Annotated in this window: 79 protein-coding genes, 3 tRNA genes and 2 pseudogenes (1 of these 84 running past the window's edge); 27 read left to right on the top strand and 57 right to left on the bottom strand. The window is 54.8% G+C overall.

Annotation, left to right across the window (positions count from 1 at the left end; all coding sequences use genetic code 11):
* The 6 genes from ET33_RS06265 to ET33_RS06240 form a co-directional block, all read right to left on the bottom strand.
* A protein-coding gene (locus tag ET33_RS06265) for a putative Ig domain-containing protein (protein WP_036678026.1) crosses the window boundary here: on the bottom strand, positions 1–5,415 show its 5' portion. Its footprint begins 723 nt before the window's first position; the window shows 5,415 of its 6,138 coding nt (coding positions 1–5,415); the start codon lies at positions 5,413–5,415; its stop codon lies beyond the left edge, outside the window.
* Positions 5,416–5,488: 73 nt separating this feature from the next.
* The gene (locus ET33_RS06260) at positions 5,489–6,010 is read right to left on the bottom strand and encodes a phage tail protein (RefSeq protein ID WP_036678023.1); all 522 of its coding nucleotides are present in this window, start codon (positions 6,008–6,010) and stop codon (positions 5,489–5,491) included.
* Between the two features lie 17 nt (positions 6,011–6,027).
* Positions 6,028–6,525: a phage tail protein gene (locus ET33_RS06255; RefSeq protein WP_036678020.1), complete on the bottom strand. Its 498-nt coding sequence runs from the start codon at positions 6,523–6,525 to the stop codon at positions 6,028–6,030.
* 30 nt (positions 6,526–6,555) lie between these two features.
* Entirely contained in the window at positions 6,556–7,071 is a 516-nt protein-coding gene (locus ET33_RS06250) for a phage tail protein (RefSeq protein ID WP_036678017.1), read from the bottom strand.
* Between the two features lie 39 nt (positions 7,072–7,110).
* The gene (locus ET33_RS06245) at positions 7,111–7,443 is read right to left on the bottom strand and encodes a DUF6916 family protein (RefSeq protein ID WP_051775131.1); all 333 of its coding nucleotides are present in this window, start codon (positions 7,441–7,443) and stop codon (positions 7,111–7,113) included.
* Positions 7,424–7,969 (bottom strand): GNAT family N-acetyltransferase, encoded by a 546-nt coding sequence (locus ET33_RS06240; protein WP_081890218.1) that lies wholly within the window; start codon positions 7,967–7,969, stop codon positions 7,424–7,426. Before ET33_RS06240 ends, ET33_RS06245 begins: the two co-directional genes overlap by 20 nt.
* A gap of 120 nt (positions 7,970–8,089) precedes the next feature.
* Here ET33_RS06240 and ET33_RS06235 point away from each other — a divergent pair, with 120 nt between their 5' ends.
* Positions 8,090–9,754, top strand: a complete 1,665-nt coding sequence (locus ET33_RS06235; RefSeq protein ID WP_036678015.1) for a PhoX family protein — start codon at positions 8,090–8,092, stop codon at positions 9,752–9,754.
* A gap of 158 nt (positions 9,755–9,912) precedes the next feature.
* Positions 9,913–10,425: an SEC-C metal-binding domain-containing protein gene (locus tag ET33_RS39460; protein WP_036678012.1), complete on the top strand. Its 513-nt coding sequence runs from the start codon at positions 9,913–9,915 to the stop codon at positions 10,423–10,425.
* A 109-nt stretch (positions 10,426–10,534) separates the two neighbouring features.
* Here ET33_RS39460 and ET33_RS06225 read toward each other — a convergent pair whose 3' ends face one another.
* The 9 genes from ET33_RS06225 to ET33_RS06185 all read right to left on the bottom strand — a co-directional run bounded on the left by ET33_RS06225 (position 10,535) and on the right by ET33_RS06185 (position 17,772).
* Positions 10,535–11,329: a TatD family hydrolase gene (locus ET33_RS06225; RefSeq protein WP_036678008.1), complete on the bottom strand. Its 795-nt coding sequence runs from the start codon at positions 11,327–11,329 to the stop codon at positions 10,535–10,537.
* Positions 11,326–11,898, bottom strand: a complete 573-nt coding sequence (locus ET33_RS06220; RefSeq protein ID WP_036678005.1) for an RNA 2'-phosphotransferase — start codon at positions 11,896–11,898, stop codon at positions 11,326–11,328. Before ET33_RS06220 ends, ET33_RS06225 begins: the two co-directional genes overlap by 4 nt.
* 26 nt (positions 11,899–11,924) lie before the next feature.
* Positions 11,925–12,500: a ribonuclease H-like YkuK family protein gene (locus ET33_RS06215; RefSeq protein WP_036678002.1), complete on the bottom strand. Its 576-nt coding sequence runs from the start codon at positions 12,498–12,500 to the stop codon at positions 11,925–11,927.
* A gap of 49 nt (positions 12,501–12,549) precedes the next feature.
* Positions 12,550–12,623, bottom strand: a tRNA-Asp gene (locus ET33_RS06210).
* A gap of 9 nt (positions 12,624–12,632) precedes the next feature.
* A tRNA-Gln gene (locus tag ET33_RS06205) sits at positions 12,633–12,703 on the bottom strand.
* Between the two features lie 93 nt (positions 12,704–12,796).
* Positions 12,797–12,873 (bottom strand) — tRNA-Glu (locus tag ET33_RS06200).
* 727 nt (positions 12,874–13,600) lie between these two features.
* Positions 13,601–14,647, bottom strand: a complete 1,047-nt coding sequence (locus tag ET33_RS06195; RefSeq protein ID WP_036677998.1) for an NAD(P)/FAD-dependent oxidoreductase — start codon at positions 14,645–14,647, stop codon at positions 13,601–13,603.
* Positions 14,648–14,677: 30 nt separating this feature from the next.
* Entirely contained in the window at positions 14,678–16,738 is a 2,061-nt protein-coding gene (locus ET33_RS06190) for an iron ABC transporter permease (RefSeq protein WP_235206647.1), read from the bottom strand.
* Complete coding sequence (locus ET33_RS06185) at positions 16,735–17,772, bottom strand: ABC transporter substrate-binding protein (RefSeq protein WP_036677995.1); 1,038 nt, start codon at positions 17,770–17,772, stop codon at positions 16,735–16,737. Before ET33_RS06185 ends, ET33_RS06190 begins: the two co-directional genes overlap by 4 nt.
* Before the next feature lie 209 nt (positions 17,773–17,981).
* On the opposite strand from ET33_RS06185, the gene ET33_RS06180 reads away from it, so the two are divergent.
* A complete protein-coding gene (locus ET33_RS06180) occupies positions 17,982–18,641 on the top strand; it encodes a DNA-3-methyladenine glycosylase family protein (protein WP_036677993.1) in 660 nt (219 codons plus the stop codon).
* Between the two features lie 26 nt (positions 18,642–18,667).
* On the opposite strand, the gene ET33_RS06175 is transcribed toward ET33_RS06180, so the two are convergent.
* Both ET33_RS06175 and ET33_RS06170 read right to left on the bottom strand, forming a co-directional pair.
* Positions 18,668–19,366, bottom strand: a complete 699-nt coding sequence (locus tag ET33_RS06175) for a PIG-L deacetylase family protein (RefSeq protein WP_036677990.1) — start codon at positions 19,364–19,366, stop codon at positions 18,668–18,670.
* Positions 19,367–19,450: 84 nt separating this feature from the next.
* On the bottom strand, positions 19,451–20,494 hold the full coding sequence (locus ET33_RS06170; protein ID WP_036677988.1) for a LacI family DNA-binding transcriptional regulator: 1,044 nt from the start codon (positions 20,492–20,494) through the stop codon (positions 19,451–19,453).
* 264 nt (positions 20,495–20,758) lie between these two features.
* On the opposite strand from ET33_RS06170, the gene ET33_RS06165 reads away from it, so the two are divergent.
* Entirely contained in the window at positions 20,759–21,811 is a 1,053-nt protein-coding gene (locus ET33_RS06165) for a 2,3-butanediol dehydrogenase (RefSeq protein WP_036677987.1), read from the top strand.
* A 195-nt stretch (positions 21,812–22,006) separates the two neighbouring features.
* On the opposite strand, the gene ET33_RS06160 is transcribed toward ET33_RS06165, so the two are convergent.
* The gene (locus ET33_RS06160) at positions 22,007–23,317 is read right to left on the bottom strand and encodes a homocysteine synthase (RefSeq protein WP_036677986.1); all 1,311 of its coding nucleotides are present in this window, start codon (positions 23,315–23,317) and stop codon (positions 22,007–22,009) included.
* 393 nt (positions 23,318–23,710) lie between these two features.
* Here ET33_RS06160 and ET33_RS06155 point away from each other — a divergent pair, with 393 nt between their 5' ends.
* A complete protein-coding gene (locus tag ET33_RS06155; RefSeq protein ID WP_036677985.1) occupies positions 23,711–24,256 on the top strand; it encodes an OsmC family protein in 546 nt (181 codons plus the stop codon).
* Between the two features lie 92 nt (positions 24,257–24,348).
* On the opposite strand, the gene ET33_RS36255 is transcribed toward ET33_RS06155, so the two are convergent.
* From ET33_RS36255 to ET33_RS06095, 11 genes are all read right to left on the bottom strand, one after another.
* Entirely contained in the window at positions 24,349–27,060 is a 2,712-nt protein-coding gene (locus ET33_RS36255) for a thermonuclease family protein (protein WP_051775130.1), read from the bottom strand.
* 22 nt (positions 27,061–27,082) lie between these two features.
* Positions 27,083–31,843: an S-layer homology domain-containing protein gene (locus ET33_RS36250; RefSeq protein ID WP_051775129.1), complete on the bottom strand. Its 4,761-nt coding sequence runs from the start codon at positions 31,841–31,843 to the stop codon at positions 27,083–27,085.
* 515 nt (positions 31,844–32,358) lie between these two features.
* The gene (locus ET33_RS06135) at positions 32,359–33,678 is read right to left on the bottom strand and encodes a DUF5689 domain-containing protein (RefSeq protein WP_036677982.1); all 1,320 of its coding nucleotides are present in this window, start codon (positions 33,676–33,678) and stop codon (positions 32,359–32,361) included.
* A 473-nt stretch (positions 33,679–34,151) separates the two neighbouring features.
* Complete coding sequence (locus ET33_RS06130; protein ID WP_036677979.1) at positions 34,152–34,364, bottom strand: hypothetical protein; 213 nt, start codon at positions 34,362–34,364, stop codon at positions 34,152–34,154.
* A 304-nt stretch (positions 34,365–34,668) separates the two neighbouring features.
* Positions 34,669–41,772: a discoidin domain-containing protein gene (locus ET33_RS06125; protein ID WP_161783524.1), complete on the bottom strand. Its 7,104-nt coding sequence runs from the start codon at positions 41,770–41,772 to the stop codon at positions 34,669–34,671.
* Between the two features lie 169 nt (positions 41,773–41,941).
* On the bottom strand, positions 41,942–43,588 hold the full coding sequence (locus ET33_RS06120; protein ID WP_051775128.1) for an extracellular solute-binding protein: 1,647 nt from the start codon (positions 43,586–43,588) through the stop codon (positions 41,942–41,944).
* 99 nt (positions 43,589–43,687) lie between these two features.
* Positions 43,688–44,566: a carbohydrate ABC transporter permease gene (locus ET33_RS06115; protein ID WP_036677969.1), complete on the bottom strand. Its 879-nt coding sequence runs from the start codon at positions 44,564–44,566 to the stop codon at positions 43,688–43,690.
* A 19-nt stretch (positions 44,567–44,585) separates the two neighbouring features.
* The gene (locus ET33_RS06110; RefSeq protein ID WP_081890216.1) at positions 44,586–45,572 is read right to left on the bottom strand and encodes an ABC transporter permease; all 987 of its coding nucleotides are present in this window, start codon (positions 45,570–45,572) and stop codon (positions 44,586–44,588) included.
* Positions 45,569–47,245 carry an extracellular solute-binding protein gene (locus ET33_RS06105; RefSeq protein WP_036677966.1) on the bottom strand — a complete coding sequence of 559 codons (1,677 nt, stop codon included), beginning with the start codon at positions 47,243–47,245 and terminating at the stop codon, positions 45,569–45,571. The genes ET33_RS06110 and ET33_RS06105 overlap by 4 nt, the downstream gene beginning before the upstream one ends.
* A gap of 183 nt (positions 47,246–47,428) precedes the next feature.
* Positions 47,429–49,678 carry a helix-turn-helix domain-containing protein gene (locus ET33_RS06100; RefSeq protein WP_036677963.1) on the bottom strand — a complete coding sequence of 750 codons (2,250 nt, stop codon included), beginning with the start codon at positions 49,676–49,678 and terminating at the stop codon, positions 47,429–47,431.
* 224 nt (positions 49,679–49,902) lie between these two features.
* Positions 49,903–51,183, bottom strand: a complete 1,281-nt coding sequence (locus tag ET33_RS06095; protein WP_036677960.1) for an MFS transporter — start codon at positions 51,181–51,183, stop codon at positions 49,903–49,905.
* Positions 51,184–51,627: 444 nt separating this feature from the next.
* On the opposite strand from ET33_RS06095, the gene ET33_RS06090 reads away from it, so the two are divergent.
* The 9 genes from ET33_RS06090 to ET33_RS06050 all read left to right on the top strand — a co-directional run bounded on the left by ET33_RS06090 (position 51,628) and on the right by ET33_RS06050 (position 60,975).
* Entirely contained in the window at positions 51,628–52,215 is a 588-nt protein-coding gene (locus ET33_RS06090; protein ID WP_036677957.1) for a CD3073 family putative ECF transporter S component, read from the top strand.
* Positions 52,202–52,696 carry a CD3072 family TudS-related putative desulfidase gene (locus ET33_RS06085; protein ID WP_036677955.1) on the top strand — a complete coding sequence of 165 codons (495 nt, stop codon included), beginning with the start codon at positions 52,202–52,204 and terminating at the stop codon, positions 52,694–52,696. Before ET33_RS06090 ends, ET33_RS06085 begins: the two co-directional genes overlap by 14 nt.
* A gap of 9 nt (positions 52,697–52,705) precedes the next feature.
* Positions 52,706–53,530, top strand: coding sequence for an ATP-binding cassette domain-containing protein (locus tag ET33_RS06080; protein WP_036677952.1), 825 nt, complete (start codon positions 52,706–52,708; stop codon positions 53,528–53,530).
* The gene (locus tag ET33_RS06075) at positions 53,515–54,420 is read left to right on the top strand and encodes an ATP-binding cassette domain-containing protein (protein WP_036677948.1); all 906 of its coding nucleotides are present in this window, start codon (positions 53,515–53,517) and stop codon (positions 54,418–54,420) included. Before ET33_RS06080 ends, ET33_RS06075 begins: the two co-directional genes overlap by 16 nt.
* 14 nt (positions 54,421–54,434) lie before the next feature.
* Entirely contained in the window at positions 54,435–55,226 is a 792-nt protein-coding gene (locus ET33_RS06070; RefSeq protein ID WP_036677946.1) for an energy-coupling factor transporter transmembrane component T family protein, read from the top strand.
* 179 nt (positions 55,227–55,405) lie between these two features.
* Positions 55,406–55,993, top strand: coding sequence for a TetR/AcrR family transcriptional regulator (locus tag ET33_RS06065; protein WP_200879187.1), 588 nt, complete (start codon positions 55,406–55,408; stop codon positions 55,991–55,993).
* A 37-nt stretch (positions 55,994–56,030) separates the two neighbouring features.
* Positions 56,031–57,536, top strand: coding sequence for an extracellular solute-binding protein (locus tag ET33_RS06060; RefSeq protein ID WP_036677945.1), 1,506 nt, complete (start codon positions 56,031–56,033; stop codon positions 57,534–57,536).
* Positions 57,536–59,380, top strand: coding sequence for a sensor histidine kinase (locus tag ET33_RS06055; protein ID WP_036677935.1), 1,845 nt, complete (start codon positions 57,536–57,538; stop codon positions 59,378–59,380). Before ET33_RS06060 ends, ET33_RS06055 begins: the two co-directional genes overlap by 1 nt.
* On the top strand, positions 59,377–60,975 hold the full coding sequence (locus ET33_RS06050; protein WP_036677932.1) for a response regulator transcription factor: 1,599 nt from the start codon (positions 59,377–59,379) through the stop codon (positions 60,973–60,975). The genes ET33_RS06055 and ET33_RS06050 overlap by 4 nt, the downstream gene beginning before the upstream one ends.
* Positions 60,976–61,059: 84 nt before the next feature.
* On the opposite strand, the gene ET33_RS06045 is transcribed toward ET33_RS06050, so the two are convergent.
* Positions 61,060–62,112 (bottom strand): YrpD family protein, encoded by a 1,053-nt coding sequence (locus tag ET33_RS06045; RefSeq protein ID WP_036677931.1) that lies wholly within the window; start codon positions 62,110–62,112, stop codon positions 61,060–61,062.
* A gap of 274 nt (positions 62,113–62,386) precedes the next feature.
* Here ET33_RS06045 and ET33_RS06040 point away from each other — a divergent pair, with 274 nt between their 5' ends.
* From ET33_RS06040 to ET33_RS06030, 3 genes are read left to right on the top strand one after another with little or no spacing between them, the layout of a single operon-like run.
* On the top strand, positions 62,387–63,313 hold the full coding sequence (locus ET33_RS06040) for an ABC transporter permease (protein WP_036677928.1): 927 nt from the start codon (positions 62,387–62,389) through the stop codon (positions 63,311–63,313).
* A 22-nt stretch (positions 63,314–63,335) separates the two neighbouring features.
* Complete coding sequence (locus ET33_RS06035; RefSeq protein ID WP_036678413.1) at positions 63,336–64,253, top strand: carbohydrate ABC transporter permease; 918 nt, start codon at positions 63,336–63,338, stop codon at positions 64,251–64,253.
* 54 nt (positions 64,254–64,307) lie between these two features.
* Positions 64,308–65,792 (top strand): extracellular solute-binding protein, encoded by a 1,485-nt coding sequence (locus tag ET33_RS06030; protein WP_036677926.1) that lies wholly within the window; start codon positions 64,308–64,310, stop codon positions 65,790–65,792.
* A gap of 71 nt (positions 65,793–65,863) precedes the next feature.
* Here ET33_RS06030 and ET33_RS06025 read toward each other — a convergent pair whose 3' ends face one another.
* The 9 genes from ET33_RS06025 to ET33_RS05985 form a co-directional block, all read right to left on the bottom strand.
* A complete protein-coding gene (locus tag ET33_RS06025; protein ID WP_036677923.1) occupies positions 65,864–66,925 on the bottom strand; it encodes a Gfo/Idh/MocA family protein in 1,062 nt (353 codons plus the stop codon).
* A gap of 47 nt (positions 66,926–66,972) precedes the next feature.
* A complete protein-coding gene (locus ET33_RS06020; RefSeq protein WP_036677919.1) occupies positions 66,973–68,547 on the bottom strand; it encodes an FAD-dependent oxidoreductase in 1,575 nt (524 codons plus the stop codon).
* Positions 68,544–69,386: a sugar phosphate isomerase/epimerase family protein gene (locus ET33_RS06015; protein ID WP_036677917.1), complete on the bottom strand. Its 843-nt coding sequence runs from the start codon at positions 69,384–69,386 to the stop codon at positions 68,544–68,546. Before ET33_RS06015 ends, ET33_RS06020 begins: the two co-directional genes overlap by 4 nt.
* 183 nt (positions 69,387–69,569) lie before the next feature.
* Positions 69,570–70,433, bottom strand: a complete 864-nt coding sequence (locus tag ET33_RS06010) for a protein phosphatase 2C domain-containing protein (RefSeq protein ID WP_036677915.1) — start codon at positions 70,431–70,433, stop codon at positions 69,570–69,572.
* A gap of 41 nt (positions 70,434–70,474) precedes the next feature.
* Complete coding sequence (locus ET33_RS06005; protein ID WP_036677913.1) at positions 70,475–71,698, bottom strand: extracellular solute-binding protein; 1,224 nt, start codon at positions 71,696–71,698, stop codon at positions 70,475–70,477.
* A gap of 87 nt (positions 71,699–71,785) precedes the next feature.
* Complete coding sequence (locus ET33_RS06000; protein ID WP_081890215.1) at positions 71,786–73,480, bottom strand: ABC transporter permease; 1,695 nt, start codon at positions 73,478–73,480, stop codon at positions 71,786–71,788.
* Entirely contained in the window at positions 73,467–74,567 is a 1,101-nt protein-coding gene (locus ET33_RS05995; RefSeq protein WP_036677911.1) for an ABC transporter ATP-binding protein, read from the bottom strand. Before ET33_RS05995 ends, ET33_RS06000 begins: the two co-directional genes overlap by 14 nt.
* A gap of 84 nt (positions 74,568–74,651) precedes the next feature.
* Positions 74,652–75,710, bottom strand: a complete 1,059-nt coding sequence (locus ET33_RS05990) for an ABC transporter substrate-binding protein (protein ID WP_036677909.1) — start codon at positions 75,708–75,710, stop codon at positions 74,652–74,654.
* A gap of 535 nt (positions 75,711–76,245) precedes the next feature.
* Positions 76,246–77,415, bottom strand: coding sequence for an MFS transporter (locus ET33_RS05985; RefSeq protein WP_036677907.1), 1,170 nt, complete (start codon positions 77,413–77,415; stop codon positions 76,246–76,248).
* Between the two features lie 183 nt (positions 77,416–77,598).
* Between ET33_RS05985 and ET33_RS05980 the strand changes: the two genes are divergently transcribed.
* Positions 77,599–78,441 carry a LysR family transcriptional regulator gene (locus ET33_RS05980; protein WP_036677904.1) on the top strand — a complete coding sequence of 281 codons (843 nt, stop codon included), beginning with the start codon at positions 77,599–77,601 and terminating at the stop codon, positions 78,439–78,441.
* A 54-nt stretch (positions 78,442–78,495) separates the two neighbouring features.
* Here the strand turns inward: ET33_RS05980 and ET33_RS05975 are convergent, their stop codons facing one another.
* The 3 genes from ET33_RS05975 to ET33_RS05965 all read right to left on the bottom strand — a co-directional run bounded on the left by ET33_RS05975 (position 78,496) and on the right by ET33_RS05965 (position 82,460).
* Positions 78,496–80,085 carry a response regulator transcription factor gene (locus ET33_RS05975; protein WP_036677902.1) on the bottom strand — a complete coding sequence of 530 codons (1,590 nt, stop codon included), beginning with the start codon at positions 80,083–80,085 and terminating at the stop codon, positions 78,496–78,498.
* Positions 80,078–81,895 (bottom strand): cache domain-containing sensor histidine kinase, encoded by a 1,818-nt coding sequence (locus ET33_RS05970; RefSeq protein ID WP_036677900.1) that lies wholly within the window; start codon positions 81,893–81,895, stop codon positions 80,078–80,080. The genes ET33_RS05975 and ET33_RS05970 overlap by 8 nt, the downstream gene beginning before the upstream one ends.
* A gap of 187 nt (positions 81,896–82,082) precedes the next feature.
* Positions 82,083–82,460 (bottom strand): hypothetical protein, encoded by a 378-nt coding sequence (locus tag ET33_RS05965; RefSeq protein ID WP_144028789.1) that lies wholly within the window; start codon positions 82,458–82,460, stop codon positions 82,083–82,085.
* A 252-nt stretch (positions 82,461–82,712) separates the two neighbouring features.
* Between ET33_RS05965 and ET33_RS05960 the strand changes: the two genes are divergently transcribed.
* Positions 82,713–83,060, top strand: coding sequence for a helix-turn-helix domain-containing protein (locus tag ET33_RS05960; RefSeq protein ID WP_036677895.1), 348 nt, complete (start codon positions 82,713–82,715; stop codon positions 83,058–83,060).
* Between the two features lie 79 nt (positions 83,061–83,139).
* Here ET33_RS05960 and ET33_RS05955 read toward each other — a convergent pair whose 3' ends face one another.
* Genes ET33_RS05955 through ET33_RS05945 form a run of 3 tightly spaced genes read right to left on the bottom strand, consistent with a single transcriptional unit; the run spans position 83,140 to position 84,792 of the window.
* Entirely contained in the window at positions 83,140–83,853 is a 714-nt protein-coding gene (locus ET33_RS05955) for a DUF1963 domain-containing protein (RefSeq protein ID WP_036677893.1), read from the bottom strand.
* Between the two features lie 14 nt (positions 83,854–83,867).
* Positions 83,868–84,299 carry an immunity 22 family protein gene (locus tag ET33_RS05950; RefSeq protein WP_036677891.1) on the bottom strand — a complete coding sequence of 144 codons (432 nt, stop codon included), beginning with the start codon at positions 84,297–84,299 and terminating at the stop codon, positions 83,868–83,870.
* Between the two features lie 22 nt (positions 84,300–84,321).
* Positions 84,322–84,792: a MarR family winged helix-turn-helix transcriptional regulator gene (locus ET33_RS05945; RefSeq protein WP_036677889.1), complete on the bottom strand. Its 471-nt coding sequence runs from the start codon at positions 84,790–84,792 to the stop codon at positions 84,322–84,324.
* A 192-nt stretch (positions 84,793–84,984) separates the two neighbouring features.
* On the opposite strand from ET33_RS05945, the gene ET33_RS05940 reads away from it, so the two are divergent.
* From ET33_RS05940 to motB, 3 genes are all read left to right on the top strand, one after another.
* Positions 84,985–86,364, top strand: coding sequence for an MFS transporter (locus ET33_RS05940; RefSeq protein WP_036677887.1), 1,380 nt, complete (start codon positions 84,985–84,987; stop codon positions 86,362–86,364).
* A gap of 207 nt (positions 86,365–86,571) precedes the next feature.
* Entirely contained in the window at positions 86,572–87,363 is a 792-nt protein-coding gene (gene motA / locus ET33_RS05935) for a flagellar motor stator protein MotA (RefSeq protein ID WP_036677884.1), read from the top strand.
* Positions 87,356–88,189 carry a flagellar motor protein MotB gene (gene motB, locus ET33_RS05930; RefSeq protein ID WP_036677882.1) on the top strand — a complete coding sequence of 278 codons (834 nt, stop codon included), beginning with the start codon at positions 87,356–87,358 and terminating at the stop codon, positions 88,187–88,189. Before motA ends, motB begins: the two co-directional genes overlap by 8 nt.
* Positions 88,190–88,276: 87 nt before the next feature.
* Here motB and ET33_RS05925 read toward each other — a convergent pair whose 3' ends face one another.
* From ET33_RS05925 to ET33_RS05905, 3 genes are all read right to left on the bottom strand, one after another.
* Positions 88,277–95,290: an Ig-like domain-containing protein gene (locus ET33_RS05925; protein WP_081890214.1), complete on the bottom strand. Its 7,014-nt coding sequence runs from the start codon at positions 95,288–95,290 to the stop codon at positions 88,277–88,279.
* Between the two features lie 373 nt (positions 95,291–95,663).
* The gene (locus ET33_RS05920) at positions 95,664–96,668 is read right to left on the bottom strand and encodes a helix-turn-helix domain-containing protein (RefSeq protein WP_036677880.1); all 1,005 of its coding nucleotides are present in this window, start codon (positions 96,666–96,668) and stop codon (positions 95,664–95,666) included.
* 2,177 nt (positions 96,669–98,845) lie between these two features.
* A complete protein-coding gene (locus ET33_RS05905; protein ID WP_036677874.1) occupies positions 98,846–99,226 on the bottom strand; it encodes a hypothetical protein in 381 nt (126 codons plus the stop codon).
* Positions 99,227–99,641: 415 nt separating this feature from the next.
* Between ET33_RS05905 and ET33_RS39640 the strand changes: the two are divergent.
* The 3 genes and pseudogenes from ET33_RS39640 to ET33_RS05895 all read left to right on the top strand — a co-directional run.
* A pseudogene (locus ET33_RS39640) lies at positions 99,642–99,749 on the top strand (23S rRNA (pseudouridine(1915)-N(3))-methyltransferase RlmH); the annotation flags it as partial.
* A 278-nt stretch (positions 99,750–100,027) separates the two neighbouring features.
* Entirely contained in the window at positions 100,028–100,687 is a 660-nt protein-coding gene (locus ET33_RS05900) for a GIY-YIG nuclease family protein (protein WP_036677872.1), read from the top strand.
* Positions 100,688–100,692: 5 nt separating this feature from the next.
* Positions 100,693–101,388: a hypothetical protein gene (locus tag ET33_RS05895; protein ID WP_152570595.1), complete on the top strand. Its 696-nt coding sequence runs from the start codon at positions 100,693–100,695 to the stop codon at positions 101,386–101,388.
* 345 nt (positions 101,389–101,733) lie between these two features.
* On the opposite strand, the gene ET33_RS38340 is transcribed toward ET33_RS05895, so the two are convergent.
* Positions 101,734–101,922: a hypothetical protein gene (locus tag ET33_RS38340; RefSeq protein WP_152570594.1), complete on the bottom strand. Its 189-nt coding sequence runs from the start codon at positions 101,920–101,922 to the stop codon at positions 101,734–101,736.
* 363 nt (positions 101,923–102,285) lie between these two features.
* Between ET33_RS38340 and ET33_RS05890 the strand changes: the two genes are divergently transcribed.
* A complete protein-coding gene (locus tag ET33_RS05890; protein ID WP_235206646.1) occupies positions 102,286–102,894 on the top strand; it encodes an S-layer homology domain-containing protein in 609 nt (202 codons plus the stop codon).
* A gap of 93 nt (positions 102,895–102,987) precedes the next feature.
* On the opposite strand, the gene ET33_RS05885 is transcribed toward ET33_RS05890, so the two are convergent.
* The 8 genes and pseudogenes from ET33_RS05885 to ET33_RS05845 form a co-directional block, all read right to left on the bottom strand.
* Entirely contained in the window at positions 102,988–104,046 is a 1,059-nt protein-coding gene (locus ET33_RS05885; RefSeq protein ID WP_036677867.1) for an alpha/beta fold hydrolase, read from the bottom strand.
* 21 nt (positions 104,047–104,067) lie between these two features.
* On the bottom strand, positions 104,068–105,387 hold the full coding sequence (locus ET33_RS05880; protein WP_036677865.1) for an esterase/lipase family protein: 1,320 nt from the start codon (positions 105,385–105,387) through the stop codon (positions 104,068–104,070).
* Between the two features lie 153 nt (positions 105,388–105,540).
* Positions 105,541–106,281 carry a 3-oxoacyl-ACP reductase FabG gene (gene fabG / locus ET33_RS05875; protein WP_036677863.1) on the bottom strand — a complete coding sequence of 247 codons (741 nt, stop codon included), beginning with the start codon at positions 106,279–106,281 and terminating at the stop codon, positions 105,541–105,543.
* Positions 106,282–106,283: 2 nt separating this feature from the next.
* A complete protein-coding gene (gene phaZ / locus ET33_RS05870; protein WP_036677861.1) occupies positions 106,284–107,177 on the bottom strand; it encodes an intracellular short-chain-length polyhydroxyalkanoate depolymerase in 894 nt (297 codons plus the stop codon).
* Positions 107,164–108,198 carry a 3-oxoacyl-ACP synthase gene (locus ET33_RS05865; RefSeq protein ID WP_036677858.1) on the bottom strand — a complete coding sequence of 345 codons (1,035 nt, stop codon included), beginning with the start codon at positions 108,196–108,198 and terminating at the stop codon, positions 107,164–107,166. Before ET33_RS05865 ends, phaZ begins: the two co-directional genes overlap by 14 nt.
* Positions 108,198–111,410 carry a BTAD domain-containing putative transcriptional regulator gene (locus ET33_RS05860; protein ID WP_036678403.1) on the bottom strand — a complete coding sequence of 1,071 codons (3,213 nt, stop codon included), beginning with the start codon at positions 111,408–111,410 and terminating at the stop codon, positions 108,198–108,200. The genes ET33_RS05865 and ET33_RS05860 overlap by 1 nt, the downstream gene beginning before the upstream one ends.
* Positions 111,411–111,441: 31 nt before the next feature.
* A complete protein-coding gene (locus tag ET33_RS05855) occupies positions 111,442–112,947 on the bottom strand; it encodes a class I adenylate-forming enzyme family protein (protein ID WP_036677856.1) in 1,506 nt (501 codons plus the stop codon).
* 659 nt (positions 112,948–113,606) lie between these two features.
* Positions 113,607–114,250: pseudogene (locus ET33_RS05845) on the bottom strand (recombinase family protein); the annotation flags it as partial.
* A gap of 423 nt (positions 114,251–114,673) precedes the next feature.
* Here ET33_RS05845 and ET33_RS05840 point away from each other — a divergent pair.
* On the top strand, positions 114,674–115,343 hold a 670-nt coding region (locus tag ET33_RS05840), incomplete at its 3' end, for a LamG domain-containing protein (protein ID WP_036677851.1).

Raw genomic sequence — 115,343 nt, 5'->3', positions numbered from 1 at the left:
CGTGCGGACGATATAGCTGTTGAAGATGTTTTGCTTGATTTCGTTGCCCTTGCTGTCCGTGATGCGAACGTAGAAATCGGCCGGCGCCGCGAGCTCCTTGCCGCCCATGCGGCGGAGCGCCTCGCCGAGCTGCTCGCGCTCTTGAGCATCGGGCGTGCGGATTCCGACGTTAACGTGGAGATCGTCGGCCGGCAGTCCGAGCAGCTTCGCCAGCATCCGCGGGTCGATCTGTGCCAGCGGCAGCTCAATCAGCCCGCTGGCCGTCTGGAACAAAATCGACAGGTCCGGATTTTTCGCCAGCAGCTTCGCAATCGTAGCCGATGGAAGCTCCACGTAAGCAGAGGAAGCGGAAGCCGTGACCCGGACAAGACCGGTTCGGATGTCGTCCTCCGATACCTGGATTGTTTCTTTCGAGCCGTCGTGCGAGTGGACGTTTACCGCAATCCCTTCGGGATTCGGCGTCGGTGCCGGACCCCACGATCCCCCGGAAGACGATGAAGGCGAATCGCTGCCGCTATCGTTGCTCCAAGCGCTCACGCGGATAACCGCGGTCGCCGAACGTCCGACGTAAGTGGCGGTAACGACTGTCGTTCCCGGCTGCAGCGCGGTTACCACGCCTTCCTCGTTGATCCGGGCGATCCCCTCGGTTTGGAATACGTAGACAGCCCCACGGGCAATTGGCGCCGTGGTCTTATCCGAGAAATCCGCTATGAGTGCGGTCGGAACGGATTGGCCCGTTTTCAGCTCGTACGTATCCGGCGTAAATCGGATGCCGGTAAGGGTAAGGTCGAGGCCGACGATTATCGTCGCTTGAACCGTATCCTCGCCGTATGTTGCGCTCACCACGGTTGTTCCTGCTTTTTTGCCTGTGACGACGCCATGCAAGTCCACTCCCGCGATATCGGTGTCCTTGACGGAATAGATCATTCCGTTCGTCAGCACGATCCGTCCGCCGCCGTACGTTGCGCTAACAACCGTATTGACGGATTCTCCGACTTTCACGCTATAGGAAGGCCGGTCGAAGGCGAGGCCCGTTATACTTTTATTGACGAGGACGGACGTTTCGGCCGTGATGCCGCCATACGTGGCCGCCAGCACGGTGCTTCCGCTTTTTACTCCGGTGATTTGACCGGATGGGTTGACCACAGCCACAGACATATCCTTGATCGTATACACAACGCCTGTAGTTAATCTGATAACTCGGTTATCCGAGTAAGTTGCCTTCACAACGGTATCCCGGGTTTCGCCTGTCAAAACCGCATACTCCGATGCCTCAAAAGCGATTCCCAACAAAACCGGAGGATGGATTTTCAGTGTCAGAGCCTTGGATACGGCTATTCCGTTGCCGTCCTTCACTTGAATCGTCACCGTGTAGACACCGGATTCCTTCGGCGTTCCGTCTATCGTTCCCCTGGAAGCATCCAGTGTCAGGCCATCGGGCAGACGGCCGTCTTCGACGCTCCAGCGGTAGGTGCCGCTGCCGCCCGCCGCACTTAAGGTTCTGCCTGCGTAGGTCAAGCCTACAGTGCCCTCCGGCAGAGGTCCCGCCATGAAGATCAGCTCCGGATTCACTTGGATGCTAAGGTTTTTAACGACCGTGACTGCGTTGCTGTCCTTCACTTGAACCTGAAACTCATAATTCCCTGCCGCCGTCGGCTTCCCTTGAACGAGAGCTTTCTTCGGATCGAGCGGGTCAACGGCAAACGTCAGTCCCGCAGGCAGCATACCGCTGACTGACCACGTGTAGGTCTCGCTGCCGCCGGCTGCAGAAAACTCTTGGTTGGCGTAAGCCACACCCACCGTTCCGACAGGCAGCTCCGGCGTTTGGACCGTTAATGCCGCGTGGACCAGCAATGTGACAGCTTTTATCGCCTTCACGCCATTGCCATCCGCAACCTGAACCGTGAAGCTATACGTGCCGTCTGCCGCTGGCGTCCCGCTGAGCGCAGCCGTCACCGGATCGAACGTCATGCCTGCCGGAAGCGAGCCGCTTGCGACGGACCATGTGTACGTCCCGTTCCCGCCGCTTGCGCTGAGTATTTGCTGAGGATAGGCGATTCCCACGGTGCCTTCCGGCAGAGCAGGCGCTTGAATGACAAGCTGCGGATGAATCTGAAGCGCCATCCCTCTGGACGCCGTCATCGCGTTGCCGTCCGTCACCAGAACCGTGAAGGAGAACGCGCCTTCGCCGGTCGGCGTGCCGCTCAAGGTGCCGTCCGCCGCAAGCGTCAGCCCGCTTGGCAGCGTACCGGCAGAAGTGCTCCATGTGTAGACGCCGTTGCCGCCTTTGGCCACAAGCGAGGCCGTGTAGGCTGCTCCGACAGCCCCATGCGGCACGCCGGTTGTAGACACCTCCAGCATCGGGTTCACCTGAATCGTGAGCTCTTTCACCGCCGTTACGCCGTTGCCGTCCGTAATCTGTACGGTAAAGCTGTAGCCGTTCTCCGTCGTCGGCGTGCCGCTAAGCTTCGCCGTCGCGGGATCGAACGTTACACCCGCAGGCAGCGTACCGTCTGCGATAGCCCACACGTACGTCCCATCGCCGCCCGTTGCGGTCAATACTTGTGAATAGGCCATGCCAACCATCCCTTGCGGCAAGCTCGAAGTTGCGATTTGCGGCTTCGGATGGATCGCAGTCGCGTCGCTGGCCGAATTATTGCCCGTCTGGAGCTCGCCGCCGCCGGAAACGACCGCCGTGTTCGTGACGGTTGCAGGCGCATCTTGATCTACCGATACCGTTACGGTGATCGGAGGATAGGCGGCGCCCCCGGCCAGCGCATCAGATCGGGTGCAGCTTGACGTTCCGATATCGCAGGTCCAGCCGTTGCCGACAAGTCCCTTCAACATGAGCCCGGCAGGCACCGTGTCCGTCACGGTGACAGCAGAGCCGTCCGTTGCGCCTTGTCCGCTATTGGTCACGGTCAACGTATACAGGGCCGAGGCTTGCCCCTGCGTAAAGCTGCCCGTATGGGACTTGGCAAGTGTCAAATCGGCGACGGGAATGATCGTCGTCGGATCGCTAGCCGTATTATTGGCGTTATTGGCATCGCCGCCGCCTGAGACTGTGGCCGTATTCGTGATCTGCGCAGCCGCATTGGCCGCTACGTTCACCGTCATAGTGATCGGCGGATAGCTCCCCCCGGAAGCGAGCGCGTCCGATCTGCTGCAAGTGAGCGTTCCCAGATCACAAGTCCAGCCCGTGCCCGCGAATCCCGTAACGGTCATCCCCGCAGGCAGTGTGTCCGCCACCGTTACCGTACCGCTTGTCGTGCCCGTTCCGGCATTGCGGACGATGATCGTATACGCAGCCCCCGTTTGCCCTTGCTTGAAGTTCCCCGCATGGGATTTTTCAATCGTCAGATCGGGCAATTGAATGATGTTCGTCGGATCGCTAGCCGTGTTATTCGACGTATTTACATCTCCTCCGCCCGAAACTTCGGCGGTGTTCGTGACGCTTGCAGGCGCATTTGCCGCCACGGTTACCTTCAACGTAATGTCCGGGTAGCTCGCCCCTGTCGGGAGCGGGTCCGTTCGCGTGCAGGTGACCGTACCCAAGGTACAAGTCCATCCCGTTCCCACGAGCCCGGTAGCCGTCAATTCGGCAGGCAGCGTATCTTTTACCGTTATGGTACCGCTTGTAGCGCTACCTCCGAGGTTTTTGACCTTAATTGTATACGTAGCGCCGCTTTGCCCCTGCGTAAAGTCGCCGGTGTGCGTCTTGGCGATGGAAAGGTCCGGCGGGCCCGTAACCGTCATCTTGAACGAAGTGCTTAAACTGCGGGACATTCCCGAAACCGAGCTGTTGGCGGTCATCTGAATGTCGGCTGTACCGCCGGCCATCGGCGAAACGGTCAATGTGCGTGTGGCCCCGCTGCCTGTGATGACGACGTTTCCGTTCGGAACCACCGTTTGATCGGAGGAGGTGGCCGTCAGCCCGGAAAGCTTCGTTTCGTCCCACGGAAAGGTCACAGCATACGTGCCATTCGCACCGATTGCAGCATCCGGCAGTCCTTCATAAGCGCCGATATCGACGGCGACGTTCTTTTTCCGTGGAAAGCCCCGCTGGTCGAATGTCGTCGCCAAAGCATTGCTTCCCTTGCCGATCGCAGGACTGCTTCCCTTCAAAGCATTCGTTTCGCCCAAGCCGCCATTGGCGCCCAAAGGAAGCACACCCGGGTCGGCAACGTCCACCAGATTCCCGCTCCCTCCCGGGACAAGTCCGTTGCCACCTAGTCCGATCAGATTGTAGCTGCTTGTGGCGTCGATTCCCGCAACGACGTTTTGACCGGTCCGTACTTCAAGATCGCTGGCAGCGTTCCCTGCCTTGCTGTTCCCGGCGGCAAGCGTATTTTGCAGCTTCGGATTGCCATCCTGCACATACAGCCCGCCGCCCCCCTGATCGGCCTTATTGCTGAACAAAGTGACGTGCGTCAGCGTAATACTTCCTTTCGAAGCGACGTACAGGCCGCCTCCCTTCCCCTTGGCCGTATTGCCGCTGATCGTCGTATTCGTTATCGTGGCCGGTGAGCTGAGGTAAAGCCCGCCGCCGCCTGCCTGAGGATCGGCCATTCCGTTGGCTTGGTTGCGGGAGATCGTTGTCCCGTTGATCCGGATCTGCCCCCCTACCGAAGCGGGAAAAACAGTCATCCCACCCCCCAAACCGTTCGAAGCGATATTGCCATCGATAACGGAGCTTAATACGTCGATGTTCATATCGCCCTCAAAATGCACGCCGCCTCCCCGTTCCGCAGCGGTGTTTCCTTGAACGACCGTGTTTCGAAGAACGACCTTGCCTCCGGGCAGTCCGGCGATATTCATGCCGCCGCCCCAATGGCCGGGGGCCGATACAGAATTCCCGGTGACGACGCAGTTCTCGATCGTTACCGTGCCTTGGCTGCCTGTGTAACCAAGAATTCCTCCGCCTCCGTACAGGTCGCCGGCCCAAAGCTGTCCGCCGCTGACCGTCAGCGCCTTCAACGAGATGTTATAGCCGGTATCCGAATCCGGATTCAGATTGAATACCCGATTGGCTGCCCCCACCCTCGGTTTGATCACCGTGCCCGCTGGATTCCCGTTAGGGTCTCCTCCCGCTCCGGTGATCTCCACGTTGCTGCGAATTGCCAATTCTCCCAAATTCAACTCGTAAGTCCCGGCCGGAATTTGGATCGTATTCGATCCGCCCGAGCCGTTGCTTTGATTCACCGCCGCCCGCAGCGAGCATTGACGAGCTACCGAGCAGTTTCCCGGTGTATCGTTTGTCGTGTCCACGGTTATCGTAGCTGCGAAAGCGGAGGAGACCGCAAACAAGGACAAAAGCAACAATAAAACCGCCGCACCGCCGAAAACGGCAAGTGTTCGTACGAAGCTTGCGATTGGCCTTACTTGCGCATGATCAACCATGGCGCTCATTTTCATTCCTATATCCTTCCTTTGTCCCGGCCGATTCTCCCTTTTAAACGACCAATAGCGCGCTATTCATACCGGCGCATTAGCTTCTGGGAGGAAAAATACCAGTAATACAAATAATAAAATTAACGGCAAGATAGGGCTGCATATTGTTATGAGGCTGGGAGCCCCCTTCCGACTGGATCGCTTCCGGATTCATTGCCACGGAATTCGTCACGCTGCCGTAAGCGGCTCCTCCGACGCGCCCCGGAGTCTTTGCCCACATCATCCCTTCCACCGCAGTTCCGGAACCCGCAGCGGCGGAGTTTACCGGATGCGTGTGCACGGGAAGCTCCGCTGCCATTAGCGTTACCGTTTGGCTGCCGCCCGACTGTCCGATAACCCGCTTTGTTAAGCCCGGCCCTTCCCCCCAATGCATCGGAGCCGCTCCCTGTAAATTCGGCAGGGCAAACGTCGTTTTCCCGTCTCCTCCATACTTCGTGCCAAGGATCGTAAACAACACCGTATTTTGCGCAATCGGCATAAGTTGTCCGTTGCAGAAAGCCCAGCCTTTAGGAGCAAACTTGCCCGCAAACATCGTGATCTCCCCATAAAAACTATCCATGAGCCTGCTCCTTCCTCCTACTCCCTGCTTGGATAAATGCCTTGAATGGCAATGCAAAAATTCAAGACCGTATAGGGCTGCATGTTCGTATGACCTTGATTTTGTCCCACATTGACCACAGCACCCGCACTCAGCTGTTTGTCGGCTTGCGTATGGTAGGAGCTTACTGCCGTTTTGGCCCAGACGTTATTTACGGGGCTTTTGGACGAGGCTATGTCATTGCTCCCCCACGCCCGATGGAAATGCGCCGGCATTTCATTTAAGATCAGCGTATGCGCTTCCTCGCCCCCGGCTTGTCCTACGGTTATGCCGCTCCCCGGATGAATCGGCACCCGCCCGCGCAAATCCGGGAGCGCAAAGTTCGTTGTTCCGTTCCCGCCATAGATGTTGCCCAGAATGGAATACAAAGCCTGGTTCTGGTTAATCGGCATAATTTGTCCGTTGCATTGAGCCCATCCGCGCGGAGCAAAGCCAAAAGCAAATAATTTAATTTGTCCGAGATAAGGTTCCGGCACCCCGACTCCTCCTTCTGCAATCCGTCTAAATTAGTTTGGGTTAGGGTAAGTCCCATACAAGGAAATAATGAACGAAACGGTTGTGAAAGGCATCATATTGTCATGCGGCTGACCGCCTCCGGATTGCGCTAAGGCACCGGGGTTCATCGTTCCGCTCGACGTTCCGCCGCCAAACTGCGTTAGCGTAGAATTCGCCCAGTATCCGCCTTCCGGCGAATCCGTCGTTCCCTGCTGCGACTGAGCCATCGCCTTATGCGTATGCGCAGGCAGCTGGTTCTTGTTCAGCGTTACGGATTCGACGCCCTCCTTTTGTCCCAATACATAAGAACTATTCCCTGGCTGCTGTTCCATATGGATCGGCACCCGTCCCCTCAAGTCCGGCAAAGCAAAGGTCATCAGCCCGTCCCCGCCGTAGGTCGTGCCAATCAGGTTGAAGAGAGTATCATTCTCTGAAATGGACAACAGCTGACCGTCGCAAAACGCCCAGCCTATAGGCGCATACTCCCCGGCGAACATCCGGATTTCCCCCAGATACGACTCTGACATCAACAATCAACTCCTTTTTTCGATTCGGTATAGTGAACGCTATTGCGCCGTCACCGGGCGGCTAAATATAACTTCATACAGAAAACCTTCGGGATTTTTGCCTACGGGTACCATAAAAAGGTGGAGTTCGCCCAACTGTGGATGCTTGAACAGATAGATCTGCTGTGGGAGAAATGGTTCAGGGGGACCTGAGAATAATAAGGAGAACTGTTCATATTCCGGGGAGGACCCTGTGTCCTTAGCCTCGATCAAAATCAATTCGACTTCGCTTTCATCCAGCAGCACTTTAAAGCTGGTATGCAGCACACCATGAAAAGATGAAAAAGAATCCGCGCGCAAAATATCACCTACATTAGAATAAAGTATCGGCATACCAGATCATCTCGCAGTACAATTCGGTTTCTTGCTCTGTACGGAACCCGAGCCGTTCGTATAAACGCCGGGCCGGATTATGAACCTGCACGCTCAGACAAAGCGGCTTAGCGGCTTGCTGCGCTTCGTGCTGAAGCGTTTGCAGCAGCGATGTGCCGATCCCCTGCCGTTGATATGCAGGAAGCAGGGCCATATCGACCAGTACGATCCGGTCTTCCAGCCGGGCCGTCATCCTTCGGCCGACCCGTTCTTGCCCACGCCAAATAATCTCCCATGCGGCTTCCGGATATTGTGCGGCGTACGCCTTTTGCTGAAATCCATACTGCATCCGGAGAAACTGGTCGATCTGCCCGGGTCCCCAGCCCCATGCCCCGACTTCCCCGATCCGGGTGCTTGCGTACACTTCATAGAGAAAGGATTCATCCTCTGCTTGAGCGCGGGAAAACCGTAACACCGCCTGCACCTGCCTTCGGGCCAGATGGCCGACAAAAAAATTGTCCGCTGCGTCTGCCGCCGTATTCCGCAAACCAGCATTTTATGCTATCTTAAAGTTTAGGTATAAAATACTAGATTGTTCAATTAAATTATACATAGTTTTCTACCATTCGGCTACAATGAATTGATGCTCTAATAGAGGAGATTTCGAATGAAAAATAAAACGCTTTCCCGACGCACGTTTCTGGCTTACCTTGGCACCGGAGCCGTTACGATTGCCGCCGCTTCGACAGGCTTGGGCGCTTTTACCGGCAGCGCTGCCGCAAGTGATCTCCTGTTCGATCGCAAAACCGGCAAAGTAACTGATGCTTTCGCACCAATCGAACCGGGGGCAGGCGACGAGCTCGTCCTCCCCAAAGGCTTCAGGCACGACGTTCTGGTCAGCTTCGGAGACCCAATTACCGGTAAGGGCGATACGTTCGGCTACAACAACGAGTTTACCTGCTTCTTTCCGTTCGACGACAAGCAGGTGAACGGACTTCTCTGGGTCAATCACGCCTCCGTTCACCCGCTGCTCGCGCTGGGCCAGCGGCAGCCCGGCCCTCTCGGTGCCGAACAAGTCAAATCGCTGCTGTACAACCAAGGAGCCTCGATCGTTGAAGCGTACCGCGATCGGGAAGGCAAGTGGAAAATCAACCCCGACTCCGCGTACGGACGACGGATTACGGGCTATGACCGGGTCGAGCTTTCCGGCCCGGCCCGGGGAACGCGCACCGTGAAGGGAGCCTCGCTGGTGCAGGGCACCTTCGGAAACGGTGCAGGGAGCGTCACGCCTTGGGGCACCGTGCTTTCCTGCGAAGGAGACTTCGAGAGCACCTGCGGCAGCGCGGGGCTTGAGCTGTCGCATTACGGCTGGGTAGTCGAAGCCGATCCGTTCGACAGCAATTTCAAGCTGCGTAAACATACCGCCCTTGGCCGATTCCATCACGGCCAGCTGGCCGTAACGCTAAGCAAGGACGGCCGCGTGGTCGTCTATATGGGAGATACGACCCCGGATTCGTGTCTTTACAAATTTGTCAGCGCCGGGAAGTTCCAGGCTGCGTCCGGAAAAGCAAACGCCGACCTGCTGACCGAAGGCACGCTTTACGCGGCCGACCTCGTCAACGGGCGATGGGTTCCGCTGACGATCGAAGCCGTCAAGAAAGCGTTGAACCGCGACGGCTTCCAAGTGCCGTTCGGCGTCAATCAAATTAAGGAAGTGCTCGTTGAGCGTTACAAGGAGCAGGCCGATGTGCTCGTCTACGCTCAGGACGCCGCCTTGATCTTGGGCGCGACGCCAACCGACAGGCCGGCCGGATTGGCTGTTCATGCCAAAAGCGGCGCCCTGATCGCCGCCTATCCGAATAATATACGCCACGGGAATATTCACGGGCATCTGGCGCAGCTTGCAGAACAGGATGGTGACGCGGGAGCGGCAGCGTTCGACTACGAGATCGTATCGAACGGCGGGCGCAGCAGCGGCTACAGCTCGCCGGGAACGCTCCTCTTCGACGACCGGAGCAACCTATGGGTCGCCTCCGATGTCCCGGCGGACAAGCTGAATCAGGGCGCATACGCCCCGTTCCGCAACAACGGGCTGTACGTAGTCCGCACAGCCGGCCAGGACGCCGCGGCGGCGCAGCTTTTTGCTTCCGCGCCCGTCGAAGCGGCTTTGACGGGCCCCTGCTTCACGGCGGACGAACGGACCTTGTTCCTGTCCGTCTCGCACCCCGGTCAAGCCACAGCGCAAGCCGGCAAGCCGACGAGCCTATGGCCCCACCGCTCAGGGGATTCCGGCCCTCGCCCGTCCGTCGTCGCCATCAGCGGCTTCGCTTAAAACGGAAGACAAGCCTCCACGATGGGGGGGCTTTTTTCCTCGTGAAAAGCACGGAATTTACGCCTTAATGCTGTCGAATCGTGTCGAAGCCTTGGAATTTTTCCTTTCAAACGCTATAATGTCATCAGAGTGAATTTGGCAGAAGAAATGGAAGTGGAATGAACTTGCGAAAAATTGGAAGAAATGAGCCGTGTCCCTGCGGCAGCGGAAAGAAGTACAAGCACTGCTGCCTTCTGACCGGTGAAGCGCCTCAACTCCAAGCGGCAGCGCCGAATACCGGCTCGCCGTCCAACATCCGGCCTTCAGCGGATCAAGGTCCGTCTCTCAATGCGGAAACCGTGCAGACACTTATTGAGGTGCTGGACTGGCCTCAAGAAATATATCAATCGGTCGCCGAACAATTAGCCGGACAAATGGCAGGAGCCTTCGATTGGCAGCGCATTACGGAAGCGGTTGCCTTGTGGCACGCCTATGCATCCCACGAACGCCCGCAAATTCGCAAAGTGGACGTGATGCTCGCCGCTGTGGAATACGCCATCGGCTCCATGCACGGCGTTGCCGAAGTGACGCAATCGGCGCTTTCGGCCAAGTACAACGTATCCTCCGGCTCCATCGCCCAGCGGGCGCAAAAAATTACGGAGTTCGCCGAGCAGATGAAAAACGGCAAATAGACCGTACGTAAGATATGCCGCACACAACAAAAACCGTTCTCCCGACTCATCGGGAAAACGGTTTTTTTGGTCGTTTGACGAAGAAATGGTCATCTGCCGCCGCGCGGTACTATAACCCGAAAACGTGTCTCGCCGTCTGCGTCGTCGCTTCGGCCACTTCCTCCGTGCTTTTGCCCGTACAAACGGATACAGCCTGCAAGATGTGCGGCAGAAACGCAGGCTCGTTGCGTCCTTCCGCAGGCTTGACGGGCAGATCCCGCGGCGTCAGGAACGGGGCGTCTGTCTCGATCATCAGCCGGTCGAGCGGGATGCGCCGCACCAGCTCCCGCAGATGATTGCCCCGCCGCTCGTCGCAGATCCAGCCCGTAATCCCGATATACAGCCCCATATCGAGATACGCCTTCAGCTCGCTTGCGCTGCCGGTGAAGCAGTGGACGACCGCCCGGTCGATCCGGTGCAGATGCGTCTTCAAGATGCGGACGAAATCCGCATGCGCCTCCCGCTCGTGCAGGAACAACGGCAGCCGCAGCTCGCACGCCAGCATGACCTGCGCTTCGAACCACTTCCTCTGCACATCGCGCGGCGAGAAATCGCGGTTATAATCCAAGCCGCATTCCCCGATCGCTACGACGGAAGGCAGCGCGGCCAGCTTCCGCAGCTGTGCCAGCGTGTCCGGGCCGCAGCTGCGGGCGTCGTGCGGATGGATGCCTGTGGTGGAGTACAGCTTGCCCGGGAATCGGGCCGCATACCGCGCGGCTTCTTCGCTGTTTCGCATATGCGTCCCCGTCAAAATAAGCGGAGAAACGCCCTCCGCTTCCGCCCGGGCGACGACTTGGTCGCGGTCCGGATGAAACGAGCGGTGCATCAGGTTGATTCCGATATCGATCAGCAAAGGCTTCTTCATCGTTTGTTCGCTCCTTTCCCATCGTCCACGGCGCAGCAGGACGCTGGCACTTCGTCGGCCAGCCACACTTCATTTCCCGCAAAATAAAACGTTACGCCCATGCTGCGGGCTTTGGCCGTATCCACGCGGAGGATGACAAGCTCCCCTCTGCGGCTGCCCGCTAGCGTGGCGAACTGCAGCCCTTCGGACAAATGCACGTACTGGCGGCCCATCGGACGGATGCCTTCCCGCAGAATCGCCGGCGCGGCATGACGGTTCGTGCCATGATACAGCGTCTCGGGCGGAACGCCGGGCTCGTAGCGAATCTTCTCGTAGCTGTGCCCGTATCGGGCGCGGATGCGGCCGTTCGCAATTTCGAAGCGCTGCTTATCCGAATTGCGCACGACCTGCTCGACATCCTGCAGCGTAATCGACGCCCATCTGGGGTGCGACCGGATGGCGCGCATCATGTCCTTTAGTTCGCACGATCCGTCCGTCGGGTCCAGAACAAGTCCGAACGCTTCGGGATCGTGTCTTAATAGTTTGGTCATAAATTTGCTTAAGCGAATTTCCGTTTTTTCATTTAACATGTCGATCTCTTCCTTATTTATCAAGTTCACATGACCAGACTGGCTGGTCGTTTCGTATGCCGGTTGGCATAGGCGGAGGCGGCGTACGAGTCAGGCTTTACCCGAGCGGCGTATCTTCCCATGGCTTCGACCCGGTCCACCATCTCCTGAACGTACAACGACGTCTTGTTGACGACCGGTTCCGTGCCCGCATCAATATCGATAAACGCTTCGAGCGAAGCGCCTTGGTACACATAGGGCAGCAGCAGCTCCTCCATCCGGTTCACCGCGTCCCCCTCGAAATAACAGGCTATCTCCTGCGAGAGCGACGTTTCGATCGTCAGCTTCTCTTTGACGGAGGTCAGCTCCCGGGGAAGCACCACCTGCCGGTAGCAGGCCCAAGCGCCTTTGCCCGGACGTCGGAGAATAATGCCGGTCACGAATTTGGTGTGACCGCGGTGAACCTGGCTATCGGTACCGATCATCAATTGATACGGCGATGCCGGATCTTGAGAGATGAACCGCAGCATCCGCTCGATCACATCGTCGAGGGAAAGGCGGCGTTCTGTCACATTGTGAAATGTGAGGTCATCGTGCATGGTAAAAAGATTTGTTCGCTTCATGGTTGTCACCTGTACAACGTACACGGCATCCTTTCGTTATGTATTTGGTTGGAGCCGGCGGGACTTGAACCCGCGGCCTCCGGTCTGACGAACCGGCGAGAACTCCCGCTTCTCCACAGCTCCATGTGGGTATAGGGGAAGATGGAATCGAACCACCGCTCGCGGCTTCAAAAGCCGCTGCCTTACCACTTGGCGATTCCCCTGGGTTGGACGGATAGGTGCGGGGACGGCCCGCAGGTCTGCCAGTCGCCGAATAGAGCAGCAACCTCTATGACTACATCCTATCCATGATGAAATGGTGACGCATGGGGGATTCGAACCCGCCGAGTGCACGAGTGAAAGTCGTGTGGCTTAACCGCTTGCCTAATGCGCCGCGTTAAAAATGAAAAAGACTGCTAGCTCACGTGCTTTTCTTCCGCCCGGATTCGTTCCAAGGCATAAGAAAAGCCGCCGTGATCCGGCAGCCTTGTATGTCCGTATTTTGCATACGCCGAAACATATGTCAGAATCGCCCGACCTTCAGGGAAGGAGGGGTTCGGAGCAGACCAAGACTACTGGATTTTGTTTGTAATTCAATTTGAGCCTCGTGAACATGGACAATCTTATCATGATTCGTCATCGCTACTCTCTCCTTCCACGTGAATTTAAGCAAACAAAAAAGCTGCGCTTCGTCCCTTTTTCCCGCCACGAAGGCAAAAGAAAAAGGCTACGACGATTCGCAGCCTCACCTACCGAATTCCGATTACGATGCGTCTAAAAGCGCCAAACATCGCACAGGTACGCGAAAGCTACGTAAAAAGCGTTGGTTATGAAAGGAATCATGAGCGGAACCTTGCTCGGTATGTAACAGTTGTTCGAATGCGTTATGCGTTCTCATGTTCCTAACCTCCCTTCGCTTATTTGTTCATCAAGTTGGTAGAATCTTATCATGCGTTCCGCAAGAGTGTCAACCATTATTTTTGTAAAATTGTATTTCTTTAACTTTCACTTGTACACGATTGCCGCGCGTCCCCGCAAAATGAAGGCTTTTTCCGGTATGGAATCCGGGCACTTTACGGGGATTTCGGCTGACTGGCGCAGCAGCTCAAAGCTGCCCTAATTCAACGACTCTGCCCATTCACGTTCGCGACGCTGTAGGCACGGTTCTTTTCCTTGAAACGCTCGTTATGCGACGAAACGTAGGCCATCCTCGGAGCTTCCGGGTCCATATAAAGCTTCGCGCTGTTCAGCGCCAGAATGGCGTCCGCGAACGCGCCGGCGATCAGACGTACTTTGCTGGCATGGGTGACGAAATCGCCGGCGGCGAAAATACCGGGAATGTTCGTCTCCATCTTCTCGTTGACGACCATGATGCCGTCCTTCATTTGTAGCCCCCACTCGGCAATCGAACCGTAATTGCGGGTGAAGCCGTGATTGATAATGACCGCATCGACCTCTAGCAGCTCTTTCTCGCCCGTCTCCGCATGCGTGACGGTTACTTGATGAATCGCATCACCTTGTCCGTGCAGCTGCGTGACCGTGTACGGAGTCCGCACGTCGGCGAACTGCCTCATATGAGCGACGTGCTTCTCCATCGCGTCGAATTCGTTGCGCCGGTGCACCACCGTCACGCTTGCCGCAATTTCTTCGAGCTCATTGGCCCAGTCGACCGCCGAATTGCCGCCACCGGAGATCAGCACCCTTTTGCCCAAAAAGTTTTTCAGCTCTTGGACGGTGTAATACAGGTTGGTTATCTCGTACCGGTTGGCGCCTTCCAGCTCCAGCTTCTGCATATTCGTGATTCCGCGGCCTAGCGTCAGGATAATGGTACGCGTATGGTGTCGTTCTCCCGTTGCCGCGGTCAACATAAACGTGCCGTCCTCCAGCCGCTCCAGGCCTTCGATTTGCTGGCCCAGCACGATCGTCGGTTCGAACGTTCTTGCCTGCCGATCAAGCTGACGAATGAGCTGTTCGCAGCGGAGCGGCGTGATACCGCCGACATCCCAAATCATTTTCTCGGGATACATGTGCAGGAAGCCGCCCAGCTCGGTCTTGGCCTCGATCAGCTTCGTCTTCAAATCCCGCATGCCGCTGTAAAAAGCCGTGTACATGCCGGCAGGTCCGCCACCGATAATCGTCACATCATACAACTCCAACGGTTCTGTCATAGATTGGAACCCTCCGTTTTTGATTAAATTTTATCTGCGTGATGACCGCATCAGCCATAGAAAATAAGGTGCTCCGAGGAGCGAGACGATCAGGCCCGACGGAATTTCTTTGGGCGGCAGCAGATTGCGGCCGACGATGTCGGCCAATACGAGCAGGACGGCCCCAAGCAGCGCGGCAAGCGGCATGAGCCGGCGATGATTGTGCCCGATCAGAAGGCGCGCCGCATGAGGGGCGATCAGCCCGACGAAGCCGATCGTGCCGACAATCGATACGGCCGCAGCTGCCAGCGCCACGCCGATCGCCGCCGCTCTCAGCCGCGTCTGCTCGACGTTGACCCCGAGGCCCACCGCACCCTCCTGCCCGAAGGCCAAAATGTCCACTCTCCGCCCGATCAGCCATGCGAGCGGCAGCAGCAGCACGGGCCACACCACGAGCTGCGCCAGCTCTTCCCAGCCGCGCGCGTACGTGCTGCCGGAAATCCAGGCTAACGCCACGGCCACGTTCATTTTGGTCTGAACCACGATGAGCTGAATGACGGCCGAACCGCATGCGGATACCGCGATCCCGACGAGCGCCAGCACGGCCGGCTGCAGGCCCGTTTTGCGGGCGATGAGATAGACGATCAGCGCCGCGGCGATCGCTCCGACGAAGGAGGCAAAAGGCAGCAGCGCGATCGGCAGCTCCGGCCAGACGAGAAGCAGGAGCAGCGCGCCGACCCCGGCTCCGGCCGAAACGCCGACGATGGACGGATCGGCCATCGGATTGCGCACGACCCCCTGCAGCAGCAGGCCGCTGACCGCAAGTGCCGCGCCGGCGCAGGCCGCGACGAGCATCCGGGGCAGCCGCTGGTCGAGTACGATCGAGCGGGCCAGCTCGGGGCCTTCGCCTTGAACCGCCGCCAGCATGTCTTGCAGCGGAACTTTCACATCGCCGAAGATCATGCCCAGAATCGTGACCGCCACGAGCAGCGCCCCGAATATACCAAGGAGCGCCCGGTACGAAAGGAAGCGGGACGTCGTGCCGAGCGACGAGGCGGACGGCTTCGGCACCTCGCGATGCTTTTGCGCCGCCCGGTAGGACAAATAAGCAAGGCACGGCCCTCCGATAAGCGCCGTAACCGCGCCTACCGGAAGCTCGCCGTACGAGCTGTTGTTGGCCAGCCGGCTGCCGACGTCGGCAGCCACCAGAATGACGGCCCCCCATAAGAAGGAGGCCGGCAGAAGCAGCTTGTGGCTGCGCACCCCGATCAATCGGACCAGATGCGGCGCGAGCAGCCCGACAAAGCCGATCGGACCGACGATACTGACGATCACGGCGGCAAGCAGCAGGGCCAGAACCAGACTGATCAGCCGGATTCGGCCTACATGCTGACCGAGCGACTGCGCCGTCTCCTCGCTGAGCAGCAGCAGGTCGAGCGAACGGGAGAGAAACAGAGCCAACGCAGCGGCTGCCGCAACCCATGGCCAAGCGGCGCTGACTCCGCTCCAGTCGTTCTGCACAAGCGTGCCGCTGCCCCACAGAAACAGGCCGCTCGTTTCCTCCTCGAACAGCAGCTGCAGCGCGCCGGTCATCGCGGACACGGCCATCGATACGATCATCCCGGCCAGCGTCATGCGCAGCGGCGTCGCGCGCAGTCCCCCGGCCAGCGAATAGGCGAGCAGCGCCGCAAAAATGGCGCCGCCGAACGCCACCAGCATCGGCGAGACGCCCATCAACGACGGGGCGAACACAGTGGCTGCCACGACCGCGAAATAGGCGCCTGCATTGATGCCGAGCGTACCGGCCGAAGCCAGCGGGTTGCGGGTGATCGTCTGCAGCAGCACGCCCGCGACCGCAAGCGCCCCGCCTGCCAGCATTCCGGCGACGACTCGCGGCAGCCGCAGCGTGCGCACGATCTGGTGCTCGGCCGTATCCTGCGGAGCGAAGACCGCTTCAAGCACCATGCGGGGAGTCAGATCGGCTGCTCCCTGCATCACATGGACGACCATGAGCAGGAGCAGCAGCGCCGCTCCCCCGCCGAACACGCGGACGGGCGGGGCCCATCCGCGCATAAAGAAAGCAGCGTTTACGCCGCTTCTTTCCGTTCTCATTTGGTCATCGCCGCCGCCGCTTTTTCAGCGATCAGCTGTGCCGACAGCGGTCCCCCGAACAGCCACGTATCGCCGCCCATCGCGTACATCCGGTTTTCCTTGACGAAGTCGAGGTTTTTCCATACCGGATTTTCCTTCAGTTGATTGGCGAAAATGTTATCGTCATCCTGCACGATGTAGAAGAAATTCGCTTTCTTCATGGCAAGCAGCGGCTCGACGCCCCCTTCTTCAAAGGTAGGGACGTAGCCCTTCGGCTTGAATGCGTTTTTCATCCCCAGCTTGATCAGCACCTTGGCCGACATCGCGTTATCCGACATGATGCGCATCGTCGGCGCTTTTTTCAGCGAGAAAGCTTGCACAAGGATGAATTCGGAATCCGCTTTGCCCGCTTTCTTCACTTTGTCGGCCAATCCGGCAATCGCCGCGTCGACTTCCTTCAGCACTTTTTCCCCTTCGTCCTTCTTGTTTAGCGCGTCTGCAACGATACGGAAATTTTTCTCCATCATCGCGTAAGCATCCGGCTCCTTTTCCGTGTTTGGATAGAACACAATGGTCGGAGCGATCGCTTTTAATTTATCGTAGAAGGCTTCGACGCGGTTGGTCGCGATGATCAAATCCGGCTTCAGCGCGGAGATTTGCTCCAGACTCGGCTCGACCCGGCTGCCGACATCCTTCACGTCCGGGGACAGCTCGTGCTTCACCTTCACCCATTTTTTATAGCCTTCGATGTCGGCAATGCCGACCGGCTGGACGCCCAGCGCCAGCACATCCTCGACAACGGACCATTCGATGGCGACGATGCGCTGCGGCGTGCCTTTGATCTCTGTTGTCCCGAGCAGATGGTTGAGGGTCCGAACCGCCGGATCTTGCGATTTGCCCTGCTCTTGCGTCGAAGCTTGCTCCGGCTTCTTGGCGTCGGTGCCGGAAGCGGCTTTCGGGGCGGGAGATGTATTGGTATTCACCGTTCCGCAGCCGGCGATGAATAGCATGGCGCAGCAAAAAACCAATAGAAGATGATGTATAGATCGTGACATGATACAGCCCCCTAAGTATGTACATGTAATTGATAATAATTATCATTATCAATTGACAGTTTAAAATGGTTTCCTGCATCTGTCAATCCCCAGTTGTTCGGAGTGGATTTGGAAATGAGTCCTTCGGCTATATCAAGGATTTTCCCGGGCGTTACTTTATGAGATAATGATGCCAACAAAGTAGGCGCCATGGAAAAGGGGGAACCTTCGTGAACCGCAGTATTGCGCTGAATTCGGACGATGAGAGGATAAGTTACCTTTGCCGTAGCGACGCCAAGCTGGCCGCTCTGATCGCCCTCATCGGCGAAGTGACGCTTAGCGTGCGCAGCAGCCATTTTGAGTCGCTGGTGCTGTCGATTGTCGGGCAGCAGCTTTCCGTGAAAGCAGCCGCCACCATCAACAGCCGGGTAAGTTCGCTCGTCTCCTCCATCACTCCCGAGGAGATCGACCGGGTCGATCCCGAAGCGCTCCGAAGCGCCGGACTATCGTCCGCCAAAATCAACTACATCAAAGACTTGAGCGCCAAGCTGCTTCATAAGGAAATCGATCTGACCCAACTGCCCCAACTGGAAGACCGCGAAGTCGTTGAAATGCTGACCAAGGTAAAAGGAATCGGCCAGTGGACGGCGGAAATGTTTCTGATTTTTTCTTTGGGGCGAATGAACGTGCTGTCTCTGGGCGATGCGGGGCTGGTTCGAGGAGCCCGATGGCTGTATTCGGCGGAAAATAAAAAAGACGGCAACCCTTTGGCGCAGCATGCGCAGAAATGGTCGCCGTATTGCAGCGTCGCCTCCCTTTACTTATGGGAGGCCGTCAATCGCGGATATGTCGATTCAGGCAAAACGGTCGAGGAGCTCGTCTCAGGCTGAGCTGCTTTTCCCGTCGAGCCGTCGGTTCAGAGCAAGTCGTCGAATAAACTTGTCTCGGTTTTGGAAGGCCAGCGCTGCCCCCGTTCCCAGTTCAAAACAAACGACTCATAGCGCCGGTTCTCCGGAAAAACGTCCAAATTCCCGAAATACCTCTCGATTGCAAGTAGCTGGGACGTATGGGCGCGCAGCGCTTCCGCTTTAACGCTCCATGCTTGTTCCGTATCGACGACGAGCGTCGGTTCATAGCCTTGCTCGGTCAGCGTCTTCGAACGGCTGTAGTAAAGCTTCTGGACCGAAGGGCACCGTCCGCTCAGTACGGCCGCTGTCGCAAACCGCGAAATCGCCATATGGTCGGGATGAAAATTGCCGCCGTCCTCCGGAAACGTTACCACGATTCTCAAGCGGTGTTTGTTGATGAAGCGGATGACCGCCTCCAAGAAGAGCGTCTCGTCCATCGTGTCCAACTTTCCGTCGGGGAATCCGAGATGCTCCACTTCCGCAATGCCCAGCACCGCGGCGGCCTTCTCCATTTCCTTGACCCGGATCGCGGCAAGCTCCTCCTTCGTCGCTTGCGCCGCGTAGCCGTTCTTTTGCCCCGCTTCACCCTTAGTCGCCAGCAGCAGAACTGGCGCATGTCCTTCATCCGCCAGTTGCCGTATCAGGCACGCGCTCAAAAAGGTTTCATCGTCCGGATGCGCGTATAAAAATCCGATCGGTTCTCCCATCGTCAGCCGCCTCCTTTTTAGACCCATTATAGCCTAGACTTTCGGGAGATCAAAATGAAGCGACATCCCTTTTTTCCGTATCGGTCATCTGCCCCTTTTCGTTATGGAAGGAGGTTGGCGAATGACGGCCACGCTCGATTCCCGCACAATGAGCCTCGGCTCGAACTGTACGCGTTCATATTCCCCGGTACCGTGGTCGCGAATCCGTTTTAGCAAAAGCTCGGTAGCCAGACGGGCCACTTCATCCCCCATGATCGAGACCGAGCTGATTTGCGGACTTGTCACCGTCGACCACAAGTTGTTGTCGATGCCCACGACCGCCACATCTTCCGGAACGCGGATGCCCAACTCTTTGAAGCGGTTCACAATCCCGATGGCCACCATGTCGTTGACTGCATAGATGGCATCCGGCATATGTTTGAGGCTGTAAAAGTAATCGGCCGCGCGCAAGCCCGTTTCAAATGAGAAATCCTCGCCGAAAAAAACGAGGGAAGGATCTACCTGCAGCAGCGACTGTTCGTAGGCAAAGTACCGTTCCTCAATTTTGTTCTTCGGGGCACCCGCGTATGCGATTCGCGTCCGGCCGATTTTGATCAGATGCTCCATCACGAGACGGCCTTCCTGGCTGGCCAAGCCGACAACGTCCGCTTTTACATGGTCGTCGAGCTTTTTTCCATAGTTGATGATCGAGACGGGTACGCTTGCTTTATTGATCAATTCCACCAATGTTTTGGGATATGCAAGCGGCATAATAATCAGCCCGTCCACATGCAGCTTCTTTACCTCGCGCACCGTTTCAAGCTCGGTCCGGGCGTTCCCGGTGGTGTTGATCTGCACGACGCGGTAGCCATGCTGCTTCGCAGTCTGCTCCACGGACCAGGCAATTTCGGGAATGATCGCATTGCGGATATCCGGGACGGCCAAGGCAATCTGATACGTTTGCCGCACCTTCAAGCTTTGCGCCGAAGTATTCGGCGTGAAGCCCATTTCCTCAATCACCTGCAGGATCTGCGCCTTCGTTTTGGGACTGATCCCGCCGCTATCGTTAATGGCGCGCGATACGGTGGCAATTCCCACTCCCGCTTTCTTCGCCACATCTTCAATTGTTACTTTTTGCTTTCTGGTCAAGAGAGATGTCCTTTCTTATTGGAATCGTTTTCTATGATGCGAACCGATGTCGTTTGTCTCTTTTTATTATAGCATACGGTGACGCCATTTTGGCGAGCCACTGGCAAGTACCGCTAAGCCGCCCCTTCTGCTTAAACCCTCTTCATTCGTCAATCAATTTGACAAATGTATCAAACTTGTGACATTATTTATTTACGGAAACGTTTCCTATTTTATCACTAAATTTATTTTATACTCAACCCAGTAAGGAGATGCAATGCAGGCATGAAGGCATTACGATGGCATGGTGTGAAGGATCTGCACTTGGAAACGATTACGGAACCCCAAGCGCTCAAAGGAAAAGTAAAAATTCGAGTGGAATGGTGCGGCATTTGCGGAAGCGACCTGCACGAATATGTGGCCGGCCCGATTTTTATTCCGGAGAGCACTGCCCACCCGCTGACAAAAGAAAAAGCCCCTATCGTGATGGGGCATGAATTTTCCGGACAAGTCGTCGAGATCGGGGAAGGTGTCGCCTCGGTGAAGATGGGCGACCGGGTCGTCGTCGAGCCCGTCTTCGCGTGCGGGACATGCCCCTCGTGTAAGCAGGGTAAATATAACCTCTGCGAAAAAATGGGCTTTCTCGGCCTCGCCGGCGGTGGCGGCGGCTTCTCCGAATACGCAGCGGTCGATGAACACATGGTCCACAAAATTCCCGACAGCGTCTCTTACGAGCAAGGCGCTCTGGTCGAACCATCCGCCGTCGCGCTGTACGCCGTTCGTTCAAGCCAGTTGAAGGTCGGAGACAAAGCCGTCGTGTTCGGTACCGGTCCGATCGGCTTGCTGGTCATTGAAGCACTGAAGGCTTCCGGCGCCTCGGAAATTTACGCCGTCGAGCTTTCACCGGAACGTAAGCTCAAAGCGGAAGAGCTGGGTGCAATCGTCATCGATCCGCAAGAATACGATGTGGTACAAGAGATTCACAAACGGACAGGCGGCGGCGCCGACATCGCCTTCGAGGTAACCGGAGTACCTCCTGTTCTCACCCAAGCTATCGAGTCGACCAAAGTCGCCGGACAGATCATGATTGTCAGCATCTTCGAAAGAGAAGCGCCGATCCGGCCGAACCACCTCGTCATGAAGGAGCGGAACATGACAGGCATTATCGGGTACCGCAATGTATTCCCGGCGGTCATCCGGCTGATGGAAAAAGGCTTTTTCCCTGCCGAGAAGCTGGTTACGAAGCGAATCAAGCTGGACGAAGCGGTGGAACATGGCTTTGAAGCTTTGTTGAAAGAAAAAAATCAAGTGAAAATTCTTGTAACTCCCAAACCGTAAACAGCGGATTTTAGCGAGCAGTCTCGGCACGGATGTCCGGGACTGCTTTTCTTTATAGGTGGCAGAGCCATATTTTTGCACATACGGTGCAAATTCAAGCTCAACGGATTTCGCGTAATTCCGTGGTTTAAAGAGAAAATAAAAAAGCCACAACGCGACTGAATCCTCGCATTGTGGCTTTTTCGTAACTTACCTTTAAACCGACACCCGGTTTTCCTCCTGGCTCGCCTGCAGCGCCTGCTCCAGATCGGCTAAAATATCGTCGATCGATTCCGTACCGACGGACAGACGGACCAGGCCCGGGGTAACGCCTGCGGCAAGCTGCTCCTCTCCGGAGAGCTGCTGGTGAGTCGTGCTGGCCGGATGGATGATCAGCGATTTGGAATCGCCGACGTTGGCGAGATGGGAGAACAGCTTCACGGCGTTGATCAGCTTTTTGCCCGCTTCGACGCCTCCCTTGACCTCGAACGTAAGGATCGCCCCTTGGCCCTTGAGCAAATATTTACGCGCCAGCGCGTAGGACGGATGACTCTCCAGTCCCGGGTATTGCACCGAATCGACCGCCTCGTACTTCTCCAGGAAGCGGGCGACTTTGAGCGCGTTGGCGCTGTGGCGCTCCATTCGCAGATGGAGCGTCTCGAGCCCCTGCAGCAGCAAGAAGGCGTTGAACGGCGATAACGTTGCCCCGAGATCTCGCAGCAGCTGCACTCTGGCTTTAATGATATAAGCGATCGGTCCCACCGCTTCGGTAAAGACGAGGCCGTGATAGCTCGGGTCCGGCTGCGTCAGCCCCGGGAACTTATCGTTCGCGGTCCAATCGAACTTGCCGCTGTCGACGATAACGCCCCCGATCGATGTGCCGTGACCGCCGATAAATTTCGTTGCCGAATGGACGACGATATCCGCGCCGAACTCGATGGGCTTCAGTAAAAAAGGACTCGGAAACGTATTGTCCACGATAAGCGGGATGCCGTTCTCGTGGGCGATGCGGGCCACCGCTTCGATATCCAGCACGTCCCCTTTCGGATTGCCGATCGTCTCGGCGTACAGCGCTTTCGTCTGCGGCGTAATGGTGGCGCGGAAGTTTTCCGGATTAGACGGATCGACGAACTTCACTTGAATGCCCAGCTTAGGCAGCGTGGAGGCGAACAGGTTGTACGTGCCGCCGTACAAGCTAGTGGCGGAGACGATCTCGTCCCCGGCGGAGGCAATGTTCAAGATCGCGTACGTGATGGCCGCTTGTCCGGAAGCCGTCGCCAGCGCCGCAGCCCCGCCCTCCAGCGCGGCGACGCGCTTCTCGAAGACGTCGGTGGTCGGATTCATAATCCGCGTATACACGTTGCCGAACTCTTTCAAGGCGAACAAGTCCGCTGCATGATCCGTATCCCGGAAGCCGTACGAAGTCGTCTGGTACAACGGGACCGCCCGGGAGAACGTCGTCGGATCGATTTCCTGACCGGCGTGAACCGCCAAAGTTTCGGGTTGCCATTGATTTTCGTTAGCCATCGTTTTCATCCTCCAAAGTTTGAGATAGTATGAGATAGTATGCAAAAAAGAGACATAACAGCCCGCGCATTCCTGTCATGAATACGGGTTCGTCATGCCTCCGGCAGTCCGGTAGACAATCTCCGATAGGTTTAATAGGTTATAAAGTATTGATGCTATTTTAACAGGGGACTCTTGCCAGCGTCAACTTAAAAATTTTCAAGTTGCTTCATCCGCCGTTTGATGCTACATTTTAGTAAATCGCCTTAATTTTGTATGAACAAACCATTCCAACCAGCCCACCATGCCCTTGGAGGCTCCAGTTATTCGACCGCACCGGAAACGTCATTGGCCGAATAATCATGGAGTCTTTTTATTTGGGAATCAATTCAATCGTATGGGAGTGATCGAATGATGTCCACCTTAAACGAATTTCTGGTTCAAAAACGGGAAGCGAGCCTGCAGCGCAACGAGCAAGCGTTGAAGCAGCCGGAAACGGCCAGGCAGGCGATTAAAGCGAATGTGCGTGCGGCCGGCCGAAGCGGGGTACGCGAAATCCGCATCCGCGATTTTCAGATCATCAGCGACAGTCCGCCGGACTTCGCCGGGTACAATCTCGGACCGACGTCGCCGGAGCTTCAGCTCGGCGTGCTCGGCAGCTGCTTGACGCATATCACCTTGATTCAAGCCGCCGAACGGGGCGTGTCCTTGGAGTCGCTGGAGGTGGAAGTGACCGGGGAGCAGCATGCCTTGGCTGGTCAGCCCGGCTTCGAGCATATCCCCATCTACCCGCACAACATCCGGTATAAGCTGCACATTGTCTCGTCGGAATCCGAACAGACGATCGCTGAGCTTCATGAGGCAGTGGAGCGGGTATGTCCGATTTTTCACCTGCTGAAAAATCCGCAAGACGTCGAAGGCGTCGTCATCCATACGGCTCCGGAAAACGCTCAAAGCTAAGCTGGTTTCCTTTCTGTAAAAAAAAAGCGGCGCCCCGCAAGCATGCAACGCTTATGCCCGGGACGCCGCTTCTTATGCTGCCCAACTGCTCCTTAGTTTGCGATTTGGGCCAGGAAGTTTTTCTCTACCAGATCGAGGTCGGCCTGGTCGACCACTCCGTCTCCGTTGATGTCCGCCGCTGCAAGGGCATCCGGCGTCGACTTGTTGAGCGAAGCGCCGACGATCACCGCATCGTAAATGTTGATTTCCGCATCGGGATATACGTTGCCTCCCCGCATCAAGCCTTCCTTGCTCCCGCCGTTGCCGGGCGTCGCCAAGTTGCCGAGGTCGGTAACTTTTCCATCCTGCACAATGACCGCCGCTTTGACAGGGATATAGTGCTTCAGATTCGCCGTTACGGTGTAAGCTCCGGCGACCAGATTCGGAATCGTAAAGGAGCCGTCGGCCGAAGCGGTAATTTTGGTTTCTTTGCCGCTCGTCTGATGCTTCGCCGTAAGCTCGATGGCGCTCTGTATGCTGCGTCCCTCGGCTTTCACCGTGCCTTTTACTAAGCCTTGGCCGCCCGTTCCGCCTACCGGGACGATGTCGGCCAGGGAGCGGGGATAGATCTCCCGCAGGCTGCTCCAAACGGAGCTTCCGCCGACAATGTCGAATTTGTTCTGCTTGCCCTGGGGAAGCTTCTGCAATTCGTCAAGGAACGTTCCGCCCTTCGTCGGGGAAATGACGACGACTTCCGTACCCGTATCGTCCGTAATCCGGATGCCCCCGTTGCCGCCGTTGTATTTGCCCGTGATCCACACGTTTCGCACGGCAATCAGGCGGCCTTCGTTCGATTCCGCGACTTGATCCAGCTTAAGCTCCAGCGGGACCGGTGTCGGAATCCCGTCCTGATTCAGCTTCTCGACCCTTGCGTTCTTGAACTCCAGATCCCCGTAAAACTCCTGCACGTTGCCGTCCACTTTCACTTCTTGTCCGACCTGCAGGCCGGCCGGAATTTTGCCATACAGATGAATACCGCCCGTCGCATCTTGAATGAACGCATGGTCCGGCTCATGGACGACCGTCACTTTGCCGACCACTTGAAACGTCGTGTCTGGATTCCACTGGCTGCGAACCTCGGCGATTGTCTTGAGGCTTCCGGTCGTGCAATCCGTCGCCGGGTTATGGTTTGGATCGGCGGGATCTGCCGGGGTATAGCCCGCCGTCTTGGACTCCTGCTTGTCGTAGCCGAAAAATACCCGGTTCTCGAACGGAATTTCTTTGTAACGCTTCGGGATATAATATTTTTTCGTTTGCGCATCCCCGACATACCGCTCCATGCAGCCCGCCGCCCGGTATTCGTAAGGCAGCTTAGTAAGTGGCGAGCTGGGATTCCAGATCCCTTTGCCTTCCAGCGAAGCCTGCTTCGCCGCCGTCCCGTAATCCGCGAAATATTTCATGTTCGGGTAAATGTAATAGTTGATCGCCGCTCCGCGCTTCAGCATTTCTTTGTTGATATCCAGGTTGTCGCTCTTGCGGTACACGTGCGCCAGCAGACGGCCATAGACATCCACTTTGACTTGGTCAAGCTCCAGCTTCACGGCCGTTCCGGGCGGCATCAGCGATTGGATCACTTGCGTGGCCTGATCTCCGAAGGGTGCCTGCGCCGTTTCCGGGGCGTCAATATTGAGCATGCGCACGATATGCACCGACTTGCCGTCCACCGTAAGCGACGGGCTGAAGTTAAACGTATCGCCGTCGGAAATGTGCGTGACCGTCACGTCGAACGTATCGCCGCCGCTGCCTTGCGCGCTGACGGCAGTCAAGCCGCTTTCCGCTTTGCCGGCTGCGGTCGCGGATACGTAGACGGTCTGGAGCTTCTGCGCGCTGTTGTCGAAGGTGACGGCAAAAGCGCCGATCCCATCGGCTGTCCCGCTTCCGAGCTCGGCTCCTTTGGCCGCGTTGGCGTACAGCTTCACGGTGCTCGAAGCCGGAACGGAGCCACTGCTGCCGCTCAACCGGGCGGCCGCCGGCGGCCGGTTGTCGAACGTCAGCTTGTCCGCTGCCGGAGCGGGCGTCTGCGTCCCCCCGCTGGGTTGCACCGGCACGATATCCGCTTCTCCGCGCGGGAAAATTTGCTTGGTCGACCGGAACACCGAGCTCGCTCCGACGATATCGAATTTTTGGGACGGGTCCTTCGGCAGATTTTGCAAATAAGTTTTTAAGTTCGGCTGGTCCAGAGCAAAAATGACCACCGAGCTGTTTCCGTCCGTCACCTTCACGCCGCCGTCGCCGCTGCTGTAATCTTCGGTGATCCAGACGTTCCTGACCTTGATGAACTGTCCCGCATTGGCTTCGCCCACCTGATCCAACGCAACCTCCAGCGGTGCGGGTGTCGGGAATTGGTCTCCGGGCAGCTCGGTCGCGGTAAAAGGAAAAACCAGCTCCAGCTCGCTGTTGTAATTTTTGATCCTGCCGGTAATTTCAATTTCCGACCCCAGACGCAGCCTGGCGGCGTCATAGCCGTAAATCCGCAGCCCTGCCGTCCCGTCGTGAATATAGGCGTTCGACTTGGGATAAACCGCCGTCACCTCTCCGCGGACGGTGAACTCGACGCCCGGGGGAAGCTGGCGCGCTTGCGCAATGGAAATCACCGCAGAGGCGGCAGCCGATACGGCCGGCTCCACTGCAGGGGAAACGGAGGATGCGGAATATTCCGCATTCCCCGTCCCGGCAAAGCCGGAGAGCAATAAACCCGCACCGAGCACGGTGTTCAACATGGCGCGCGATACGGTTGTCCAAACGTTTTTGCGATTCGTATTCATCGTTTTCGTTCCTCCGTCGGCGTTAATTGATATACCCTGCGTAACGCAGCAGTCGTTTCAGCATGACGGCCGCTTGCGCCCGGGTCGCATGGCTGGCCGGTTCGAGCGTCGATTCGGTCATGCCGTTCATGAGCCCCGTATCCAGCGACTGGCTCAGCGCTTCCTTCGCCCAAGAGCTTACTGCGTTCTTGTCCCGGAAAGCGTCCAGCGCAGCGGCATGGCCCGCTTTCGGCGCAGTGTCCGCAGCCTTCAAGGCACGGGCGATCATGACCGCCATCTGCTCCCGGGTGATCCTCGCCTCAGGCTGGAATGTGCCGTCTTCGAAGCCCTCGATCAGTCCCGCTTTCACAGCGGTGCCGACCGCGCCATAGAACCAGTCACCGGCCTGCACGTCTTTGAACGGCGCAGCCGTTTCGCTTAGCGGGAGTCCGAGTGAACGGACGAGCAGCGAAGCGAATTCGGCGCGCGTCACGTCTTTGTCCGGCGCGAAGTGTTCTTCCGACGTCCCCAGCACGACCAGCTTCGAAGCCAGCAGCTCGACGTCAGCTTGCGCCCAGTGACCGGCCGTATCCCGGAACGTCTTCCGATACTTGATCACGCCGTAGGCGCTGTTCGTCGGACTCATCAGGACCGCCGTCGGCTTGCCGCCAATCGTCTTCGTCAACGTCGGGACGAACACCGGTCCGGTCCGCTCGAAGCGTACGCCGGTAATTTGGCTCGAATCCGGTTCGGCGATCGCAAACATCCGTTTCACCATCGTCCCGTTGAATTGGTCGACAACTCGCGATTTGCCCCCGCCTTCTACCGTTACCGTAAACTCTACGGCATCGGATAGCAGCGACATGCCTTTCAGGCCGGTCTTCAGCTGCTCCAGCGGCGCACCTTTCACGGCTGCCATCGTCAGCGTCAGCTTCATCTGCTTGACGTCCGCCCCAAGCTCGCGGGCAATCGCTTCATAGCCGATCTGACTGATCGGCAGCTCATATCGGACCGCCCCCGCCCCGGCTTCCAGCGCGATGACCGCCTTCGGCGTATCGGCTGCGGCCTTCACGAGAACACCGACCGGGAGCTGGAGCCGGACCGTCGGTTCCGCAGACTCTACGGATATCGTAATCCGCTGCGCAGCGGCAGCCGCATCCTTCAATTGCCCGAACGCCTTGCCAAGCGCCTCTTCATCTACTGTCACCAAGGTCGACGAGATGGCGCCGGCGAGCGTTTCCTTCGTCGTACGAATGTAGGATTGAGGCAGATCGATCCCATGCTCCGTTATTTGGAAAGAGGCCGGAGCCGCCGGTCCGCAGCACGCACCGTAGCTCGTACCGCTGGACAAAGTGCTGTTCGTCGTGAAGCTCTGCTTCAGTTCGTCGCTCCAGTTGCCTGCGGCATCGCCAGCGCGGACGGTAAAGGTATACGTCGTACCCGAGGACAAGCCGGTCACCTCGTAGACGTTACCGGTCACCGTCGCAAGCAGCGTCGTGCCCTGATACAACCGGTACGCCGTCACAGCCGTATTATCCGACGCCGTCGGCCACTTCAGATTCACGCTGTTGACGCCGATGGAAGTGGCTTCAAGCTTCGCTCCTTGCGGCCAACGAGGCGCTTCTGTGTCCTTCCCGCCGGAATCCGCTAGCGTGGTCACCGTCACCGCCGGTCCGCCCGTGCTCCAGTGGCCTGCCGCATCGCCTGCCTCCACCGTGAACCGGTACGTCGTTCCGCTCTTCAGGCCGCCCAGCTTCCATTCGGTTTGGGTTCCCCGTACGAGCGCCGCTTCCTGCTTCACCGGACCGTAGACGGCTCCTGTGATGTCCATACTGGTCCCCCCGCCGTACACGCTGTGGGTCACGCTGACGTTCGTCCATTCTTCTTTCCAAATTTTGTAGCTGCTTACAGCCGTATCGTCCGATGCCGGCGTCCACTTCAGCGTCACGGCGTCTGACGTGATGCCGCTTGCCGTCAGCTTCGCATCCAGCGGCCAGACTGGCGCTTGCGTATCGGGTCCCGCCGGCTTTACCTTCACGAGCAGCGGGCTTCCTGCAAGCTCAAGTGGAAGCTGCCAGCTGGCCGGATCTCCTGACGGATAGCCGGCCAGCTTCACATGTTCCGGCTTCAGCGCAATGCTCGTATCGCCGATTTGATGCGCCGCCGGAACGAACGTGATCTCGGCGATCGACGTCGGTTCGGAGCCGGATACGCCGGACGCGCCCCCGCGAAGCATCGAGGCAAACGTAATGACGCCTTGCGAGACGTCCACCTGATTGTAGACCTGCTGCGTCACTGTTGTGCCGAACAACGAGCCTCCCCGAACTTGAACGCCTGGCTTGCCCGGATCTTCGTCCTGCACGCTCAACCGGAGCGGATCGTAAGCTAGCTGGAATTGTGCGCCGTACACGTCCGTGTACTTGTCCACGTTCACCCGGACGGTAATCGGCTGTCCGGCCCGTACTTCTTGTGCCGAAGCGGCTAAAGAGACGGTCGCTTTCCCGGCGGCGGGTCCCGGGACAATCGTCAAGCTTGCAGGCCCCGATACGTCTGAGCGGATCGGGAGCGTGCTCGTTCCCCGAGGCGCAGCGGCCAGTTTGACCCCATCCGTCGGAATATCGATGGCGGTCGTGCCGGGCGTTCCGATGGCACGGAAGCGAGTTTTTGCGATTGAGATCGCTTGATTCCCGCTTAACCCCGCCGCTTCGCCGCGCAGCGTACCCGCAAACGTCAGGATGCCTTGCTCCAAACGAGCCGGGTCCTGATTAACAAAAAACGCAGCCGAATGTCCGTTCCACAAATCGCCGCCTTGAATCGGCGCCGGTTCCGCTAGCCTCAGCTTAGCCGGGTCGAACTTCACCTGAAGCTGGGCGCCGTACAAATCGGCGTAATTCACCACACGCACCTCCGCTTCGAAGGTGCGGTCTTGCCCTACCGTGCCGCCCCCGGGCAAATACAGGGAGACGGCAGCCGCGGAGACTGGTGTCTGCGACACGGCGGTCGGATTGCTTTCCGTTTTTCCCGTTTCCGTGGCGGTAACATAAACCGTCTGCACCGCAGCCGGAAGCGACAGGCTAAAAACGCCGTTGGCGTCGGCCGTCGCGGTCTCTAGCGGCTCCTGCTTGTCCGGCAGCTTGTAAGCCTTCACGACCGCCGTTCCCGTCACAGCTCCCTGCGCTCCCGTCAAGGAAACGCCGCGGAGGCTCAGCTTGTCCGCAAGCGGCTGCGCCGATTGGGCCGGAGGGCCCGCCGTAGCAAACGACCACTTGATCACCCCGACGTTCGCATTGCCCGCCGCATCCTTCACGGCCTGCGCCGGAATCGTGACGGTGTACGTTTGCTGCGGAGCAAATGCCGCATGCGCCACTGTCAGCTCGCGCTCCTCTACCGTTGCCGTCACCCCACCTACGGGCAAGCCGTTGCTATCGGCAATGGCAATCCCCGAAAACGCCGGGCCTGCCAGAACCGCTTTGTCAAACGTAACCTTGACTGCGGCATCGACAGCGACGTTCACGGCCCCATCCGCAGGGACGTTCATTACGCGGGCAGGCGGCGTCGTATCCGTCGCATCGTCGCGAATGTCCAGCTTGACCGGTACGATGTAGGTGTCGACGGCCGTATTGACCAACTGCTTCTCGCTGTTTTTCCCCCAGCCCGAGAACGTACCGTCCGACTTGGCGGCGAGGACGAAGTTCGTCGTTTCGCTGCCGGAGAGAGAGGTTACCTGCTCCAAAAATCCCGCTCCGCCTTCGCCCTTCACTTGCAGCGCATACGGGCTTCCGAAGTAAAGATCGCCCCCCACTTCGCCGATCCCGAGCATGCCGGAGTTCGAGTCCCCCCATGCCCAGACCGTGCCGTCTTCCTTGACGGCATAGCTGGTAAAGCTGGCGCCCGCCACTGCTTTGGCCTGCCGCAGCGGCTCTCCCCCCGGAAGCTTGACCTGCACCGGAGCAAGCGATTCCGACTTCGATCCGTCGCCAAGCTGCCCGCTGCCGTTCATTCCCCACGCCCATACCGTACCGTCAGACCGGACGGCAAGCGCGTGATAGCTGCCATGGCCGATCGCCTTCACCTGCTCCAGCCCTTGAACCTTCTGAGGCGTTGCGCTCGGCGACGGCAGGACGTAAAAGCTGCTGCCCCATTGAAGCACCGTTCCGTCGTTCTTCAACGCAAGCGCAAAATCGCTTCCGGCCTCGATCCGGGCTATGCCGGATAGCGATCCTTGACCGTTTTCTCCCGCAACCGGTACGGGCGTTGCCGACTGGAACGTATGTAAAAATCCCCACTGCCAGACCGTTCCGTCTTTTTTTAGCGCCAGAGAGAAAGTGCTGCCGACGGCGATGTCCGCCACATCGGTCAAAAAACCTTCTCCTCCCGGCCCCTTCACCTGCTGCGGAACATTGCTTTCCCTCGTCTCGGAGCCAAGTCCCAGCGCCCCGGTTTCGTTGCTGCCCCAAGCCCAGACCGTTCCGTCGCTTTTCACCGCGAGCGTATGGTTTGTCCCCATGCTGACAGCCGTCACGTTCGAGATCCCGTTCACCTTCACAGGCGTCTCATAGATTGTGCTTTGATTGCTGCCCAACCCGAGCTTGTTCGAATTTTGTCCCCAGGCCCATAAGGAACCGTCCTTTTTTACAACAAAGCTGGACCGGTCCCCGGCCTCCACCGCTTTGTGCGGGAGCGCCTCGGGAGCAGCGATCGCTGCTGACCGTGTCCATCCGAAAGACAGCAGCACGAAAAGCGCTGCCACCAGAACGAACCCCGTGCGCGACCAAACCTTTTTTTGTAATCGAATGGTGTTCAAGCGTCATAACTCCTTCCGCATCATTTTCCATCGACGGCAGTTGAATGTTGAAATTTGGCCTGCATTAACTCGCTTGCTGCACCCCCTTGCAACAAAAAAAGTCCTCGAAACACCAATAAACATTGGTCGTCTCGAGGACTTTGTCGCTCCAATACGTATCATTATAGCATTGCATCGGAGAACATATGTAAACGGAGTGTTTGACGAATTGTAAGATTTTATGTAGAGAAAAGGAAAAGCAGGGGACGTTTCATCCCCTGAGTTGTTGAGAAACTGGTGGTTATTTGAGGTAATAGAAGTACACGAAGGGGTGGGGTGTACACTTCCGGTCGCTCTTGTCCGCAGGAAATTTTGATTTAAAGCCGCTTCGCAGCAGATATTTCCCGCGAACAAAGGCGAACGCTAGCGCTCCTCCAGTGCACACCCCACCTCCGTATGTTTCTATATACCAGCGAAAACCACTTTCTCAACACTCTGATGAGATTATTATCATCCCCTGCTTTTGTGGGTGAGGATTATGGAGAAACGACGACGTCAGCCGTTTTGCGAGGGATCAATTGGTAGCTGTTGTATTGACTCAATACGCCTGTCACGTCGTACCATACGCCGGTTTTCAGCGTCGGATAAATGTTCGTGGCTTGCAGCACACGCAGCAGAATCGAGTTGTTGTTCGCATCAACGGCCGTAATGTTGTAGCCGCCGCCGGACGGATTCGTCGGCAGGCTGTTGATTTTTACTTTGACCGTCTTTACCAGCGTGCCTTCGAGCGGTTCGGCTGTAGCAGCTTGCGTCAATTCCGGAACGGTTTTGGCCACGGCTGCCGGTACCGGAGCCGTACCCGTTTTCGTCACGGTAGCCGCCGAAGTCGGGATGATCTCCGTCAGCCCGTTGTATACCGTGATCGTACCGGTTACGCGCACTTTGTCGCCTTCTTCCAGGCTGATGTAGCCCGTCGGATTGGCGGCGAACAGGTTGATCCCACCCGTAGCGTCTTGGATGTAAGTCGAGATTTTGCCGCCGCCGATCGCGGAGTTGTTGGCAAGGACCGTACCTTCAACCGTAACGACTTGGCCCGTCAAAGCTTTGGCCGTAGCGATCGGCTTCGCAGCCGGTACTGGAGCTGGAGGCTGTGAAGCCAGCAGCGAAACGTCGGCAGGCTTCCGCGGAATGAGCTGGTAGCTGTCGTATTCGCCGAGAATTGCAGTGACGGCATACCATTTGTTGGCCTGCAGGCCGGAATAGATGCCTGTGTCGTTCATCACGCGGAGGATGGACGAATTGTAGTTGTTGTCATAGATCGTAATATTGTAACCGCCGCCGGCTTGTACGGTCGGCAGAGCGCCGATGTACACTTGAGCCACTTGAATCAGCTTGCCTTCCAGCGGTTCGGCTTGAGCGGCGTTGTTCAAGGTGGAGAAAGGAATCGCCTGCGGAGCGGGTACCTGGTTGCCCGTGCTTACGCGGGTAATAGAAGTCGGGACGATTTCCGTCAATCCTTGGTACGTAGTGATTTGACCCGTGACTTGAATTTTCTCGCCTTCGACCAGCTGCGGGAGGAACGGAGTTGCGTCTTGCGCGAATACGTTGATACCACCTGTAGCATCCTGGATAAACGTAGACAGTTTGCCCCCGCCGATCGCGGCATTGTTGGCGGTAACGATCCCTTCGACGGTAACGGTCGAACCGCTTTGCGATTTGGCCGACGAGATGGTGATGACGGCGGCATGCGCTTTTTGGATACCGATCGTTCCCAGCGGAAGCTGGCTGACCGTCGTTGTAAGCGCGAAAGCGGCGGAAGCGAGTACCAATTTGCTCAGCAATTTGTTCATTTTCATAATCGATTTCCTCCCGGGTATTGGAATGGATGAAACGCTTGAAACGCTGTCGCTTCATGGCTGCGGATTCGTCTACCGTTCTGACTGACCGGAGGCACAAGCGCCCGAATGCCGGCTCTCGAGCAACTCTGTCATCACGTTCCTCGCAAGGCAGATACACTTTCTTCTCCGTCGGTTTCGCCTCGCCCTTCCCGCTATCGTCCAAGGGCTCGCTGCCGAACGCTTGTCCCACCTCCCGGTACCCATCGGAAAACCGCCGCCCGCAGGCAGCCCGGTACAAGCCGGGAACGACAAAAAAGTCCCGGGTCGCGCCAGTAGTAATGGCCGTCCCGAAGACTTTGTCGCACCATAATTTTCCGATATTCGATCTGTTTTTACTGTACCAAGCCATTGTCATCGCAATGTTTTGCCCGTGTGAATAATTCGTGAAGCAGCTCGAATCCGCGTGGCTGCCGTCGAACGGCGAAGCCCGGTTAACCTATTTCCCAAGCATGAGAAGCTTCGTACTGCTGCTGCGGCACCAAATCGAACGGCAGCGGCACGTCCTTCTTGCACTGCGGGCATACCGCCTGCACACCCGTACCGTTCAGCCGGGCCAGTAAAATACGGGTGCGGATTCTCAGCGTCCCGTCCTCCAGCTCATCCACCATGACCCGATTGCACTTGCGACAATTAATCAACACCATTGCTCAAGTTCCTCCTCTCGTCATCCTCCATCGCCGAGCCGCTCTGTCCGATTGTTGTCCGGAGTCCCCTTCATCATGACATATTTGATGTTAATTAATTCTAAATTTTACAGATAGCCCACCAGATGCATAGGTTTACCTTTTGAGGAATCGGGTACGGCACCACATCGTGCGTCTGCCTGCGGGACGGACGGTGACGCTCAAGCTAAAAGCGCAAGTACCGGAACTGCCGCCAGAAAAGCTTCGGCTGCCCCGGTACTTGCGTTTTCAACGAATTACTTTTCCTTGCTGCGGAAGAAGCGGATCATCGGTCCAAAATGCGGATAATGAATGTCTTCTCGCTGTAATTTCCCGCGCGGTCGAACGATTTCACGGCCAACGCGTAATCTCCCGTCGGAAGCGAATAAGGATTAAGGACAAAGGAGGTGCCCCTCACGCGTCCGTTAAACGTTACCGTGGACTGCGATACTCCGCTCAGCGCGTCGCTGATCTGAAGCTTCACCCTCACCGGCTCGGACCGCTTGAACGAAAGCGGGGTGACGAGCTCGATCTTCGGCGGCGTGTAGTCCAGCGTGACGACCGCCGTCTTGACGCTCTCCTTATTGCCGGCAGCGTCTATGCTGTAGTAGCGGATCGTGTTGATGCCCTCCAGCGTAACGGGAACGACGCTTCCCTCCGCCTCTTCCATCTTGCTGTCGGCATACACGTTGGTGGTGACGGTGTAATCGCCGTACACGTTCCCATACACGTTGTTGGCTATGCTGTAATTGCCGTATACGTTCCCGTACACGTTCGTGGTAACCGTATAATCGCCATGTACATCGCCGTATACGTTATTAGTGACACTGACATTGCCGCCGGGTCCGCTGCCAGGAATGCCGTTGCTCACGCTGTAAAAAGTTTTCGCGACTCCGCTTAAGTTATCGGATGCCCGCAATTGGACCAGCTGCGGCGTGTTCTTCCACCCTCTGGGTACGTTGGCGACGGTCACAGGCGCTTTTTTGTCGATGCCGATTACCGCCCGCTTCGTTCGTTCTACGTTTCCGGATTTGTCCTCGGAATAATATTGCAGCGTGTGAATTCCCTCGTCTGCGATATACACGGCTCCCGTGACGGTTTTCCAAGCGTTATTGTTCAGCTTGTATTTCGTTGTCTTCACCCGGTCGCCAACCACGAAGGTGACGGCTACGGTTTTGTTGTTAAATTTCCCTTCCCCGGTTACGCCGTCCGTCTCTATGCGGGTAAGCTCCGGACCGGCATCTCCTTGGCTCGTCGTGATCACGCGGATCGGCTCGCTATAGTCCGAAACGCCGGCCAAGTTAAAAGCTTTCAGGCGATACGCGTACATTTTGTCCGGGGTCAGGCGCGAATCGTTGAAGCTCGTCATCCCGCTGGAAACATAGCCGATTTGCTGCCACTCGGCATCACCGTTATCCCGCCGTTCGATCGTGTAGCCCAACGCGCCGTCGCTTCCCGACCATGCCAGCTCCACGCCGGTATCGGAGATGCGGTTCGTCGTCACGAATTTCGGTGCTTTCAACGCTGCCGAAGGTAAGCCGATCAAGGTGTTGACGGCGGCTTTTATTCCGCTTAGATCGTTCGCGATAATATTCACCGTGTGATACTCGCCGACAAACGGAGAATTGGCGTAGCTGACCGCCGCCCCGCCGGCCGATAAATGGTCGCCTTGCTCGAACAGCAGATACCCTCTGGCTTGATCGAGGAGCAGGACGTTATTCGACGTGTTGCCGATGAGGACAAGATCGGATTCGATCGTTTTCCATTGCGGATATTTGACATACGACGATTTGTATTCCTGCAGCCCGGTCACGGCCCCATTCGGTTCGGCAAGGCCCAGCCGGACTTGGCGGCCTTCGCTGCGGTAATACTGCACAAGACGGTTCGCTTGCTCCACAATGGCCGGGTCGTTGTTTTGCGCTGCCGTCAAAGCGACCGTCAGAGGCACATTCGTTCTTTCCGCGAATTCGCGAATGCCGTCTTCCCTGTACAATTTCACCGGAGAAGGGGCTGCCGGCTCTTTAGACCCTTGGATGACGACCTGCGTGCCGGAAGACAGCCCGCTGAGCAATTCTTTGACGGTTACCGTATACGTTCCGGGTTGGTCCGAGTCCTTCAAGGGCAGCTTCGCGGTCAGACCTGTCGCCGAATATACCGTTGCCGTATCGCCGCTCGTCTGATGCGTTACGGTCAATTCGACCGGGATACCGGTCATCGGGTCCGGATTGCGAACGGACGCGAAAGCCTCGTAAAATCCGGAAGAGCCTTTGGTTACGGTAACGGAAGGCACCGTTATTTCGGCAGGCGGAAGGGCGTACCATTGGAAGCCTTCGGATTTCAAATCGACATAAGTCGCTTCCTGAACGGTCAGCTTTCTGCCTTTTCGCACATCATAGATCGGGCGCTCCGTATTCCACGTGACCGAGCCCGTTTGTCCGATCAGATGCTGCGTATCGTCGGGCTGTTCATGCTTTTGATTGACCACCGTCACATATTGCGTATCTCCGGAACGGGTCGGAATCGCCCAGACCGTACTGCTATCAGTGACGGCAACCGGCTTCGTGACCGACGCCATGGCGCTTTTCAGCTTGACGATGTTGTCCGCATTCCGCTCCAGCAGCAGATTGGTCTGATCCGTATCGCTTTGCTTCAGATAGGCCCGGACCTGCATGCCGGTCGCCACGGACGGTACGGGAGATACGGATTCGTCATCCTTCAGAATGAGACCTCCCCGGTCTACGAAGCCTTGAAGGTCGCCAGCAATGCCGTCGTCGTACCAGTGCCAGCTGTCGTCGAAGTTGTTCAATCCTACGAGCAGTATGGCCTTAATGGATGACGGCAGCCCTTTCTTCAGCTCTTCCGGCGTGATCACTTTCGACGACCACCCGGCGGCGTGGGTGAAGAACATCGCTTCCGTCACTTTTCCTTCGTGGGAGCCTTTGAGCAGATCCTCGTCCGTCGGATCTTTGCCGACGATGCCCCGCAGCAGGGCTTGCTTGTTGACATACATGATCCCGATCGTCGGCGTCGGCTCGGTCATTGCATAGGCGCCGCCGTATTTACGAATCCAGGAATAGAGCTCTTTCTGTTCCGCGATCATCTGAGGCTTGGCGAGATCGCCCTTATTGTTCGGCAGCACATTCGTGCCGATCGCCTGAATGCCCCGGGTCAAGGCCAGCGCATAAGCTTTTTCCCGGTCCATCTTGCCGAAAAACAAGCTGAAATCGTCCGGTATCGCCCATGTCGTTTTGTTCGGATAATAGCTGCGCAGACGGTCCAGCAAAGCAACCACATGCATCGGCTTGGAGGTGTTCAATTCATTCCAGTCGTAACCGGTCTGTACCGGCATCTGATCATGCATAGGCTTGGCGGGAACCGTCCCCCAGGGCCATCCTCCGTGTCCGCCGACGCCGGGCGAGCTTCCGAATGACCCGGTCGTGGTGATATAGCCGTCATTGACTTCGGAGACCGCCTTGACAAAATAACCGTATTGCTTGAAGGTTTCGTCGTACCGATCGATGTAGTCAAGGAACGGCTTGGAGGAATTCGCGAAATACTCGTGCGCCTTCGGCTGATACCAGCCCTGCACGCTGGGAGCGATCGGCGTCGTAAGCGGCAAACCTCGGGCCCTCTGGAATGCGGTATACGCCATCCCCCACGGACGGTTCGGGATAGGCGGCGCCCAATCCCAATACGGCACATAGTCGGCGTTGTCTGCGCCGATGCTTATGCCCGTCATGTTCGGATACACCTGAAACCGCTGCAGGCTGAGCTGGACGTTCCGATACAACGGTGCGCGGTAATCGGGCAAATTATAGGCGTAAAACGCCAAATTCGCATTGCGCATATCGATGCCGTTGATGTCCGTGAGCGGAACGAAGCCGAACTGAACGCCCCGTTTTTCCAGCGCCGCCGCCATCTTTTCCTGGCTGACTGGACTGTCCGCATCGGTAAAGTTGCTGAATTCGAATACGCGGTCGTAACCGGTATCGCTGACATAATCGGCATAGTCCTCTACGGAACCCAGAGTCTGATACATCGAGGCCACCTGTTTATGCTCGGAGTGGTAAAATCCGCCGGAGCTCATGCCGTGCGACATATAAACGAAGTTGATCGTCTCCGGCGATCGGGGAACATCGACCCCCAGATGACGGGCGATCGACGAACGATCCGGGACATAGCCGGGCGTGACAGGCTTCGCCTCCGAGAGCGACGCCGCATCCGCATCCCATGCCGCCTGATTCGGGAACGTTTCCGGACGGTCCAGCGATTTTACGGTAATGGCCGGCCCGCTGCCGGGAACGGTCAGAGCGAACGCAAACGGGACATCCTTTGGATTGCCGGCTTCGACCGGCTGAAGTCCCGCGTCGAATCGAACCGGTCCGCGTCCGTCAACCCACAGCTCGTAAGGCTTGCCGTCTTCATTTTGAGGCAGCAGCAGGGTCAGAGAATCGTATACATTCGCCCCGCTGTTATAAATCTCCGCCCCGTCCGCTTTCAGCACGACGTTTTTAACGGCTCCCGGCCCAGTTCCCTCGATCTTCACCGGAAACGTCCAGAGCTCGTAATCCCAAGCCCACGACCTGGCTGTTCTGTCGGCGGTGTACATGTACGTCTGGCCCCAGCGCCATTGTACCCCGCGTATCCAATGATTGCCGGGCTGCAGCACGTTATCGTAGGGCTCCTGTAGGAGCGGCATGCTTTCCGGCTCGCGCTGCAGCAAAATATCCGTCTTGAATTCGGCTCCATCGGCGAAGGGTTCTACCGTGCTTTTCGTTTGATCCGCCTGGGGGATGTTCAGCGTGATTCTGGGCCAATCCACCGCATCGGGGCCTTCCTTGCGCACGGCCGTTTGGTGGATTTTGGCGCTGCCGTTCGTAAACAAGCCGTTCGGCATGTCGTACCGGACCAATCGGAAGGTCGCCCATTTCTCCGGGAACGTGAAATCGCTCGGCTCCGCCGGACGGATCTTCATCGTGTTAGCCATATCCGCTTTGATCTGGCCGGAGGTCAGAGGGGCCGCATAAATATGCAAAGAATCGATCGAACCCCGGAACCCGTATTGACGCATCGATCTTGTCGCAGGGTCCCAATGCCACTCCGTGCCCAGCATCATGTTCACAAAGTTCGGCAGCGCATCCGTGAATACCGCAGAGCCGTCGACGCTGCCGATGAGCTTGCCGTTCACGTAAAATTTAACGCCGACGTTTTTTTCGAAGGTTACTGCGACATGACACCATTGCCCGGCCACGATCGAATCCGAAGGAAAGGACCAGTCGTACCATTTCTCCCCGTAATCCGCCGCAAACCCCAGACGATTCCCGGTAAGTCTCAAATAAAACGTCGATCCCTTCCAGTTGGCGTCACGCTTCGTGACGATGGGCTGATGCCCGTTCAAATCGTCCGGCTTGATCCAGGCGCTAATCGTAAACTTGGAAGAAAGATTGTTTAGCATGCCCGTGGGAGAAGTGGGAGCAGCAACCATAGCTTCATTCGGTCCGGTAAACTTTAACGCCTTTCCGCCGCCTTCCCGTCCGTCTTCGAAGGAGGCCGGGGGGCTGATGGTGCCGTTCTGTCCATATCCGCTATCGTCCCGCAGCAGCGTCGGATTCGAGGGGTCCGGCTCCATTTCGTACCTGGCCACCAGAGGCAGCGCGATGACATCCTGCGTGGTTATCGCCAGGGGGGCGCTCGGCGGCGACAGATTGCCCGACAAATCTTTGGCGCGTACGGTAAACGTATAGGCCGTTTTGGCAGTGAGATCCTCTGCCTTGTAGCTCGTAGCCGAAGTATAGCCAATGAATGTGGAACCGGCGTACACATTGTATCCTACCACGGCAACGTTATCCGTTGAGGCTTCCCAGGTAAGATCGACTTCCGTATCGAGTATTTTGGTGGCGGTTAAATGAGCGGGAGTGGTGGGAGGTTCGTCGTCGGGAGCCATGACGCCGTAAAGATGCAGCTCATGGATAGACCACCATAAGCCTGAGGTTTTTGTTAACGAAATTCGGATATATTTGGCGGTTTGCTGCGGGAAACTGATCGCCACGACAGAAGAAGTGCCCGTACCCGATGTAACCGGCGCACTCCAATTCACACCGTCGTCGGAAACGGTAACCTCGTATCCGCGGGGATAATCTCCGGCGGAGGCTCCGGCATCGAGCAGCAGCTTGTTATACGTTTTATCCCCCGGTCCGGTATCGATCTGGAACCACGTCCCCGGAGCTTGCGGCGCCCCGCTGGTCCACCGGGAGGATAGGATGCCGTCGACCGCCATGCCCGGCGAGGAAGTGCTGCCGCTCGACGAGGCCGTCACCTTCCAGAGCGTGCGATCCAGCTTATCCTGCGTAGTCACCGCATAGGGTCCGGCCGGTGCAGAAACGTTGCCCGCCGGGTCTCTGGCCCGGATCGTAAACGAATAGGCGGTTCTCGGGGAAAGCCCGGATACCTTATAGTCCGTCGATTTCGTGGAACCGATGAAGTCCGGACCAAGATAAATATCGTATGCAAAAACAGCCACATTGTCTGTAGAAGCATTCCAAGACAGCCGGATCTCATGATCCGTCACGTCGGAATCTTTCAGGCCGCCGGGAACGGTCGGCGCTTGGGTATCGGGCTGCATGGCGCCGTACAGATTCAAATCGTAGATCGACCACCATGGCCCAGAGCTTTTCGTCAACGTGATCCGGACATATCGGGCGGTTTGCTGCGGAAAATCGATCGTCACGACGGAAGAACTCCCCGCACCCGAGACGATCGGCGCGCTCCAATTCGTCCCGTCGTCGGACACGATGACTTCATACCCCCGGGGGTAATCGCCGGCGGAAACTCCGGCGTCCAGCACCAGCTTATGATACGTTTTATCCCCCGGTCCCGTATCGATCTGGAACCACATCCCTGAGGCTTGTGCCGCTCCGCTGCTCCAGCGGGTGGATAGGCTGCCGTCCACCGCCAAGGAGGGTGGTGCGCCGCTGGCACTGGAAGACGCGGTGGTGGTCCAGAGTCCCCGGTCAAGCGCGCCCGGCAGAACGGCGAACGGACTGCTTGGCGCCGAAACGTTCCCCGACGCGTCTTTGGCCCGCACCGTAAACGTATAGCTTCCGCCCGGAGTCAGCCCGGTTGCCCAATAGTCGGATGAGCCGCTCGTACTTCCAATCAATGCATTGCCATTATAGACGTCGTAACCGATGACCGCACTGCCGGAGGAAGAAGCGGTCCACGTCAAATGAACCGAGGTATCGGTCCGCCAAACAGAGGTCAAATTTGAGGGGGGTGAGAGTGCCTGTGCCTCCACGACCGGAGCAGTTCCCAAGGGGAGAGGGACATGGCCGAACAACAGAAATACCACCAGCCAAAAGCTTGCCAACCCTTTCGTTATTTTCTCTGTCAAAGCGGATTCCTCCCCATACAAAATTCGCGACATTGACAGCGTTTACAAAACAGGTTTCATCACAAATGATTTGGGCACCTCCCTTCAAATAGAGGAACATGCAGGGTGAGAAAACGGACGCCTCCCACCCTATGGGAACAGACGGACAGACATGCTGCGCAAGGGAATCTTATTTATTGGAATACAATTTCTCGGCGTCTTCGCCGAATTTATATAAATCCTCCAGCATAAATGCTTTCGGCTTATTCTCCGCGTACCATTTGGCGTAGAAGTCGTCCACCCGGGTGCCGCCCGCCTTTTCCCATAACTCCTTCGCGTCTTTGTATGCCTGCTCCGCCGTATAGCCGTTTCCGCCGACAACCGCCTTAATCCAAATATCCTTGAGCTGCTGATCGGAATTTTTGACGATGATGGCAAGCTCCTGCGGCAGCACGGGCAAGTATTCCGGCTTCAGGGTAGGGATCGGCCGCTCTCTCGAAACGTAGGCGGCATTGGCCTGCAGCGCCAGCTCGCGCAATTCCTTTTGCGCTTCCGTCTTCTGCGGCCGGTACGAATCAAATCCGCATTTGCCGTACAGCAGCCGGGAGGCCATCATGCCAAGATCGGCCGTATACGATACTTCCTTCTTGTTCTTCTCGGCGTCGATCGGCTGCGGGCAGCCGTTCTCGTCCTTGCTCCAATGCGTGCCTTCCAAGCCGTATTGAATAGTTAACGCGTTTTCCGGTTTAATCATAAAATCGATGTACTGCATGACCGATTTCGGGTCTTTGGCTGCGACGTTCAGCACGCCGATCATCTGAATCGGGCTGCCGACCGCCGGACTGAACTGGCCGAATTCAGATTTCGGCAGCGGCAGGATCGCAAGCTTGCCGTTCGGATTGTTTTTCTTGAACGTATCGAAATCCTTCTCGCTCGGGAAATCCTGAAACAAATACATGCCGAGCCTGCCGGAGAGGAAATCCTGCTTCGCTTTCTCCCCGTTTTTATCCGTCAGGAAATCTTTGTCGACCATACCGGCGTCAAACAGCTTTTTCTGAAAAGCAACCGCCGCCGCCAAACGGTCCCACTCATGCACGAACTTGTCGTTTTCGAAGCGCCACTGGACTTCTCCGAACCCGAACATATGCTGAATGATCGAGGGGGCGTTGCCGCTCAAATTGAGACCGAACGTATCTTTTTTGCCGTTTCCGTCCGGGTCCTGTTCCACGAACAGCTTCGCTACGTTAAAAAACTCTTCCGTCGTTTTGGGAGCCTGAAGGTTCAGCTTCTGCAGCCAGTCCTCGCGAATGTAAACGCGGTGCCCTGCGGTAAGCGGGGAAATTCTGCCGATTTCGTAAATTTTCCCGTCGTCTTTGGTCGCCAACTTTTTTAACTGGGGAAACTGCTTCATCAGCTCTTTATACGTGGTGCTGTATTTATCGATGACCTCGTCCAAAGGCATCAGCAGCTTCTGGGCATACCACTGGTTTCTGTACCCCGTATCGTATTCCAGGATTAAATCCGGAGCCGCGGCGCTGGCGAACAAGGCGTTGAACTTCTGGAAAGATTCCCAGCGCGGAACCGGAACATATTTGACCTGAACCGGACCGTTCTTGTTGATCCATTCGCTCCAGCGGTTCTTGTCCCAATTCCCTTCTTCCGGCGGAATGTTATTCCGGTCGTAGATCGACACCGTCAGGCTGCCTCTCTTTCCTTCCTGCTGACCCGCCTTATCGTCCGGCACGCTGCTGCCGTTGCAGCCCGCCACAAGCATACCCGCGCCAAGAACGGCGGCAGTGCTTGTCACACAGGCTTTGTTCCATCTCTTTGCTTTCATGGATGAACCCCCTCTGCAAAATATGCACTTTCTCCCTTCGGGGTTACCTCAGCAGCCCTTCCGTTGTTGCCCAAACTGCCAGCCCCTTTCCCTACATCCTTATCCTTTGACCGCGCCGATCATGACCCCTTTGACAAAATAGTTCTGCATAAAGGGGTATACCAGCAGCAGCGGAACAAGCATCACAACCACCCCCGCCGACCGGATCGATTCGGGCGTAATTAACTGCTCCAGCTCCTGCTGCTGCAGGTTGTTCAAGCTTTGGAGCAGCGATTGATTCGCAATCATGTTCTGCACCATGACGGCCAGATTGTACTTCGCGGGATCGTTAATGTTAATTAACAAGCCCTGGAACGCGTTCCAGTAGCCGACGCCGTAAAACAGGGTCAGCGTCGCCAGAACCGGCATCGACAGAGGCAGGACGATCTGCATCAGCAGCCGCCAATCGCCGCAGCCGTCGATCCGGGCGGCCTCTTCGATTTCGGCCGGCACGTTCTCGAAAAACGTTTTCAGCACCATCAAATTGTAAGCGCTGATCAAGCCGGGAAGCCAGAGCGCCCAGTACGTATCGATAATGCCCAAGGAGCGGTTCACCAAAAAAGCCGGAATGGTGGGAATCCCGAACAGCATCGTGAACACGATGGCCAGCGTGAACGCTTTTCTCGCATAAAAGTACGCTCTCGACAGCGGGAAAGCGGCCAAGATCGTGAAGACCATACTCAGGACGACGCCGACTCCCGTGATGACCACGCTATTTTTAAAGCAGTTGACAATCGGCGTCCCGTCGATCAAAGCTTTGTAGGAGTCGAGGCTGAACCCGACCGGCCAGATCCCGACGAAGCCCGAGGCGATGGCGGAATAGTCGCTGAAGGACATCGAGACGATGTTAAGCAGCGGCAGCAGACAGCTAAGACCGGCCGCGACCAGCAGCAGATTGTTCACGCAGTAAAATATTTTTTCTCCGAACGATAGCTTCATCGTCGCCCTCCTTGTTCGTTCACCATAACGATTGGTTGAATCTTCTGGCGATCCGGTTTGCGCCGACGACCAAAATGAGCCCGATCACGGATTCGAACAGTCCCATGGACGTCGTCAAGCTGTAAAGCCCGTTTTGGATCCCGATCGTGTAAATGTACGTGCTGATGACGTTCGATACGTCCGACACGACGGCGTTCTGCAGGTTGTAGATCGGATCGAAGCCGACATCCATGACGCGCCCCATCGAAAGGATCAGCATGATGGTCGCCGTCGGAACAATGCCGGGTAGGGTGATGTGCCAGATCTGTCTTAGCTTCGAAGCCCCGTCCATGCTCGCCGCTTCGTACAAATGCGGATCGATCGAGCTCATCGCGGCCAAATAAATAATGGCCCCGAAGCCGGCTTCCTTCCAAACGCTTGAGCCGAAAAAGATCGTCAGCCAGGAGCCGGCCTGGTACAGAAACGGATACTTCGCGCCCGTCCATTGCTCCAGCAGTGCATTCACGACGCCGGCCTGAGACCCGAACAGCGTAACGACGATCCCCCCGATAATGACCCAGGAGAAAAAGTGCGGCAAATACAAAAGCGTCTGCACCGTCTTTTTCCACCACATCCTGCGCACTTCGTTCAGCATGACCGCGACCAGAATCGGGAACGGAAACCCGATCACAATGCCGAAGAAGCTCAGCAGAAAGGTGTTTTTCACGATCTGAAGCGTCTGGGGGTTGCTGAATATGATCTTGAAATTGTCCAGACCGATCCATGGGCTCCCCCAGATGCCCTGCATCAGGTTATACTGCTTAAAAGCGATCACATTGCCGAGAATCGGAATATACCGGAAGGCCACAAAAAAGGCGATGACCGGAATAAACATCAAAATTAACGGCACATTTTGCTTCAGCCTTTTTCTTTGGAGTCTGCGGACGGAAGTATGAGCTTCGGAAGGCTTCATCGGATACAACAGCGTCTGCTTTTGGATAGGATCATCCCCTTTCCACGCTTTCACGGTTCTGTTCTTCCCCGGTTAAACTGCTGAATCTGCTCGTCGAAGGCGTACAAATCGTCCAGGAGGAACAGCGCATTCTTGTTATCCGAGTACCATTTCGCATAAAATTCGTCCACTTTCGCCCCTCCGGCCTGCTCCCAAACGGCCTTCGCTTCGCTAAGCGCCTGATCCGCCGTAAAGCCGGGACCATTCACGATCGCCTTCATCCAAATGTCGCCGCGGACGACGCCGGTTCCGGTCTGCTTCTCTACATTTTTAACGACGATAGATAGCGCGTCGGGAAGCAGCGGCATGGCCGTCGCATTTAAGGACGGGACCGGACGCTCCTTGCTGATATAGGCCTTCTTCGCCTGGCTGTTCAAATCGCTGAGCGCCTTATCGGTTGCCGACGGGTTTTCCATGGAATCCCCAAAGGCGCATTTGCCGAACAGCACCTCCGAGGTCAGCATGTTCAGATCGGCGGTATAGACTTCCTTTTTGTTTTTTTCCGGATCGATTTTTTGCGGGCAGCCGTTGCTTCCTTTGCGCCAATGCACCCCTTCGATGCCGTTCTTGATGACGATAGCGTTCTCCGGCTTAACCATGAAATCGATATACTGGATGACGGCCTTCGGGTCCGCCGCTTTGGCGTTCACGGCCGCGACCATTTGCACCGGTGCCCCCAGGACCGGGCTAAACTGGCCGAACTCGCTCTTCGGAAGCGGCAGAATGGCGATATTCCCGTCCGGATTGTTTTTCTTGAACGTGTCGTAATCGCTGCTGCTGAGGCCCTGATGCAAATACATGCCCAATTTGCCGCTCAGAAAATCCTGCTTCGCCTTTTCCCCGTTTTTATCCGTCAGGAAGTCTTTGTCGACCAGACCTGCATCGAACAACGCTTTCTGGAACGCAACGGACGCCTTCAGACGATCCCATTCATGCACAACGCGATCGCCCCGGACGTCCCAATCGTTCAGACCGTGGCCGAACATGTGATTCACAATCGTGAAACCGTTTCCACTTAAGTTGACGCCAAACGTATCCTTTTTTCCGTTGCCGTCGGGATCACGATTGGCGAAAGCTTTGGCGACCTGCAGTAGCTCCTCCGTTGTTTTGGGCGCTTCCAGCTTTAGCTTTTGCAGCCAGTCCTCGCGAATATAAACCGCGTGGTTCGTCGTCAGGGGAGTGACTCTGCCGATTTCATACAGCTTCCCGTCGTCCTTGGTGCCCAGCTTCTTGAGCAGCGGAACCTTGCTCATCAGCTCCTTGTAAATCGTGCTGTGCTTGTCGATCAGTTCGTCCAAGGGCATCAGCAGCTTTTGGGCGTACCACTGGTTCCGGTAATTCGTATCATACTCCAGAATTAAATCCGGAGCGGCGGCGCTTGCGAACAAAGCATTGAATTTCTGCAAAGATTCCCAGCGCGGAACCGGAACATACTTGACATCGACCGGCCCGTGCTTGTTGACCCATTCGGTCCAGCGATTTTTGTCCCAATTCCCTTCCTCCGGCGGAATGTTATTCCGGTCGTAAATGGAAACCGTAATGCTGCCTCTCTTGGGTTCCGTCTGATTGGCCTCGGCCCCTTTCTTCTCAGACGCATCATGGTTGTTGCATCCGGCTGCCAGCGCTCCCGCCGCTAGTACGGTGGCCACGCTTAACACAACCCCTCGATTCCGCCCCTTTTTGTTCATCGATCGACTTCCTCTCTGCCTTAATGTACTTGCATTCCTCCCAGTGAAGCCGCGGGGAATGTATGCTCAATGTAGCGCTATCCGAACTGGAAAATCAATCTACAAGATTCACCCCGTTAGCCTAAAGGAAAAAGGAGCGATAAGCCTATTTCGCACAATATGCCAAACGGAAAAAGCCTTCCGTCACGAAAGGCTTTTTCCGTGTTTTTTCCTGTATTCGCCGGGGGTGGTCCCCTCCACTTTTTTGAACGCGCGGATAAACGAGATGACGTGCATGTATCCGACCGCACTGGAAATTTGCTGCAAAGACAGCTGCGTATTTTCCAGCAGCTCTTTGCTTTTTTCGACCTTGACGCCGACCAAGTAATCCACCAGCTTTACCCCGAATGCTTCCTTGAACAGGCGGCTTAAATATTTGCCGTTCAAGCCGAATTCCTCACAGAGCAGATTGAGGGACAAATCCGGGTTGGCATATTCCCGCTCGATATAGCTTCTCACTTCCCGAATGACGGTATATTTGCTGCGGCTCTCCTGAAGAAGCCGGATTTTCTTTTCGGTGTCCGTTAAGATATCGAGAAATTGGGTCTCCACCTCGTCGACCAGGTCGAACGTATGCAGCACCCGGTTGAGCCGCGGCAGCGTCTCCATTTTCCAGATCTCCCGGACATTCGGCGGAAACTCCATCATCTCGCGATACAAATGGTAGATGAAGTAATTCATCAGATTGACATGCTCTTCCCGGGAGAAAAGCGCATCCTTGACCTCCGAAAAAATCTGGCTGTAGATCGGCCGCCAATCCTCTCCCCCGGTCCGGAAAGCTTGCGCCAGAGAGCGGATCAGCTGCAAATGCCGGTACGGCTCCCCCTGCAGCTTCAGTCCCCTTTCGTTGTGGGGAATGACAAGGTTCAAGCCGAGGCTGGATTTATAGGCCAGCGCCGCCAAAGCACCGGCATACGAATGCGGAATATCGTCCACCTGCGCCATGCACGGCCCGACGCCGACGGTGACGGTAAAGTCCAAATTTTTTTCCGCCCATGCCCTCGCGCTTTCGGCGAGCGAAGCGATAAGCTGTTCGTCTCCGTTCTGCGCGTCCGCCATTTGAAACAGCGCCGTCAGCCGGTGATCCGCCGTCCACTCCGACCATACCGTGACCGGCAGCGGCTCGGCAATTTCTTTGACCACGCTGTTCAGAACGAACTTCAATAAGTATTGGTCCCGTACAGAGTATCGTTCCTTCATCGCGGAATATTTGTCAATTTCAAATACGGCCAGGCCGATGCTTTCCCCAGGGGACCGCGTCCAGAACAGCTCCAGCTCTGTCGCCCAATCCCGCGGGTTCGCAGGCCGCCGGCCTTCCAGCAGCTGCAGGAAAAAATGCCGCCGCCGGTAAATTACGTCCTCTTCGTGCAGCTTCTGGTACGTATTCGATTTCTCGATCAAATTATCCAGCGCTTGCTCGATAAAGTTGAACTCGTCCTTCGCTTTCTTCGTCAGCTTGCTGCTCTTGTGCATGGAGTACACATTGATCCGCGAGATGATCGATTCGATCGGCTTGTAATTCCGCCTTGTCACGTAAGCCATCCAGACGGTACCTGCCGCCACAACAACGAAGCCCGAAACAATCCAAAGATACGAGAATACCGAAGCATAGCGGAACAAGTGGTTGTCATATACCCCGCCTTCGTACGACCATCCCGTATAATCGGATACGAAGCGAGACAGCACAGTCCCTTCCTTGCCGTTATTCTCGGGAAGCGGATCGGTGATGAGATTGCCGTTCCGGTCTTTAATTTCCACAAAGCTGACCTGGGAGCTCGACATGCTGGCAAGCATTTTTTGAATTTCCCGCACGGCGATGTTAATGACGACGACGCCCTGCTCCCCGGTCAGCAGCGGATATCTTCTTACGATGGAAATGACCGACGCGGGCGGCCGATTCTCCGGATCGGGGGCGTCCGAATAGGTTCTTCGCTCGGATAACGTATAGGGGATGCGCGAATCCAGATGTCCGGTCAGGAAGGTCCGGTCTCCGAATTTTTCGAGCGGAGCGAACACGGCGGGACTGATTACCATGCCGTCCGAGAAACGGTACAAATAGACGGAGTCGATAAAGCTGTTAAACGTGACGAGCTCGTTTATTTTTTTGGAAACCTCATACGTGGAGAAATAATTTTGCGAACCGGCGTTCCTTTGAAAAAACGTGCGGAGCTTGTCGTTCGTCTCGATTTCATGGATCAGCATGCCGTCCGTTTCGCGCAGCGAGTGGTCGATCATCTGAATCACATGTCTCACATACATCTGGTTTGCGTTCATCGTTTCTTTTCGGGAGAGGTCGCTAACGAACAAAAAGGCGAGCAGAATTAAAACGGAAGTCAAGCTGAAAAAGATCGGAAAATAGGAGAACAGCAAGCGGTAAAACCATGTTTTTTTCATAATCCCCTCCGGGACGAATTCTTGGTCATGATTCGCCGCGACTCAAGCAATGCTCCCGGAGGTTCATTAAACGATCGCGGGTGAGCGGCTTTTTCTCACCCTATATTCTAGACTATAAATTGGCACTTGGCATCTATTTTTTCCAATTGTAAACATGCCCTGTGCGGCCGGGGATCCGAGCGGCTTTCCCTAAACAGGATATGCAGCAGCCGCTTGAATCATAATCAGTTCGACAGGTGCACGGCGCTGCTGCCGTTCGATGAGGAACTCCCTTGATTCAGCACCGGCATCACGGAACGGAGCATCAGCAGCCCAGCCACCCCGGTCATGAAAATTACGACCGCCATCCCCCAGCCCGGCAGCACGCCGCCGAGTATGATGTTGACTCCACCCAGGATCATGCCTCCCCGGAACCCCATGCCGTTAATCGCCATATAAGAGCTGCGCGCGTGATCCGGCACGATGTTCACCAGAAATGCCTGGCTGAGCGGAACGTAAATCAGCTCGCCGACCGTCGCGACGAACATCATCAGCACGAGCAGCGCCGGCTGGTTGCTGTACGCGAGAAAGCTGTATCCGGCGATGTTGAGCGCAAGCCCCGCGTACATGATCCGCGAATCCGAGCGGTGCTTGATCAGCGCTGCGATCACAAGCGACAGCAGAACGACAAGCAGCGTATTCTCGGTCCGCAGCACCCCCAGCATTTCCATACCGTCAATCTGCCAGTCCGTCCATGGCAGCCACGGCGTCAACCGCATTTCTTTCTCCAGACGAATCGCGATATAGTCGACCAGATTAATCTCCACGGAGTAGAGAAGCATAAAGGCGCCGACATACACCATAAACACTTTATCGCGCAGCACCTGCCGGTAGTTGGCCCACAGCTTGCCTTTCTTCGGCTCCGCCGCCCCGGTTGGGCCGCCTTCGGGCCGTTTCCAGGCTTCGGTGATGAAGACCCAGGTGACGGCGAAGGAAACAAACGTCATGAGCCCAACGGCGAGGAACAGCTCGAACAAGTAATCGGCGAACAGAATCGCTCCGATCATTCCGGCAGCGGCAACAGACAGATTGTTGGTCCAATATGAAATCCGGTACATCGCCTGGCGGGCATGCGGCTCCGTCACATCGATCAGCATCGCCTCGATGGCGGGCTTGTGCAGTCCCCAGCTCGCGCTGACGACAACCGTCATGACGAGCGTCGCGACCGGCGATTGGCACCAGGGCGAGTTGACGGCAGCCATGACCAGATAAGCCGCGGCGATCGCCGCTTCGGAGATCAGCATCATGCGCTTGCGTCCAACCCGGTCCGCATAATAGCCGCCCAGCGTGGCGAAGACGAGCCCCACCACGATATTGAAAATCGCCACGAAACCTGCGGCCGTCGCCCCGAGCGTTTTGGCAAAATAAACGGACATGAACGGCACGACCATGCTGCCGAGTGCCCCGGTCAAAAAGCTCATCATAATACGAAGTTTAACGTTTGGATGAAAATCCCGAAATCGCATGGAGCACTCCTTGATTGCAGAAAATAAATAAACGTACTTGAATAGGGTATCCTCGGAAGCCAGGCCGGTCAAGGGAAGGTTTGGTTTAGGATAATTGTCCGCCGGCGGAATATAGATAATAACGGCCCCGGGCAGCGGGCAAAGTCAAAGTCCCACTTTCTTCAACTGCATCCAATTATCATCATTGACAACCAAACAAAAAGCACTACAATGATACTAAACTAAGTGGATAAACTTACTTGGTTTTAAGCAATTCAACTCGTCTGTAGAATATGCGTCAGAGCCGCAGCCGGAAGTCCTTTTCGCTTCAAGCCCGCGCTCCCATGCGTTTCTCGTTATGTACAAAGGGGGAATCGGATTCTTTAATAAAGCAAGACCTTCTGATCGAAGACGGATCGAAGAAAGTCCGGTATTTATTTTATGAATCCTTGGAGGTCGTTCGGCATGAATCAAAAAACGTTAATCATCACGCTCGGCGCTTTGGCCGTTGCGATCAATGTCATTGCGGGAACGGTCGTCGGAAGCTTGAAAATTCCGTTCCTGTTCCTCGACGTCATCGGCACGATCTTTATCGCCGCCGTCTATGGCCCGTTCTGGGGTGCGCTCGTCGGCATCCTGACCAATCTGGTCCTGGGCGTGACGTCCGGCTATTCGTCGATTCCTTTTGCGCTTGTGAACGCCACCGTCGGCCTGATCGTCGGCTACACCGCACGGAAATACGGATATACGCTGCGGTCGGCGCTCGTCTCGGGCCTCCTGCTGGGCATCGTCTGCCCCGCCATCGGAACGGTCATCGCGATCGGCGTATTCGGCGGATTGACGGGCGGCGTACAGGATATTGCGGTGCTGTGGCTGAAGCAAGCCGGCAGCAGCTTGTTCGCATCCGCGTTTCTGCCCCGTCTGGCAGAAAATTTAATCGACAAAATCTTGTCGGCCCTGCTCGTCTACTACGTGATCAAAGGCATTCCGCAGTCGCTCCTCAAGCGGCCGGCCAAACGCGGATCGAAGGGGGCTCCCCATGCAGCGCAGTAAAAAAATCATCGTCGCATCCCATTGCGTGCTGAATCAGAATGCCGTCGTCGCCGAGGAAGCCCGGAGTCCGGGCGTGATGAAATCGGCGGTCGATTGGGCGAATGAACAAGGATACGGCATCGTCCAGCTGCCCTGCCCCGAGTTCACGTTTCTCGGGCCGGAGCGGCCCCCGATGACGGTCGAGGAGTACGACACGCCGGAGTTTCACGCCCACAACCGGAACATTCTGCTGCCGTTCGTCGAGCAGTTGAAGGTGTATCAGGATCATGGCTACACGATTGCAGGCGGGCTCGGCATTAGCGGAAGCCCCTCCTGCGATCCGGGGAAAGGCGTCTTCATGCAGGACTTTTTGGCGCTAGCGGCGGAAAAAGGCGTGCATATCGACTTCTTCTGGCAAATTCCGAATACGGAGGACGGCTTGTTCGATCCCGCTGATGCAAAAAGTGTCTACGGCCCGGTCGCCACTTCGGAAAGGCAGTGACTACGACTTATGATCTCAATTCGAAACGTATCGTTTTCTTATACCGGCGGCGACGCTCCGGTTTGGGCGCTTCGCGATGTCAGCCTGGAGCTTGAGCCTGGCGAATTCGTCGCTTTCCTCGGCCCGAACGGCTCCGGCAAATCGTCGCTAACGAAGCTGCTGAACGGCATCGAGCTGCCGACGGAAGGCTCGATCCTTGTCGAGGGCGACGATACCGCCGATCCCCATGCGGTCCCTTCCATCCGCAGGCGCGTCCAAATCGTATTTCAAAACCCGGAAAACCAGCAGGTCGGCCTAACGGTAGGCGAGGACATCGCTTTCGGGCTGTCGAACATCGGCTGGCCGCAAGAGGACATGCAGCGCCGGATTCGCTGGGCGCTGAACGCGGTCCGGCTCGATGCCGACGAAGACCGCCTCGTGACGCAGCTGTCCGGCGGAGAGAAGCAGAAGCTGGCGCTGGCTTCCGTGCTGGCGCTCGCCCCCCGCTGCCTGATTCTCGACGAAGCGACCTCGATGCTGGACCCCGTCTCCCGGAAGCAGTTCGTGGAGACGCTGCACGAGGTTCGTCGCGAGCATCCGTTTACGCTGATCTACATCACCCACCACCTGGAGGAAGTGTTCGATGCGGACCGCTGGGTGCTGTTCCGGCAAGGCGGCGTCCAAGCCGTCGGGAAGCCCGCGGACCTGTGGACGCAGGAGGAGCTGCTCTCCGGCTGCGGGCTGGAGCTGCCTTACCCGCGCAGACTGGCGCTGGCGTTGCGGAGATTGGGCGTTCCCGTTCCCGACTCGCCCGGGCCCGAAGAATGGAGGAAGCTGCTATGCGCATCGAGCTGAAGAACGTGTCGTTCACCTATGGCGCCTACGGCAAACGGCGGCGCAAAAAGGAGGCTTCCTCCTCGGTCCCGGCGGTGCTCAGGCAAATCGGGCTGGCGATCGACAAGGGCGAGATGCTGGCCGTTGCCGGCAAATCCGGCTCGGGTAAGTCAACGTTCACGCAGCTGCTCAAAGGGTTTCTGTCCCCGACCGAGGGCGAGCTGCTGCTGGACGGCACCAATCCGCATACCGCCAAGCGTCCGGAGCTGTTCGACCGGGTCGGGTATATTTTTCAATATCCCGAGCATCAGCTGTTTGCGGCGACGGTGTTCGAGGACATCGCCTTCGGCCTGCAGCACGCCGGGCTGACGCCCGAAGCGAAGGAGGCGCAGGTCCGGGCTGCGATGACCGCGGTCGGCCTCGACGATGACGTGTTCGCAAGCCGGAGTCCGTTCGAGCTGAGCGGAGGCGAGAAGCGGCGTGTCGCCATCGCCGGCGTCATCGTGCTGGAGCCGGACGTGCTTATTCTTGACGAGCCGACGGCCGGCCTCGATCTGCCTTCGCGTCAAGCACTGTTCGAGCTGCTGCACCGCTTGAACCGGGAGAACGGGATGACGATTCTGTGGGTCAGCCACCAGCTGGACGAAATTTTGGAGCACGCTTCCCGGCTCATCGCGCTGAAGGATGGCCGCTTTGTGGCCGACGGGCATCCGGCGCGATTGTTATCCGACCCGCAGCTCCTGGCGGCCTTCGGCTGGGAGGAGCCTCCGGCGCTGGCTATACGCCGAATGCTTGGGTCCGCAAGCACCGACGCCCCCGTCCTCCCCGGACGTCTCGAATCGATCGAAGAGACCGCTCAACGGATCGCGCGAAGGTATGCGGAGCGATCCCATCCAGTTTACCTTTCTTAAGGAGCGCCTGACCTATGTCCGCAACAAGCGATTTGATCTACCAAAAAAGAGACTCGTGGCTGGAACGCTGGGACCCGCGCATGAAGATCGTCGCCGTGCTGCTGTTCGGCCTCAGTCTGCTGCTGAACCACCACCTGCTTCTGAAAAGTGCCCAGCTCGCGCTGCTCATCGTCCTTTGGGGTGTTGCCAAGCTCTCTTGGCGCGTGCTGGCGCTGACTGTTTTGTCCTTATTGCTGTTTTTTACGTCCACGATGATTTACCAGGCGATCCTCACGCCCGTTCCGGGGGATACGTGGATCACGATCGGCTTCGTCACGTTCTCGGCGGAAGGCGCGGTCAAGGGCGTCGTCATGTGCGAACAGATCGCCGGGATCGTGCTGCTCTTGTCGCTGCTCGTGCGGACGACTTCGCCGATCGTGCTTGCGGAAGGGCTGGAGCTGCTGCTCAGTCCCTTGAAGAAGCTGAAGGTGCCGGTGCACGAAGCGGTGATGATGTTCTCCATCTCCCTTCGCTTCCTCCCGCTGCTGCTGGACGAGTTCGACAAAATCCGCAAAGCGCAGACGGCCCGGGGCGGAGGCTTTCACCGCAAAGGGGTAGTGGCCCGCTTTCGGGGCGTGCTGCCGATGCTGCTGCCCTTGTTCGTGCTTTCCATCCTGCGCGCCAGAGATTTGGCCGTCGCGATGGAATCCCGCTGCTACCAAGGCGATACCGGACGGACGCCGATCCGCGTGTACCGGTTCCGCCCGCGCGACTACGCCGTGTTCGCTTTTGCGCTGTCGAATTTGACGCTGATTCTGCTTTGGTAAGCTTGCCCGCCCCGGCCATAGCCCTCTTTGATCCGGTTCCCCGGTTTCTCGAAGAGGGCATGTTTATTTTACCGTAGGTAGAATGTCCCTCATCCGAAAAGGAGGGATTTAACATAGGGATGCAGAAGTATTGGTAACTAGGAATTTTTGGGGTATTTTACAACAAAACGTTTGACGGAGTGATTGTTATCAACGAAACTTACGCCAAAATTTTGGAAACCGCCTACCGGCTGTTCGCGGAGCACGGGTTTGACAAGACAAGCCTGTCCATGATCGCCAAAGAAGTAGGAATTTCCAAGCCCGCGATCTACTATCATTTTTCTTCCAAAGATGTGCTGATCGACGTTCTTTTCGATGAAATCGCGAAGGAAATCGATTTTTCGAAGTCCTTTTCCATCCAGGACTATACGAAAGACAACTTCGAAGCGAAGCTGCTGGCCGACGGCTACCGGATGATCGAGGACCAACGGCAGGACGAATACTTCCCCCGCATCCTGAACGAATACCTGATCCGGGGCTCCCGCAACGAACCGAAGTACGAGCAGCGGTTCCACGCGGTGACCGAAGGATTCGCCAGCGGGTTCGAGGAGCTGCTGACGCACGGCGCGAAACTTGGCGTCGTTCCGGACGAGCGGATTACGGCCAAGGCGCATATGCTGACGATGGTGATCGACAACATCGGCAACTTTATGATGATCGGCTTCAAATTCAACTATGAGGACATCTGGCAAGAGGCGGTCAAAAGCGTGCTTCGGAGCGAGGGATAAGCAAGTAAAAGCCAAACCACCTTTTCCAAAGGAGTAGATGGCCGTGAATGCGAAACGGATTCGTTGCTCCGTGCTGCTCGCATCGATCCTTGGCATCGTCGGACTGACTTCATGTTACCGGGTCGGCTCTCCGGAAGCCGTCCCGCCGGAGCCGGTCTCCGTCGTTCTGAACAGCCAGGGGTTTACATTCCCCGAGGGCCTGAACGAGAACCGGAACCCGTATCTCGATTACATCAAGGAGCGGACGAATCTGGACATCCGCGTCATTTTGCCGCCTTCCGAAGGATACGAGGTGAAGCTGAACGCGCTCATGGCTTCCGGCAATCCTCCGGATATGCTGAGCGTGTTCAGCGACGTCTGGGTAGCCAACTATGCCAAGAGCGGCCTCCTCCAGCCGCTGAATGATTGGATCGACCGCTACGGCCCCGCGCTGAAGGCGGGCATCTCGAAGGAGGCCTGGGACAAAGTCACGTTCAACGGCAACATCTATGCGATTCCCAGCGTCAATGAAATACGCGGCACCGAGCTGATGTACGCGCGGAAGGATTGGCTGGACAAGCTCGGCCTGAAGCCGCCGCAAACGCTGGAGCAATACTACGAGGTCATTCGGGCGTTTACCCGAAACGCCCCCGCCGGCAACGGCAAGGACGATACGCTCGGACTGATCCTCATCGAAAATTTGGGACGGTCCTCCCCTTTTTTCGGGGCGTTCGGCGTCCAACTCGGTCAATGGATGGAACGGGACGGCAAGCTGCTGTATGCGGATATTTTGCCTGAAACAAAGGAAGCGCTTACTTTTCTCCATCGCCTGTACGCGGAGCGGCTCCTCGATCCCGAATTTCCGATCAACAAAAAGCGGAACCTCGATCAAAAGATCGCATCCGGCCAAGTCGGGCTGTTCTCGGCGACCTGGTACGATACGCGCGGACCGATCGAGCTGAACCGGAAAAACGACCCGCAGGCCGAGTGGATTCCCCTCGATTATCCTGTCGGGCCTGCAGGCCGCAAGGGCACATCTGAGACTTCGCTGATCCGCCAGTATCAGGTCGTTCCCGCCCATAGCCGCCGGGCCGGTGCCGCTATCCGAATGCTGAACTTCATCGCCGGGGAAGGCAACCGCGAGCTGAAGCTCGGCTTCCGGAACAAAGTCTGGAGCGAGCGGGACGGGCGCATCGTGACCGATTTCGACGAGCATGACAAGCATCTGTACCGGGGCATGTACTCCTCGCTCGTCGATGTGCCTTCCCCTGCCTTATTGAAGGAGCGGCTCGATTCGCTCGGCCCCCGCTTCCAGCTGTATTCGAACATTCAGACGGTCGAGCGGAACGTCATACGCAACGAATTCCAGGGCCCCCCGACTCCCGCCATGGAAAAGTACAAGAAGAAGCTGTCCGCGCTCCGCGACGTTTTCGTCAAAATGGTCGTTGGCGTCATTCCTTTGGACCAGTTCGAATCGTATGCCGACTGGTGGAGGAGGGAGGGCGGCGATGAAATCACGAAGGAAGTCAACGCGTGGTATCAAAAGCAGCGGGAGGTGCGTTGATGCGACTGTGGCCTTGGTTGTACAAGCGGTATACGGAAAAAATCCAGCTCCGTCTCACCGTGTATTTCGTTCTCGTGCTGGTCCCTCTCGTCATCGTCAGTCTGTTCGTCAACTTCCGTTCCCAGCGCATCCTGCTGGAGCAAATCGAGGAGCGGACCAAGGGCGCGCTGACCTCTTCGATGGATTATATCGATGTCACGCTGCAAAATGTGGAGCAAATTTCGACGCTGGCCGCCACGAACAACAACCTTCTGAAGCTGCTGAACGAGACGGGGCCGGACTTGACGGCGCAATCGTATATCAACTTTTCCGAGATCTCAAGGGAGCTCTCAAGCATCACCTCGATCAGCCCGATGGTCTCCCAAATTTCGCTGTATCACGCTTCCTCCCGGATGCTGCTGTCCACCGGTAACGGAAGCAAGAAGATCGAGCATCCGCTTCAGGTGCTGGGGCTGCAGGAGCTTGCCGAGGCCGGAGGCTCCGCCATTGCTTACGTCATGCCCGACGTGGAGTTTCTGGAACGGCAGACGTTCGGCTCCGTCATGGACACGGACAGTATTTCGCTGGTCCGTACGATGGATCTCAACAACCCGGACCGCGAGCCGAATCTGCTCATTATTACTTTGAACAAAGACAAGCTGCTCGACTTGCTCGTGTCGCTGCTGCCATCGCCGCAAGCGCAAATCGCTCTTTATAACGATAAGGGACATCTCGTGACGGGAACGGAAAGCGCCGATCGGACGCGGACCGGCGCGGACGAAGACAGCCGAAGCGGGTCCAAGATTTCGACGAAGGTCGATTCGGCCTACTACAAATGGTCGCTCGTGCTGTCCCAGCCGAAGGAAGAATTGTACCGGGAAACGAACCTAAACCGGATGTATACCTACATTATTATCGGAATCAGCATCGTGCTCGCTTGCCTCATCTCCTGGGGGGTGTACAGCGGCATCGCTTCTCCCGTGCAGCGTCTGCTGAAGGGAATGAAGCGGGTCGGAAGCGGCAACTTTAATGTCCGGCTGGAGAACGAGCGGGCCGACGAGCTCGGTTACTTGACCCGGGCCTTCAACAAGATGGTCGAAGAACAGCGTCATCTGATCGAAAATTACTACGAGCAGCAGCTGCAGCTCGCCAACACGGAGCTGAAATTTTTGCAGTCGCAGATCAATCCGCACTTCCTCTACAATACGCTCGATTCGATTTATTGGACCGCCAAAAATTACGACGCCGACGAAATCAGCGAAATGGTGCTGAACTTATCGAACTTCTTCCGGCTCAGCCTGAGTAAAGGACGGGAAACGTTCTCCGTGGAGGAAACGGTCACGCATCTGCACTATTACATCCGGGTGCAGCAGCTTCGTTTTCTCGATTCGTTCACGATCAGCTACGAGCTGTCCGAAGAAAGCAAGGACATCCCCGTGCTGAAGCTGATTTTGCAGCCTTTGGTGGAAAATGCGATTCTTCACGGGCTGGAAAAGCGCAGAGACGGCCGTCTGCTCATCGCCAGCCGCATCGAGGAACGCTGTCTGGTGCTGACCGTGCAGGACAACGGAACCGGCATTCCCCCGGCGCGGCTGGAGCATATCCGCAGCGAGCTGGCCAAGCTGGCCGCGTTCGAATCGGGAACGCTGTCGTATAGGCAAAGCAATCCCAAGGACTTGTTCGGCTTGCGCAACGTCATGTCGCGTATTCTCATCGTTTACGGCCAACGGGCCGAACTGCAAATAGGCAGCACGGAGGGCCAGGGCACGACCACGACGCTGATTCTTCCGCTGGAGAAGTGCAAGGAGAATCACGAGCTGGGGCCTCCCCATCCCGGTCTGCACCAAGAGGTGAAGCTGGCATGAACTTATTCATTGTCGAAGACGAAATCCGCCTGCGGAACAGCCTGATGCATCATATTCCGTGGGAAGACCATGGCATCGAAGTGATCGGCACGGCGGAGAACGGGCTTGAAGCGCTGCGGCTCTTCGAACGCAAGAAGCCGGATATTGTGCTGCTGGATATCGAAATGCCGCAGATGGACGGCATCACGCTGGCCCGCAAGCTGCAGGAGCTGGACCCGCTGGTGAAGCTGATCATCCTGAGCGGGCACGATAATTTTGAATTCGCACAAGCCGCGATGGACGTCGGGGTGATGAAGTATTTGCTGAAGCCTGCCGGGGATGTGGAAATCCTGAAAGCCGTGCTTGAAGCGGCCGAACAGCTTCGGCAGGAGCTGGAGCGGATCAGCAATCAGGCGATGCTGCAGGAGAAATGGCGGCAGCATTTGCCGCAGCTGCGCAGCAGCTTCTTCCGGCGTTGGGCGGAAGGAGCTTACAGCCTGCGCGAAGCGATGCAGTACGGCAAGGACGTGCAGCTCGATCTGGAGCCGGACCGGCAGCTGGCGGTCGCCATACTCGATATGGACCCGCTCCCCGAAGCGGAAACGCGCTTTGGCCCGAAGGACCGGCAGCTCCTCTTATTTTCCCTTCACAGCATCGTAAGCGAGCTGCTTCAACGGTCCGGGCATTGGAGCTTTACCGATCCGGAAGGCCGTACCGTCATCCTGTTCGATGCGGGGCCGGACGAGGACCCGAACGACGTTCTGCTGCATGCGCATACGATAGTCACCCGGCTGCTCGGCAAAGTGAAGGAATGTCTGAAGCTCACGGCAAGCGCGGGCATCTGCGGGGCGACCGGCGGCCCGGAGGAGCTGCACAAGCTGTACGCTCAAGCCGGCAAAGCTTTGCTGTGCCGCAAAGTGTACGGGCGGGATATCACGATTCCATACCGGGAGGAGCCGGAAGGGACTTCCGCGCTTACGCTGCAGCCGACCTTGGAGAAGGGGCTGGAGATCGCGCTGGAAACAGGCGATCCCGGCAAGGCGGAGGAGCTGGCTTCCGCGCTGTGGACGGAAGGAATGGACCGGGCTGCGTCCGTGGATGACGTGCACGAGCATGTGCTCTATTTCGTCAGCCTGCTGACCCGGACGGTCCAGCGCCAAGGCTGGCGGGTCAAGGAAGTGACTGGAGAAGACTACGTGTTCTTCCAGAATCCGCTGCTGCTGACGACGAAGGAACAGATCCAGGCATGGCTGAGCCGCACCGTCCGTCATATCGCCGCTTACGTGCAGAACCAGCGCCAATGCATCAGCCATGATACGGTTCGGACGATTCTGGACATCGTTGAGAAGGAGCTGGACTCCGAGCTCACCCTGCATACGGTCGCAGACCGGCTGTATGTCAATTCGTCCTACTTAAGCAGGCTGTTCAAGCAGGAAACCGGAAAGCCGTTCTCTACGTACGTGCTGGAGCGCAAGATGGAAGCCGCCAAAGCCGCGCTGCTCAAAGGCGCCAAGGTATACGATGCCGCCATGCTGGCCGGGTACCGGGACGTGAGCTATTTTACGAAAGTATTCCGCAAATATTGGGGCGTCACACCGGGAGAGATGAAGCCCTGAACCGGCGCCGGAACAAAAAAATCGAACAAGCCGCCGGCAAGGGCTTGTTCGATTCGATTCCGCAAGTATCGCAAAAATCAGGCGTTATCTGGAGACGTTAATCGTCACATTGTTTCCGGAAACGACGACCGTCGCATTATCCTCCACATCTTTGACCGGAGTTCGCGCCGCTCCGTCCACATTCACATTTTTGAATTCGGCATAGTTCCTTCCCGTGACGCTTTCGGAACCGGCAAGGGTCGCCAGCATTTTCCACTTGCTTACGCTGGAGACATTGATATTCGCCACCTCCGCAACGGCCGTGAGGTACGTATCCGTTTGGGAAGAGCAGCTCATGTCGGAGCAAATGGCATACCCGCTGAGCGACAGCCGCACGCTGCCGTTCGAGTTCCGGTAAGCCGTCAGGTTTACATCCGTACCAGGCTTATACCCGTTCTTATACTGCACCTGGTTATAGGGCGAAACCAACGTGCCGAATTGCTTGGAGCCTTTAAATACGGACAGCACGGGCAACCATTTTTGATTATTGTATGCATTGCTGTACTGCAAGCCCATATCGGTTTCTACCCCTTGGCTGCCGGAGGTGCCGCTAAACCCGGCATAAATGTACGTTGCCCCCGAAGGTGCGCCCGTCAGTTGATTCGACGCCGCCAATCGCACCGTAGAGTTAAGGTACGAGCCGTTCCCATTGACGATCGCCCGGCCTCCGATGCCATCGGGAAGGTTACCTGCCATTGCCGCGATCCGCCGGCCGGCATCGCCGCCCGCCTCCGAGGCTGTGGCTTCGTAGACGTAAACCTTCTCCTTCGCCTGCGTCGGGCTTTTCTCATAGAAATACGCGGTATCCCCGTCGATTAACGTGTAATCGACCGTATGTCCAGAAGCTGCCGCGCTTCTCTGCAAGCCTTGGGCTTGTACGCTCTCCATCCCCGCCTGGCGCGCCTTGGCCAGCACCTCGTCGATTTTCGCAGCCGTTGCCGTCCTCGTAAAGTCCGTCACCTCCGCTCCGCTCATTTCGATCGATGCCGGTTCGCCTCCGCTTTTCGCGCGCCCCGGCAAATCGCTGGCGCTTATCGCCGTCGGGAACACCGCCATGACCGCGGCCGCGACGGCCAATAAAACAAACCTTTTCTTCATCCAAACCACTCTCCTTGGCTTTAAATGGGATTTCCACTTTAAGTCTACAAGATCCAACTAAAACCATATATAGGAGTATAATTACTTTATTTGGTATTCACATGACAACCTGTCATAACGCAGCACCGTGTCCGCTTGCCTTCCGCCAAAAAACAATCAAACTACCAAAAAAGGTCATCGCCCTCTCCTACCCTCCCGGGCCTCCCACCAGTACACTGAAATCAAGCTTCCCCGCACCGCAAACCGTCGTCGAACTAAGGAGGTGCCGCACCACGTGCGAACCGGCAAAATCAAACGGGCCCGGCTTTGGACCGATGTCCGCAAAGACTGGGACTTGTACGCCGCGCTTGTTCCCGGCCTGTTGTTTCTATTGCTGTTCAAATATACGCCGATGTACGGCATCGTCATTGCGTTCAAGGACTTCAACATCTTCGACGGCATGAGCGCCAGCCCATGGGTCGGCTTCAAGCATTTTGAGAAGCTGCTGACCTCCTCCGGCTTCCTGCAAGTGTTCCGCAATACGCTGCTTATTTCCGTGTACAAAATCGTTTTTTTATTCCCGCTCCCGATTATCGTCGCCATTCTGATGAACGAACTGAAACATATGCTGTTCAAGCGCACCATTCAGACCATCGTCTACCTGCCGCACTTTTTGTCCTGGGTGATCGTCAGCGGGCTGTTCATCGATCTGCTGTCGGTGAACGGAGGGATCGTGAACCGGTGGATCGCCCTACTGGGCGGGGAGCCGGTGAAGTTTTTCATCGACGGCGAGGTTTTCCGTTCCGTGATCGTCGCCTCCGCCGGCTGGAAGGAGATCGGCTGGAGCACGATCGTCTATTTGGCCGCCTTGACCGGCATCGACCCGCAGCTGTACGAAGCGGCCAAGATGGACGGGGCGAACAAATGGAAGCAGACGCTGCACATTACGCTACCAGGCCTCGTGCCGATCATCCTGCTCATGTTCATTTTGCGGCTCGGATCGATTCTGGAGGCAGGGACCGAGCAGATTCTCGTCATGTACAACCCGAGCGTCTACCATGTTGCCGATGTCATCGGAACATACGTTTACCGGATCGGCCTCGGGGAGCAGGATTACAGCTTCTCCACGGCGGTCGGCTTGTTCGAATCCGTCATCGCTTTCGTGCTGATCGTCGCCGGCAACGGGCTGGCGCGAAAATATTTGAAGCGCGGTATCTGGTAAAAGGAGGGACCTCATGATCAAAATGTCACACTCCGCACTCCGCCCACGCCGCGGCACGATGTCCGCTTCGCCCGCCGGGCGGGCGTTCACGGCGCTGAACTACGCGTTCTTCGTGCTGCTCGGCTTGACTACGATGTTCCCGTTCCTGAATCTGATCGCCAAATCGCTGAGCAGCGAGGAAGCCGTCGTCTCCGGGCGCGTCACGCTGCTGCCGGTAGACTGGCAGATCGGCACGTACCGGTACGTCATGAGCCAATCGCTGTTCCTCACCTCGTTTCAAGTTTCGGTGTTCGTTACGGTCGCAGGGACGCTGCTGGCGCTGTTCATGACGACGCTGGCGGCCTACCCGCTGTCCAAACCCCGGCTGCGCGGCCGAAAATGGTTCATTTTGATGTACATTTTCACCATGCTATTCAGCGGGGGGCTTATTCCGACCTATCTCCTGATGCAAAGCCTGCAGCTGATCGACAAGCTGCCCGTGCTGTTCCTGCCCGCCATGATCAGCGTTTACAACATGCTCATCATTAAAAATTATTTCGAGAGTCTGCCCGACAGTCTGGAGGAATCGGCGAAGCTCGACGGGGCGGGCAATCTAACGATCCTATGGCGCATCACGCTGCCGCTGTCCCTGCCCGTGCTGGCGACGATCGCGCTGTTCTACGCCGTGGCGTTCTGGAACGATTACTTCGCTTCGCTGATCTACATCAACACCCCGGAGAAAAAGCCGCTGCAGCTGTATTTGAAGGAGCTGTTCGTCTCCTCCAGCGACACATTCCTGCAGCTCGGTGCACACCTTAACGTGGACGCGGCCATGAACACGTCACCGCAAGCGATTCAAGCGGCCTCGATTCTGCTCGCGACCGTGCCGATCCTGCTCGTGTACCCGTTCCTGCAAAAATATTTCGTCAAAGGCGTTCTTGTCGGCTCGATCAAAGAATAACCGTAGTGAACTATGTTTTTACTTCAACCATGACCATCCAAAGGAGGTTCTTCGATGACCAAGAAACTGGCTGCCATCCTGTCCGTGACTGTACTCGCTTCCGTCGCAGCCGCCTGTAGCGGCGGGGGCCCGGCCCCCGAACCGGCTAAATCGGGCACAACGAATCCGCAGCTGCGCCAGCTTTTGCAATACAACCGGTTCGATCCCAACAACGACCCGGTCGGTAAATACTTGAAAGAAAAAACCGGCTACGACGTCAAGTACGATATGTTGCCGGTCGAAAACGCCGACGAAAAGCTGAACCTGCTTATGGCGAACAAAGAGCCCTACGATATCATGAAGCTGAACGCGAACCAGTACGCCAAGCTGTCTTCCTCCGGCGCACTGGAGCCGCTGGACGACTTGGTCCGGAAGTACGGCAAAAACATGCAGGAAGCGATCGGCCCGGCCTCGTGGAACGGCGCCAGACTGAACGGCAAATTGCACGCCATTCCGGAAGGCAGCTCGGGCGTGGCGACCGGAACGGCGCTCGTATATCGGCAGGATTGGCTCGACGAGCTGGGGCTGAAGCCTCCGACGACCCGCGACGAGCTGTACGCCGTGCTGAAGACGATCAAAGAGAAAAAGAACGTCATCCCGATGACCGGGGGCAAAGATCCGTTCCAGGCGGAGATCGGCTCCACCTTCGGTTGGCATTACGGTCCAGGCACGAACTGGAGAGAGAGCGACGGCAAAATTGTCCATATGGTCGAAGACCCGAAGACCAAGGACTATCTCGCGTTCATGAAGAAGCTGTACACCGAGGGGCTAATCGACGCGGAGTGGGCGATCAACCAGCCGAACAAGCTGCTGGAGAAGTTCACGAGCGGCAAGGCGTTCATGTTCCGGTCCGGGTGGTGGGACGCCGCCAATCTTAACAACGCGCTGGCCAAAAACTTCCCGAACGCCAAGATTGGCATCCTGCCTTACTTGACGGGAGACAGCGGAAAAGCGGCGCAGGTCGGCACCGGCGGCATTTCGTGGTTTATCGCCATCCCGAAGTGGTCTCCGAATAAAGAGGAAGCGATGAAATATTTGGACCTCAAGCTGGAAAAGGATATTTTCAAGGGGCTGGCCATCGGCCGGGAGGGGGTACACCATGAAGTGAAAGACGGCAAGTACTATCCGATCCTGCCCAAATTCAACGACGAATGGAACTTCGGAAGCGATTTTCTGACGGGAACGGACGAGAAAAATTACGAGGCGTACTGGCAAGCGCGCGTTCGCAAAAACGAGTTCGTCCAGAACAATTACGAAACGTACCAAGCGAATGCAAAAGGAATCCTGTACCACGACGCGCTGACCTACGCCCCGCCGATTGCGGACATCTCGAAACATTCGCAGAAGCTGCAAAAGCAGGCCGAGGATGCCTTCATCAAGTACGTCACTGGAGCCGAATCGCTGGAAACCTACGACAAGTTTCTGGAGCAGTGGAAAGCAAGCGGCGGCAGCGACATGATCAAAGCGGCCAACGAATGGTATAAAAGCAGCCGCAAGTAAGCGCCGCACAAAAGCCCGCCTGACCTTTTATGGTTACAGGCGGGCGTTTCACTTGTGCTGCTCAGCGATATTTAAAATCGAATTTCGGCGCCTTGAGCGGCGGACTCGTAAATGCCGCACAGCATCTTCATCATCTCGACGCCGTCTTCCACCGGGCTGATCGTTTCCTTCGTGCCCCGGCATACCTCGATAAAATAATCGATCTCGTCCTGAAAGCCAGAGGCGAAATCGAACGACAGGTTGTTGATCTGCGGGACGATATTCAAAATCGTGTCGTGGCGCTCCGTAATGATCGTAAGCTTCGGCTCCAGCTCCACGCCGCCCTTCTCGCCGTACAGCTTGACGGTCAGCTCGTCTTCCTTGGTGTGCAGGGAGAAGCTGACGTCCACAAGCAGGGACGCCCCGTTCTCGAAGCGGATCATGGCGTTCGCCAAATCCTCCACATCGTTGTGCCCGGCGTCGTAATCGGCTGCCTTGTAGAATGCGAGATTTTTAATGTTGGAGCGGTTCCCGAGCCTGCGGTACGTATTGCCGGATACGGACTTGACCTTCGGCCTGCCCATCATATACCAGCACAGATCGATTACGTGAACGCCCACGTCGATCAGCGGTCCCCCGCCGGAACGCTCGATATCCGAGAACCAGCCGCCCGGATTGCCCAGTCTGCGGATGCAGGACGCTTTGGCGTAGTAAATATCGCCGAGCTCTCCGTTGTCCGCGAACTGCTTGACGATACGCGTGTTCGCACCGTATCTGCGCACAAAGCCGACCTGCAGCGTCTTCCCGCTGCGGCGCACGGCCTGCTCCACGGCTAACGCTTCCTCCACCGTCTTGCAAAGCGGCTTCTCGCAGAGCACATGCTTCCCCTCATCGAGCGCTGCGATGCTGATCGGCGCGTGGCCGTTATTCCACGTGCAGATGCTGACAGCGTCGATATCGGGGCGGGACAGCAGCTCCCGGTAATCCGTGTAGACGTGCGGAATGCCGTATTTTTCCGCCTTCGCTTGCGCCCGGGTTTCGTTAAGGTCGCAGATGGCTGCGAGTTCCGCTCGGGGATTGTTCCGGTACGATTGCAGATGCAATTCCGAGATCGAGCCCGCTCCGATGACGGCCATGCGGATTTTGTCGCTCATGAAAGCTACACCTCGTTTTGTAATCAGAATCAGGTTTACCCGACTGGCTAAATGGCGTGCACTGATGGCCAAGCCAGCTCCACGCCTTCCCGGGTCAACAGCGCTTGGAACGCGGCGAGCTGCTGCGCGTTTCCTCGGACGGCTCGCGGGCTCAGCCGCTTGTCGATGCAATAGGCGGCGAGAGCGCCCGCCGCTTCGCCGATGTTCCATTCGACCGGGTGAAGCCGGTAGCAGCCGTTTGTAATGTGGGTGACGCCCAAATTTTTGCAGGCGGGCAGCAGGTTCTCCACGCGAATCGGAATCAGGCTGCCCAGCGGAATTTGAAACGGCAGCGACGAAATATCAATATAGTTCCGTCCGCCCGTGCTCGGATGCAGATCGATCCGGTAGGCCCCGATGCCGACCGAATCGTGGAATGCTGCCGCTTGGCCGCCAGGGTGGCAACCGGCGCCCACATGCTGTTCCAATACGGTAAATTCGGCCCGGATGCGCCGCGATTCGCGAATGTATGGATACATCGCCAGTCCGTCCTCCGTGCCGACGATGTCGGGACGCAGGCGCAGGCCCGGGTAGCCTTGGCCGCCGTCCGGCCGGGGCGCTTCCGTCTGCAGCCAATAGAGCAGCGACAGGCTGAGCTGCTTGGCGCCTTCCAGATGGCGCCGGCGCTCCTCCTCGCTTACTTCGAAGACGGGGCCCAGCCAGTAGTCGTTTTGCGGCCAATTGACGAGCGTCGCATTGCTGCGGTACGTTCCTTCGGCAAAATTCGTTTTATCGACGATCTGCCGGTAATGAAACAGCGAATAACGTTCCGTTCCCGGGAACAGCTCGTAAGTGACCGGCTCCAGCGTAGACGGGCGCACGCCGGTCCAGCTCAGCTGCTTATCCGGCCAGAAGTCGGCCCGGTAGTTGCGCCAGAACGAATATTGGGCGGGCTTCGCAATCGTATGATCTTCACCCGGCAAGTAATCCATCGCGAAGCAGTAGGTGAAGCCCTGCATATCGAGCGGGTCGGCCGCCCCGTCCAAGGCGTGCGGCTCGCCGGTCTGGCTGCGGGATTCCGCTCCAGTCACGTACTCGACTCCCGCCAGCGGCAGCACATCCCCGCACTCGGTCGCGTCGATCACATAAGGGGCAGTCAGCACGGTACGGTCCCCGGTCCGCAGGCAGCGCACCGTCACCGACACGACGCGGTCCCCTTCAGTTTCGGCGCTCTCCGCCATATGTCGCGTCAAGATCGTTAGCTGCCCGCTGTGAACGTACGGAGCGAGCATCTGCTGCAGCACGGCGAGCGCCGTCCGCGGCTCGTGGCACAACCGGCTGACACCACCGCTGCCGGGGTTCAGCAGCAGATTCGCCCGCGCTGCGGCCGTCAGCGGAAAATGCCGCCGGTAATAGCTGCGCACGCCGTCCCGGAACTGCCGGTAGCTGCGCGTACAGCCGAACTGCTCGATCCACGGATGCTCATCCGGCGGCACCGCCTGGCTCGTCAGCTGCCCGCCGATCCATTCCGTTTCCTCGGTCAGGACCACGCGCTTCCCGAGTTTGGCCGCGGCCAGCGCCGCCGCACATCCGCCGGTTCCGCCTCCGATGACGACGATCTCCGCCTCCCGCTCCCGGATCATGGCCTGCCCTCCCCATGCGCACGGTTGTACTCGTCTGCGAAAGCATAGCTTCCGCGAATGCCTTCGGCTTCGTCGCCCGTTCCTTCGTACTCCAGCACGTACGCCCCGGCATAACCGGACGCTTCGAGCCGTTCGATCAGCGAAGCCAGACGCGTATCGCCCTCGCCTGCCACGGTGCCTTCGAACGTCTGGCCGCCCAGCGATTGGTACCTTCCTTCGGGATGCCGTTTGAAATCCTTCATATGCACATGCGCGATATAAGGCAGCAGCGGCTCGATCGCTTGCGAAGGATGCTCGTCGACCAACAGGAAATTGCCCGTATCGAACGTCGAGCGCAATGCTTTTGACCCGACTTGCTCAATGATGTCTTTCACTTGCCCCCCTCTCCCGGCCAACTGACCGTGGTTTTCCAGAGCGAGCGTAATCCCGGCCTCTTCGGCCTGCTTCGCCGCATCGGACAGGCCGCTTACGATCCAGCCGAGCGCCTGATCGTAAGCGATTCCGGGATGCAGACTGCCGGAGAAGACGCGAACGACGGACGTACCGAGTGCCTTCGCCACCGGGAACGCGTCCGTAATTTCCCGCAAGGCCGCTGAGCGCCCTTCCTCCGATGCGCTGACCAAATCGTTGCCGACGGCATAGCTGACGACCCGGATGCCGTTCTCCCGGGTGTAGCGAACGACCTCGTCAAGCTCCACAGCTTGATTCTGCCAAAATACGTCCAGCAGCTCGACTGAATCGATGCCCTCCTTGCGGCAAAACGCCAAAAAATCGATGACCGTCCAACCGCCTGCTCTCACCGTACGATGCAAGCTCCACATGCTCAACGAAAGCTTCATAAGGCTCCTCCCCCAAATGCAGATAGCGATTTGAGAATGTTCTTCCCCCTCATTGTATTCAATGACCCTTGGATTCAATAGAGAGAACGATGACTTCTTCTGGTAAATCGATGCTGCATTCCGTTCTCTCGCCGGATAATAAAACAAACGGGCGGTCCCGGAGGATCGCCCGTCTTCTATGTGCTATTCAGCGTCAAAGCGAATCAAGATCGCCGTTTTATCATCGGATACTTTGAACCGCGGATATTTGCGGCATTCCTTGTCCTCCGCCTCCAAATCCATCAGCCACTTCGCATACCCTTCCAGCGACATTTCCTTGATGAGGGTCACGAGTTCGCCGATTCCGTCGGCTGGCGGCTGAGCACTCGTCTTCGGAGGGAACAGCCCGTCGCTCACGATCAGAATCGACCGCAGCTGGATGCGGTTGATCCGTCCGTATTCGATGAAATCGTTCGCCTCGGGCTGCCCGCTGAGCACGGAGTAGCCGCCTAACGTATTCATCCGCGATTTGTTGCCGCGGATGTGCGGCTTCACAAGCTCCCACAGCTCTTCCCGGGTCTGGACGCCGGTACGGAGGCCTTCCTCCCAAATCTTCTTGGATTCGTAATCGATGTGCGCGACTTGATCGCGGGATACGGTGCGGATCGTTCCGTCGGCATAGGTGGCGGCGATCATGCAATCCCCTACCTGCGCGTAGTCGATATAACGGTCGTGTATCCGGACAACCGCCAGCGCGCTGGTCCACAGCGCCGCCTGATCGGTGAGATCGATTCCCGCTTCCTTCATTTTTCCCCTCAGACGGACATTCGCTTGAACGACCGCTTCCTTCAAATCGATGCCCGCCAAGTCTTCCGCTTGCAGCGATTCCAGATACTGCTGAATCGTCCGGGAAGCCAAATATCCCCCGGTTTCCCCGTTTGGCCCGCGGAACGGATGCAGGGAGGTCGCTCCGTCAAGCACTCCGTACATCGATACGCCCGGATTAACGACCAGCGCGTCCTCGTTCCATTCGGCGGTTCCCTTCAGGGTTAACGTTTGTATGTTCATATTCTCCTCCACCCGATCCTCTGCTTATAGTGGTAAGGCTTTTAGTACAGCATTCTGGCGTCCTCCACCGGCTCTTGCGGGTTCAGCTCGATCTGCTCCAGCATGCGTTCCGTCCGTTTCCACCGCTCGTAATCGTCGTACTGCGGCGCGCGGCCGGCCAAGGAGGGGATCCAGCTCAAGATCCGCCGCAGCCTTTCGCTTAAAGCCGGCTCCTCCTCCAGCTTTGCCAGCACATCCGTGCGTGCCGGAATCAGTCCCACCGTATTCCACAACGCCGACTGCGCCTCCGGAGCCGTGATTTCCTGCACGAAGCTTTGCGCCGCCTTCAGCCGCTCCGGGTCGCTCTTCAACACCGCCAGTCCATGAACGCCGGGCAAAAGCGCCTCCTGCTTCCAAGTGGGCAGCTTCGCCAGATCGAACGAAAACTTGCCGCCGATGTAGCGTTCGATCGTAGGCAGCTTATCGGAAGAGCCGACGTACATTCCGGCCTTGCCGTTAATAAAATCGCTTGCCGCCCTATCGTGTTGCAAAGGGTTCATCAGCTTGGATTCGTGCGTCAAATTCCGCCACAGCTCCAGCGCGCTTCGCGTACGTTCCGCGGCCGGTCCGCCGGTCTCCTTCGGGGCGTAGCTCAGGCTCGCCAAAAACCAGGGCAGCTCTTTATCCACCGTCATCGTGCCGTAGCCCTTCGACACCTCTTCCCCCGGAGGCTCCTTGGCAAGCAACAGCGTCTGCCGGACCTCCTCCCAGGTGCCTAACGCCGGGGCACGCCCGGCCAGCCGCTTGAACGGCTCCTCCCGGTAGTAAAGCACAGGTACGCTGCCTCCGAAAGGGACCGCCCAATCCTCGTCCCGATACCGGAACGCGGCGGAAAAGGCCGGGAGAAACGTCGGATTCCCCGCGGTTAAGATATCCTCCGCGGGCATCGCCGCACCGGTGGCCGCGAGCTGGGCGACGCCGTAGAAGCTGTGGATTTCCGCAAGCTGCGGAGCCGCGCCGGCCGATATCGACGCAAGCAGCTCGGTGTACAACTGTTCGTAAGAACGAAACGAGCGGATTTGGACATCGATATGAGGGTAGCGTTGCCCGAAGGCGTGAACCATGTCCTCCCAGCCTTTGCTGTATACCCAGATCGACAGCGACGCGGGAGGGGCCGACGGCTTCGGTTCGTCCTCCGACAGCTTTCCGTGAGTTAAGCCGTAAACCAAAGCGCCTGCAGCGATGCATCCGAGGGCAAGCCGAACCAGCCAAGTGCGCAGCTTCATGATGGTGATTCCTCCAGTTCCTGATACGAGCGGCTTCTTACCTCCATTGTATCACGAACATGCCTTCGGAAATCAGGCACCCGTCAATTATAGCTGGAGCCCTTTTTTGCTCAGCTTGCTGGCAATCAACAGCGAGATTAACGTACTGATGGACAGGATCGAAGCGAGCGCCGCGCCGGTGCCGTAATTCGCCGTGAACACTTCGCTATAGATCGTGACCGAAATAGTTGCGGTCGCCCCGGTGTACAGCACGACCGTCGAGCTCAGCTCGTTGATCGTCGTAATCCAGCTCAGAATCGCCCCGGACATGACGCCCGGCGCCATCATCCGTCCCGTCGTCTTGAAGAACGTCTTCATCGGCGGCACGCCGAGGCTGATGGACGCTTCTTCCACACTCTTGTCGAGCTGCGTCAGGATGGCGGTGCTGGAGCGGATCGTATACGGCAGCTTGCGGACCACATAGGCGATCACCAGAATAACCCACGTCCCCGTCAAAATGACCGGCGGCTTGTTAAACGCGATAATCAAGCTGATCCCAAGCACTGTGCCCGGCATGACGTAAGGAATCATCAGGATCCCGTCGAGCATTGCGGTAATCTTCGATTTGCGGCGGACGAGCACGTAAGCGACCAGCATACCCATTACGATCATAATGACGATGGAAATGAGCGAAAAGCTGTACGTATGGGCGATCGCCTTCGGCACCCGGTACAAAATTTCTTTATAGCTGTTCAAGCTGAAGCCGGGGTGAAACACGGGCCCCTTTGTTTTAATGAAGGATGTTACAATAACCGTTGCCTGCGGAATGATCGAGATGCAGGCCACGAGCAGCGCCCCGAAGGTCAGCAGCCACTTCGGCAGCGTCTTCAGCGGCTGCACCTTCGGCGTCCGCATACCCGTCATCGAATAATTTTTACGCGAGACAAAATGGCGCTGCACGAACAAAATCACGGTCGAGCAGAAGATCAGAATCACGCTGAGCGTGCTCGCCATCGCCGGATTGCCGCCCATTTCGCTGATGAACTGCTCGTACGCCAGAATCGGCAGCACCTTGAAGCCTTGGCCCAGCAGCATCGGCGTACCGAAGTCCGCGAACGAAGCCATGAACACCATCAGCGCCCCGGCCGACAGCGTCGGGAAAATGAGTGGAAGCGTCACGGTCATCAGCCGGTGGAATGCGCCGCGTCCCAAGCTCTCGGCCGCCTCCTCCAGCGAAGTGTCGATCGTCTTGAGCGCGCCGGACACGTACAAGTAAATGTGCGGGTAAAATTGCAGCGTAAACACGAACACGATGCCCTTCCAGCCGTACACCGATTGGAATGGAATCCCGATATCCTGGAGGAACCGGGTAATGAAGCCGTTGTTCCCAAGCATCAAGATCCACGAATAGGCGCCGATGAACGGCGGGGACAGCAGCGACATAATGACAAGAATTTGGATCAGACCCTTAAATTTGACGTTATACCGGGCCGTCACGTACGCAAGCGGAACCCCGACAAGAATCGCGAACACCGTCGCTAGCGCCGACACCTTCAAGCTATTCCATAGCGAGCCGTAATAATATTTGAGCTTCAAGAAATTTCCATAATTTTCTAGCGAAAAGTCCCCTTTGTCGTTGAAAAAGCTGTTGAAAAACAACGAGACGAGCGGGTACAAAATGAATGCAAACAGGAATACGTACACAATCACCGTTACCCAAGTCCAGAAATCCCACTGCTTGGGCTGAAGCAGACGTTTGAACGGATTGGGCCGCAGCGTCGGGGCGGCATTAGTAGGCTGCACGGTATAAAACCTCCTTGCCCGATTCGTCGAATAAGGTCGCCTTGTCGAGCTGCAGATCGACGTACACGGTTTGATGCGCTTTTCTCATCCGGTGCGGCTCGATCGCATGCTCCTGAATTTCGATGACGGAGTCGTCGGAGAGCCGGACCGTATAGCTCACCTTCTCGCCCAGAAACGTCACGCTGTCGATCGTCCCCCGGACCAATCGCTCTCCCGGCTCTTCGCCGCGCAGCCTGATCCGTTCGGGACGAAGCGAGAACAATACTTTTCCCTCGTACGGTCTCGACAGCTTCTGGCTCCACTGCGTCTCCAGCAGCCGCAGGCTCGCTTCCTGCGCCGCCTCGTTATAGCCGGAGCAGTGACCTTCGATAAAATTCGAAGTGCCAATAAAATTGGACACGAACTTGTTCGCGGGATACGAGTAGATATCTTCGGGAGAAGCGATCTGCTGGATCACGCCCTCGCTCATGACGGCAATCCGGTCGGAAACGGCCAGCGCCTCTTCCTGATCGTGGGTCACGTAGATGGTCGTGATGTTCAGCTCCTTTTGCAGCTGCCGGATGTCGGACCGCATTTTGACCCGGAGCTTGGCGTCCAGGTTGGACAGCGGTTCGTCCATCAGCAGCAGCCCCGGACGAATGACAATCGCGCGGGCGAGCGCGATCCGCTGCTGCTGCCCGCCGCTCATATCCGATGGGACGCGGTCGCGCAGATGCGCCAGCTGTACCATTTCAAGCGCTTCCATCGCGCGCTGCTCCATCTCTTTTTTCGGGACGCTGCGCGCCTTGAGCCCGTAGCAAACATTCTCGAACACGGTCATGTGCGGGAAAATCGCGTAGTTTTGGAACACCATCCCGATGTTGCGCTGATGGGTCGGCACGTCGTTGATCAGCTTGTCTCCGAAGTAAATGCCGCCCTCCTCCTGGCGGTAAAAGCCGGCAATCGTGCGCAGCAGCGTCGTTTTGCCGCAGCCGCTCGGGCCGAGCAGGGTGAAAAACTCGCCTTCGTTTATCGTAAAATGAGCGTCGTTGACCGCTTTGTGCGTGCCGAAATATTTGGTGACATGGTCAAATACGATCTTTTGCATGGATCTGGCCTCCGTTTCTTTGGAAAAAAAGGGCGCCTCTTCGGACGATCGTCAAAGGCACCCTTAGAACATAGGCGGACTGCGTTATTCCGCGCCGGTTATAATTTTGGAGAAGTGCTTGATGTTGTCGTCCTTCTTGCTCGCGGCGAAGTCGAAGTCGTAGTTGACCAGCTTGATGTCCTTCGTTTGGACGATGCCTTGGATCGGCTCAGCATCCTTGCGGACAGAGCGGCGCTTGAATTCTTTTTGAATCAGGGACTGCACGTCTTTGCCGACGAGGAAATCGATAAACTGCTTCGCCTGCTCCATGTTCGGCGCGCCCTTGATGATCGCCGCGCCGTCCGGTACGGCGGACGTACCTTCGGACGGATACACGATGCCTACCTTGGCTCCGCCTTCCACGTAGCGAAGGGCCGCTTCCTCCAGGGTGATGCCGATGGCGAACTCTTTGTCCGCGACGCCTTTATATACGAGGCCCGAGCCCGACAGCACTTTGCCGTCCAGGTTTTTCACGAACTTCTTGACGAAGTCCCAGCCCTTGTCGTCCTTGCCGAAAGCGGTCAGCATCGTCACGAGCTGCGTATACGACGAACCGGATTTGGCCGGGTCGGCGTAAGCGATTTTGCCCTTCCACTTCGGATCGAGCAGATCATTCCAGCTCTTCGGCTCTTCTCCCGCTTTCACCAGCTCTTTGTTGTACATGATGATCATCGGCAGCGCGGCGAAAGGCGTCCATACGCCGTTTTTGTCGATGTACTCCGGCAGCAGATTGTCGTTTTCTTTCGTTTTGTACGGCTCGAAAAATTTCTTGTACGCCTCCAGCGAGTCGGCGCCGCCAGCCCAGAACACGTCGCCCTGCGGGGAAACCGCTTCCGCCTGCACCCGCTTCAGCAAGTCGCCCGTGCCTCCGGAGATCAACTGCACCTCGATGCCCGTGCGGTCCTGGAATTCCTTGATGATCGGATTATTCACTTCGGCGGCGTTAGGCGAGTACAGCGTCAGCTTGCCTCCTTTTTTCGCTTCGTTTTTCGTACCCGCATCTCCGGATGCCGTTTTTTGCGGTGCCGCCTGCTCCGTGCCGCAGCCTGCCAGCGTCGTGACCAGAAGCAGCGAGGCGAGAATGCCCGTAAACGCTTTTTTCATCTGTAGAACCCCTCCGTTTTATATTTGATATGGCTTGAAATCCGGGACAAAGGGACCTTGCTTTCGTAAAAAAGCGCTTTCGTCAACTTCGCTTGATGTGTCCCGCCGGATTTCTTGTTCTTGTTATTAACTATAATCGCTAAAGTAAACGCTCTCAATGCGGTGAAATTTCTTCTTTGTTTAATTTTTTGCACTAATTTGCAGCATAGCAGAAAAACCGTCCATGAGTATGGACGGTTAAGCTTGTCGAGAAAGTGGTCAGAGAGCAGTACAGGTAATACGAGGGGGTGGGGTATACACTTCCGGTCGCTGCTCCACCCCACAAAGTGAAGTAAATCAGGGAAGCTCAGTCCGAGTACTTTGCGGGGACCCCGGGTCCGCAGGAAATTTTGATTTGAAGCCGCTTCGCAGCGGATATTTCCCGCGGACAAAGGCGAACGCTATCGCTCCTCCAGTGCATACCCCACCTCCGCATGTTCCTCTGTATTAGTGGAGACCACTTTCTCGACACTCTGCGTCCATAGATATGGACGGTTTATCGGTGCGCAGGAGCAGAATTGGCCGCGGCTGCACGTGCGGACGCAATTATTCTTAGTTGTCCGAGAACGGCCAGCAAGATCAAGCTTCCCGCAGCAAAAGGAAGAAAGGACGGATGAAAACCCGCGAACAAGGCAACGCCTCCGGCAAATGAGCCCACGGCGCTCCCTAAATAATTCGCTGAACTGTTCAAGGCGACAACCGCTTCAGCGTGATCGCGCTGTGCATGAAGCAAGGCATGCTGCTGCGGGGCTAACGAAGCCCATGCGGCCGCTCCCCATAAGAGAAAAGGCAGAAAGCCCAGCACGGAAATTTTAAGCGCGAAGGGGATGCAAAACATGGCCAAGGCCAAGATGGACAGAAGTCCGGCCATAAGCCGCGCCGGATGGCTCGTTCGGTCGATCAGAAATCCTATGGTAAAGCTTCCCGCAACTCCGCCTATGCCCCAAGCCCACAGATAGGGGGCGGCATTGGCAATCCCATCGAGTTCATACAAGACGGCAGAGAGATACGTATAAAGACCTAGGCTCGCAATACTGGCCAGAAAGGTAATCCCGACGATCGCCAATACCTTTTTATCGGTCAGCATCGCGGCACGTTGGCGCAAGGACGGCGGAGCCGCGGCCAAAAAGTTCGGAAAAAACAATAAAATTCCAATCATGGCACCAAGACCAATGACGGTAATGAGCCAAAGCGTTCCTTGCCATCCTATTTTTTCGGCAGCGAACAACCCGATTGGAACGCCTATAACCGTTCCTGTACTCATTCCCCCCAGAATCATCCCGAGCGCCCGGCCGCGTTTTTGCGCGGAAACCAGAGATGCCGCAGCAACCGAAGCCAAAGGGGAAAACAGACCGGCTCCGATCCCTGCCACGGCCCGTGCGATAAGCAGCAGCGAAAAATTAGGAGCGAGAGCGCTAGCTGCATTTCCAACCGAGAATACGGCAAGCGCAAAGATTAAACTTTTCCGAACGGATTTTCCTGCCAACAGCGTCGCAAAGATTGGAGCTGCCAGCGCGTAGCATAAAGTAAAAGCGCTCACGGCTTGTCCTACCTGAGAATTGCTTTTGTGAAACGTTGCGCCGATATCGGGCAGCAAGCCTGCAACCACGTAAGCATCAAATCCAAGAGCAAACATGCCTATGGTAAGAAGCAGAACCTTGTTCATCGTTATCCTCCTTTTCTAGCACCGATCCGTTATAGTGGATTGGATTCCCGTAGACCGAACCCTATAACGTTATGTTATGATTAAGAAGATCGGATCACTATAAAAGGTACCATACCTTCAAGGCATACAGAACAATCGTTATGCTATAGGGATATAACGTATCGTTATGGAGGATGAAAATCGATGAATACGGAGTGGCTGCACAGTTTTGCCGAAGCGGCTAAGTTAAAAAGCTTTTCCAAGGCCTCAAAAGAGCTCAATCTTACGCAACCGGCTTTAAGCAAGCATATTCGGAATCTGGAGCATGATCTGGATGTGACCTTGTTCTATCGAACGTCCGGCGGGATCGAGCTTACCGAAGCGGGCGAACGCTTCTATACGAGAATTGTTCCGGTTATTTCCGATTTGGCCTCGATTCGGCGGGAACTGCGACAATATCGGCAAACGGATCAACTGGCGCTCGGAAGCCTTCCCAGTCTGGCTACTTACTACCTGCCTTCGAGAATAAAAGCCTTACAACACTCTCATACATTAATGATTCAAAACACATCCGGGGACCTATTACAATCGCTGAAGGAAGGAAGACTTGATTCCGTGTTGGTGGATACACTATATACCGACGATTCGGTGTGGCACTATGAATTGTTTACGGAATGTTATCATGCGGTATTTTCGATTGACCATCGTTTTCGGTCGAAAACAAGCGTAACCCTTTCCGACCTGTGCGGCGAGCCGCTCATTGTCCATCAAGCTCCATGCGATACACGGAGCCATATTCATGGGCAAATGGAGGCGCTCGGGCACAAACCCCATATCGTGAATGAAGTATCCTTCGGAGATTTTATATTTGGCTATGTTATGGCCGGCATGGGATTTGCGATTGTGCCTGAAATCGTCGCCAAGAACATAGGCCATCTTAATCTTTTTGCTCTGCCGATTGTGGATTTTAAAAGATCCGTCTCCTTAGCCGCGAAGAGCGGCAAGCTTGGAATACAGCTAAGCAGCTTTTTGTTGTCGGCAGATTAACGTGGCCACCAAGACCATGGGCGCCCGGCGGCCTCACGCTGCCATGCGAAACATTCAAATCGGAACGTTCGGGATCCCGAGCCGCTTGCGGAACTCCGTCGGCGTTTCTCCGGTGTATTTGCGGAAAATTTGGCTGAAATAGCGCGAGTCCTGATAGCCCGCCTGAAGCCCAACCTCGTATATTTTCAGCCGCGGGTTCGTGAGCAGCTCTTTCGCCCGGCGCATCCGCAAGGCGGTCAAATAATCGACGAAGCTCGTGCCGACCTGCTTTTTGAACAAGCGGCTAAAGTAGCTCTCGCTCATATTGCAGCGCTCCGCAATGCTCTGGAGCGTGATGTCTTCGGCGTAATGCCGCCCGATGTAGTCCTCGATCTCCTCGAATCCGCTTCTCGACTGCAGCTTCGTTTGTTCCTGATAACGCACGCTCCAGGAAAGCAGCATCCCGTTCAGCCGTTCCAGCCCGTCTTCCAGCCGGACCGTCCGGTCCAGAGAGGTCAACAAAAGGGCGGAATCCTGCACGATGAGTCGCAGCTCGTCCTCGTGAAGCAGCATGGTGTAGAGCGATACGACCCAGCCAAAAAACGCTTTTCTCGCCTCCAACTCGTTCGTCGGGTGCTGCTGCACGATCCATGTGAAGCAAGCTTGGCTTTTCGCCCGGATGGACGCTTCGGTTCCCCACTTGACCGCCTCAATCAGCTCCTCCAGCAAGCCGGGCAGCGCCGGCACCTCTGCCGCGAGCCGTTCCGTATCCTCGAACCAGGCGATCCGTTCCCCGCCCCAGAAGAACGACGTCACCAAGGCGTGCGTCGCTTGCTGGAACGCAGCCGGAACCTGATCCAGGCGGTTGTGCCGCCCGCTGACCCCAAGCACCAGCTGCCGCTGCGAACCTTGCGATGCGCTAAGACGAACCACGTTCAGCAGCCGGTGCAGCTCCCCGCGCTCCGCTTCCCGGTCCAACAATAGCGCATATTTGGCATCGTTCATGCGCACAAGCGGATACGACGACAGGCCGGAGCTCCAGGCGGCGATGCTCCGATACAGCTCGCCCGGCGGCGCGGATTCACCTGGGGACGGCTCCGCATAGAGCAAGGCAACGCGGAACGCGTCCAATACCTCCCCTTGCTCGGCCGCGTATTCCAGAAACAGCTCCTGCTCCATCGCTCCCGCATGGTCCAGCATCAAGTCGTACAGCATCTTCTCGACGATCAGCGGCTGGCCGAACGCCAGCTTGTGCTCCATGCGCTCCCGCTCCGTCCGCTGTTGCCGCTCCTCGTCCAGCTTGGCCGCCATGCGCCCCATCAGCTGCGTCAGCTCGTCCGGATTCGTCGGCTTCAGCACGTAATCCGCGGCTCCCAGCTTGATCGCCTGCTGGGCGTACGCGAATTCGTCAAAGCCGGTCAAAAATACGACCTTCATCCCCGGATACCGGGACGCAATTTCCGTGGCAAGCTGAATGCCGTCCATCTCCGGCATCCGGATATCCGTGAGCACAATATCCGGCGTCTCCTCCTCCATCAGCCGGAGCGCCGTCTCGCCATCGGACGCTTCACCCATGATGCGGCAGCCGACGTCCTCCCAGTCGATCGTGTGCTTAAGCCCTTCCCGAACGAGCCATTCGTCCTCCACGATGAGCACCTTATACATGCGTATCCTCCCCCGGCGTCCGAATGATCGGAATCTCGATAATCGTTGTCGTCCCCTGCTGCGGCTGGCTGGCAAGGCTCAATACATAGCGGTCTCCGAAATAGAGCTGCAGCCGCTTTTTTACATTTTCCAAGCCGATCCCCGTTTTCCGCTCGTCGGCCGACACAAACTGCCCCGACGTGATGCGTTCAAGCTTCTCCTGCGGGATGCCGACGCCGTCGTCGCGCACTTCAAAGCGGACCCGCTCCCCCACCACCTTGCCGGTAATCAAGAGCCGCCCCAGGCCCCGCTTCATTTCAAGCCCGTGCGTGATCGCATTTTCCACAATCGGCTGCAGCATCAGCTTCAGCGTGTAGAGCCGCTCGACCTCCTCGTCCAGCTCGATATGCACCTCCAGCTTGTCCCCGTAGCGCATCTGCTGGATCGTAAGAAAATTGCGAATTTGCTGCATATCCTCGCGCACAGGGATGAGCGCCTGCCCTTTGCGGATGCTGAACCGGAGCAGCTCGCCGAGCGAGACGACGGTCCGGCTAATGTGATCGAGCTTATGAATGCGAGCCATCCAGTTGATGGAATCAAGCGCATTGTACAGAAAATGCGGATTGAACTGCGCCTGAATTGCCCGGATCTCCGCTTCCTGGAGCATGAGCTGCTTTTTGTACACTTCGTCGATCAACTGCTTGATGCGCTGCACCATCGCATTGAAGCTGCGGCCGAGCTGCCCAACCTCGTCCTTGTACTTCGTCGGAAAGGCGACGTCCAGATTGCCCGTTTCCACCGTACGCATCAGCGATTTCAGCTTGCGCAGCGGATGGGTGATGTTCACGGACAGCAGGTAAGCCAGCACGCACGAAACCGCAGCGCCGACGGCGATGACCAGCAAGGTCAGATTGCGGATGCTGCTGCTTTCCTGCGTCAGCGCCGCCACCGGCAGCACGTTCACCAGCTTGAAGCCGGTCACCTCCGACGTATCGTACACGACCATGACAGGCGGCGTTCCTTCGCCGCTCTGCTCGAAGAAGCCTTTGCCGCCCGCAAGCACCCGGTCCACAAACGGCTCCTCCAGCTTCGTCCCGACCTTGTGCTTGGACGGCGTGCTTGAGATGATGTAGCCGTTGCGGTCCAGCAGCAGCATCTGTCCGCCCGGCTGTAAATGGGCTTTTTTGTACTTGTCGGCGAGCGCATTTTCCATCATGTCTACGACCAAATAGCCCAGCGGCGCGTTCGTATCGACCCGCTTCAGAAGCCGGCCGCTGCTGAGTACGATGCCGAAATCGTCCGTCTTCTTCATGCTGTAATGCGTATCCCAGACGACATTGCCGCCCGCGAGCCTCATTTTCCGGAAAAGCCCCCAGGAGGCGTTGTAATCGTCATAAGCCCCGGGCAGCAGATCGCCGGTAAAATAACGGTCCCCGTTTTCCCCCAGCAAATAAATGGAAATGTCCCAGTTCTTGAATCCGAGAAACGTGTCCAGCACCTCGCCCACCTTCTGCTTGTCCTGGTGCTTCTCCGCAAGCGACCGGTCCGCCGACTTGGACAGCACGTCCTGAATGTCGCGGCTGCTGTAGATGTACATCGTGAGCTGCTCGATATCTTTTACAAAATAGTCCAAGCTGTAATTCACTTGCGACAAGCTTTCCAGAATGGTCTGGCATACCTGCTGCTGTACGACCTGCGCCGATTTATGGTATGAAAACGTTCCCAAAACAGCGAGTGGAATAATGGCAAGCGGCAATACCGCCAAAAGCAGCTTGGTTTGCAGGCTGGTTCCCAGCAGGTTGTTCTTAAGCTTGCGTATCCAGTTCGCCATGTCCCCCAGCCCCCGAACAATCGTTTGCTAGTAATTATGGCACAAGTTGAAACCGGTTACTAGTCCTAAGCCCTGCTGGAAAATGGAGGATGGTGGGATCCCGCATTTCGAAGCGGTGGGGGAAGAATCGCAGCCTTCCGGAACATCCTGCTCTGAACTTGGAAGAATCGATATTCTCCGTTTCCCTTCATATCCCCTGTTGAAAAACAAAGCGATATCCGCCCTCACGCTCTTCTGCTGTCATTAACGACATGCGATACAAAATAGCATCGGCTTTAACCAGCACCTTCGAGACCACTTCCATAACTGGTAAATAAGCAGACCGATCATATTCAGAACAAAAGAACAAGTGAACATTGATTAAAAACAATTCTGAATCTAAGTCAAGCTTAACATAGGACCGGACATGCTGGATCAGATCCCCGACTGAAAGCTGCGATGAGGGTAAGGTTCCGTTTATTTTTATGTACACTGCTTGAAGCATGGTTTTTAAAGCCTCATCGGCAAGTAAAACGCTTTGCCTGTACAATTCACGTTGAAAGAAAAGTAAAGCCAGTTCCATCAACTGTTGCGACTTTTCATGCCTATTGTGCGAATTCGTTTCAAGCATTATTGAAATAAACGGGACGCTTTATTTTCATTTGAAGCCCTCCAGCTTTAAATATAATGCGAAATACCGAATAAAGACTCATTTTGTGTCTATTTATTCAAAATATACATACATTTCCACAAGAATGTCAAGCATAAGGATACTTATTGTGTCCTTTATGGTTTGGAATTATACAGTTTCCTATAATGAAACGAGGGGGTGCTCTGCTTGTTCGGAAAAAGATTAGCGGAACTGCGAAACAAAAAGGGAATCAGCCAATACGAACTAGCAGATCGGTTACAGTTCACCCGAGCTCAGTTAGCCAATTATGAACAAGGCACCAGAGAACCTGATTTCCAAACGCTCGTTACGTTAGCTGACTATTTTGAAGTAAGTTTGGATGATTTGCTTGGGCGGACGAATAATGTCGCTAAGACCACGAACGAATATAACAATGTTGCCTTTTTCGGCGAAGAGAAGGAAAATTTGACGGACGAAGAAGCCGAGTATTTGAAAGAAAATCTTCTTCTGCTCCGCAAGTATAAGACAAAATGGAACCATTCCAATATGACATAAATAGCCTGTCCTATCCATTTTTCCATGGCATAGGATCAGGCTATTTTTTGTGTACGTTAATCCCGCATCCCGCGGCTGCTCAATAACAGTCCCAGGTCATGCGCCATTCGTTCGTTCGCGGGTCCCGGAAAAAGTAGGCACAGCCGGAGTCGTGTCCCCACATGAGGTTGCCTTTCTCCGTCGAATCGATCTGCAGCACGAACTCGAACGACTCGCCAACCGACATGCCGGGCTGAATAAAGCAAGGGTGGCCTCCGATTTTAAAGCCACCATGCAGCTCGATCAGATCATGGTAGTCCGCAATCTTGCCTTCGTCTTCCAGCTGCAGGATCAAATCCGAGAGGTCCTCCGGAATGTCTCCCCCATCCCATACGGGATAGTCTTCCACCGGCTCGCCCGCCTGCATCGGAAACGGCTTCAAATGCGAGCTCGTCTGCATCTGCTCTAACGGCGCCAGCTTTTCCAACGATGCGTAGGTGCGGATCAGCCAGTTCGTTCCGTTCGGGTCTTCCTGCTGCGGATGCTTGGGCCCGAAAAAAATCGTGAGAAACGCAACATCCTTGAGCGCCTCCGGTACGTAATCGAGCGCGGACAAGTTCACTTGTCCCAAAGCCCACATCGGCGTCCCGTCCGCATGCGTCGGCCACCTTTCGTCGCACGCGGCAACCGTTACCTTGCCGAACCAAGGCGTAAGCGGGTCCTCCGGCGGACGAAAGCCGCCGATTTCGAATACGACAGCCGGCCGTTTCAGGCAGTTTTTTATTTTTTCGATCGACTCCACAGTTTCGTTCATCCCTTAATCCCCCGCTACCTGTCTTCCGTTTCGTAAACGATTTTCGCGATAAGTGGGACAGGCTGCTGCCCGACCTCAGAGCCGATCTCGGCCAATGAAAACAACACTTCGTTAACGGAGCCATACCGCGAATCGTTGCCATGGAGCACGATCACCGAAGGGTACGGCGCCATGCTCTCCCCAAGCGAATTCGGGACCTGCGGCGCAAACCGGTCCGGATTAGAGGTACAGTCCTGCTTCAAATATTGCACAAACGCCTCACGGCTCTCTTCATCCGGCAGCAGATGAACCTCCATAAAATCCTCATCGATCCAAGACAACCCGGTGCTGCTCATGAATTCGGACGGGATAGCATCCCCATCCTCCGTATATTCCAGTTCGACGAAAGCGGCAAGCTCCTCTTTCGAGCGACAATTCACGCCCCAAATAGCCACGACATGCTTCATCCGATGTTTTCCCTCCCTGCTGTTACCCGTCCTTGCGGGACCGCCCGCTCTCCAAGCGGCGGTTGTAATCGCTTAAGTGTTGGCTTAAACGAACAACCCGCTCGCTAAAATGGTCCAGCTCCTCCAGGGGCACCTGCGCAAAAATAACATCCGCGTGCTCAGAAAACTGTTGCCTCCAGTGAAGCAATTGCTCCTTCCCCTGCTTCGTCAGTTGGACATTCATAATGCGCCGGTCCTCTTCGGAGCGCACCCGTTCCACCCATTGCTTTTCTTCCAGCTTATCAATGAGATTGGAGGCTGCGCCGATGGTAATGCCCAGTACCTCGGCAATTTTGTTGATTTTCATCGATTCCTTATGCTCCAGCTTAAAGATCAGCGCCACCGCGGACGGCGGAACCTCCTCCGCCGAGCTGAGCAGACACAGCGTCTGGTTCAGCTTGCGGTTCATATCCAGAAGGCTGTGCCACAACGTATTCATGGAATTCGAAGGCATAAGCGACCCACCTTAAAATCGTTCTCTTCTTTCCATACTACACTATACATGAGACAAAAGAAAAATTTAACAAAGACCCCGTTGACAACATCCGTGCGTGTGATATATATTTTAGCACAAATACTATTTCCAGAATAGTATTATTAGAAAAGTATTCGATTCCATTTATTCATAAGGAGGCTGCCATTTGTTATGAAGCCTGAGGCCGCAAGCCCGTCGTTTCGGGAATCGTTAATTATCCCCCTGTGGGGTCTCACCGTCCTGCTGGTCGTCATGAACACCACCATGTTCAACGTCGCGCTGCCGACCGTAGCCCATGATCTGGGACTGACCGCGACAGCCGCTTCGTGGATCGTGACTGGCTACTCGATCCTGTTCGCCATTTCGTCCATCACGTACAGCCGATTGACCGACTTCGTCCCGATTCGGACGCTGCTGATAATCGGCCTTGTGCTGCTCGGCATCGCCTCCGTCATCGGCCTGCTGGCGCACAATTTTTACGCCGTGCTGGCCGCCCGCCTGCTCCAGGCGATCGGAGCGGCATCCGCACCCGGTCTCGGGATCGTTCTCGTTACCCGGTATATCCCGCTTGCGCGCAGGGGCAAATCGATGTCCGTCATTATTTCCGCGGCGTCGTTCGGCTTCGGCCTCGGTCCGATTGTCGGGGGCGCGATGACGCAGTATTTCAGCTGGAACTCACTGTTCGTCGTAACGGCCTTGGTGCTGCTGACGATCCCTGTATTTTACCGCAATCTGCCCGAGCAGCCGTATTCCCGTATTCAATTTGACGGATGGGGCGCTCTGTTCATCGGCGTCGGCGTCACCGGGCTGCTGCTCTTTCTGACGCTACATCCTTGGTGGGCTCTGGCGCTGGGAATTTTGTCGCTGGCCGCCTTCTGGATTCGAATTCACCGGGTCGACCAGCCTTTCCTGCAGCCCTCGCTGCTGCGCAATCGGCCATACATGAACCTGACGGTGATGGGATTTGTGGCTTATGTGCTTCATTTCGCCACGTTGTTTCTCATGCCTCTCGTGATCATTCGTCTGTACGGGCAGAGCTCCGCCGTCACCGGATTCCTGATTTTCCCCGGGGCGATTCTGACCGCGCTGCTCTCCCCCCGAATCGGCCGACTGATCGACCGGGTGGGCAATTCTCCGGTCATCCTGGCCGGACATGCGACGCTACTTGCCGCCACCTTCGTTTTTGCGCTGCTTTCTACGCAGTACTTGTACGCTATCACCGCGGCGTACATGCTGATGAGCGTGTCGGTGTCCGCCATCGGATCGAGCGTATCGAACGAAATGTCGCGCATTCTGGCGAAGCATGAAATCGGCGGCGGGATGGGCATGGCGCAGCTGACGCAGTTTTTTGGCGGCGCGCTCGGCGTGGCGCTCACCGGCGCTTCGCTCGTCTGGCAAGCGTCCGCTCCGCTGCAAGCCGCTTACCGGAACATCTTCTGGGTCATGGCTGCGGTCGCTGCCGCTTCCCTGCTCGTCTCTCTAAGCTACGTCCGTGCAAGCCGCAAAACGGTTCCGCTGCCCGCTGTCGAAGAAGCCGCGAACGCCGGATGAAGCCGTATCTGCTATTTCAATATCCCGACGAGCCTCTCGTTTTCTCTTTGTTGAAAACGGGGGCTCTTTCTCTTTCCCAGGTTCTAAAAAAATTTAAATTCCGCCAAGTCGATTCGGCAGGATTTGTGTCATTTTATGTCGAATTAGTGACTGCTCATCGAATGGCATATCATGCCAGAATAAACAGAAGCGGAAGGTGTTCCTCGCGTGGAAAAATCAACAATCATCGGCATTATTCTCGCAATTATCGCAGTGGGGGTGGGCATGGTTTTAAAAGGGGCAAGTCTGTCCGCATTACTCAATCCGGCGGCAATCCTCATCATCTTCGTCGGAACGGCAGCAGCACTCTTTATCGGGTTTTCGCTGGAAGAGCTTAAGTTGTTTCCGAAATTAATGAAAATTGTGTTTACCGAGCAAAAGACGATCTCGAAACTGGAACTGATCGACATGTTCACGGAATGGGTAGCGATCACCCGCCGCGAAGGCTTGCTGGCTATGGAAAGCAAGGTGGAGGAAATCCCGGACCCGTTCCTGCGTAACGGGATGCGGATGATCATCGACGGGAACGATCAGGAGTTCGTTCACGACGTATTAATGGAAGATATACATACGATGCAGGAGCGGCATCGGACGGGCGCGCAAATTTTTACGCAAGCCGGCACCTACGCACCGACCCTCGGCGTTCTCGGGGCGGTGGTCGGTTTGATCGCGGCACTCAGCAACTTAAGCGAAATCGAGGCGCTCGGCCATTTGATCTCCGCCGCATTCGTCGCTACGCTGCTTGGCATTTTTTCGGGATACGTGTTATGGCATCCGATCGCGAATAAGCTGAAGCAAAAGTCGAAGAAAGAAGTGGAATTGCGTATGATGATGGTTGAAGGGCTGCTTTCCATTCAGACCGGGATTTCCGCGACGGCCGTCCAACAGAAGCTTATGATCTTCGTCCCGACGTCCCAGCGGGAAAAAAATAACGATACTGCGGTGAAAGCGGATGAGTAAAAAACGACAAGAGCATCACGAAGAACACGTTGACGAATCGTGGCTGATCCCATACGCCGACCTACTGACGCTGCTGCTTGCGCTGTTCATTATTTTGTTCGCCGCCAGCCAGACCGATCAGAAGAAATACTATGCCATCATGCAGTCGTTCAACTCCGCCTTCACCGGTGGCGTAGGGCAATTTAACTTCTCTAACCTCATTCCGCTTACAACGGAGCCGAACATTGATAAAAAAAAGTACGATCAGCCGACCAATCCGGCAACGCCGAACGCTTCGGGACAGCAGCAGAAGCAGCAGGATCAGCTTAGCAGCCAAATGGCGAAGGAGCAGGTGGACCTCCAGCAGCTGAAAGAAAAATTGGACAAGTACATAGCCGAAAACCAATTGTCCACCCAACTGGAAACGAAGCTGACCGAAGATCTCCTGATGCTCACGATTCGCGACAACGCCTTGTTCTCGTCCGGATCGGCCACGGTCAAGCCGGAGGCGAAGCAGCTTGCGGGCACGATCTCCGGAATGCTCGCCCAATATCCGAATTATCGGATCGAGGTCGCCGGCCATACAGATAATGTGCCGATTCGAACCGCGGCTTTTGAAACAAACTGGGATTTAAGCGCCAAGCGGGCTTTAAATTTCATGAAAATTTTGCTCGAAAACGATAAAATCGGTCCGGAGCGCTTCCGTTCCATCGGATACGGCGAGTACCAGCCGATCGATACGAACGACACCGAAGCCGGCCGTGCGAAAAACCGCCGCGTCGAGGTCAGCATCCTGCGCAGCGTGAAGCCGCCGCAAATGATTGACGCGGCTGCGAAGCAGCCGTAGCCGCTATCGGCCGCAGCCTTATTGAAAAGAGAAGAGCCCAACCCGCACGCTGTCGGCGTACGGATTGGGCTCTTTTTCGATGTCGGCTTACTTGTAAATCTTGTTCAAGATGCGGTACATGAATACGGCGACTTCCGCTCTCGTGGCATTTCCTTCCGGGTTCAGCGCCTGACCGTCGCCTTGAATCAGACCTACCTTGACCATCCCGGCCAGACTATCCGCCGCATAGGCTGCGACCTTCGCACGATCCGCGAAACCGGCTAACGTCTCGGCGCTTGCGGTCATTTTCATGTTTCTGACCGTGTTCAGCGCTCTTGCCGTGATCGTAAACATATCTTGGCGAGAGATTTTTTCTTTCGGATGAAAGATCCCGTCGCCGGTTCCTTCAATGATTTTCAGTTCCTTGGCCGTGCCCAGCGCTTCGTAATAATAATCGCCGCTGTTCACGTCTTTGAAGTTTCCGGTTACGGATGCTTTCAGCTCCAGCGTTCGAACGAGCATCGCAACAAAGTCCGCTCTCGTAATGTTCAGCGCCGGGGCGTACGTGTCCGCATCCATCCCTTGGATGATGTCGCGCGCCGCTAAAGCCTCGATCGACGGTTTAGCCCACGCATAAGCCGCTATATCGGCAAACGTCTTATCGACAAACGCTACGGCGTATTTGCTGAAATGCTTCACTTCAAACCGTACTGCTCCCGTTGCTGAGTCGTAGATGCCGCTCGGCACTGGAAGGATGCGACCCGCCGTATCGAGGTAGCGGATGACAATACTTCCAGGGTTCTCCAGTTCCTTCGCTGTCGGCTTATACGGAATGGCAATCCGTACGACCGTATCCGGGTTGTTCCATGCGCGGAACGCCCCTTTTTCTCTAACCTCCAAATTGATGATCGGGCGGCTGCCGACTTCTTTGCGCGCCTCTTCGCTTATGGAAGACGGGTCCTCCTTGCTGATAATCAAGCTTACGAAGTCGGTATCCGCTACGTTCTTGTCCTTCAGGAAGTCCGAAGGCACGATCACGCTGCCGATAGGCGTCACGATCTCGAACTTGTTCTCCGGCGCCGGCTTCGTTACCGATTTCTTAGGCAGCGATATTTCCACGTGGTTCGCATTTTGAGCGCCTTTCACCTCGACACGGACCACTTTAGCGCCGTCGGAGTCCGACTTCGCTTCCTTCTGCGCGCGCTCCAGATCTTCCGCACGAATCTCGACTTTCGCGGTTCCCGCTTCGACCTTCGCTTCGACGGAGATGCTGCCTTGCGTTACCGTGGCCGTGCCCGGCGTAACGGCCGGAGGCTGCGTATTGGTGCTGCCGGAGCTGCCCGACGTTGCCGGCGTGCCGGAATCTCCAGAGCTTCCGGAATCTGAGCTATCGGAGTTGTTCGCTTCTTTTACAGTGAGTTCGAAGCTGGCAAAGATCTCAGGCTTCTGCTGGCTAATGGCACGGATAGTTGCGGATCCCGGCTTCAGCGCCGTGACAAGACCTTTGTCGGTGACGGTGGCTACTCCGGATAGGCCCACATCATAAACAGCCCATGTGACCGATTTGTTGCTTGCATTTTCCGGGAGAACAGTAGCCGTCAATTGCAGCTTTTCTCCGGCTTTGAGTTCCGTTTTTACTTTATCCAGCTTAATTTCCGCGACATCCACGACAGGCTCTGGTCTGTCCGCTTCTTTTACAGTGAGTTCGAAGCTGGCAAAGATCTCAGGCTTCTGCTGGCTAATAGCACGGATAATTGCAGATCCCGGCTTCAGTGCCGTGACAAGACCTTGCTCGGTGACGGTGGCTACTCCAGACCGGCCCACATCATAAACAGCCCATGTGACCGATTTGTTGCTTGCATTTTCTGGAAACACGGTAGCCGTCAATTGCAGCTTTTCTCCGGCTTTGAGTTCTGTTTTTACTTTATCCAGCTTAATTTTCTCGACATCCACGACAGGCTCTGGTCTGTCCGCTTCTTTTACGATCAGCTCCAACTGTGCGTACTTGGTTGGGTCCATCTGGCTGGTCGCGCGAATGAACACTTCACCCGGGTTCAATGCGGTAACCAGACCTTTGTCGGTGACATTAGCGATTCCCGCCGGACCTTCGACCGACCAGATGACGTTTTTATTGAGGACGTTCTCCGGCAACACTCTTGCAGAGAGTTGCAGCGTTTCTTCCACTTTCAGCGTCGCAACCTCGCGATTCAGCCAAACCTCGCTCACTGGCGGATTGGTCGGCTTATCCGCTTCTTCTACTGTCAGCTGGAAATCCGCGTATTTCGTCGTATCCACTGCGCTCGTCACGCGGATCGTCGCTGTTCCAGGCGCAGCCGCCTTAACCAGACCACTACCGTTGACGGCGGCAATTCCTTTCGACGCATCGCCGTACACCGACCAAGTGACACTCTTATTCGGCACATTCTCCGGAAGAACCGTTGCATTCAATTGAAGTTCTTGGCCTACTTTCAATTTTCCGCTGGTTTGATTCAGCCTCACTTCTTCCACGTGAATCTGAGGTAGCCGATCCACAGTAATGAGGCTGTCGGCGTATACATTGCTCCATACGCTTGTTGCCCGGACGACGGCACTGCCCAAGCTCTGAGCGATCACCAAGCCATCCTCTGTTACCTTGACGACGCGGTCCGCAGAAGAGCTATAAACAGACCATGTTACACTCTTGTTGCTGGCATTGGCCGGCAGCACGGTAGCATTTAATTGAACGCTCGCGTTCACGGCCAGATTGACCTTCGGGTTATCGATCACGACCGATTGAGGCGGAATTTTGAGCAGCCTGAACTGATCCACCACGCGGTCGTTGATCGTTTTGACGACGAATTTCATCTCGTCCCCGTCGATCTCGGCAGCGATATACATCTGCGCCTGCTCGCCGTCCGTCACCCGCTGCCACTCTCTGGCCCATACTTGGTAAAACTTCGGACCAGACGACCCGCCGACGATATAAGTCGTGCCTTCGCCATCGGCGACCGGCTTTTTGTCTTTCATCGGGTAGGTCCGCACATACACGTGATCGTGACCATTCATGACCAGATCGACTTGGAACTCGTCAAAAATCGGTGTCCAAGTGTTGCGGATATGCTCGGAATCGTACATGCTGCCGAACGGTCCGCGGTGGAACGCGACGATTTTCCACTTTTTGTCGGTCGCTGCCAAGTCTTTGCGCATCCATTCCTTTTGCTGCTCGAAATCATATTCACTGTTCAACACTATAAAATGGGCGTTCTTGTAATCAAAGGAGAAGTTGCTTCCTTTGAGACTGTCGATCCCGTTCTGCGGGTGGTTGAAGTGAGCTAGGTAATCTTCCGTTTTCCGCGTACCGGTCACTTCATGGTTACCGACGACAGGCACGACGGTCGTTTGCATCAAGATGCCTTGAGCGGCATTGAACCACATGTTCCACTCGTTTTCTTTAAAGCCGTCCTCGACCAAGTCGCCGCCCTGCACGACGAACTCCGTATCCGGATGATCCGTCATCGCTTTTTTCAAAATATCTCCCCACAGCTTGAAGCCCGCTTCGTTCGTCGCCTGCGAATCCGCCAGGAAAATGAACTTGGTACGCTCGCCCGTAGCAGCCGCTGTCTGAAGCGACCCGTTCTGGCTGTAGCTGCCGTGGCCGTCGCCTACACGGAACATATATTGAGTTCCCGATTCCAAACCGCTTGCAACGGCTTTATGAACTCGAACGGTTCCCGTATCCGTGGTGTTGAATAAGTAGCTGGTACCTGTAAACCGCTTCGCGTTCGGTCCGCTGAAATCCGTAAACTCCGATTTCTTCACGACCTCAACCACCGTATCGCTCGTAGCCGGGTCCGTATGCCATGTGAAGGCTTTGGAGGTCGCCGTGTCCGCTCCCATCGTCACGCTGACGTTGCTCGGAACCGGACTGCCCGCCAGCTTCGATACTTTAAATTTCAGAATCGGGCTGTAGGATTCGCCCTTGACCGCTTGAAGCTGGTACTCTTTCACTTCGGAAGTTAGAGCCCCCGTAACCAGCGTACCTTGAGCGTCGGTCACACCGACTTCGGTGCCGCCAATGACGGTTACTTTCGCTCCTTCGACTGGAGCACCGTTCTCGCCGACTACCTTGAACGTGGTGGGCATTCCTTGAACGACGCCATGCTCATCCCAGCTTAGCTGCAAATGATGCTTGATGGCCGCTTCCACCGGCAAGCCGAAGAAGCCGAAGCTTATATCACCTTTATCATTAAACGTAATGGCTCCCGATTTAAAAGCGATCTTGACTGCATCCTTGGCATCGGGCTTAATCCGGTACTGAATTTGGCCGAGCAGATCCTGATCGGTCAAACCTGCGCCGGAAATATCGTTAAAATTCAATTTTACCGCGCCTGTAGCTTCATCAACCGTAGAGACCAATTGGCTTTCCGCCAGTTTGCTGCCTTTCAGAACGTTCAATCCGTCCACCTTCGTCGGATCGAAGCCGAATTCCATCGTTCCGCCCTTGATATCCGCTGCCTTCAGCGCTTTAATATCGACGGTGTACGTATTTCCTGCATAGACGGTTTTCGGAGCGTCATAGACGATCTTCGACGAGCCTGTATCTACGGTGAATGTCCATTCCTTCTCCGTAACGTTGCCGGACAAGTCTCTAATCTTGATCCTCGCCGAGTGAAGCCCGTCTGCCAACGGTACGTTCGGCGTGTAGTGAATTTGTCCTTTCGGAGGATACAGCGTATGCTGCACCAAGACACCGTCGACGTAGAAGCGGATTTTGTCCGGGTCGATCAATGTCGTTCCCGGATGTTTGACCGGATCGTAGCCGTAATCTTCCCCGATCGCCTCGATTTTCGGCGTATTCGTCGTGACGGTGCTGCCTTCCGCAGGTTTGAAGTCTTTCAGTATGGGTGGGTCCATATCGTCATTGGTCGGCCCATAAACCGCCCGGATTTGATCGATGTAGAGGACGCCTGCCGTCTTGTTGTCGTTTTTCGTTTCCATGTAACGCACAGGCTGATCCATGCGCAGTGGCAGCGGACGCCCCTTCGGCACAACGGCCTCCAAATACCGCCAGCCCGTAAAATCGACGCCGACCGTCTGGTCTGCGTAATCAATGCCGACGGCCGATCCGTTACCGTCGCGGATTTGTCCGCGCAGCCAGTGCTTTTTGCCATCGCCATACACCCACAGGCCAATTTTCTCCGGATAGCCGGGGATTTGAATATTGCTTTCCAGATCTTTCGCTGTGATATAAGCGCCGGAAGTCCCGATCGTTTCGGTGAAATCGTACTCCAGCTTGGCCGATTTATTCCCTAAACGGACGAAATCCTCATTCGTTTCCTCGCTAATCTTCACCGTCTTGTAGCGTGCGCCGGATTCAGTCAAATACTTGCCCGTACCGTTCTCGAAATCCTCCAGCACGACCGGCGGAAGTCCGACCTTCACGTCCATCGACGCTTCAATGTTGTTGTATTTCACGAAAATTTTGCCGCTCTGCTCTGTGGCATTTGTCGCGGTAAACGTGCCGTCCGCATTGATGCTGCCGATCGGCCCCTCTACCCGCCATTCGAGCTTGTTGTTTTGCGCGCGAATGAGCTGACCGTTTCGGAGAGCGCTAATGCTCAAAGTTACTTTTTCGCCCGATGTGAAGGTTTTCACCGCGTCGGAGAACTTCAGCTCCGTCAGCTCGTTTACAACCTCCACTTGCCCTTTGCCCGTCAATCCGCCTGCGGTCGCTGTAACATCAACCATACCCGCCTGGTTGCCGGCAGTAAATTTCCCTGTGGCATCGATCGTTCCGAGAGGGGCGCTCAGGCTCCACTCCGGCGCTCCACTGTAGGAAGCCGGATGACCGTTCGCATCCACCGTAGCCGTTTTGAACGTAACGGAAGAGCCGACTAGCACCCGTTCCAAGTTCGGCTGTACGACCAGCTTCGATGCAGCGCCTTCCGGCGCTTTGTTCACGAGCAGGAGCCCGTTTGCCGTCTTCCGCTCCGAGCCGTCGGAAGGCCGGTTCAAAATTTGCCGTTTCGTTTCTCCAGGAAGCTTGGCTACGAACGTCGCAGAGCCGCCGCCGTCCAGGCAAAGCGCGTTTACGGCGCCCATATCCTTCATAATTTTGCCCAGATCGTCATAAGACACGCCTTCGCTAAAGCCTGGCGCTCTGCCGTCGATTTCGACCATCATGATCGAACCGTCCGCTTTAGTACCGATCCCGACCCGGGGGTACAAGGCTTTGTCTTCGTGGGTCTGTGCCACGCCGTCCTTCACCAGCATAAAGACGCCGCCCATCGCCATCTTGACGTCTTTCCAGTCGTCCTCCAGCTCGAAGCTTGCGGTCACCTCGTCGCCGATTTTCAGTCCGGCCAGCTCGGCCCGATGGCTGCCCGATGCGGACAAAATGACTTGACCGGCCTTCAGCGGCGTATTTCCTTTATCCTTATGAATCTCGGCCACTCTAAGCTTCAAGCTCTTGCCGCTCTTCACTTCGCCTTCCAGCACATCGAGCACAACCTCATCGCCGAGATCGTTCGTCATCGTGGAGGTATGGAAGGAAGCGGTGTACAGCATGAGCTCTTCGCTGTTTTCCCGCATCCGGTTGATATGGGAGATCGGTATCGTCTTGCCCCCGATCGTGAGCGTCCGGGTCAGCTCCGGGCTCAAGCCGTAAATCGTTGTGCCGTCGTTCTTCAGACCGAAGGCAAGCCAACTCCATTTCTCCGGCGGACTGGTCAAAATCTCGCCGTCCCCCATGAACAAACCGAGCGGAACGCCGGTCGCCATGTCATAAAAGTCGCCGTTGATGGCCGCAATGACCCGATTGCCAGGGGCGTCGGCATCGTCAGCCATTTTCGTTACGCCCTGCATCCCGTACACTTTGCCGTTCGTTTTGCCCGGCTGCAGGTCGAGCGCTGTATTTTTCGGATCAAATTCGACAGAATGAATTTTCTCCAAGCCCTGCGGCAGCTTCATGTCCTGCCAGGTGTACTTCGCACCCGGACCGAGCTCCATCTGGCGCGAATCCAGAACTTGTCCGAATGCCGCCTGGGGACTGTCCGCCGCCAAAGCTTGTCCCAAAGGAGAAACCAAAGAGAACATGATAAAAAGGTTGAGCCATAAAGCCATACTGCGTGTCTTTCGTTTCATCTCGTTTCTTTTCCTCCTCGCTGGATTCCGATCGCCTGAACGACCTGTCCTAGTATAATATGCAAGGCAGGAAAAGTAATGAATCGATCTTATTGTTTCTGAGCCGATTTTCTTCTTAACGAAATCTTTAAAAGTCCAGTGAATAGTCGCGGATCGTGCGGAATCGTTCTGGAGAAGCGGCAGCGTTCGCCTTTGTCTCCGGATTCTAACCTACCAATGGCTTATAGAATCCAAGAATCCGGGGACCCGGGGTCCCCACAAAGTACTTGAAATAACTTCCTCGAATGACTTCACTTTGTGGGGTGGAGCAGCGATTGGAAGAATGATCCGAACGAGTAGTGCTCACTTATTCACTGGACTTTTAAACGTCACCTCAGATCCCAAGTCTTCTCCGGTATTCTCCCGGCGTCATATGTACGGCTTGCTTGAACACTTTATTGAAATACTGCAGCGTGTCATACCCCACTGCTCCGGCCACTTCGTAAATCTTCAGATTCGGTTGCAGCAGCAGCTCCTTGGCCTTCTCGATCCGGACGCGGTTCAAATAATTGACGAACGAATAGCCCGTATACTTCTTAATCTGCACGCTGAAATAAGAGACGCTCATCCCGAACCGCTCACTGACCTCGGCCAGCGTATGATCGCTCCGGTAGTTCTCCCGGATATAGTCGCAGGCCCGCTTCACGTTCAGCTTCACGCTGCTATCGGCGGGCGAGGCGGACTGGGCGATCCAAAATTCGCACAGCCTCTGAAAATAGGCGATAGCCTCCTCTTCGCCCTCCCAGGAGAATGGCTCGTCGAAATCGAGCCCGCGTTTCTTGAGAACGCAGTGCCATTTGGCATAAAGCATACGAAACAGGCCCAGACGCTCCCCTTGCTGGCCCTCCTCGAAGCTCTGCATGCTTTGGATCATCTCGGCGTGTCTCTGAATAACCTCGCCCGGCTGGAGAAGATCAAGCCTCTCGAAAAATCGCTGCGCCTGTACGAACTCGCGGTGTGCAGCGTGGAAATACACCACCCGCTCTTCCGCCCGCTGCAGCGCGCGTCTCAGCTCTTCGGCCTTCACCGGCTTGAGCAAGTAATCGATGGCGCCTGCTTGCATGGACTGCCGTACGTAGTCAAAACGCGTATTATCGCTCAGTACGATCGTTACCACGGGAATACGCTGTTCGTACACCTGGCTCATCAAGGCAAGTCCCTCGAGCCGGGGCTGCATAAGATCGGTCAGGAGAAGCGTGGGCCATCCCTGCTCCATCAATCGTAAAGCTTCTTCCCGGTTACGCGCCTCCCCGACGACGATATGCCCCATCTCCTGCACCATTTTTTTGATTCTCGCGCGTTTACCCGTATAAGGCTCCACAATAAGTACATGAAGCATCGCTGTTGCCCTCCCCATCCTCCTCGCAATCAGGATCCGTTAGATTTGGAGTCCGCTTGTGGTCTTTAACGTTTCTTCGGATGAATGGTTGCAGGAAGTGAGCATCTTTTCAAAATCTTTAGAATGGGGGATTATGGGATTTGCATTGAATCTTCAATAAAGTCTAATAATCAATGAGATATAAATCATAGAATCGAGAAAATATGGAAGAAAAGTATATATATAAGTTTAACTAATGATGGCAAATAGAATCTAATATAAAGCCGATCAATAATAGTCATTGGATTTATCATTATGTGTTCCATGAAGATATGGACATTTTGACGAATCTCCGCCACCGTATGGTAAAAGACATTGTTAATGACATCGGCTTTCAGCCATCCAAAGCCCTTCGATGATATTGAGTTCAGAGCTGTTAGGGCGGTAGAAAGACCAGTTTGAGTCTTCCTTTCATTTCGTTCAGAAACGGTTGAGAAAAATGAGATAATTTTCGGAACGGGTGACTAATAATTACCGGAATGGGGGACCGAACGATTTTCGGAATAAGCAAATCGCCTAATTATGCTTAGACAATCACCCAAAACATATGCGGCCAAATATTATATTGGGAAAATTATTTTAAGGAGGCATGTCCATGGCAACATTATGGTGTATGACCAGCCTCGGCAATGAAGGTGTATTGTATAGAGACTTTAACCATTGCAACGACAAAAACAATGGATTGCAGAGGAATTGACGAGGGTTTTCTAATGTACGTGTAGTGATGTAGATATTTCAGGTTCAAAAGAGTTACTCAAGCTTATAAAGCAATTCGTTTTATGTGGTGATAACCGTCAAATAAAGCCCACCTATCCAAAAGCAGTGGATTGCAGGGTTTCCGTGGCGTTTGCATATATACCAGGTAGCTAATATTAAGATAAGGAGTGATTGTCTTTGTATTATCCTCTGAGCTATGAAGAATGTATGAGAAGGTGCGAAAATGGGGGGGGATTTCCAGATGAATGTAGAGCGACATGTAGCCATCTATATCCTGTAAGCCCATACTATTCTGTAAGTTCATACTATTCTGTAAGTCCATACTATTCAGTAAACCCAGTGACCTATTATACTGACCACTCTCATCCATGCCCACCTTGTTATAGGCTAATAAAGAAATGCAACCCTGATGGAAGCAATTGTAGTTGGGTTTGTGAATATATTTGGGACTGTGTTCCTTGATATTACTGGCTTTTATGAAACGAACAATCATCAGCCTTTGTTAAATCTGATCCCAAAAAAAGAAACTGCGGTGGACTAGGATCTAAAAAATAAAGTCTGCCGCTGTTTTTACAAATGTTAATGGGTCTATTTGACCACGTTTTCCTTGCCTGATAGCAATATCTTAGCGCAGAATTATATTTCTACGCTATAATTCTACGCAAATAAAGAGTGTAGCAATCCTACGCTCTCCTTTCACCTTTCCTTTACACCTATCTAAGATTATAGACATAACTCTTCATGAAGCGATAATATTAGATTCGCCGCGCTAGACGTAAGCAACGAGGAAATCCTGAGAGATATGATTCACAAAATGATTAACCGTGTGGATGTTCATAATGACGGTTCAATCGAAATCAGTTACAACTTCCAAAACCCACTAAAACAAGGGGCGTAGCCTATTTAGGCTCACCCCTCCATTCCATCAATATTACACACTCCGCATGTCTCGAGCTTTCAAAAGGGATACCGATCATTACTCGGAAATTTGCTATTCCCATATATCCAAAGTGTATAATTTACATTAAATACAATATGGATATGTCCGATATATATTAAGATTAACGGAGCACTCGATTCAGATACAGGATGAGATTCCACTTCGACTGCTTCGCCCTGTGGAACAAGATGCGGACAACTCCAATACGCTATATTCATAGGCGCTTACCGAGTATAGACCGGCCAACATGACTCCCCCCTTGAGGGTGATTCATTGCTGGACTTTATAAAGCGTTGGTTTTGGTATGACTGGATGATGCTTGTCATTCGGACCATCCTTTTCGTTTCTCTTCTCTTTACTTTGGAGCATTTTTCTGAACAGCTGACCATCCCTTTCTGGTTAGGGGCTCTGTGGGGGATTGCAGCTTTTTTCATTCCTTGGGTTTGTTTGCAAAAGCACTATATTCGTTCCTGACAATGTACTACCATTCGCCAACCCAAACCGGATTAAAATTTGAATATCCCATTTCCATTAGTAAATCCCATGCATTATTTAAAATATGAGGCTGTCCTTTTGTAAATAATTCTTTTCTTTGTTTCATTAGATATGAAATAATCTCAGCTATATGTTTTGGCTTGCCTAGGTGTATTATTGTTTTCAAATCATTTTTTTGTGCTGTAATACTGTAAAAGGCCCAGAATGTAAGAGGATCTTCGTCTGGTGGATTTGATTCGAAAATAAGTGTGATTTTGATATTTTTGTTTTCCTTTGGACAAATATTTAATGTGAAACTTTCCCCACCCGAATACCAATAAACAAATGCTTGACTATCAATGGTAATATTTCTTAATTGACTCTTCATAAATTTCTCATCCTAATATAATTGTTCTACATAACGATTATAAAATAATTTTGACTTCGAATCGACCACCTACAAGTAAATGATTCAAATTAGAAAACCCTGTCTGCTTCCCAAAATCTATACTTTACTTCAGCTCTACCCGAATACTTGGCAAGTTATATGCTTTCATTAGAAAAAATTCCAGAGAAGACATAAGAGCGACTATGGAAAATCTCGGTGAACTTGAAAACGAAAGTTTAAGATTGATTACTAAACTAACGTGGAAGTCAGAACAAAAATGTAGAGGTTTTTTGTTTAAATCAATTAGTACTGATGAACAATTTAAGGAACAAGTGCTTTTACCATGAGGGCGACGTGAGCAAACACCATGTTCAGGAAGCGGGCCATCCATCCCTCACCCGGACTAGCTCGCCCGTCCCCCGCCGCCCTATCCAGCGCCGACAAGAAGCTCTCCTTCGGCCACATCACCTACCCGCATCAGTTGATGCGGGTGTTGCTGCTGGAGCAGGTTTATCGGGGTTAAAGATGGGTGAGGACAATGCCATAAGTGACGGCGAAAAGTGGGGTGTAAGAGGGCTATGAAAATTGTTGAACAGTGAAGCAGAATGCTGTAGAGATATGTTTATCCCTCTTGAGATGGGCTCTAGGGGGATTTTTGTGCGACAAAATCGACATTTATTTCCAATTTCGTGGTATGATTATGGTACGTATGGATTCGAAAAGACTTACGGATATGGGCTGTTTGTGAGCTTCGCAAATGAGACGTTTTTTGAAATATTAGTAAGCAAAGGATGAAAGAAAATGTCAAATGGATATGTTTATATACTTGTAAATGAAAGTCTTAAGGGATTAGTTAAAATAGGAAAGACATCAATAAGCTCCAATGAAAGGGCAAGACAACTATCTAGCAGCACAGGCGTCCCTACACCTTTTAAGGTAGCTTACGAAGTTTTTTCTAACGACTGTGACAATTTAGAAAAAACTATACATAATGAATTAAATGATTTTAGAGTAAATGCAAATAGGGAATTTTTTCAATTCCCTCTAAATAAGGCAATTAAATTGGTCCAAAAATTTTCTGAAATAAGAGCAGGAGATGAATTAGATAGTTTTGAGGCAATAGAAATTTTACCTAGGATAAGAGAGCAGTTTAATCAATATCTAAATCCTTCTGTTTCTTCAGTTAGAATTTACCAAACTATCGATAGGGTCTATTTAGAAGTTACGCAAGACCAATATATAGCCGAATACTTAAAAGATCAACTAATTAGAAGAACTGATTTAGGGTTTATAATTGATGGATATGATGTAGATGATAAATCATTTAAACCTAAAAAATCAATTAATTATAATGTTGAAGTTTTTTTATCTTCAGGTTTCACTACAATGGCTGTTTGTAGTGATGAGTTATTTACGAAAGAAGGAATTGATGAAATGTATGACAAAGAAACGGGTGATTGATGAGGGTGATAGAGATTATTTTTCTTAAGAATAACATCACATGGCTTAAAGATTTCGCAACTATCCTTTTTACAGCAACAGGCACTATTGTTGCAATACTTACCTATCGTCGAGCAAGAGCCACTGTCCTACAACCTATAAGAAACGAAGTAATTAAAAAGCAATCTGAAATTCTCGTTGAACTTCTTGGAATTCTACCATCAGAAAGTAAGTTGATATACAAGGGCTTAGATTACTCCTTAATCGCCACGATCAACACGAATAAACAGTTATTGGACTTAGGTTTTCTTTTTGCAAATCAGGATGAAATAGTTAAGAAAATAGATGATCAAATTGTAGGATGGACTTATGTCGGTGAAAGTAAGCAACTATTAGATGTTGAATTAATCGATGCTTTTGAAGAGAAACAACAGCCTAATGATTTAAACAATGAAGATATAGGCAGGTCAAAGTATGAGAATGCTAAAAAAGGTATCATCGAAGTCGATAAGATCTATCTGACCCAAAATCATACTGACTTTAAAAATAAGTTAATTGACTTTTCTCATAATCCATACTTGCCTTTGGCTGTTCAAGAAGTATTGGATAAGATCATTTCAGACATTGATATCAATATACATGTCAATATGAAAGCTGTACTGTCTGATTTCCTCAGAGAATTCTGTCATAAATACTTTACTAAAAATGAAACCCAATATTAATCCAATTGGAGTATACAATAACTTTAATCATAGAAGAATGAGTCATGAACATGACATCAGACGATTAAGAGAAGTAATACGTAAATATTTAATGATTGATGAGAAGTGGAAGTAATACAAGGAGTTCATAATACTTCAGCTAACATTATATTCACGTATCGGAGCCTGTCGGCTCCATGGTCCGCTCGAAGCGATTGGCAGAGAAGCGGGATCAGGCGGACACATCCGCACCGATTAACTGCGCAAGTGCGGGTATTCTAGATGGATTTCAAAGAGGCATTTCAGGCCGGAAAAGTCGTTTTGTCAAATAGGGTAAACGGTGTGTGGGAAGTGTAGGAATGGATATTAACTATCCTTATCATGTAGGCGGCGTTCATCCTCAACCCAGTTCTTACCCCATCCAGTTTCTCCACAAGTTGTGCAAACATAGTCGCCAGTCTTTCCATGACGACTGGTTTCACTGACCATATGGGGGTGACTACAAGGTCTGTTGCCCCATTTTTTGCGCAGTGCAGCTGCTTCGTTGATATCCATAATGTTGCTCCTTTATCCAGCTTCTTACCACAATTATACACCAGATGCTTGGATATAGCGCATGGATCATTCTGTTCCACAAGATATAAACTAATTGAGAATTCTATCGGACTGTAGCATGTCGTTTTGAAAGGCGGGAGTATGACGGGCCATCAATCTTTGATCGTATTGGTACCCGAGAAGAATACGGCATTTTATATGTCGTACAACAACGATTAGATGATGAGTTTGGAAGTGTATGAGGCGTTTATGGACCATTATTTTCCGCGAACGGAAACACCGGAGAAACCTGTTTATGTAACTTTGGATGAAAAGGATACGGAAAAGTACGTAGGACTGTATCAGAATACGCGCTTTCTTTTCTTGAAATCGAAATTTTCGTACGCCGACGGAAAATTGCTGATGGAGACGGGAGCGCCGGGCAAGCACATCTTCAAGATGATTACTCCGCTGCTGTTTGAAGACGAATCGGGCAACAAGCTGGCGTTTAAAAAAGACCATCTCGGATCGATCGAATATTTTTATTACGACAGTTTGGAAGGACTGCACTTCGGATCGGATTCGCAAAAAATCCATAGGAAGCAGCCGTTTCCGGATGTAGCGGAGGGAAGCAAATATAAAAGCTTTATCGACGATTTGCACGCCCTGGATATCATGGGTGCGAAATCAGGCAGCCGCTTCGAGAAAAAGCAAATGATAGCCGGTCTCCCTTCCTTTGATCCGAATGCGATCATTACAAGACAGACGGCAGCGGTCATGATTCAAAACCTGAAAGAACTCAAGCCGGCGTCCAAAGTTCGATTGAGCGGTCAAACGGATGCGTGGGCGGTCGAGGCCGTTACTGTACTGGTTTCGCAGGACGTAATCGATCCGGATACAACCGTACAGGCGGATGGCACCGTCGATTTCCGCTCCAATCAGCCTTTGCTTCGGCAGGAGGCAGCCGCACTGTTGGATAAAGCCATAAAATAAAGCATCACGGTCATGCCGGCATATTTGCAAGCGGGGTCCGTAATAATCCATCTGTTGATTATTGCGTGCCCCGCCGGCAGCGGTTCCATCCCTCTATTCGATTAAAGACAGGAATGATCTCAGCTTCGCGAATACAAATTCAGGCTGCTCGATGTGCGGGGCATGCCCTGCGTCCTCAACGACAAGCTCCTCGAAGCTGCCGCCCGCTTCCTGATACTGTGTAAGCACGCAGCGCATCTGGGAAACCATGGGCTGCGGCGGATACACCTCTTCGCCGGGCCAGCCTTCAACGTAGCCAAGTTTGCCTAAATAACCGAAATCGAACCATGAGCTGTCTGACACGATCGCGTCGTCCGCGCCCCGTATCCATAGGATCGGCCGTTTAGGTTCGATATGTATAATCGGCGAAAGGTTGACATACTTGGGCGACATCGCATTGTTGATCCCCTCTTCTCCCGGAGCTACGCCGGGCCAATGCTCGCAAGTCTCGAAGGCTCCAGGGTAATGAGCGTCGCCAATGCGGGTAGACACCATCGCCTCCAAGTAACGCTCCTCCCGCTCGCCGCTAACGCGAAACGGCGATTTAAAATAAAACTGATTCAGGATATTGCGCGGGCTGTTCGGCTCTCCCCCGCTGCGGTCTTTGCCGCTTAGACAAGCGACAAACTGCGGGTTTGCCGTTCCCCCGCCCGAACCGGCGTAATTGTCGTAACAAGGCGTACCCCAATCGTCCTTGGTGCCGCCAAAGCCGTATGGCGAAAGCGGGGACATCAAAACGAGCGAACGAACAGCCGCAGGATGATCGATGGCAAGCTGCATGGCAATTCCTGCTCCCAGCGACCAGCCCAGCACATGTACGGGTTGACTCATGCCGAGAGCACCCAAAAACGACTTCAAATCGTCGGACCAATCGCGCAGCCCCCGCGTTGCATCGATAGGGAGCGCTTCCGTTTGACCGTATCCGCGCAAATCCGGAGCAAGCACCCAGTACTCCTCAGACAATGCACGAAGGGTGTCGTCCCAGAATAAATTCGCAGAAACGTTGCCATGAATAAGAATAAGCGGCGGATTTTCAGCGCTTCCAGCAGATAAATAGGAAACATGCAAGCGGTCGGTTTGGATCGATTCAGGCTGTAAAGTCGTTATGGTCATGCAGATTCCTCCCATGGATCGTTAGTTTTGTTTGAGCCACTGATCAATCTGTTTCGCAGAAGCAGCCGCCCAGCCAAGCTGCAAATGATTATGCTGCACCGTTACGTTGCCGGCGACATTGCCGATTCCCTGCACCGCTGCCGCGCTTGCAATGAAGACGACCCCATCGCTTGGGCCCGTGTGTTCGCTATGAATCGCCGGAATGTCATTTTTATCTCCCGACAGCAAATAGGTCTGAATACTGGTCGGAATTCCCGCATTCAAAATGGGTTCAACCAACGATCCCTGCTGAATCGCAGCGTCGATCCCGTTGCTATTCGTAAAGAATCCCTGACCGCCGTAGTAAGTCGTGTACCAATCTTGCTCAAGCGCAGGAAGCGGATATTCGTCAACCCATTTGCCAAGCATTTGCTTTTGCCCTGGGAAAAAATTGCCTGACGCTGTGTTGTAAATCGACAGCTCGGGATGGTTCCTCGATATTCCCCAGCATACCATTTGCGTGTGCGGAGAAGGCGCATTGACAACACCGCCGCATTCAGGGAAAATGCTAAGATTATGCGACCAGCCATGGCGGAAGATGTAATCAAAGCCTTTGTTCGGATTGCCGACCAAGACTAGCTTGCGAATATCTTGGCTGTAGCTCGTACCCCCCGCTTTTTTAACAGAGGAAGCATACATCCGCGCACTGAAAGCGCCTTTGCTCCATCCGATAACATCGACTTTACTTTCACCTGTTACGTTTTGGATAATCGTAATCGCATCGTGAATTTGTTCGGCGCTGTAATAGTTGTCCCCTTGCTTATGCGGAAAATTAATCGCAAACACTTTGTAGCCTTTGCCGACCAAGTCCTGCATCATGCCAGTGCTGGGGCACGATATTGCGCCGCAGCCGTAGGAGCCAAGCTCATTCGGATTCGCCCAAGCGCGATCCGCGTTATCGTTCGCGCCGTGTACGAGCAGAACCGGCGTTTTTACCGGATTGGTGTCGTACTTCGGAGCGTAGTAAAGCAAGAAGCGGCTGGAATGCGGTTTTTTCACCCCTCCGAAAAACGTAAGGCGTTGTCCATCCTGATCGCCTCGCCCATCTTGGGGGTAGTCCTCGGCAGCGAACATCGGATTGTTGTCCTTCCAACGTTCCACCTTGCTCCATCCATTGCTAACCGTTGTAAACGTCTGCTCCAGCACCAAATTGGATGCTGCTGCCCCTGCAGTTCCTCCTGCAACTTCCGCAGCTCCCGCAGCCCCTGCCTCCTGTGCTCCGCTCACTCCAGCATGCGATACGAGCAGCGCGCAGACGATCAACAACGCCGTTGTTACCGATGGCAACCATCTTTTGTACATGTATCCAATCTCCCTTCATGGCGACTGTTCGCGCATATCCAAAAGGTCACAGCCGCATCGTATTTTTATGCGTCCCTAAACGCACGGTTTCATCATAATTGGAAGCGGTTGCATTTCAGTTGCAGAAGACGGTGAACGCTTGTTTAGGCTTGCTTAGATGACCAAGCCTCCGTTTACTTCCAGAACAGTACCATTGACGTAATCCGATTCGGGGGAAGCAAGAAATAAGTACGCGTTCGCGACATCAATCGGCTGCCCAAGGCGGCGGAGCGGAATTTTCTCCAGCATCTGCTGAATCACTTTCTCCGGCATGTTTGCCACCATCCCCGTCTCAACAAAACCTGGCGCAACCGCATTGGCCTGAATGCCTTTCGGACCAAGCTCCTTCGCCCACGTTTTCGTCATTCCTATAATTCCCGCTTTGGTTGCAGCATAATTGGTTTGCCCAATGTTGCCATGCACGCCTACAATCGATGCCGTACTGATAATTTTCCCGCTTCCGCGTTCGATCATCGAATGGATTAGCGCCTTGGTACAATAGAAAACGCCGTTCAAATTCACTTGAATGACCCGATGCCACTCCTCTTCGGTCATTTTGGCCAGCGTACGATCCTGCGTAATTCCCGCGTTATTGATCAAGACATCGACCGCACCGTATCGCGCCAGCGCTTCTGCCGCCATTTTGTTGACACTACCGCTGTCGGACACGTCAACTTCGATAAAATGCGCATCCGCTCCCTTTTGCAGCAACGCCTGAACCGCTTCCTCCCCCTGTTGTTTGTTGTAGTCAGCTATAATGACGCGCGCTCCTTCCTGTGCAAAAAGCGCCGCTGTCTCTCGCCCGATGCCGGCGGCTCCTCCCGTAATAAGCGCTGTTTTCCCTTGCAGTCTCATACTTATCTCCTCCGTTCGATAAATTCAGCTACAACCTGGCAGAGTAGCGCCAGGTTGTCCACAATAGGCGAATGGCCTGTATGATCCAATTCCCTGTAAACGACATGCTCGCCCAAATCCTCTACCAATTCCTCCGTCATCTGACGAGTGACTACTTTATCTTGACTCCCCCATAAAACGAGCGTTGGCATCAAAAGTCGTGCCGCATCGCCGCTGCCGCCCCCTGCTTCATGATCCTTGGCGCTCATATTGAAGCGATTCATGGCATCATATACATCCAGCAAATTTTTTTGCGTCAGCATGTCGTTCAGATACGTCTCGTACCGGACTTCATCCGGCTCTTGGATGACATAAACTTGACGATTCCACAAATTGCACAAAAATGCTTTGTCCCGGTGATCATAGGCTCGCTGCACCAGCTTCGTTTTGTCCATTTCGGCAATTTCCGCTCGGGTACGAAGCCTTCTCGCCTGTACTTGCTCAGACTGCGGATAGCCTCTTGTTGACATGGACGCCAGTAAAATTAATGCCTCGACGTACTGCGGATGCGAAGCTGCGAATTGCATGGCGACTCCGCCGCCCATCGACCAGCCCATCAGCGTGAATGAAGTAAGGTTCAGCCCGTCCACAAACAGCTGAAGATCATCCGAAAAATCAGCTATGCTGTTGACCGGCACATGATACGTAGAAGCGCCGAAGCCTCGCAAATCAACAGCAATCAGCGTATGAGACGGGTCAAAGCTTTCCATAAACAGATCCCAATGCACGGATGAAGTCATATTGCCATGCACGAGCAGCAGCGTCCGTCCGGCCGCCGTTCCGGCGCCTCTGCGCAAACGGTAGGCCATCGTTTCGCCATTAGAGAGCTGTAGCGACTTGAACTCAATTTCCAGCATCGGCTTCCCCCCATCGGATCGTCGTCGCTCCCCATGCATAGCCGATGCCGGCGCTAATCAGAACAACCACATCCCCATCTTTTAACTTTCCGCTGCTTACGGCCAGCTCTAAAGATAAAATTTGATCGAACTGTCCGATATGGCCGAATTCGTTCAAGTAAATGGACTGGTCATCGGATAATCCCAGCTGGCGAAGCACGTAATCATGAGCGGATTTCTTCATGTGCAGCATCGCCGCATAGGTGATGTCCTTTTCGGTATACCCGCTCTTCGCAAGCGATTGCCGGACCGCCTCCAAAAAGTAGCCCATGGACTTTTCATCAAGGCGCTCTTTCATCCGCTGCGGATTTGGAACGTGGAAAAAATGCTTTCTCTGCTCTATCGCTTCGAGCGTAAGCGGATGTTTCGTGCCGCCGGCCGGTACGATAACATCTTCGCTAAATGAGCCGTCCGTGATCAAATGGCTTGCCAGCACATGATTGCGCCCATATTCGCGCTGTAACAGGATCGCCCCTCCGCCTGCTCCGAGGTTAAACATAAATGACGTATGCCGATTGCCGTAGTCAATCAAATCGCCATTGCGATAACCGCCCGCCAAGAGTACGGTACGAATCGGGCGATCAGCCATCATCATGCTCTGCGCCACCTTTAAAGCCATAACCGTCGTGCTGCAGCGCATACCGACGTCAAACGCCCAAGCGCGGGTAGCCCCTACCTCCTGCTGAAGCTTCATAGCCGCTGTCCAAACGGGATACTCCTTGTGTTCTTCGCCGATGTAGATGACCAGATCTATTTCTGCCGGATCAAGCTGAGCCTTGGCAATGGCCAGCCTTGCCGCACGAATTCCCATCTCGCAGCTGTGGTCATCGGCTCCTGGCACAGGCTTGCGGAGAATGCCAAACTTATTCTCGACCACGTCCTGCGGCACGCCAGACAGCTCGCTAATTTCCTTGCTTGTCTGGAACGTCTCCGGGATGTACATGCCCGTACTTACGATACCTATGGGTACTGCACTCGTCATCATGATTCGCTCCACTTCTGTTGTGTCATTTTGGCGTATAGCTGTTTTGTCGCCGGCATCGGCTCCACCCCAAGCTCCGACTCCAGCGCCTTGCTGCATCGGGCATACCATTTAAGCGCTTGGTGGCGGTTATTGTTGCTATAGTGGCACTTCATCCCCAAGCGATACGCTTCTTCCCAGCACGGATCTTTCTCGATAATCTGCTCGCACCAGCAAATGGCCTTATCGAAGTCACCCAGAGCCGCATAAAGCTCCGCCAAACGCTGCGCCCCTCTCAAGAACAGCGCTTTCAGCCGCTCCCGCTCCTGCGCGCACCAGTCTTCGTATCTTCTCTCGGGTATATACTCTCCTGCATATAAGCTTAATCCTTTTTGCAGCATGTCTATGGCTTCCTGACGCTCCTTTGCATCCAGACCGTGCCTGATTCCATCCTCAAAGGCGGCGGCATCAAGCTCCAAGCCGGAGGCAAGGCTCAACCCGTACAAGGTGCCGCTGCGCTCAACGAAAAATGGGGCGGTTCTCGCCTGCCGCTCAGGCTCTAATGCCGTGTTGAGCGCATTAAGCGCCACTTTAAAATCGCGATAGGCAGCCTTATCGTCCAGATCGCCCCATAAAAGCGCCATCACTTCCTCTTTGGGCAGCATGTGCTTTCTTCTTGTGACGAATAGTTGAAAAAGCTCTTTCGCTTTGCCGCGATGCCAATCTTTTTCCGTCACTTCTCTTTCCCCAAGCAGCACTTTAAAGCCGCCTAATGTCTGAATCCGCAGCGTATAGCCAGGATGGTACGTCAGCTGTTCGATTCCCAGATCGGACAACAGCACGGAGGTGTAGCTTATGTCCAGCTTCTTTTTGTGCGCTTCCAGCAGGATCGGAACAAGCTGCCTCAGATCGCGAGGCCCGAATAGCGTACGCTTGTGCAATAAAAATTCGTAGCCGCCTTCTTTCATCAGCTTTAGAAAACGCGAAGTGCAGCGATCCCGCAAATGCTCCCTCTTCGTATGGTGCGCAAGCAAACATTGCCACAGCATCGCAACGGTTATCCCGTACCCGTCGCCGCACGCCTGAAAGTCCGATTCGCAAAGGGCAAGCCTCTCCGCTGCATCTTCCCACCTGCTGCCGCAGACGGCAGCAATGCCCATGCCGAGCCGAATCCACGCCGACAACCAGAGATCGTGCGCTTTTTCCGTTTCCAATAGCGCCTGCGCCCCGTACTCCATAGCAAGCTCTGTCGCTCCTTCACGACCGTACAGCAAACATAACCCCATCCAAGGTTCCGCTTTTCCTCTGGAAACTTGAAGCCCTTCCATCATCTCAAGCGCTGTGCGATAGCAAGAAAGAGGCAGCCCCAGCTCGTAGCGTGGCAGGAGCAGCGCAGCATTTCCCATGCGCATCCATCCGCAAGCCTCCATGTAAGGAGCTTTGCCGGATACCCCTTGCATGATGCCGCGCTCCGCCCATTTCTTAGAGCTTTCCGAGTTACCGGCCAAAGCTTCGATAAAAGACAATAAAACCGACGTTTCACGGTGCGATTTGGGCAAATGCCCGTCTGCTGCCGCACCTTCGCAGCGCAATTTCCGCTCCAGCGCTTGGCGCGCCTCCTGCAGACGGCCAGAACGCAAATGAAGCCGCGCCTCCAACACATGATCCTGAAAATCGGCTTGCAGCGCCTTGCATCTTCGGTACCACACCTCCGCTTCCTTTAATCGTCCGGCATTGACGAGATTTTCACAGATTAAGCTGTACAGACGAACACTGCCTTGATCTGACACTCCGTCAGATTCCATCACAACAAGCGCCTGCTGCAAGAGCTGTTCCGCCTTCCCCGGCTCGATCGTATCGAGGAAAATATGGGCTTTCCGCTCCAAAGCCATATTGGAGGCGGAGGAATAGCCCGCTTGCACAGCCAACTGCTCGCCCTTCGTGTAACAAAAAATGGCGCGGTCATACGAATTGTGGTACCGATGCACGTCCCCTTCATACATCCACACCATGTAGTAGCGGTCTTTCAAAGGCTTGGGAAGGCGGGAGATGATCGCAAGCAAATGTTCAAGCTGGCCGAGCCTAAGCAGCTTATGGCCGTGTTGATGAATCGCTTGTGCGACTTTCTCGTACTGCTCCAGAGCGCACAGATGCTCGATCATTTCCAGCCATTTTTGTTTGCTCTCGAAGTAATCGGCGGCACGCTGATGAGCAAGCGCATACTGCTGCGGTTTTACCTGAAGCTGCTGCCTGACAAACTCGCGGAACATCGGATGATACCGATAGCCGGTATCGGCATACGCCTGCAGAAACAGCCCCAAGCGCTCGATTCGCTCGATCATGTTCTGGGAATGTAGAGGCTGCAAGCCGAGCAATTCATCGCAAAGAGCAGGCGTAAACGTTTCCAGCACGCAGGTTTGCTCAACAAACCCGCGAACCGCATCATTCTGATGCCGCCACACTTCCAGCATCAGAAATCGGTGCACATCGGCAGACGTATTTCTGGCGGCAGACATCTGCTGCCACATCGAATGGACCGCCGTAATCCAACCTTCCGTTTGCCGATAAATTTCCTGAATATCACCCTCATGCAGCAAAAATTCATAAGCATCGGCAAACAAGGTTTCGATCTCTTCCATGCTGAATGCAAGGTCATGCTCCCCGATTTCCAGCAGATTTCCTTTCACTTTCAACGTCGCAAGCATATCCCACGACGGATGGATTCTGCTCGATAGTAAGACATGGACATGATGCGGCGCGTACTGCATAAACATTTGCATCCAATCATCAATTATCGAATGATGCGCCACATGGTGGTAATCATCGATCACAAGAATCACTTCCTGAGACAGCGCCAAAAGCTCATTAACGAACAAAGAGCAAAGCAAGCGGACACTCTCTTGCGATTCACAGCCGCATGTCTGTTCGTTCACCATATTCATCCAACTGTCCGCAAAATGCGGATGGTTTGACCGAACGGCATGGATCAAATATAGGACAAACGTGGCCAGTTGCTTGTCTTCCGCGCCTACGCTGTACCAACAGCAAGCCGTGGCTTCGACTTGAAAAAAAGCAGAGAGCGCTGTGCTTTTTCCGTATCCCGCACCGGCGTATACAAGCGTTAACGGATGCTGCTCGCAGCGCTTTAACTTTTTGCTAAGAGTCGGCCGCAGCAGTATCGTTTTTTTGAGCGGGGGAGGTATCAGCTTCGTTTGGACAATTGCCGCAGTCATCGCTTCAATCAACCGCCTTTTACAATCTCCACTACATTTCTTGGTACATTTGGCAGATCCGTTTCTTATCCACTTTGCCTACATGTGTTTTGGGCAGCTCCTGCAGAAACAAAAACCTTTTAGGAATCTTGTACTTTCCGATTTTGCCTATGCAGTAGTTCCTCAGCTCCTCATCGGTAAGCCCATGATCCGGGTGCAAGGCAACGGCCGCGGCGATCGATTCCCCCCATTTGGGATCGGGAATGCCGACGACTGCCGCTTCTTTAACCGCGGGGTGCTCCAGCATGATCTGCTCCACCTCGACGGGATATACATTTTCTCCGCCCGTGATGATCATGTCTGCTTTACGGCCTACGATATAGTAGAAGCCATCCTCATCCCGCCGGCCCAGATCGCCTGTCCGCAGCCAGCCGTCAACAAAGGCGGATTGCGTCGTCTCCGGCTGATTCCAATAGCATTGGAACACATGCTTGCCACGCAGCCATATTTCGCCAACGTCTCCAATCGCCACTTCGCAGCCGCTGTCTGACACAATTTTCACCTGCACCAGCATCATCGGCTTCCCGACCGATCCTCGCTTATGGACGACAGCGCGCGGGTCCATATAAAAATTGTTCGGCCCCGCCTCCGTTAAACCATAGCCTTCTTTGAACGTCAGACCCTTGCTCTCGAAGGCTTCGTAGATTGCAATCGGGCATGGAGCGCCGCCGGAGAGAAACGTGTGTACATGCGGAAATTGTACATGCGCAAATGCAGGCAAATCGATCATCATCCGGTACATCGTCGGCACCATCAGCACGATCGTGCAGGCATAGCGCTGAATCAGTTCCATGAGCGGCTCCGCTCGGGATTCTTTGCTTACCACCACGGTACCGCCGGCGTACAAAATCGGCAGGCAAAGCGCATTAATTCCTCCCGTGTGGAACAATGGCAGTGACGTTACGGTAACATCGCTTGCCGTCAAATTCCAGCTTACGATCGTATTCAACATGTTCCACAGCACCGATTGATGCGACAGCACGACACCCTTAGGCTTTCCAGTCGTTCCGCCGGAATAGATCATCATGCAGCTTTCTGCCGCTTCATCGCCGCGTTCTGCTTCCAGATGTCTCAGCGGAATTGCAGCGCTGATGATGCTCTCGTATTCAACTCCGCCTGCTTGCAGCGTGATTGGAGCAAACAGGCCGCGCGCTAACGACTCCAGTTCACTATGGTACAACAAAGCTTTCGGCGTGCAATCGCTTACAATAGCGTTTAATTCGCTGCCGGATAAACGCCAGTTCAGCGGCACGAATACGGCGCGCAGCTTGATGCAAGCAAACAGCGCATCCCAGCAGCAAAGATCATTCTGCGCAAGCACAGCGACACGATCCCCGGGCGCTACGCCTGCCGCTTCCAAATAGCCTGCCAGAGCGCAGGCTCGTTCGTTCATTTGAGCGTAGCTCCACGCTTCTCCTGTCTCTGCGTTTATTGCCGCTGTTCGATGTGGAGTTAAGGCACTTCTGGCTGCCAGCCAATCCATTGAATCCTTTCTCATATGCTCGACCCCTATAGTCCATGATCTGTCCATTCGTTTGTACTATAGATAGGTTACAAAGCAGTTACAAATTTACGCCAATGAGCGGTTTGAAGTGCGCTACGTATTAATCGTAATGATCGTTTTACTGAATAAAACCCGAATTAATAAAAGTATTGTTGGTCGAGGAGATTGTGCATTTACAGTTTGAGGATGTATTCAAGGATATTTTCCCTGTAAAATTATACCTCCATAAGATGATTTATGTATATAGGGGACCTTAAAAAACAATTTAATTCTTCATATAATATACCGCCAACGCTCTGCCGATTTTTGGTTGAATGTAGGCTTTCATCCTTAGTTCGAGCGGACAAACCGCAAAGATACGCCAGCAATAACCTGCTCTCCGTTCATGCCCCAGTTTTAGTGTTTCAATAGTTGGCATAGTGCCTTTTCTAGCCTCAAATGAAGTAATTCCGTTTGCAATTCAATAGTCATTCGGTGAAGGCTCGAAACAATGTCTTCCACAGCAAATTTATGTAATGGTCTTATTTGATCGTTCACCCTGTTTAAGACGGCCATAGTGCAAGCTTCGTACGTTTGAATTTGCTGCATCAGTTCACGTTCCTCGGCATCCAATCTGTTCATGAGGGTAACTTTCATATTCATGTTGCCTCCCCTCATATGATCGCCTGATGCTTGCCGATAGCTTCCACGTTAGCATACTGGTACATGCCGCTGTAAAAGCTGCGACGATCAAGGATTCGTTTCACCTGTACTTTGGTGAAGGCCTTGCCTTGCTGCGTTTTGTAGTTTTCAAGGTTCAATTGGTATGCAATTTCGGATAATGTCCATTGGGGAATAGCTCTTTTAATTCGAATACTCGTTCCACAATGACTGCTTGTTTTTCATCGATGACATGGACTTTCGAGCCTTTCTTAGCCTTGTAGCCGAATGTTGCTCTTCCTCCGGCATAACCGCCTTCCTTGGCCTTCTTGTTGCGTCCTTTACCTAATTTCATGGCGATTTCAAGCCGTTGGTAAGCGTCCAATAGTTCCATCAAGCCATTGATTAAGAAATCCGAAGGATCTTTCTTGTAGATGCTGTATGTCGGTTGTTCAATCGATTTCACGTCAACGTTGTATTTCTTAAATTCACGATGGACCAACACTTTGACGATATCGCTTCTCCACAAGCGATTTGTGTTCAGAACGACAACATGCTCGATAGAACGAGTAGAGAGGAGGGAAAGCATATTCTGGAATCCTTCTCGGTCTACTTCTAAGGCGTCTTCATCTACTTTTGCACCGCTGATTCCTTCATCCACTTTTTATTCTTTAACTCAAACAAAGTTTTCGAAAACATGCTTCCTAAAATTAATCAGATTATTAAAAGAAGAATTATGCTCTCGTAAATAGAAGTTATGTTTTTGGAAACTACAATTTGACTACATCGCGTGAAGTGACTCTAAAAAGTTAGGAAAAATATATTAAGCAACTTTTAGGGGATGGGTTCGGTACTATTTTTAAAATGCACAATATTCTCAAATTCCTGTGTTATAAGAATTCCGATTTTTAAGATGCCGAAGAAGCTTTCGACGACTGCATTGTCGTAATGTGGTTGTCTTTTTATTTTTTGCAAGAATCTATACAGACATCATTTTCCAAAGGTATAATTTAACATGTTACTAATCATGTTATTGTAGATTTATGCAAACCTTACAAATAATAAATGAAGGAAGGTTTTTATGCTCATTTTCAATTGTAGCCAAAGAGTCTTTATATTAGGTTTCAGTCTGGTTATACTATTTATTTTTTTTCCAATTAGTGTGTCTGATGCTTTAACTTCACCTAAGAGAAGTCCCTCTAGTGATTCTTTATTTATTGAAGCTCCAAATTTAAGTAATCAGTTATTTTCCACTATTGAAAAAAGTCACCTGACCTTGGATGGTCAGGATGACTATGGAGTATTGTCAAAGAGCGGAATGATACCGACAGGAGGCAGTAACTATACAGTAGAGTTGTGGTTCAAAAAAGATACGTTCGATAAAGGATACCGAGAAATGCTATCCCAATGGACGAAGGAGAATATCTCAAATTCGTTTTACTTAGGAATGGATAATGGAAATATGCGGTTTACAGATTCATGGAACTCGGTACCCGTTGGTGAGCTAAGAACAGACACATGGTATCACTTGGCTGCAGTGTCGACTCCCAACAATGCGTATTTGTACATTAATGGGGAACTGAAGGCAACGAAAGGAATGGCGCTAACTTATACAGGAAGTGGACCGTTAGTACTCGGAAGGCAAGGAGAATTAAATGCAGAGTACTTCGATGGCGTCATCAGCGACGTGCGGGTATGGAATACAGCACGTACACAGGAACAAATTCAAGAGAAAATGACTCAAGTGGTGG

Origin of the sequence: Paenibacillus tyrphae, assembly GCF_000722545.1 — a bacterium.
Lineage (GTDB): Bacteria > Bacillota > Bacilli > Paenibacillales > NBRC-103111 > Paenibacillus_G > Paenibacillus_G tyrfis.
The sequence above is the reverse complement of the archived record's forward strand: the minus strand, read 5'-3'. Positions and strand labels throughout refer to the sequence as shown.

Coding starts and splice junctions, on each gene's coding strand:
- ET33_RS05955 (WP_036677893.1), bottom strand. CDS start 83,853: ATGAACGAAACTGTGGAGTCGATCGAAAAAATAAAAAACTGCCTGAAA.
- fabG (WP_036677863.1), bottom strand. CDS start 106,281: ATGAGACTGCAAGGGAAAACAGCGCTTATTACGGGAGGAGCCGCCGGC.
- ET33_RS06245 (WP_051775131.1), bottom strand. CDS start 7,443: ATGCCGATACTTTATTCTAATGTAGGTGATATTTTGCGCGCGGATTCT.
- ET33_RS06075 (WP_036677948.1), top strand. CDS start 53,515: ATGCGCATCGAGCTGAAGAACGTGTCGTTCACCTATGGCGCCTACGGC.
- ET33_RS06195 (WP_036677998.1), bottom strand. CDS start 14,647: ATGACAGAACCGTTGGAGTTGTATGATGTGACGATTATCGGTGGCGGA.
- ET33_RS39460 (WP_036678012.1), top strand. CDS start 9,913: ATGAACTTGCGAAAAATTGGAAGAAATGAGCCGTGTCCCTGCGGCAGC.
- ET33_RS05880 (WP_036677865.1), bottom strand. CDS start 105,387: ATGTACAAAAGATGGTTGCCATCGGTAACAACGGCGTTGTTGATCGTC.
- ET33_RS06155 (WP_036677985.1), top strand. CDS start 23,711: ATGTCCACCTTAAACGAATTTCTGGTTCAAAAACGGGAAGCGAGCCTG.
- ET33_RS06185 (WP_036677995.1), bottom strand. CDS start 17,772: ATGTCACGATCTATACATCATCTTCTATTGGTTTTTTGCTGCGCCATG.
- ET33_RS38340 (WP_152570594.1), bottom strand. CDS start 101,922: ATGGATATCAACGAAGCAGCTGCACTGCGCAAAAAATGGGGCAACAGA.
- ET33_RS06005 (WP_036677913.1), bottom strand. CDS start 71,698: ATGAAGCTGCGCACTTGGCTGGTTCGGCTTGCCCTCGGATGCATCGCT.
- ET33_RS06130 (WP_036677979.1), bottom strand. CDS start 34,364: ATGGTGTTGATTAATTGTCGCAAGTGCAATCGGGTCATGGTGGATGAG.
- ET33_RS06010 (WP_036677915.1), bottom strand. CDS start 70,433: ATGAACATACAAACGTTAACCCTGAAGGGAACCGCCGAATGGAACGAG.
- ET33_RS06250 (WP_036678017.1), bottom strand. CDS start 7,071: ATGTCAGAGTCGTATCTGGGGGAAATCCGGATGTTCGCCGGGGAGTAT.
- ET33_RS06020 (WP_036677919.1), bottom strand. CDS start 68,547: ATGATCCGGGAGCGGGAGGCGGAGATCGTCGTCATCGGAGGCGGAACC.
- ET33_RS06045 (WP_036677931.1), bottom strand. CDS start 62,112: ATGAAGAAAAGGTTTGTTTTATTGGCCGTCGCGGCCGCGGTCATGGCG.
- ET33_RS06160 (WP_036677986.1), bottom strand. CDS start 23,317: ATGGCTAACGAAAATCAATGGCAACCCGAAACTTTGGCGGTTCACGCC.
- ET33_RS06030 (WP_036677926.1), top strand. CDS start 64,308: ATGACCAAGAAACTGGCTGCCATCCTGTCCGTGACTGTACTCGCTTCC.
- ET33_RS05905 (WP_036677874.1), bottom strand. CDS start 99,226: ATGAAGAGTCAATTAAGAAATATTACCATTGATAGTCAAGCATTTGTT.
- ET33_RS05980 (WP_036677904.1), top strand. CDS start 77,599: ATGAATACGGAGTGGCTGCACAGTTTTGCCGAAGCGGCTAAGTTAAAA.
- ET33_RS06015 (WP_036677917.1), bottom strand. CDS start 69,386: ATGAAGCTTTCGTTGAGCATGTGGAGCTTGCATCGTACGGTGAGAGCA.
- ET33_RS06220 (WP_036678005.1), bottom strand. CDS start 11,898: ATGTTAAATGAAAAAACGGAAATTCGCTTAAGCAAATTTATGACCAAA.
- ET33_RS06070 (WP_036677946.1), top strand. CDS start 54,435: ATGTCCGCAACAAGCGATTTGATCTACCAAAAAAGAGACTCGTGGCTG.
- ET33_RS06025 (WP_036677923.1), bottom strand. CDS start 66,925: ATGAGCGACAAAATCCGCATGGCCGTCATCGGAGCGGGCTCGATCTCG.
- ET33_RS05860 (WP_036678403.1), bottom strand. CDS start 111,410: ATGACTGCGGCAATTGTCCAAACGAAGCTGATACCTCCCCCGCTCAAA.
- ET33_RS06060 (WP_036677945.1), top strand. CDS start 56,031: ATGGCCGTGAATGCGAAACGGATTCGTTGCTCCGTGCTGCTCGCATCG.
- ET33_RS06050 (WP_036677932.1), top strand. CDS start 59,377: ATGAACTTATTCATTGTCGAAGACGAAATCCGCCTGCGGAACAGCCTG.
- ET33_RS05945 (WP_036677889.1), bottom strand. CDS start 84,792: ATGCCTTCGAATTCCATGAATACGTTGTGGCACAGCCTTCTGGATATG.
- ET33_RS06225 (WP_036678008.1), bottom strand. CDS start 11,329: ATGAAGAAGCCTTTGCTGATCGATATCGGAATCAACCTGATGCACCGC.
- ET33_RS06260 (WP_036678023.1), bottom strand. CDS start 6,010: ATGGATAGTTTTTATGGGGAGATCACGATGTTTGCGGGCAAGTTTGCT.
- ET33_RS06035 (WP_036678413.1), top strand. CDS start 63,336: ATGTCACACTCCGCACTCCGCCCACGCCGCGGCACGATGTCCGCTTCG.
- motB (WP_036677882.1), top strand. CDS start 87,356: ATGAGTAAAAAACGACAAGAGCATCACGAAGAACACGTTGACGAATCG.
- ET33_RS06105 (WP_036677966.1), bottom strand. CDS start 47,245: ATGAACAAAAAGGGGCGGAATCGAGGGGTTGTGTTAAGCGTGGCCACC.
- ET33_RS05950 (WP_036677891.1), bottom strand. CDS start 84,299: ATGAAGCATGTCGTGGCTATTTGGGGCGTGAATTGTCGCTCGAAAGAG.
- ET33_RS05970 (WP_036677900.1), bottom strand. CDS start 81,895: ATGGCGAACTGGATACGCAAGCTTAAGAACAACCTGCTGGGAACCAGC.
- ET33_RS06120 (WP_051775128.1), bottom strand. CDS start 43,588: ATGAAAGCAAAGAGATGGAACAAAGCCTGTGTGACAAGCACTGCCGCC.
- ET33_RS05985 (WP_036677907.1), bottom strand. CDS start 77,415: ATGAACAAGGTTCTGCTTCTTACCATAGGCATGTTTGCTCTTGGATTT.
- phaZ (WP_036677861.1), bottom strand. CDS start 107,177: ATGCTGGAAATTGAGTTCAAGTCGCTACAGCTCTCTAATGGCGAAACG.
- ET33_RS06190 (WP_235206647.1), bottom strand. CDS start 16,738: ATGAGAACGGAAAGAAGCGGCGTAAACGCTGCTTTCTTTATGCGCGGA.
- ET33_RS05900 (WP_036677872.1), top strand. CDS start 100,028: ATGTCAAATGGATATGTTTATATACTTGTAAATGAAAGTCTTAAGGGA.
- ET33_RS06175 (WP_036677990.1), bottom strand. CDS start 19,366: ATGGGAGAACCGATCGGATTTTTATACGCGCATCCGGACGATGAAACC.
- ET33_RS05885 (WP_036677867.1), bottom strand. CDS start 104,046: ATGACCATAACGACTTTACAGCCTGAATCGATCCAAACCGACCGCTTG.
- ET33_RS06115 (WP_036677969.1), bottom strand. CDS start 44,566: ATGAAGCTATCGTTCGGAGAAAAAATATTTTACTGCGTGAACAATCTG.
- ET33_RS05920 (WP_036677880.1), bottom strand. CDS start 96,668: ATGCTTCATGTACTTATTGTGGAGCCTTATACGGGTAAACGCGCGAGA.
- ET33_RS36255 (WP_051775130.1), bottom strand. CDS start 27,060: ATGAATACGAATCGCAAAAACGTTTGGACAACCGTATCGCGCGCCATG.
- ET33_RS05865 (WP_036677858.1), bottom strand. CDS start 108,198: ATGACGAGTGCAGTACCCATAGGTATCGTAAGTACGGGCATGTACATC.
- ET33_RS05855 (WP_036677856.1), bottom strand. CDS start 112,947: ATGAGAAAGGATTCAATGGATTGGCTGGCAGCCAGAAGTGCCTTAACT.
- ET33_RS06090 (WP_036677957.1), top strand. CDS start 51,628: ATGAATCAAAAAACGTTAATCATCACGCTCGGCGCTTTGGCCGTTGCG.
- ET33_RS06235 (WP_036678015.1), top strand. CDS start 8,090: ATGAAAAATAAAACGCTTTCCCGACGCACGTTTCTGGCTTACCTTGGC.
- ET33_RS05940 (WP_036677887.1), top strand. CDS start 84,985: ATGAAGCCTGAGGCCGCAAGCCCGTCGTTTCGGGAATCGTTAATTATC.
- ET33_RS05925 (WP_081890214.1), bottom strand. CDS start 95,290: ATGAAACGAAAGACACGCAGTATGGCTTTATGGCTCAACCTTTTTATC.
- ET33_RS06100 (WP_036677963.1), bottom strand. CDS start 49,678: ATGAAAAAAACATGGTTTTACCGCTTGCTGTTCTCCTATTTTCCGATC.
- ET33_RS06215 (WP_036678002.1), bottom strand. CDS start 12,500: ATGAAGCGAACAAATCTTTTTACCATGCACGATGACCTCACATTTCAC.
- ET33_RS05995 (WP_036677911.1), bottom strand. CDS start 74,567: ATGCAAAAGATCGTATTTGACCATGTCACCAAATATTTCGGCACGCAC.
- ET33_RS06095 (WP_036677960.1), bottom strand. CDS start 51,183: ATGCGATTTCGGGATTTTCATCCAAACGTTAAACTTCGTATTATGATG.
- ET33_RS06165 (WP_036677987.1), top strand. CDS start 20,759: ATGAAGGCATTACGATGGCATGGTGTGAAGGATCTGCACTTGGAAACG.
- ET33_RS05975 (WP_036677902.1), bottom strand. CDS start 80,085: ATGTATAAGGTGCTCATCGTGGAGGACGAATGGCTCGTTCGGGAAGGG.
- ET33_RS06055 (WP_036677935.1), top strand. CDS start 57,536: ATGCGACTGTGGCCTTGGTTGTACAAGCGGTATACGGAAAAAATCCAG.
- ET33_RS05990 (WP_036677909.1), bottom strand. CDS start 75,710: ATGAAAAAAGCGTTTACGGGCATTCTCGCCTCGCTGCTTCTGGTCACG.
- ET33_RS06080 (WP_036677952.1), top strand. CDS start 52,706: ATGATCTCAATTCGAAACGTATCGTTTTCTTATACCGGCGGCGACGCT.
- ET33_RS06135 (WP_036677982.1), bottom strand. CDS start 33,678: ATGAAAATGAACAAATTGCTGAGCAAATTGGTACTCGCTTCCGCCGCT.
- ET33_RS06085 (WP_036677955.1), top strand. CDS start 52,202: ATGCAGCGCAGTAAAAAAATCATCGTCGCATCCCATTGCGTGCTGAAT.